General features: G+C 71.4%; 105 protein-coding genes, 4 tRNA genes and 1 pseudogene (1 of these 110 cut by a window edge). 68 read left to right on the top strand and 42 right to left on the bottom strand.

The window, feature by feature from the left end; translation table 11 throughout:
- Positions 1-220: 220 nt before the first annotated feature.
- The 7 genes and pseudogenes from IR212_RS11545 to IR212_RS11515 all read left to right on the top strand — a co-directional run bounded on the left by IR212_RS11545 (position 221) and on the right by IR212_RS11515 (position 8,376).
- Positions 221-1,291 (top strand): aspartate-semialdehyde dehydrogenase, encoded by a 1,071-nt coding sequence (locus tag IR212_RS11545; RefSeq protein ID WP_194396052.1) that lies wholly within the window; start codon positions 221-223, stop codon positions 1,289-1,291.
- A gap of 145 nt (positions 1,292-1,436) precedes the next feature.
- Entirely contained in the window at positions 1,437-2,960 is a 1,524-nt protein-coding gene (locus IR212_RS11540; RefSeq protein WP_194396051.1) for a malate:quinone oxidoreductase, read from the top strand.
- Positions 2,961-2,967: 7 nt separating this feature from the next.
- Positions 2,968-3,405, top strand: coding sequence for a pyrimidine dimer DNA glycosylase/endonuclease V (locus IR212_RS11535; RefSeq protein WP_194396050.1), 438 nt, complete (start codon positions 2,968-2,970; stop codon positions 3,403-3,405).
- A 9-nt stretch (positions 3,406-3,414) separates the two neighbouring features.
- Complete coding sequence (locus IR212_RS11530; RefSeq protein WP_228479289.1) at positions 3,415-5,436, top strand: DUF2207 domain-containing protein; 2,022 nt, start codon at positions 3,415-3,417, stop codon at positions 5,434-5,436.
- Positions 5,437-5,476: 40 nt separating this feature from the next.
- Positions 5,477-6,124 (top strand): thymidine kinase, encoded by a 648-nt coding sequence (locus IR212_RS11525; protein WP_194396049.1) that lies wholly within the window; start codon positions 5,477-5,479, stop codon positions 6,122-6,124.
- A gap of 69 nt (positions 6,125-6,193) precedes the next feature.
- Positions 6,194-6,844, top strand: a pseudogene (locus tag IR212_RS11520) (FadR/GntR family transcriptional regulator); the annotation flags it as partial.
- A 149-nt stretch (positions 6,845-6,993) separates the two neighbouring features.
- The gene (locus IR212_RS11515) at positions 6,994-8,376 is read left to right on the top strand and encodes an alpha-hydroxy acid oxidase (RefSeq protein WP_194396048.1); all 1,383 of its coding nucleotides are present in this window, start codon (positions 6,994-6,996) and stop codon (positions 8,374-8,376) included.
- 87 nt (positions 8,377-8,463) lie between these two features.
- On the opposite strand, the gene IR212_RS11510 is transcribed toward IR212_RS11515, so the two are convergent.
- The 5 genes from IR212_RS11510 to IR212_RS11490 all read right to left on the bottom strand — a co-directional run bounded on the left by IR212_RS11510 (position 8,464) and on the right by IR212_RS11490 (position 15,149).
- A complete protein-coding gene (locus tag IR212_RS11510) occupies positions 8,464-9,240 on the bottom strand; it encodes an HAD-IIB family hydrolase (protein WP_194396047.1) in 777 nt (258 codons plus the stop codon).
- Between the two features lie 53 nt (positions 9,241-9,293).
- Positions 9,294-9,367, bottom strand: a tRNA-Pro gene (locus tag IR212_RS11505).
- An 18-nt stretch (positions 9,368-9,385) separates the two neighbouring features.
- Positions 9,386-11,266, bottom strand: coding sequence for a hypothetical protein (locus IR212_RS11500; RefSeq protein ID WP_194396046.1), 1,881 nt, complete (start codon positions 11,264-11,266; stop codon positions 9,386-9,388).
- A gap of 140 nt (positions 11,267-11,406) precedes the next feature.
- Complete coding sequence (locus IR212_RS11495) at positions 11,407-12,339, bottom strand: metallophosphoesterase (protein ID WP_194396045.1); 933 nt, start codon at positions 12,337-12,339, stop codon at positions 11,407-11,409.
- Complete coding sequence (locus IR212_RS11490; protein ID WP_194396044.1) at positions 12,339-15,149, bottom strand: transglycosylase domain-containing protein; 2,811 nt, start codon at positions 15,147-15,149, stop codon at positions 12,339-12,341. The genes IR212_RS11495 and IR212_RS11490 overlap by 1 nt, the downstream gene beginning before the upstream one ends.
- Positions 15,150-15,257: 108 nt before the next feature.
- Between IR212_RS11490 and IR212_RS11485 the strand changes: the two genes are divergently transcribed.
- Positions 15,258-15,473, top strand: coding sequence for a Sp36 family protein (locus IR212_RS11485; protein WP_194396043.1), 216 nt, complete (start codon positions 15,258-15,260; stop codon positions 15,471-15,473).
- 2 nt (positions 15,474-15,475) lie between these two features.
- Positions 15,476-15,943 carry a RidA family protein gene (locus tag IR212_RS11480; RefSeq protein WP_194396042.1) on the top strand — a complete coding sequence of 156 codons (468 nt, stop codon included), beginning with the start codon at positions 15,476-15,478 and terminating at the stop codon, positions 15,941-15,943.
- Positions 15,944-16,011: 68 nt separating this feature from the next.
- On the opposite strand, the gene acs is transcribed toward IR212_RS11480, so the two are convergent.
- Positions 16,012-18,006 carry an acetate--CoA ligase gene (gene acs / locus IR212_RS11475; protein ID WP_194396041.1) on the bottom strand — a complete coding sequence of 665 codons (1,995 nt, stop codon included), beginning with the start codon at positions 18,004-18,006 and terminating at the stop codon, positions 16,012-16,014.
- Between the two features lie 429 nt (positions 18,007-18,435).
- On the opposite strand from acs, the gene IR212_RS11470 reads away from it, so the two are divergent.
- From IR212_RS11470 to IR212_RS11420, 11 genes are all read left to right on the top strand, one after another.
- Complete coding sequence (locus tag IR212_RS11470) at positions 18,436-19,659, top strand: TadA family conjugal transfer-associated ATPase (RefSeq protein ID WP_337907598.1); 1,224 nt, start codon at positions 18,436-18,438, stop codon at positions 19,657-19,659.
- On the top strand, positions 19,641-20,663 hold the full coding sequence (locus tag IR212_RS11465) for a type II secretion system F family protein (RefSeq protein ID WP_228479288.1): 1,023 nt from the start codon (positions 19,641-19,643) through the stop codon (positions 20,661-20,663). Before IR212_RS11470 ends, IR212_RS11465 begins: the two co-directional genes overlap by 19 nt.
- Positions 20,664-20,735: 72 nt before the next feature.
- Positions 20,736-20,963: a DUF4244 domain-containing protein gene (locus IR212_RS11460; RefSeq protein ID WP_194396040.1), complete on the top strand. Its 228-nt coding sequence runs from the start codon at positions 20,736-20,738 to the stop codon at positions 20,961-20,963.
- Entirely contained in the window at positions 20,963-21,295 is a 333-nt protein-coding gene (locus IR212_RS11455; RefSeq protein WP_194396039.1) for a TadE family type IV pilus minor pilin, read from the top strand. Before IR212_RS11460 ends, IR212_RS11455 begins: the two co-directional genes overlap by 1 nt.
- A 52-nt stretch (positions 21,296-21,347) precedes the next feature.
- Positions 21,348-21,665: an Rv3654c family TadE-like protein gene (locus tag IR212_RS11450; protein WP_194396038.1), complete on the top strand. Its 318-nt coding sequence runs from the start codon at positions 21,348-21,350 to the stop codon at positions 21,663-21,665.
- Between the two features lie 64 nt (positions 21,666-21,729).
- Positions 21,730-24,432: a type I DNA topoisomerase gene (topA, locus tag IR212_RS11445; RefSeq protein WP_194396037.1), complete on the top strand. Its 2,703-nt coding sequence runs from the start codon at positions 21,730-21,732 to the stop codon at positions 24,430-24,432.
- On the top strand, positions 24,429-25,103 hold the full coding sequence (gene tmk / locus IR212_RS11440) for a dTMP kinase (RefSeq protein ID WP_194396036.1): 675 nt from the start codon (positions 24,429-24,431) through the stop codon (positions 25,101-25,103). Before topA ends, tmk begins: the two co-directional genes overlap by 4 nt.
- A gap of 54 nt (positions 25,104-25,157) precedes the next feature.
- On the top strand, positions 25,158-26,354 hold the full coding sequence (locus tag IR212_RS11435) for a DNA polymerase III subunit delta' (protein WP_194396035.1): 1,197 nt from the start codon (positions 25,158-25,160) through the stop codon (positions 26,352-26,354).
- A 29-nt stretch (positions 26,355-26,383) separates the two neighbouring features.
- Positions 26,384-27,925, top strand: a complete 1,542-nt coding sequence (locus tag IR212_RS11430; protein WP_194396034.1) for an alpha/beta hydrolase — start codon at positions 26,384-26,386, stop codon at positions 27,923-27,925.
- A gap of 161 nt (positions 27,926-28,086) precedes the next feature.
- A tRNA-Thr gene (locus tag IR212_RS11425) sits at positions 28,087-28,159 on the top strand.
- Positions 28,160-28,217: 58 nt separating this feature from the next.
- Positions 28,218-28,613 carry a hypothetical protein gene (locus IR212_RS11420; RefSeq protein WP_194396033.1) on the top strand — a complete coding sequence of 132 codons (396 nt, stop codon included), beginning with the start codon at positions 28,218-28,220 and terminating at the stop codon, positions 28,611-28,613.
- Between the two features lie 37 nt (positions 28,614-28,650).
- On the opposite strand, the gene IR212_RS11415 is transcribed toward IR212_RS11420, so the two are convergent.
- A complete protein-coding gene (locus tag IR212_RS11415; protein WP_194396032.1) occupies positions 28,651-29,544 on the bottom strand; it encodes an EamA family transporter in 894 nt (297 codons plus the stop codon).
- Between the two features lie 70 nt (positions 29,545-29,614).
- Here IR212_RS11415 and IR212_RS11410 point away from each other — a divergent pair, with 70 nt between their 5' ends.
- From IR212_RS11410 to IR212_RS11400, 3 genes are all read left to right on the top strand, one after another.
- Positions 29,615-31,978 carry an MMPL family transporter gene (locus IR212_RS11410; protein WP_194396031.1) on the top strand — a complete coding sequence of 788 codons (2,364 nt, stop codon included), beginning with the start codon at positions 29,615-29,617 and terminating at the stop codon, positions 31,976-31,978.
- On the top strand, positions 31,975-32,562 hold the full coding sequence (locus IR212_RS11405) for an isochorismatase family protein (RefSeq protein ID WP_194396030.1): 588 nt from the start codon (positions 31,975-31,977) through the stop codon (positions 32,560-32,562). Before IR212_RS11410 ends, IR212_RS11405 begins: the two co-directional genes overlap by 4 nt.
- Positions 32,563-32,631: 69 nt before the next feature.
- Positions 32,632-33,081, top strand: a complete 450-nt coding sequence (locus IR212_RS11400) for a GNAT family N-acetyltransferase (RefSeq protein WP_194396029.1) — start codon at positions 32,632-32,634, stop codon at positions 33,079-33,081.
- Positions 33,082-33,092: 11 nt separating this feature from the next.
- On the opposite strand, the gene IR212_RS11395 is transcribed toward IR212_RS11400, so the two are convergent.
- The 8 genes from IR212_RS11395 to IR212_RS11360 form a co-directional block, all read right to left on the bottom strand.
- Complete coding sequence (locus tag IR212_RS11395; RefSeq protein WP_273542094.1) at positions 33,093-34,319, bottom strand: nitrate/nitrite transporter; 1,227 nt, start codon at positions 34,317-34,319, stop codon at positions 33,093-33,095.
- On the bottom strand, positions 34,316-35,116 hold the full coding sequence (gene narI / locus IR212_RS11390; RefSeq protein WP_194396028.1) for a respiratory nitrate reductase subunit gamma: 801 nt from the start codon (positions 35,114-35,116) through the stop codon (positions 34,316-34,318). Before narI ends, IR212_RS11395 begins: the two co-directional genes overlap by 4 nt.
- Positions 35,116-35,739: a nitrate reductase molybdenum cofactor assembly chaperone gene (narJ, locus tag IR212_RS11385; RefSeq protein ID WP_337907597.1), complete on the bottom strand. Its 624-nt coding sequence runs from the start codon at positions 35,737-35,739 to the stop codon at positions 35,116-35,118. The genes narI and narJ overlap by 1 nt, the downstream gene beginning before the upstream one ends.
- Positions 35,736-37,433, bottom strand: a complete 1,698-nt coding sequence (narH, locus tag IR212_RS11380; RefSeq protein WP_194396027.1) for a nitrate reductase subunit beta — start codon at positions 37,431-37,433, stop codon at positions 35,736-35,738. Before narH ends, narJ begins: the two co-directional genes overlap by 4 nt.
- Entirely contained in the window at positions 37,433-41,131 is a 3,699-nt protein-coding gene (locus IR212_RS11375; RefSeq protein ID WP_194396026.1) for a nitrate reductase subunit alpha, read from the bottom strand. Before IR212_RS11375 ends, narH begins: the two co-directional genes overlap by 1 nt.
- 76 nt (positions 41,132-41,207) lie before the next feature.
- A tRNA-Lys gene (locus IR212_RS11370) sits at positions 41,208-41,280 on the bottom strand.
- Between the two features lie 41 nt (positions 41,281-41,321).
- Positions 41,322-42,890, bottom strand: a complete 1,569-nt coding sequence (locus IR212_RS11365; protein ID WP_194396025.1) for a serine/threonine-protein kinase — start codon at positions 42,888-42,890, stop codon at positions 41,322-41,324.
- Positions 42,891-43,160: 270 nt separating this feature from the next.
- Positions 43,161-43,826 (bottom strand): fasciclin domain-containing protein, encoded by a 666-nt coding sequence (locus tag IR212_RS11360; protein WP_194396024.1) that lies wholly within the window; start codon positions 43,824-43,826, stop codon positions 43,161-43,163.
- Between the two features lie 200 nt (positions 43,827-44,026).
- Between IR212_RS11360 and IR212_RS11355 the strand changes: the two genes are divergently transcribed.
- From IR212_RS11355 to IR212_RS11325, 7 genes are all read left to right on the top strand, one after another.
- Positions 44,027-45,751: a cytochrome c biogenesis protein DipZ gene (locus tag IR212_RS11355; RefSeq protein ID WP_194396023.1), complete on the top strand. Its 1,725-nt coding sequence runs from the start codon at positions 44,027-44,029 to the stop codon at positions 45,749-45,751.
- A 33-nt stretch (positions 45,752-45,784) separates the two neighbouring features.
- Positions 45,785-46,387, top strand: coding sequence for an ECF RNA polymerase sigma factor SigK (gene sigK / locus IR212_RS11350; protein ID WP_194396022.1), 603 nt, complete (start codon positions 45,785-45,787; stop codon positions 46,385-46,387).
- Complete coding sequence (locus tag IR212_RS11345; RefSeq protein ID WP_194398652.1) at positions 46,387-47,292, top strand: anti-sigma factor; 906 nt, start codon at positions 46,387-46,389, stop codon at positions 47,290-47,292. The genes sigK and IR212_RS11345 overlap by 1 nt, the downstream gene beginning before the upstream one ends.
- A gap of 102 nt (positions 47,293-47,394) precedes the next feature.
- Complete coding sequence (locus IR212_RS11340) at positions 47,395-47,742, top strand: helix-turn-helix transcriptional regulator (protein WP_194398651.1); 348 nt, start codon at positions 47,395-47,397, stop codon at positions 47,740-47,742.
- Positions 47,743-47,819: 77 nt separating this feature from the next.
- Positions 47,820-48,227, top strand: coding sequence for a VOC family protein (locus IR212_RS11335; RefSeq protein WP_194396021.1), 408 nt, complete (start codon positions 47,820-47,822; stop codon positions 48,225-48,227).
- Positions 48,228-48,322: 95 nt separating this feature from the next.
- Positions 48,323-48,961: a response regulator transcription factor gene (locus IR212_RS11330; RefSeq protein ID WP_194396020.1), complete on the top strand. Its 639-nt coding sequence runs from the start codon at positions 48,323-48,325 to the stop codon at positions 48,959-48,961.
- 266 nt (positions 48,962-49,227) lie between these two features.
- On the top strand, positions 49,228-50,115 hold the full coding sequence (locus IR212_RS11325; RefSeq protein ID WP_194396019.1) for an aminodeoxychorismate lyase: 888 nt from the start codon (positions 49,228-49,230) through the stop codon (positions 50,113-50,115).
- A 44-nt stretch (positions 50,116-50,159) separates the two neighbouring features.
- Here the strand turns inward: IR212_RS11325 and pstB are convergent, their stop codons facing one another.
- The 7 genes from pstB to IR212_RS11290 form a co-directional block, all read right to left on the bottom strand.
- On the bottom strand, positions 50,160-50,939 hold the full coding sequence (gene pstB, locus IR212_RS11320) for a phosphate ABC transporter ATP-binding protein PstB (protein ID WP_194396018.1): 780 nt from the start codon (positions 50,937-50,939) through the stop codon (positions 50,160-50,162).
- Between the two features lie 34 nt (positions 50,940-50,973).
- Positions 50,974-52,080 carry a phosphate ABC transporter permease PstA gene (pstA, locus tag IR212_RS11315; protein ID WP_194396017.1) on the bottom strand — a complete coding sequence of 369 codons (1,107 nt, stop codon included), beginning with the start codon at positions 52,078-52,080 and terminating at the stop codon, positions 50,974-50,976.
- A 2-nt stretch (positions 52,081-52,082) separates the two neighbouring features.
- The gene (gene pstC / locus IR212_RS11310; protein ID WP_194396016.1) at positions 52,083-53,024 is read right to left on the bottom strand and encodes a phosphate ABC transporter permease subunit PstC; all 942 of its coding nucleotides are present in this window, start codon (positions 53,022-53,024) and stop codon (positions 52,083-52,085) included.
- 74 nt (positions 53,025-53,098) lie between these two features.
- Complete coding sequence (pstS, locus tag IR212_RS11305; RefSeq protein ID WP_194396015.1) at positions 53,099-54,208, bottom strand: phosphate ABC transporter substrate-binding protein PstS; 1,110 nt, start codon at positions 54,206-54,208, stop codon at positions 53,099-53,101.
- A 149-nt stretch (positions 54,209-54,357) separates the two neighbouring features.
- Complete coding sequence (locus tag IR212_RS11300) at positions 54,358-55,296, bottom strand: NUDIX hydrolase (RefSeq protein ID WP_194396014.1); 939 nt, start codon at positions 55,294-55,296, stop codon at positions 54,358-54,360.
- The gene (locus IR212_RS11295; protein ID WP_194396013.1) at positions 55,293-57,458 is read right to left on the bottom strand and encodes an RNA degradosome polyphosphate kinase; all 2,166 of its coding nucleotides are present in this window, start codon (positions 57,456-57,458) and stop codon (positions 55,293-55,295) included. Before IR212_RS11295 ends, IR212_RS11300 begins: the two co-directional genes overlap by 4 nt.
- 112 nt (positions 57,459-57,570) lie before the next feature.
- Entirely contained in the window at positions 57,571-58,275 is a 705-nt protein-coding gene (locus tag IR212_RS11290; RefSeq protein WP_194396012.1) for a response regulator transcription factor, read from the bottom strand.
- Between the two features lie 134 nt (positions 58,276-58,409).
- Between IR212_RS11290 and IR212_RS11285 the strand changes: the two genes are divergently transcribed.
- The 4 genes from IR212_RS11285 to IR212_RS11270 all read left to right on the top strand — a co-directional run bounded on the left by IR212_RS11285 (position 58,410) and on the right by IR212_RS11270 (position 61,676).
- Positions 58,410-58,700 carry a hypothetical protein gene (locus IR212_RS11285; protein WP_194396011.1) on the top strand — a complete coding sequence of 97 codons (291 nt, stop codon included), beginning with the start codon at positions 58,410-58,412 and terminating at the stop codon, positions 58,698-58,700.
- Between the two features lie 135 nt (positions 58,701-58,835).
- Complete coding sequence (locus IR212_RS11280; RefSeq protein WP_194396010.1) at positions 58,836-59,438, top strand: nitrobindin family protein; 603 nt, start codon at positions 58,836-58,838, stop codon at positions 59,436-59,438.
- A 9-nt stretch (positions 59,439-59,447) separates the two neighbouring features.
- On the top strand, positions 59,448-60,554 hold the full coding sequence (gene ygfZ / locus IR212_RS11275; protein WP_194396009.1) for a CAF17-like 4Fe-4S cluster assembly/insertion protein YgfZ: 1,107 nt from the start codon (positions 59,448-59,450) through the stop codon (positions 60,552-60,554).
- A 9-nt stretch (positions 60,555-60,563) separates the two neighbouring features.
- Positions 60,564-61,676, top strand: a complete 1,113-nt coding sequence (locus tag IR212_RS11270) for an FUSC family protein (protein WP_194396008.1) — start codon at positions 60,564-60,566, stop codon at positions 61,674-61,676.
- A 6-nt stretch (positions 61,677-61,682) separates the two neighbouring features.
- Here IR212_RS11270 and IR212_RS11265 read toward each other — a convergent pair whose 3' ends face one another.
- A complete protein-coding gene (locus IR212_RS11265; RefSeq protein ID WP_194396007.1) occupies positions 61,683-62,501 on the bottom strand; it encodes a class I SAM-dependent methyltransferase in 819 nt (272 codons plus the stop codon).
- A gap of 78 nt (positions 62,502-62,579) precedes the next feature.
- On the opposite strand from IR212_RS11265, the gene IR212_RS11260 reads away from it, so the two are divergent.
- Complete coding sequence (locus tag IR212_RS11260; protein ID WP_194396006.1) at positions 62,580-63,329, top strand: phosphoglyceromutase; 750 nt, start codon at positions 62,580-62,582, stop codon at positions 63,327-63,329.
- A gap of 66 nt (positions 63,330-63,395) precedes the next feature.
- On the opposite strand, the gene phoU is transcribed toward IR212_RS11260, so the two are convergent.
- The gene (gene phoU / locus IR212_RS11255) at positions 63,396-64,073 is read right to left on the bottom strand and encodes a phosphate signaling complex protein PhoU (protein WP_194396005.1); all 678 of its coding nucleotides are present in this window, start codon (positions 64,071-64,073) and stop codon (positions 63,396-63,398) included.
- Between the two features lie 167 nt (positions 64,074-64,240).
- Here phoU and IR212_RS11250 point away from each other — a divergent pair, with 167 nt between their 5' ends.
- Positions 64,241-65,545, top strand: a complete 1,305-nt coding sequence (locus IR212_RS11250) for a sensor histidine kinase (RefSeq protein WP_194396004.1) — start codon at positions 64,241-64,243, stop codon at positions 65,543-65,545.
- Positions 65,542-66,225, top strand: coding sequence for a response regulator transcription factor (locus IR212_RS11245; RefSeq protein WP_194396003.1), 684 nt, complete (start codon positions 65,542-65,544; stop codon positions 66,223-66,225). Before IR212_RS11250 ends, IR212_RS11245 begins: the two co-directional genes overlap by 4 nt.
- 59 nt (positions 66,226-66,284) lie before the next feature.
- Here the strand turns inward: IR212_RS11245 and IR212_RS11240 are convergent, their stop codons facing one another.
- A complete protein-coding gene (locus IR212_RS11240; protein ID WP_228479287.1) occupies positions 66,285-66,824 on the bottom strand; it encodes a DNA modification methylase in 540 nt (179 codons plus the stop codon).
- 155 nt (positions 66,825-66,979) lie between these two features.
- Here IR212_RS11240 and IR212_RS11235 point away from each other — a divergent pair, with 155 nt between their 5' ends.
- Both IR212_RS11235 and ispD read left to right on the top strand, forming a co-directional pair.
- On the top strand, positions 66,980-67,462 hold the full coding sequence (locus tag IR212_RS11235) for a CarD family transcriptional regulator (RefSeq protein WP_106816803.1): 483 nt from the start codon (positions 66,980-66,982) through the stop codon (positions 67,460-67,462).
- A gap of 87 nt (positions 67,463-67,549) precedes the next feature.
- Complete coding sequence (ispD, locus tag IR212_RS11230) at positions 67,550-68,752, top strand: 2-C-methyl-D-erythritol 4-phosphate cytidylyltransferase (protein ID WP_194396002.1); 1,203 nt, start codon at positions 67,550-67,552, stop codon at positions 68,750-68,752.
- A gap of 10 nt (positions 68,753-68,762) precedes the next feature.
- On the opposite strand, the gene IR212_RS11225 is transcribed toward ispD, so the two are convergent.
- Both IR212_RS11225 and IR212_RS11220 read right to left on the bottom strand, forming a co-directional pair.
- Positions 68,763-69,230 (bottom strand): GNAT family N-acetyltransferase, encoded by a 468-nt coding sequence (locus IR212_RS11225; protein WP_194396001.1) that lies wholly within the window; start codon positions 69,228-69,230, stop codon positions 68,763-68,765.
- A 58-nt stretch (positions 69,231-69,288) separates the two neighbouring features.
- Complete coding sequence (locus tag IR212_RS11220) at positions 69,289-70,221, bottom strand: DMT family transporter (RefSeq protein ID WP_194396000.1); 933 nt, start codon at positions 70,219-70,221, stop codon at positions 69,289-69,291.
- Between the two features lie 84 nt (positions 70,222-70,305).
- On the opposite strand from IR212_RS11220, the gene cysS reads away from it, so the two are divergent.
- The 3 genes from cysS to IR212_RS11205 all read left to right on the top strand — a co-directional run bounded on the left by cysS (position 70,306) and on the right by IR212_RS11205 (position 73,491).
- A complete protein-coding gene (gene cysS, locus IR212_RS11215) occupies positions 70,306-71,751 on the top strand; it encodes a cysteine--tRNA ligase (RefSeq protein WP_194395999.1) in 1,446 nt (481 codons plus the stop codon).
- A complete protein-coding gene (gene rlmB, locus IR212_RS11210) occupies positions 71,744-72,748 on the top strand; it encodes a 23S rRNA (guanosine(2251)-2'-O)-methyltransferase RlmB (RefSeq protein ID WP_194395998.1) in 1,005 nt (334 codons plus the stop codon). Before cysS ends, rlmB begins: the two co-directional genes overlap by 8 nt.
- A gap of 101 nt (positions 72,749-72,849) precedes the next feature.
- The gene (locus IR212_RS11205) at positions 72,850-73,491 is read left to right on the top strand and encodes an NAD(P)-dependent oxidoreductase (protein WP_194395997.1); all 642 of its coding nucleotides are present in this window, start codon (positions 72,850-72,852) and stop codon (positions 73,489-73,491) included.
- Positions 73,492-73,555: 64 nt separating this feature from the next.
- Here the strand turns inward: IR212_RS11205 and IR212_RS11200 are convergent, their stop codons facing one another.
- Together IR212_RS11200 and IR212_RS11195 are read right to left on the bottom strand one after the other, a co-directional pair.
- On the bottom strand, positions 73,556-74,863 hold the full coding sequence (locus IR212_RS11200) for a DUF4032 domain-containing protein (protein WP_194395996.1): 1,308 nt from the start codon (positions 74,861-74,863) through the stop codon (positions 73,556-73,558).
- 71 nt (positions 74,864-74,934) lie between these two features.
- Positions 74,935-76,038 (bottom strand): ABC transporter ATP-binding protein, encoded by a 1,104-nt coding sequence (locus tag IR212_RS11195; protein ID WP_194395995.1) that lies wholly within the window; start codon positions 76,036-76,038, stop codon positions 74,935-74,937.
- 225 nt (positions 76,039-76,263) lie between these two features.
- Between IR212_RS11195 and IR212_RS11190 the strand changes: the two genes are divergently transcribed.
- On the top strand, positions 76,264-77,211 hold the full coding sequence (locus IR212_RS11190) for a DsbA family protein (RefSeq protein WP_194395994.1): 948 nt from the start codon (positions 76,264-76,266) through the stop codon (positions 77,209-77,211).
- Positions 77,212-77,250: 39 nt separating this feature from the next.
- A tRNA-Thr gene (locus IR212_RS11185) sits at positions 77,251-77,323 on the top strand.
- A 124-nt stretch (positions 77,324-77,447) separates the two neighbouring features.
- Here the strand turns inward: IR212_RS11185 and IR212_RS11180 are convergent.
- The gene (locus tag IR212_RS11180) at positions 77,448-77,915 is read right to left on the bottom strand and encodes a hypothetical protein (protein WP_194395993.1); all 468 of its coding nucleotides are present in this window, start codon (positions 77,913-77,915) and stop codon (positions 77,448-77,450) included.
- Positions 77,916-77,959: 44 nt separating this feature from the next.
- Here IR212_RS11180 and IR212_RS11175 point away from each other — a divergent pair, with 44 nt between their 5' ends.
- From IR212_RS11175 to pucL, 9 genes are all read left to right on the top strand, one after another.
- Positions 77,960-78,919, top strand: coding sequence for a DMT family transporter (locus tag IR212_RS11175; protein ID WP_194395992.1), 960 nt, complete (start codon positions 77,960-77,962; stop codon positions 78,917-78,919).
- A 100-nt stretch (positions 78,920-79,019) separates the two neighbouring features.
- Entirely contained in the window at positions 79,020-80,291 is a 1,272-nt protein-coding gene (locus IR212_RS11170) for a DUF6986 family protein (protein ID WP_194395991.1), read from the top strand.
- Positions 80,288-81,100, top strand: coding sequence for a bifunctional allantoicase/(S)-ureidoglycine aminohydrolase (locus IR212_RS11165; RefSeq protein WP_194395990.1), 813 nt, complete (start codon positions 80,288-80,290; stop codon positions 81,098-81,100). The genes IR212_RS11170 and IR212_RS11165 overlap by 4 nt, the downstream gene beginning before the upstream one ends.
- The gene (allB, locus tag IR212_RS11160) at positions 81,025-82,455 is read left to right on the top strand and encodes an allantoinase AllB (RefSeq protein WP_420488598.1); all 1,431 of its coding nucleotides are present in this window, start codon (positions 81,025-81,027) and stop codon (positions 82,453-82,455) included. Before IR212_RS11165 ends, allB begins: the two co-directional genes overlap by 76 nt.
- Positions 82,456-82,510: 55 nt before the next feature.
- Positions 82,511-83,425 carry an HpcH/HpaI aldolase/citrate lyase family protein gene (locus IR212_RS11155; protein WP_194395989.1) on the top strand — a complete coding sequence of 305 codons (915 nt, stop codon included), beginning with the start codon at positions 82,511-82,513 and terminating at the stop codon, positions 83,423-83,425.
- A gap of 28 nt (positions 83,426-83,453) precedes the next feature.
- Positions 83,454-83,927, top strand: a complete 474-nt coding sequence (locus IR212_RS11150; RefSeq protein ID WP_194395988.1) for a peroxiredoxin — start codon at positions 83,454-83,456, stop codon at positions 83,925-83,927.
- Positions 83,928-84,037: 110 nt separating this feature from the next.
- Entirely contained in the window at positions 84,038-84,535 is a 498-nt protein-coding gene (gene uraD / locus IR212_RS11145; protein WP_194395987.1) for a 2-oxo-4-hydroxy-4-carboxy-5-ureidoimidazoline decarboxylase, read from the top strand.
- Positions 84,532-84,855, top strand: a complete 324-nt coding sequence (gene uraH / locus IR212_RS11140) for a hydroxyisourate hydrolase (RefSeq protein WP_194395986.1) — start codon at positions 84,532-84,534, stop codon at positions 84,853-84,855. Before uraD ends, uraH begins: the two co-directional genes overlap by 4 nt.
- A gap of 1 nt (position 84,856) precedes the next feature.
- Positions 84,857-85,756, top strand: coding sequence for a factor-independent urate hydroxylase (pucL, locus tag IR212_RS11135; RefSeq protein WP_194395985.1), 900 nt, complete (start codon positions 84,857-84,859; stop codon positions 85,754-85,756).
- Positions 85,757-85,793: 37 nt separating this feature from the next.
- On the opposite strand, the gene IR212_RS11130 is transcribed toward pucL, so the two are convergent.
- Both IR212_RS11130 and msrB read right to left on the bottom strand, forming a co-directional pair.
- The gene (locus tag IR212_RS11130) at positions 85,794-86,330 is read right to left on the bottom strand and encodes a nitroreductase family protein (RefSeq protein ID WP_194395984.1); all 537 of its coding nucleotides are present in this window, start codon (positions 86,328-86,330) and stop codon (positions 85,794-85,796) included.
- The gene (gene msrB, locus IR212_RS11125; RefSeq protein WP_194395983.1) at positions 86,330-86,746 is read right to left on the bottom strand and encodes a peptide-methionine (R)-S-oxide reductase MsrB; all 417 of its coding nucleotides are present in this window, start codon (positions 86,744-86,746) and stop codon (positions 86,330-86,332) included. Before msrB ends, IR212_RS11130 begins: the two co-directional genes overlap by 1 nt.
- Positions 86,747-86,864: 118 nt before the next feature.
- Here msrB and IR212_RS11120 point away from each other — a divergent pair, with 118 nt between their 5' ends.
- The 5 genes from IR212_RS11120 to groL all read left to right on the top strand — a co-directional run bounded on the left by IR212_RS11120 (position 86,865) and on the right by groL (position 90,970).
- Positions 86,865-87,896, top strand: a complete 1,032-nt coding sequence (locus tag IR212_RS11120; protein WP_228479285.1) for a DUF2332 domain-containing protein — start codon at positions 86,865-86,867, stop codon at positions 87,894-87,896.
- Between the two features lie 9 nt (positions 87,897-87,905).
- A complete protein-coding gene (locus IR212_RS11115) occupies positions 87,906-88,154 on the top strand; it encodes a DUF3263 domain-containing protein (RefSeq protein ID WP_194395981.1) in 249 nt (82 codons plus the stop codon).
- A gap of 91 nt (positions 88,155-88,245) precedes the next feature.
- Complete coding sequence (locus tag IR212_RS11110; protein WP_194395980.1) at positions 88,246-88,815, top strand: LytR C-terminal domain-containing protein; 570 nt, start codon at positions 88,246-88,248, stop codon at positions 88,813-88,815.
- A 147-nt stretch (positions 88,816-88,962) separates the two neighbouring features.
- Positions 88,963-89,163 (top strand): cold-shock protein, encoded by a 201-nt coding sequence (locus IR212_RS11105; RefSeq protein WP_194395979.1) that lies wholly within the window; start codon positions 88,963-88,965, stop codon positions 89,161-89,163.
- Between the two features lie 187 nt (positions 89,164-89,350).
- A complete protein-coding gene (gene groL, locus IR212_RS11100; RefSeq protein ID WP_194395978.1) occupies positions 89,351-90,970 on the top strand; it encodes a chaperonin GroEL in 1,620 nt (539 codons plus the stop codon).
- A 158-nt stretch (positions 90,971-91,128) separates the two neighbouring features.
- Here groL and IR212_RS11095 read toward each other — a convergent pair whose 3' ends face one another.
- From IR212_RS11095 to IR212_RS11080, 4 genes are all read right to left on the bottom strand, one after another.
- Entirely contained in the window at positions 91,129-91,416 is a 288-nt protein-coding gene (locus IR212_RS11095; RefSeq protein WP_194395977.1) for a WXG100 family type VII secretion target, read from the bottom strand.
- Between the two features lie 141 nt (positions 91,417-91,557).
- Positions 91,558-93,186 (bottom strand): sensor histidine kinase, encoded by a 1,629-nt coding sequence (locus IR212_RS11090; RefSeq protein WP_228479284.1) that lies wholly within the window; start codon positions 93,184-93,186, stop codon positions 91,558-91,560.
- A gap of 152 nt (positions 93,187-93,338) precedes the next feature.
- Positions 93,339-94,031 (bottom strand): response regulator transcription factor, encoded by a 693-nt coding sequence (locus tag IR212_RS11085; protein WP_194395976.1) that lies wholly within the window; start codon positions 94,029-94,031, stop codon positions 93,339-93,341.
- 63 nt (positions 94,032-94,094) lie between these two features.
- Positions 94,095-94,751 (bottom strand): helix-turn-helix transcriptional regulator, encoded by a 657-nt coding sequence (locus tag IR212_RS11080; RefSeq protein ID WP_228479283.1) that lies wholly within the window; start codon positions 94,749-94,751, stop codon positions 94,095-94,097.
- A gap of 103 nt (positions 94,752-94,854) precedes the next feature.
- Between IR212_RS11080 and IR212_RS11075 the strand changes: the two genes are divergently transcribed.
- Positions 94,855-96,075, top strand: a complete 1,221-nt coding sequence (locus tag IR212_RS11075) for an NAD(P)/FAD-dependent oxidoreductase (RefSeq protein WP_194395975.1) — start codon at positions 94,855-94,857, stop codon at positions 96,073-96,075.
- Positions 96,076-96,082: 7 nt separating this feature from the next.
- Here the strand turns inward: IR212_RS11075 and IR212_RS11070 are convergent, their stop codons facing one another.
- Positions 96,083-96,631 (bottom strand): TetR/AcrR family transcriptional regulator, encoded by a 549-nt coding sequence (locus IR212_RS11070; RefSeq protein WP_194395974.1) that lies wholly within the window; start codon positions 96,629-96,631, stop codon positions 96,083-96,085.
- 74 nt (positions 96,632-96,705) lie between these two features.
- Here IR212_RS11070 and IR212_RS11065 point away from each other — a divergent pair, with 74 nt between their 5' ends.
- Positions 96,706-97,596 carry an alpha/beta fold hydrolase gene (locus IR212_RS11065; RefSeq protein ID WP_228479282.1) on the top strand — a complete coding sequence of 297 codons (891 nt, stop codon included), beginning with the start codon at positions 96,706-96,708 and terminating at the stop codon, positions 97,594-97,596.
- Between the two features lie 181 nt (positions 97,597-97,777).
- Here IR212_RS11065 and IR212_RS11060 read toward each other — a convergent pair whose 3' ends face one another.
- The 3 genes from IR212_RS11060 to IR212_RS11050 form a co-directional block, all read right to left on the bottom strand.
- Positions 97,778-99,436, bottom strand: coding sequence for a DNA repair helicase XPB (locus IR212_RS11060; RefSeq protein ID WP_194395973.1), 1,659 nt, complete (start codon positions 99,434-99,436; stop codon positions 97,778-97,780).
- A gap of 71 nt (positions 99,437-99,507) precedes the next feature.
- Complete coding sequence (locus tag IR212_RS11055; RefSeq protein WP_194395972.1) at positions 99,508-101,223, bottom strand: helicase-associated domain-containing protein; 1,716 nt, start codon at positions 101,221-101,223, stop codon at positions 99,508-99,510.
- A 5-nt stretch (positions 101,224-101,228) separates the two neighbouring features.
- A complete protein-coding gene (locus IR212_RS11050; RefSeq protein WP_194395971.1) occupies positions 101,229-101,492 on the bottom strand; it encodes a multidrug ABC transporter ATPase in 264 nt (87 codons plus the stop codon).
- A 161-nt stretch (positions 101,493-101,653) separates the two neighbouring features.
- Between IR212_RS11050 and IR212_RS11045 the strand changes: the two genes are divergently transcribed.
- Both IR212_RS11045 and IR212_RS11040 read left to right on the top strand, forming a co-directional pair.
- Entirely contained in the window at positions 101,654-102,037 is a 384-nt protein-coding gene (locus IR212_RS11045; protein ID WP_194395970.1) for a cold-shock protein, read from the top strand.
- Positions 102,021-102,875, top strand: a complete 855-nt coding sequence (locus IR212_RS11040; protein WP_194395969.1) for a DUF3027 domain-containing protein — start codon at positions 102,021-102,023, stop codon at positions 102,873-102,875. Before IR212_RS11045 ends, IR212_RS11040 begins: the two co-directional genes overlap by 17 nt.
- A gap of 26 nt (positions 102,876-102,901) precedes the next feature.
- On the opposite strand, the gene serC is transcribed toward IR212_RS11040, so the two are convergent.
- Positions 102,902-104,017 carry a phosphoserine transaminase gene (gene serC / locus IR212_RS11035; RefSeq protein WP_194395968.1) on the bottom strand — a complete coding sequence of 372 codons (1,116 nt, stop codon included), beginning with the start codon at positions 104,015-104,017 and terminating at the stop codon, positions 102,902-102,904.
- A 237-nt stretch (positions 104,018-104,254) separates the two neighbouring features.
- On the opposite strand from serC, the gene IR212_RS11030 reads away from it, so the two are divergent.
- The 3 genes from IR212_RS11030 (at position 104,255) to IR212_RS11020 (ending at position 107,010) form a co-directional block, all read left to right on the top strand.
- Entirely contained in the window at positions 104,255-104,956 is a 702-nt protein-coding gene (locus IR212_RS11030; RefSeq protein WP_194395967.1) for an iron-dependent transcriptional repressor DtxR, read from the top strand.
- Between the two features lie 483 nt (positions 104,957-105,439).
- Positions 105,440-106,150 carry a M23 family metallopeptidase gene (locus IR212_RS11025; protein ID WP_228479281.1) on the top strand — a complete coding sequence of 237 codons (711 nt, stop codon included), beginning with the start codon at positions 105,440-105,442 and terminating at the stop codon, positions 106,148-106,150.
- Between the two features lie 362 nt (positions 106,151-106,512).
- On the top strand, positions 106,513-107,010 hold the full coding sequence (locus tag IR212_RS11020; RefSeq protein ID WP_194395965.1) for an HNH endonuclease: 498 nt from the start codon (positions 106,513-106,515) through the stop codon (positions 107,008-107,010).
- Positions 107,011-107,036: 26 nt separating this feature from the next.
- On the opposite strand, the gene ppk2 is transcribed toward IR212_RS11020, so the two are convergent.
- Positions 107,037-107,849, bottom strand: coding sequence for a polyphosphate kinase 2 (gene ppk2, locus IR212_RS11015; RefSeq protein WP_194395964.1), 813 nt, complete (start codon positions 107,847-107,849; stop codon positions 107,037-107,039).
- 119 nt (positions 107,850-107,968) lie between these two features.
- On the opposite strand from ppk2, the gene IR212_RS11010 reads away from it, so the two are divergent.
- The 3 genes in view from IR212_RS11010 to IR212_RS11000 are tightly spaced (at most 33 nt apart) and all read left to right on the top strand, a layout consistent with a single transcriptional unit that may run on beyond the window.
- Positions 107,969-108,772, top strand: a complete 804-nt coding sequence (locus tag IR212_RS11010) for a hypothetical protein (protein WP_228479280.1) — start codon at positions 107,969-107,971, stop codon at positions 108,770-108,772.
- A gap of 1 nt (position 108,773) precedes the next feature.
- Positions 108,774-110,534 carry a DNA polymerase Y family protein gene (locus IR212_RS11005; RefSeq protein WP_228479279.1) on the top strand — a complete coding sequence of 587 codons (1,761 nt, stop codon included), beginning with the start codon at positions 108,774-108,776 and terminating at the stop codon, positions 110,532-110,534.
- A 33-nt stretch (positions 110,535-110,567) separates the two neighbouring features.
- Positions 110,568-112,561: the 5' portion of an error-prone DNA polymerase gene (locus IR212_RS11000; protein WP_194395963.1), read on the top strand. It continues 1,432 nt past the right edge of the window; 1,994 of the gene's 3,426 nt are visible here — the first part of the coding sequence; it begins with the start codon at positions 110,568-110,570; its stop codon lies off the right edge, out of view.

Here is a 112,561-nt window from a genome sequence, read left to right as displayed (position 1 = left end):
CGCCGGCGCCGTCACGTCGTGCTCTCGCCGGAAACCCGTGCGCTCACGCGATGTCGCAGCCGAGGGCGCGGAACGGCAGGAATCGCGCGCACGCTGTCCGCCGGTGCCGGTAACACCGGCGGCGCCGTGCAGGGCGGGCCGGTAGAATCGCCCAAACCCCGCGCGTCCGACGGTGCCCGCGCGTCCGCTTCACGCTCGTGTCCCACGCTGAGGAAACCCCATGACCCGCATCTCCGATTCAGGACTCTCCGTCGCCGTCGTCGGCGCCACCGGCCAGGTCGGCACGGTCATGCGCGAGATCCTTGCCGAGCGCGACTTCCCGATCCGCGAGCTGCGTCTGTTCGCGACCGCCCGCTCGGCGGGCACCGCCATCGAGTTCGCCGGGCAGACGGTGGTCATCGAAGACGTCGCGACAGCCGACCCCGCGGGCATCGACGTCGCGCTGTTCTCAGCGGGCGCCACCGGCAGCCGCGCGCACGCGCCGCGCTTCGCCGAGGCCGGCGCCGTCGTCATCGACAACTCCAGCGCGTGGCGCATGGACCCCGAGGTGCCGCTCGTCGTCAGCGAGGTGAACCCGCACGCCATCGCGAACCCGCCGAAGGGGATCATCGCCAACCCCAACTGCACCACCATGGCTGCGATGCCGGTGCTGAAGGTGCTCGATGCCGAGGCGGGTCTGGAGCGCCTCATCGTCTCGACGTACCAGGCGGTGTCCGGCTCGGGACTCGCAGGTGCCCAGGAGCTGCTCGGCCAGGTCGAGGGGGTCCTGGCCCAGGGCCGCACGCTGGACCTCGTGCACGACGGTTCGGCCGTGGACTTCCCCGAGCCGCAGAAGTACGTCGCTCCGATCGCGTTCGACGTGATCCCGCTCGCCGGCAGCATCGTCGACGACGGTCTCAACGAGACCGACGAGGAGAAGAAGCTCCGCAACGAGAGCCGAAAGATCCTCGAGCTTCCGGACCTCCGTGTCGCGGGCACCTGCGTGCGGGTGCCGGTCTTCACCGGCCACTCGCTGTCGATCCACGCCGAGTTCGCGCGCGACATCACCCCCGAGCGCGCCCGCGAGCTCCTCGCCGACGCACCCGGTGTGGCGCTCGAGGAGGTTCCGACCCCGCTGCAGGCGGCCGGCAACGACCCCAGCTACGTCGGCCGCATCCGCGCCGACCAGTCCGCCCCCGAGGGCAAGGGCCTCGTGCTCTTCATCTCCAACGACAACCTCCGCAAGGGCGCGGCGCTCAACGCGGTGCAGATCGCCGAGGTCGTCGCGGCCAACCTGGGCGTGCACGCCTGACGCCTCGCGCGCACACGTGCAGAGCGAGCGGATGCCCCGCCCGCAGGCATCCGCTCGCTTGCCGTCCCGGCAAGAAGGGCCGGATTTTCCGGCCGGGTCGTCGCCCCCGGCGAGGGGCGCTTTCGCGGCGAACTAGAATCGTCTGGTGACCGAAACGCCCTCCGACGCCCTCCCCAGCCCCGACGCCAGCGACCTCCCCACCGGAACGGTCGACGTCCTGCTGATCGGCGGCGGCATCATGAGCGCGACGCTGGGCACCCTGCTGCAGGAGGTGCAGCCCGACCTCAAGATCGCCCTCTTCGAGCGCCTCAGTGATGTCGCGCTGGAGAGCTCGAACGCCTGGAACAACGCCGGCACCGGTCACGCCGCCCTCTGCGAGCTGAACTACATGCCCGAGGGCAAGGACGGCACCGTCGACCCGGCCAAGGCGATCTCGATCAACGAGCAGTTCCAGCAGAGCCGTCAGCTCTGGTCTTCGCTGGTCGACGCGGGCGTGCTCGACGCCCCGTCCACCTTCATCAACTCCACCCCGCACATGACCTTCGTGCGGGGCGAGAAGGATGTCGCCTACCTGAAGAAGCGCTACGAGGCGCTCAAGGACGAGCCGCTGTTCGCGGGCATCGAGTACAGCGAGGACTCGCGCGTCATCAACCAGTGGGCGCCGCTGCTGATGCAGAAGCGTCGCAAGGGCGAGCCGTTCGCGGCCACCCGCGTTCCCGCCGGCACCGACGTCGACTTCGGCGCCCTCACCCGCCAGCTCATCGACCGGCTCGCCGAGAACGGTGCCGACGTCCGCACCAACACCGAGGTGCGCGGCCTGAAGCGACTGGATGACGGCTCGTGGCGCGTGAAGTACCGGCGCACCGTGGGACGCACCCCGGGCGAGATCCGCGCCAAGTTCGTGTTCGTGGGCGCGGGCGGCTGGGCGCTGAAGCTGCTGCAGCGCTCCGGCATCCCCGAGATCTCCGGCTACGGCGTGTTCCCCATCGGCGGCCAGTGGCTGAAGACCACCAACCCCGCCATCGTGTCCCAGCACAAGGCCAAGGTGTACTCGCAGGCATCGGTCGGAGCGCCGCCCATGTCGGTGCCGCACCTCGACACGCGCGTGGTGGACGGCGAGGCGTCCCTGCTCTTCGGGCCGTTCGCGACGTTCAGCCCCAAGTTCCTCAAGAACGGATCGATGCTCGACATCGTGACTCAGGTGCGTCCCGGCAATCTCGGACCCATGCTCAAGGTCGCCTGGGACAACCCCAGCCTGATCCGGTACCTCGTCGGCGAGCTGCTGAAGAACCATGCGAAGAAGGTCGACAGCCTGCGGGTCTTCATGCCCACTGCCAAGGACGAGGACTGGGAGCTGCTGCAGGCCGGCCAGCGTGCGCAGGTGATGAAGAAGGACCCCGAGAAGGGGGGCGTTCTGCAGTTCGGCACGGAGGTCGTCACCGGCGCGGACGGGACCATCGCCGGCCTTCTCGGCGCGTCGCCCGGCGCCTCGACGGCGGTCTCGATCATGCTCGGGCTGCTCAAGACCTGCTTCCCCGACCGCATCGCGTCGTGGGAGCCGCGCCTGCGCGAGCTCATCCCGAGCTACGGCGAGACGCTCAACGCGCGACCCGAGGCCGCGCGCGAGCTCCTCGACGAGACCGCGGAGGCGCTGGCCCTCACGGCGTGATCCTCCGATGAGGCTGTGGTCGCTGCGTCCGTCGATCCTCGACCGGACCGGACTGGTCGCGTGCTGGCGCGAAGGTCTGCTCGCGCAGAGGGTCCTCACCGGCACGACGGTGGGGTACAAGCGGCATCCGCAGCTGGAGCGGTTCCAGGCCGTCGCCGACCCGCTGGACGCGATCGGCCACTACCTCCTCGCGCTGCACGCGGAAGCGCTCGTGCGCGGTTACTCGTTCGACGGGACGAAGGTGATGCGGCCGGATGCTGCGAACCCCGGCATCCCGGTCACCACCGGTCAGCTCGCGTTCGAGTTGACCCATCTTCGCGCCAAGGCGGCGGTGCGGGACGCCTCGTGGCTACCCCGCCTTCCCGCGGTCGCGCTCCCGGCGCCGAGCTTCGTCGAGATGCCTGGCGGCATCCAGTCCTGGGAGCGCGGGGCGGTCGACCCCTAGGGTGGGGTCATGCCGGTGTCCGGACGCGCGTGGCGTCGCTGGGGGGTCGCCGTGGCATCCGTCGTCGCGCTGCTCGCGGCGGGCGGTGTCGCGCTGGCGACCAGCGACCGCGCGCCCGCTGCATTCTCGGCGCGCGGAGCGGAGCGGCCGCCGGTGATCGGGGCGCTGGTCGCGGCATCCGTCGACGACTTCTCGTTCGACTCGTTCGCCGCCGACTACTGGCTCGTCCGCGGCGCGGGCGACCGCAGCCGGCTGCTGACGACCGAGACCATCGTCGCCCGGTTCCCCGAGTTCGATCAGAACAAGGGGATCGTGCGTGCGCTTCCGGTGGTCGACAGCGGCATCGACCTCGGCACCGTCGTGCTGGGCGTCACGGGAGCGGACGGCGCCGCGATCCCGTGGTGGACCGAGCGGGACGGCGACTGGATCCACATCCTCACCGGCGACGACAGCTACGTCCACGGTGCGCAGACGTACGTCCTCACCTACGAGATGAGCGACGTCGTGCTGCGCTACGACGACACCGCGGCCGACGAGTTCTTCTGGGACACGGTGGGCACGGACCACGCCCAGCCGTTCGACGTCGTCGACGTCGACGTGCGGGTGGCGACGGATGCCGCGGCCGCCGTCCTCGACGGGCGCGTGTTCTGCTACACCGGCCCGGCCGGGTCCACCGACCGATGCGACATCGAGCGGGCGGACGCACCCGTGCCGCTGCCGGACGACGTCTCGTGGTGGGCCATGGCGTCCGGCTCGTCGGCGACCACCGCGGTCTCGTTCCGTGCCCGCGACGAGGGGCTCGGCCCTCATGAGAACGTGTCGGTCGCGATCGGCTTCGAGCGCGGCACCTTCGCCGCGCCCACCGCGCCGCCGCCTCCGCCGTACCCGTGGTGGCTGTGGATCCTCCCGCTGCTCGCCCTCGCGTCGGGCATCGGCGGCCTGACGTTCCTGCTGGTGGTCAGGGCGGCGGCCCGCCGCAACCCCGACCCGTCGCCGGTGATCGTGCAGTACACGCCGCCCACGGATGAGTCCCTGACTCTGTCGGCGGGCGTGCTCGGCGTGCTCGAGCGTGCGCTGGCCGCCCACGTCGTCGACCTCGCCGTCAAGGATGCGGTGGAGCTGCGTGCCACCGGCGACCGCCAGGTCGCCGACGATTTCGCGGTGGTGCTGCGTGACAGGGTCGGCCTGGATGCGGACGAGCGGCGGGTCGTCGACACCCTGTTCGGTCGCGCGGCCGAGCCCGGCGCCGAGGTCGACCTCGGTGCGTTCGCCGCGAAGCCTCCGGCGCGCGCGGTGAGCTATGTGCGACGCATCGACGAGTTCACGGTGCAGCGCGGCTACCGCAGCAAGCTCCCCGCGTGGATCGGACGGGTGCGGGGGTATGTCCAGATGTCGGGCATGCCGCTCGCCCTGCTGCTGATCTTCTTCGCCGACGGCGCCTTCGCCGTGCTCGCTCCGCTCGGGACGCTGGGTGACGTGATCTACGTCACGGCAGTGGGGAGCGCGTTCTTCGCATTCCTCGGACTGCCGTTCGTGTCGCTTCCGTCGTCGACCCTCACGCTGGCCGGCGGCATGCATCGCACCTACCTCGACGGCATCCGCGACTACCTGGCCCTCGCCGAGGAGGAGCGGTTGCGGGCCGCGCAGGCTCCGCAGACGGCCGACCTCGTGTCGTCGGGGAGGCGGCCTTACGGCGAGGCGCCGGGTGCGCCCGGGGCGGATGTCGTCAACCTGTACGAGCGGCTGCTGCCCTACGCCGTGCTGCTGGGCATGGAGCGGGAGTGGGTGCGGGTGGTGCGGGCGGCGGCGGGTACCGAAGCGGCGGCGCGGGTCGCGCTGTTCGACGCGGTCACCTCCCGCTCGCTGTCCGACGCGTCGTCGTCGATCGGCCGGCTCGCGGCCACCCCGGTGTCGAGGCCGGGATCCTGCTCGAGATCCTCGTCCGGCTCCGGCTGGTCCTCCTCGGGCGGCTCGTCGGGTGGCGGATCCTCCGGCGGCGGAGGAGGCGGCGGCGGGTTCGGCGGACGGTGAGCGCCCGGAAGGGCGACCGCGCACCGACTACGCTCGATCCGTGGCCAAGCTGTACTTCCGCTACGGGGCGATGAACTCCGGCAAGTCGACATCCCTTCTGCAGGCCGCGTACAACTACGAGGAGCGCGGCCAGCACGTCCTGCTGGCCAAGCCGGCGATCGACACGAAGGGCGCCGACCAGATCGACAGCCGGCTCGGCGTCAAGCGCACGGTCGACTTCCTGATCGCGCCCGACGCCGACCTGAGGGCGCTGTTCGCCGAGCATCGTGAGCGCGTGAAGCGGGATGCCGCCTCCGCCCTCGTGCCGGAGTCCGATGAGCACGAGGTCGACGTCGCCTGCCTCTTGATCGACGAGGCGCAGTTCCTCACGCGGGTGCAGGTGGACGACCTGCTGCGCATCGTCGTGCTGGATGGCGTGCCGGTGCTGGCGTTCGGCATCCGCACGGACTTCCAGACGCAGGCCTTCCCCGGCTCCGCTCGCCTGCTGGAGCTCGCCCACAGCCTGGAAGAGCTGAAGACGATCTGCCGATGCGGGCGCAAGGCGCTGTTCAACGCCCGCCTCGTCGGGGGGCGCTTCGTCTTCGACGGGGACCAGGTCGCGATCGACGAGCTCTCGGCCGATCGGGTCACGTACGAGTCGCTGTGCGCGGAGGACTACCTGCGTGCGTCCGGGGGGCGGCTGGAGTAGCCGGAGGGCACCCGGCTTGTCTGTGGTCGGACCACAAGGTATCGTGGTCAGACCACACCGTGCCCTTCAATGGGGAGGGCGCCGGATCCGACACCGACGAGGAGATCCGTGGCAGGCACCCCGATGTCACCGACGGCGATCGCCCCTGCGCGCGCGTGGCGCGTGGTCCTCGAGAAGATCGAGGCGGATCTGCTGGACGGCACGCTCCGGCCCGGCGACCGCCTCGCGCCCGAGCGGGAGCTCGCCTCGACGCTCGGGGTGGGCCGCTCTAGTGTGCGAGAAGCGCTGCGCGTGCTCGAGGTCATGGGACTCATCCGCACCGGCACCGGCTCCGGCCCGACCTCCGGCGCGATCATCATCGCGACGCCGCAGGGCGGCATGTCGGCGCTCCTGCGGCTCCAGGTCGCGGCGCAGGGGTTTCCCCTGGACGACGTCGTCGCCACGCGGCTCGCCCTCGAGTCGGCCGTCGTCGAGGCGCTCGCGACAGACGCTGCCCGCTCGACGGCCCCGGCGCGCTCTATCGTGGCGGCGATGGAGGCGGACGATCTCACGCCTCCCGAGTTCCTCGCCCTCGATGCGCAGCTGCACCTTGCGCTGGCCGAGGCATCGGGCAACGTCGTCATCGTGGCGATGATGGCGGGGCTGCGCACGGCGATCGAGTCGTACGTGCAGGCCGGCGCTGCCCGTATCCCCGACTGGAAGGGCACTGTGGAGCGTCTGCGCAGCGAGCACCGCGCGATCCTCGAGGCCGTCGAGGCGGGGAGGCCGTCCGCGCGCGCACGCTCGTGCGCGACCACATCACCGGCTACTACGCACAGGCGGGCCTCGCCCGCACCACCGACTGAGAACCGAGAACCGAAAGGGACCCCATGGTCACCCGCCAGCTTCCGCGCCCCGCCGAGCTGCTCGAACTCATGCAGTTCAAGAAGCCCGAGCTCAACGGCAAGAAGCGCCGCCTGGAGGCCGCGCTCACGATCAGCGACCTCCGCACGATCGCCAAGCGACGCACTCCCAGGGCCGCGTTCGACTACACCGACGGAGCGGCCGAGGGCGAGCTGTCGCTGTCGCGCGCCCGCCAGGCGTTCGAGGATGTCGAGTTCCACCCCGACATCCTCCGCCCGGCGGAGAACGTGGACATGTCCACGCAGATCCTCGGCGGTCCGTCGGCGCTTCCGTTCGGCATCGCGCCGACCGGCTTCACGCGGCTGATGCAGACGGAGGGCGAGATCGCCGGCGCCGGCGCGGCCGGTGCCGCCGGCATCCCCTTCACGCTCTCTACGCTCGGCACGACGTCGATCGAGGACGTGAAGAAGGCCAACCCGCACGGACGCAACTGGTTCCAGCTGTACGTGATGCGCGATCGCGAGATCTCGTACGGGCTCGCGCGTCGGGCCGCGGCGGCGGGCTTCGACACCCTCCAGTTCACGGTCGACACACCCGTCGCCGGGGCGCGCCTGCGCGACAAGCGCAACGGATTCTCAATCCCGCCGCAGCTCACGCTCGGCACGATCATCAACGCCATCCCGCGGCCGTGGTGGTGGATCGACTTCCTCACCACCCCGAAGCTCGAGTTCGCGTCGCTCTCGACCACCGGCGGCACCGTCGGCGAGCTGCTCAACTCCGCCATGGACCCGACGATCAGCTACGACGACCTCGCGATCATCCGTGACATCTGGCCCGGCAAGATCGTGGTCAAGGGGGTGCAGAACATCGAGGACTCCAAGCGCCTGATCGACGCCGGGGTCGACGGCATCATCCTCTCCAACCACGGCGGACGTCAGCTGGATCGCGCACCGATACCGTTCCGGCTGCTTCCCGAGGTGGTGCGGGAGGTCGGCAAGGATGCGACGGTCATGATCGACACCGGGATCATGAACGGGGCCGACATCGTCGCCTCGGTCGCGCTCGGCGCCAAGTTCACCCTGATCGGCCGCGCCTACCTGTACGGGCTGATGGCCGGCGGGCGCGAGGGCGTCGACCGCACCATCACGATCCTGCGCAGCGAGATCGAGCGCACGATGAAGCTGCTGGGGGTGTCGACGCTCGCGGAGCTCGAGCCGCGGCACGTCACCCAGCTCACGCGCTTGATGCCGCTCGCCGGTGCCCCGGCGGAGGCTGCGGGCGGGGGAGCACCGCGCGTGCGCGTCGGCTCGGGTGGATCTGCCCGGGCGGCGAAGAGCACGGCGGGCGGGAAGGCGGATGCCGACGCGTCGCGGCCCGTGACGGCGCCGGCGTCGCGGCCGAAGGCGTGACACCCAGACGACCCGCGGGCACGTGGTCGCCCACGCGGAGGCGCCCTCGCCGCGCGGCGGCCGGCATCCCTGCGCGGAGGGGGCGCCTCAGACGCGGACGGGAAGCGTCGGGATGAGGGTCTCGAGGTAGTCGGCGGTGTCCTCCCACCCTTCCACCGCGTGGCAGCGGACGCCCATCGCGAGCACCGGGTAGTCGTTGCCGTCGGGGTCGAGGCGGTCACCGACGAACAGCATGTCGTCGAGGGCGATGCCGGTCTGCTCGGAGAGCTGCCGCATGCCGTACGCCTTGTCGATGCCGCGCTCGGTGATGTCGACCGAGGTCGATCCGCCGGAGCGCACCTCGAGGTCGGGGAGCAGCGCCGCGACGGCTGCTCGGAGGGCGTTCTTCTTCTCGCCGCTCGGGTCCCAGGACATCTTCTCGGTCACGGGTGCCTGCTGCCCGAGGGCGGAGAACGTGATCTGCGAGCCGCGGTCCTCCAGGATGTCGCCCCAGGTCTCACTTTCCCAGAGGCCGAGGCGCCGCGCCTCGCCCTCGACCGCCGCGAGCGCGCGGGACTTCTGGTCGTCGGTCAGCGAGCGCCGGTAGACCGTGACGATGCCGTCGTCCGAGAGACGGTAGTACTGGGTGCCGCAGGTGGGCAGCAGGTGCAGACGGGATCGCGCCTCGGGAGAGGCATCCGGCAGTCGGTCGACCACCTGCGTGGTGAACTGCGCGAGCTGGCCCCCGGAGATGATCGCCACGTCGACGCGTTCGGCGAGCGCCACGAGGAGGTCGCCGATGCGGGGGTCGATGCGGCTCTTGCTCGGAGCGAGCGTGTCGTCGAGGTCGAAGGCGACGAGGCGGGGCGGGGCGCTGTCGGTCACAAGTCCGTCCTTTCGCGCGAGAGGCTCCGCCTTCCGGCGGAGCCTCTCTGCTGTCGGGGTGACAGGATTTGAACCTGCGGCCTCTTCGTCCCGAACGAAGCGCGCTACCAAGCTGCGCCACACCCCGTTTTGCAACCCTCCGAGTCTAACCGATGTCGAGCGGTGCTCCGAACCGCGAGCGGCGGCACGCCAGGACGGCGCCGCCGGCAGCCAGCAGCGCCACCGCGATCGCCCCGGGCGCGCGCAGGGCGTCCAGGTCGGCACCGGTCGCCGGCAGCTGCGGGGTGCGCGCAGCCGCTGCCGGCGTCGGCTGGATCACCCGCGTCGTCTCGTTCTCCACTCCGCAGACGCCCACATGGACCACCTCGCCGGCGGCGTCGAGCGCCCGCTCCTGCCAGTAGTACGTGCCGGCGGCCTCGACCGGCGGAGAGGTCACGGTGTGATCGCCGGGGTGGGTGACGACGACCTCCTCGCTCTGCCAGACGAGGTTCTCCTCGACGCACGTCTGCTCGACGGGAGTGCCTTCGACGGCGCGGTAGACCGCCGACGTGACGCGCAGTCCGTCAGCCGGGAGGGGATGTCCGACGTGGACGGTGTCGCTGAGGCGCTCGCCGGGCACGGCGACGGGCAGCGCGGTGGTGGTGATCGCCGGGACCATCGTCACCTGGCTGCGTACGCCGAACGCCTCGCTCCAGCGGTAGTCCGCGCCGGTACGGCCGGCCACCTCGGCGGTCTGGTCGGCGCCGGCGATGCTCCACACGGCCGTGTAGAAGCCCGGCTCGGACATCTCTTCGGGCGAGGTGACGCGGTACGCCCCGCTGGGTCCGGTGGCGGTGTCGCTGGTCAACGTGAGCGTCGCGACCGGCGCGGCATCCGGAGGTGAGTCGCCCGGCGCCGGCTCGGCGTCCGTCAGGTAGATCGATGCTCGGGCGGTGACCGGAAGATGCGAGCCGTCCTCCGCCCGCGGCCAGGTCCCTTCGTCGGCGTGGAACGTCACGTCGTCGACGAAGCTCCCGCCCCGAACGTAGCGATCGGCGACCTGCGTGGTGATCGTCGGGGCGAACGAGAGTGCGCGAGGCGCAGCATCCGCCCCGTTCACCTCGAAGGCGACGTCGCCGCCCGGGCCCGCGGTGTCCTGACCGCCCGGCGTCGTGAAGTGGCGCACGGCTGCTCCGACCGGGGCCGAGAACCGGCCCGTGCCGCTCACGGTGAACGGCCGCCCCTCGGCGGGCGGGGTGGCGATGATCGCAAGGTCCACACCCGGAACGACGCCGTCGCGGGTCGATGTGCCGCTGTCGGCGAAGACGGCGTTCACGAGCGACAGCGACCCCGTCGCCGAGGGGACGGTGGCCTCGACCCGCACGCTCCCGCCGCGCGGGTCGACGAGATCGGTTGTGAAGACCAACGACCCGATCGCCGCCGGCGGCGCGGTCGCGGCACGCGCTTCGTCGACGTACGCCAGCGCGAGCCGCTGCACGGCGGCACTGTGCTCCGGCGCGAGCGCCGACATGGTCCAGTGAATCGCACCCGCCAGCGAGTCTCCGGGATAACCGAAGGCGCCGAGGGTCTCATCCCAGTCCGCGATCGCCTTCACCGCCCACCCGACGGCCGCGGCCGTTACCGGGTCGTCGGTCTGGCCGTACTCGGTGACCAGGAGATTGATGCCCGCGAGCTGCTGCGGCGAGAGTCCGGCGGCGGTCGCGCTGACGCCGAGGTCGGTGGTGGGGCCGGTCGGAGCGGGGGCTCCGGGGGTGATGCAGTACGTGTGCACCCCCTCGACCAGCATCGATCCGTGCCAGCCATACCGCGAGACCGGCGCCCAGCTGCCGAAGCCGCTCCCCTGCGATGCGGCGTGGGCGGGCGCCGGGGCGAGCAGCGCCACCAGCAGATGCGCGATGAGGGACACGGTCACCGCGATGGCTGACACCACGGGTGGAAGGCCCCGCCGGCGGGCATGCAGCAGGCGCACCACCCGGGGCGGACGTGGGTCGTACATCACGGGGCGGGGCGGGGAGGTGATCGGCACCCCTCGATCCTGACCGCGGTGCGCCGGCCCGTAATCGCGGGAGAGTGAATCCGTGGACGGGCGAGCGGACTGCGCACCTGGGGAGGAGGCGACGCGCCCGCGACCCGCAACGGCCGACGGCCGGATCGCGCCGGCAGCCGTCAGGCGCGGGGAAGGAGGGTGATGAGCGACGCCTCGGGACGACAGGCGAAACGCACGGGCGCGTAGATGGAATGCCCGATCCCGGCGCTGACGTTCAGCGGTGCGGACCGGCCGGCGTGGGTCCACTCGCTCAAGCCGCGCGCCTGTCGGAGGGGGATGTCGCAGTTGGCGACGAGGGCCCCGATCCCCGGCACGCGCACCTGTCCGCCGTGCGTGTGCCCCGCGAACACCGCGTCCGCTCCGAGGTCGACGAAGTCGTCGAGCACCTTCCGGTACGGCGCATGCGTCACGCCGATCGTGAGGTCGAACGAACCCTGAGCGCGCAGATCGGAGACCAGCTCGGGCAGGACTTCCAGGCTGTCCCAGCCGCGATGCGCGTCACTGACACCGAAGGCCGCGATGCGCACCCCTCCGGCTTCCAGCGCCCCTGCCGCGTTGTTGAGGTCGAGCCAGCCCAGCTCATCGGCGAGGTAGCCGTCCAGGGCGTCTGTGTCCAGCGGCTCGGCCGTGTGCTTCACGCGGGACGGACCGGTGAAATAGCGGAGCGGGTTGCGCGGTGACGGCGCCGCGTGATCGTTGGACCCGTGGACGAAGACGCCCGGCACGCCCCGCAGCGGGTCGAACGCCGTCCGCAGCCCCCGCAGGCCCCCGGTGTGACCCATGTTGTCGCCCGTGTTGACCACGAGATCCGGCTGCAGTTCCGCGAGGGCCGCCATCCACTGCTGTTTGCGACGCTGCCACGGAGCCATGTGCGCGTCCGACACGTGCAGCACCCGGATCGGTCGCGCCCCGCCGGGGAGCACCGCGAGCTCATGGAACCGGACGGTGAACAGGTAGCGCTCGATGCCCACGCCCCACACCGCCGCGCCCACGCCGACCGCCCCCACCGTGCCGAGCGCGGTGAGGGCGGTGCGAGCCGGAGAGGACGGCACTATCCGTCGCCGTTGCCGTTGTTGCCACGGCCGCCGCCGCCGCAGTTCGCCGCGCTGTAGTCGACGGCGATGCCCGCGTTGCGGTTGACGACGGTGCCGGCGGCCGGATTCGTGCCGGCCGTGCGCGACTGGTCGCCGAGGGAGGCGTCCTGCGTGCAGTTGCCGTCGCTCACGTTGCCGAACCCGGCGCTGCGGAGCGCGCGCTTGGCGTCCTCCAGCGTGCGACCCGACACATCCGGAACGGCGATGCCCTGACCGTTGCTGGGGCTCAGCGTCACCGTCGTCCCGGCAGCGACGCGGCCGGCGCCCGGGTTCTGCGCGGCGACCAGACCCTCGGGCTGATCGGAGTCGACGGGGTCTCCGACGGCCACGCCGAACCCTGCGCCCTGGAGGATGCCGGTCGCCTCATCGATCGACCTGCCCACGACGTTCGGGAGATCGCGGAGCACCTGCTTGGTGAGCTCGGCCGAAGGGTTCGCGAACCGGTCACCGCCGTAGGCCTCGTTCGCAGCGCCCTGCACCCAGCGTGTGATGGCGTAGCGGATGTCGGACAGACGCCGGTCGTTGAACCAGGTCTTGAAGATGTCACCGCCGCCTTCGATGTTGCCCGCCCAGGTCGCCGTGGCGACCTTCGTGCTGGAGGTGATGAGCCAGGACTGGATCGACTCGTGCGTGCCGGTCTTGCCGATGAGCGGTACGCCGTCGCGCGGGTTGCCCTGCGCGCCGGTGCCGCCGTTCATGACGCCCTGCAGCGCATACGCGGCCGTGGCGGCGACCGCGGGGTCCAGCACCTGGCTGCACGCGCGCTCGGGCTTGGGCAGTTCGTTGCCGTCCGAGTCCGTCACGCGGTCGATCACCTGCGGCTGGCAGTACACGCCGTTGTTGGCGACCGTCGCATAGGCCTCGGCCATGGCGAGCGGTGAGACGGCATCGACGCCGATGACGGAGGTCAGGGTGCTCATGGCGATCTCGCCGCCCCGGCCGTTCAAGACGCCCATCTTCGTCGCGACCTTGCCGATGTCGCAGAGGTCCAGCTTCTCGGCCATGGCGAAGTAGCCGGTGTTGAGCGAGTCGCGGGTGAACTGCATCGGCGTGCCGGTGTAGCCGCGCTGACGGTTGAAGTTGTTCACGAGGGTGTTGGACTGGTTGACCCAATCGCCCTGGCAGGAGTTGGTCATCCGCTTGAAGACGCGGGACGAGCCGTTGAGGCTCTCGTTCACGGAGTGGCCCTTCTCGAGCCAGTCGATGAGCGTGAACAGCTTGAACGTCGACCCGGCATTGAAGCCGGTCGAGTTGCCGAACTGCTTGTCTCCGGCGAAGACGAGCGACGAGAAGTTGGGGTCGCCGGCCACGGCCGCGTCCTCGCTGAACGTCGTGTTCTGCGCCATCGCGAGGATCCGTCCGGTGGTCGCCTCCACGCTCACCGTGGTCGAGCCGAAGCGGCCCGGGATCCCGATGTCGGGGGAGATGGGCATCTCGATCGAGGTCGGCGCGTAGGTGGCGACGGCCTCTTCGGCCGGAGTCTGGATGCGGGGGTCGAGCGTGGTGTACACGTTCAGTCCACCGCGCTGCAGCGTCTCCTGCCGGTCCTCGGCCGTCTCGCCGAAGGCCGGGTCCTTGAGGATGACGTACTTCACGTACTGGCAGAAGTACGCGGCACGGCCGGCAGCGGCGCATCCGGTCTTGGGCGGGTTGATGGCCGGCGTGATCGGCCACGCGGCTGCCTCGACGAACTGCGCGCGCGTGATCTTGCCGTCCTCGAGCATGCGGTTGAGCACGTAGAGCTGGCGCACCTTCGTCGAGGTATACCCGTCCGCGGCGGCGAGCTTCTGCTCCTCGGTGATCTCACCCGAGGCGACCAGGTCGTCCAGCACGGTGAGGTTCGCGCCTTCGTCGATCACGCCGTCGGCCGCCTTGTTGAAGGTCGTGCCGTCAGAGCCGAAGATCGAGCCGCCGGGGCGGTCGATGCGGTAGTTGTTCGGGTTCTGCACCATGCCGGCGAGGGTGGCCGCCTGCGCGACGGTCAGGCTGGCGGCGTTGGTGCTGAAGTAGTAGCGGGCGGCGGCCTCGATGCCGTACGTGATCCCGCCGAAGTTGGCGATGTTCAGGTAGCCGAGCAGGATGTCGTTCTTGGAGTACTTCTGCTCCAGCGCGATGGCGTAGCGCATCTCCTGCAGCTTGCGGGTGTAGCCCTCGGTGCCCTCGGCGGTCGTGGCCTCGACCCAGCAGTTGCGCAGGGCGTCGTCGCGGCTCGTCTTGACCTTCGGTGCGCCGGTCTCGTCGAGGACGACCTCGCCGGCCTCGTCGGTCTCGTACTCGGTCTCGGCGTTCTGCTCGCACTTCTGGATGAGCACGTTCTTGACGTACTGCTGGCTGATCGACGAGCCGCCCTGCGTCTCGGAGGCGCCCTGGGCGTTGGACAGCAGCGCGCGGGTGGTGCCGATGAGGTCGATGCCGCCGTGCTGGTAGTAGCGGGGGTCCTCGCTGGACAGCAGCGCGTCGTACATGACGGGGGAGATCTGGTCGAACCCGACGGGCGTGCGGTCCTGCTCGAGGAACTGCGTCATCAGCACCGGCTGGCCCGAATTGGGGTCGGTGTAGTAGAAGTTGCTCGGGAGCATGAGCTTGTCGATCTCGAGGACGCTCGGAAGATTGTCGAACATCGTGATCGCGCGCTCTGCCGCGGTGCTCGTGATAGCGACCGCGGGAGTGACCGTCGCGGCGATGAGGACACCGGCTGCGGCACTCAGACCGACGAGGCCGGCGAGTCCGCCGAGCACACCGGTGGCCGTGCGTTTGGTATCAGGCATAGGCTTGATCGTAGGGGACATACCTGGGCGATTCCCTGACGGACGTGCGCCCGCGGAGATGTTTCCCAGCCTTCATCAGCCGTCACTTTCCCCGACCGAGGAGTCGCGATGACGACGTGGGAATACCTCACCACGCCCCTTCTGATCCACAACACCGCCGCGATCCTCAACAACTGGGGCAAGCAGGGCTGGGAGCTCGTGCAGGTGGTGCCGGGACCGGAGGGGGGCCTCGTGGCCTACTTCAAGCGTCCCTCCGGCGGCGGGCAGCAGAACGCCGGGCTGGATGCCGCCGCCCAGGCCGCCAGGCAGTTCGAGGGGGCGTGAGCATGGCCGTCAGCGATCGTCTCGCCGAGCTCGGCATCGACCTGCCGGACGTCGTTCCCCCCGTGGCGGCTTATGTGCCCGCGAAGGCATACGGCGATCTCGTCTTCACCGCCGGGCAGCTGCCGATGATCTCCGGAGCGCTCCCGGCGAACGGGAAGGTGGGCGAGGGCCACGGGCTCGTGCCCGCCTCGGACGCCAAGGACTACGCGCGTCAGAGCGCCCTCAATGCGATCGCCGCCGCCGCGGCGGCCGTGGGCGGGGTCGACCGCCTCACCGGGGTCGTGAAGGTGACGGGGTTCGTGGCATCCGTTCCCGAGTTCACCGGCCAGCCCGGCGTCATCAACGGCGCGAGCGAGGTCCTCGGCGAGATCTTCGGCGAGGCCGGCAGGCACGCCCGCTCCGCGGTGGGCGTTCCGGTGCTGCCGCTGGATGCGCCGGTCGAGGTCGAGGTCGTCTTCTCGTACGCCTGACCTGCTCGCGAGCCGCGAGGACGGAGAGCGGATGCCGCAGCCCCGCGCGGCGGCATCCGCTCTCGTACCTACCGCACCTGCGCCGAGATCACCGACATGACGGCGGTGTCGGCGAGCGTCGTGGTGTCGCCGACCTCGCGCCCCTCCGCCACGTCGCGCAGGAGGCGCCGCATGATCTTGCCCGAGCGCGTCTTGGGAAGCTCGCCGACGATGTAGACGTCGCGCGGGCGGGCGATCGGACCGATCTGCTCGCCGACCCACCCCCGAAGGCTCTGCGCGAGACCGTCGGGCGAGTGCTCGGCGAGGTAGGACTGCTTGATGATCACGAACGCCACGACCGCCTGACCGGTCGTCTCGTCCGACGCGCCCACCACGGCCGCCTCGGCGACGGCCTCGTTGCCGACCAGCGCTGATTCGATCTCGGTCGTCGACAGGCGGTGGCCCGACACGTTCATGACGTCGTCGACGCGGCCGAGGAGCCACACGTCGCCATCGTCGTCCAGACGCGCACCGTCACCGGCGAAGTAGTAGCCCTGCGCCCGGAACTTCTCCCAGTAGGTCTCGACGAAGCGCTCCGGGTCGCCCCAGATGCCGCGCAGCATCGACGGCCACGGCTCGGTCACGACCAGCAGCCCGCCGTTCCCGTTGCCGACGTGCGAGCCGTCCTCGTCGACGACATCGATCGAGATCCCCGGCAGCGGTACCTGAGCCGAGCCCGGCTTGGTCTCGGTCACCCCGGGTAGCGCGGAGATCATGATGGAGCCGGTCTCGGTCTGCCACCACGTGTCGACGATGGGCGCGGTCTTGCCGCCGATGATCTTGCGGTACCACATCCACGCTTCGGGGTTGATGGGCTCGCCGACGGATCCGAGCAGACGCAGCGACGAGAGGTCGAACTGCTTGGGTATCGCGCGCCCCAGCTTCATGAAGGAGCGGATCGCGGTCGGCGCCGTGTACAGCACCGTGACGCCGTACTTCTGAACGATCTCCCACCAGCGCCCCGGGTGCGGGGTGTCGGGGGTGCCCTCGTACAGCACCTGCGTCGCGCCGTTCGCGAGGGGACCGTACGTGACGTAGCTGTGGCCGGTGACCCATCCGATGTCGGCGGTGCACCAGTACACGTCCGTCTCGGGGTGGATGTCGTGCACCACCTTGTGGGTGAAGGCCGACTGCGTGAGGTACCCGCCGGAGGTGTGGAGGATGCCCTTCGGCTTGCCGGTCGTGCCCGAGGTGTAGAGGATGAAGAGCGGGTTCTCGGCGGGGAACGCCTGCGCCTGGTGCTCGGCCGACGCGGCCGGCACGGCCTCGTGCCACCACAGGTCGCGGCCCTCGGTCCAGTCGACGTCGTTCTGGCCGCGCTTGACGACCAGCACATGCTCGACGGTCTCCTGCGCGCCTGCGCCACGGTCGCCGAGCGCCAGGTCGACGGCCGGCTTCAGGGGAGACACCTTGCCCTTGCGGTAGCCGCCGTCGGCCGTGATGACGAGCTTGGCGCCGGCGTCGTCGATGCGGGCGCGGAGGCTGTCGGCGGAGAACCCGCCGAAGACCACGGAGTGGATGGCGCCGATGCGGGCGACGGCCAGCATGGCGGCGATCGCCTCGGGGATCATCGGCATGTAGATGGCGACACGGTCGCCGGCGCCGATGCCGAGCCCCTCCAGCACGTTGGCGAGCCGCTTGACCTCGTCGGTGAGCTCGGCGTAGGTGACGCGGCGCTCATCGCCGGGCTCACCCTCCCACAGCAGCGCGACGCGCTCGCCGTTGCCGGCCTCGACGTGGCGGTCCAGGCAGTTGTAGGCCACGTTCAGCTCGCCGTCGTCGAACCACTTCGCGAACGGCGGGTTCGACCAGTCGAGCACCCGCGTGAACGGCGTGTGCCAGTGCAGGTCGCGGGCCTGCTCCGCCCAGAAGCCGAGCCGGTCGGCCTTCGCCCGCTCGTAGAGGGCAGCGGTCGCGATGGCGTTGTCGGCGAACTCCGGGCTCGGGCGGAAGCGCCGATCCTCGTTCAGCAGATGGTCGATCTGGCTGCTGGGGGCGTGGGTGACCGGGATCTGTTCGCTCATGGGAGCGCGCTCCTTTGCGGGCTTGAGGGAGGCCGACGGGGTGCCGGCGAGTCTGCCAGGAAATGTACCGACGCCGATCCCGGCCGACCACCCCCGATAGTAGGTGGCGGCCGCCGGAGGTCGCCGACCGATATATCGGTGAGAATCCTCTCCTTTTCGTTTGGTCGCCGCCCAGGCCTCGCCTATGCTGACCGGTGGCCGAACATTCGATTCTGGCATTGCGGCGCCCGACGTCACCCCCCGAAAGTGCGGGCCCGCGCACGGCGGCATCCCATTCCCCCCATGGGATGCCGCCCTCATTTTCGGGGCTGAACCGGGGCGTCCCGCGACGGTCCGACGGTTCCTCCCCACCGGGCCGCCGGGCACCGTCGTCCACCGATGTCGTGCCCTGGTCCCGCTCACGCCCGGCGTCTGCCTACGGTCGACGGCATGTCAGCTTCCTTCGTGGTCCGTCCCCGCCGCGCGGCAGCGGCGGTGCCGGGAAAATCCACGGATGCCGCGTCCAGGCCGGTCCCGCCCGCGTCATCGGCAGCTCCCCGCGTGCCGGTGCCGTTCTCGCACGAGCGGGCGCCGGAGGCTGCCGCCGCGGTCCCGGCCGCGAGCGCGTGGGTCCCGGAGCGGCGCCGGAGCGCTGAGCATGCCGGCCCGTCCCGAGCAGCAACGCCCTCGCCGGACGTCGCCCGCCCGGCAGCCGAAGAGCCGTGTGCGCAGTGGCACCCGGCGCTGACGCCCTTCGCGGCCTGCCTCGCAGATCCGCAGGTCACCGACATCTTCGTCAACGGAGCGGCGGGGATGTTCGTCGACCGAGGAGCGGGGGCCGTCGCCGCGCGCGGCTGGCATGCCACGGAAGAAGAGGTGCGCACCCTCGCGGTCGACCTCATCGGCGCCGGCGGACGCCACCTCGACGATGCGGCGCCGTGCGTCGATGTGCGCCTGGACGGCGGCGTCCGTGTGCACGCGGTGCTGCCTCCGGTCGCCCCGGAGGGCACGATGATCTCGATCCGCGTGCCGCGGATCGGACGCCCGACGCTCGACGCGCTGGAGGGTGCCGGCATGTTCGCACCGCCGGTCCGGCGGCGCCTGGAGCAGGCCATCGCCCACCGGGTGAACCTGCTGGTCACCGGAGCGGCGGGCGCAGGGAAGACGACGCTGCTCGCGGCGCTTCTGGCCGAGACCCCCGCGCACGAGCGGATCGTCACCATCGAGGACGTCGCCGAGCTGCGCATCGCTCACCCGCACCATGTCCGGCTCGAGGCCAGGCAGCCGAACATCGAGGGAAGCGGAGCCATCGGGCTGGCGCGGCTGGTGCGCGAAGCACTGCGCATGCGTCCGGACCGCCTCGTCGTGGGGGAGTGCCGGGGCGAGGAGGTGCGCGAGCTGCTGTCGGCGCTGAACACCGGCCACGACGGCGGCGCGGGCACCGTCCACGCCAACAGCCTCGGCGATGTGCCGGCGCGCCTCGAGGCGCTCGGCGCCCTGGCCGGGCTCGACGACCAGGCACTGGCGCGGCAGACCGCCAGTGCGATCGGTCTCATCGTCCACGTCGAGCGCGACGCCGACGGCAAGCGCCGCATCGCCGGGGCGGGCCGCCCGGTCGTCGACTCGGCGGGGCGGTTGGGCATCGAGGAGCAGGCATGGGACGCGGACGGATGACGAGCACGCGACCGTGGGGACGTCGTGCGCGTCCTGCGCGCGCGGGCCGGAGTGGCACGGACGGGGGTCGCGAGGCCGGCCCGGACGCGGCTGCGGCGGCGGAGACGGTGCTGCAGCTGGCCGTGCTGCTGCAGGCCGGCCTCGCGCCCGCCGGGGCGTGGGCGCACCTGGCCCGCACCGGCGATCGGGCGGCCGCCCACGTCGTTGCGGCGCATCGCGACGGTGCGCCCCTCCCCGACGCCATCGCGGGGATCGGTCCCTCGGTGTGGTCCGAGATCGCGGCGGCGTACAAGGTGGCCTCGGTCGTCGGGGCGCCGCTGGCCGAATCGCTCCGCGGGATCGCCGTCGCGCTGCGCGACGCCCACGAGGCGGCCGACGATGTCCGCGTCGCGCTCGCCGAGCCTGCCGGCACGGCGCGTCTCATGGCCTGGCTGCCGCTCGTGGCCGTCGGCCTCGGCGGCCTGCTGGGCTTCGACATGGTCGGCGCCCTGCTGACCGATCCGCTCGGCATCGCGAGCCTCGTCACGGGGGCGGTGCTGCTCGTGCTCGCCCGACGATGGACGGGACGGCTGGTCGCCCGTGCGCGCGCCGGCGGCGATCTTCCCGGGCTCGACGCCGAACTCGTCGCGATCGCCTTGAGCGGCGGCGTGTCGATCGACCGGGCACAGTCGGTCGTGCGGGACGCCCGGCGCACCGGCCGGGACGATGCCGACGCAGCGGCGGCCGCCGGTGCGGGTGCCGGCGGACGACCTCAAGCCGCGTCGGCGGAGGTGACGCGGATGCTGGCGCTGTCGCGTGCGGCGGGCGTGCCGGCTGTCGAGCTCCTGCGCGCATCCGCTGCCCACGCCCGCCACCGCGCGCGCATCGACGGCCGCCTCCGGGCGGCGCGCCTGTCGTCGCGGCTCCTGATCCCGCTCGGCGTCTGCATCCTTCCCGCGTTCCTGCTGCTGGGTGTCGCGCCCATGCTGCTCAGCGTCATGTCCACGATGTCGCTCACGCTGTGAGCCGATGCCCGGCCAGCCGGGCGGCCCTCCTTCCGACCATGCCCGCACCACCGACAACGAACGGAGAACCCTATGTTCACCTCCCGCACCACGCCCGCCCTGCCGCGCCTCACCACGCGCCGGGCCGAGCGGCTGTTCCTGCCTCGCGACGCGGATGACACCGGCGCCGCGACAGCGGAGTACGCCATCGCCACCATGGCGGCTGTCGCCTTCGCGGGGCTGCTGGTCGTCATCATGCGCTCGGACGAGGTCCGCGGCATCCTCACCGATCTCGTGCGGCGAGCGCTGACGGTCGCCTGATGCGACGGCGGCACGGCGACGACCGGGGATCGGTCGCAGCCGAGTTCGCGGTCGCCCTTCCTGCCGTGGTCATCGTGCTCCTCGTAGGCGTCGGGGCGCTCGCGGCGTCCTCGAGGCAGGTGCGGCTGCAGGATGCGGTGGCGGATGCCGCGCGCCTGAGCGCGCGCGGCGAGTCCGCGTCGCGGGCACACGAGGCGGTCGGGGCAGCGGTTGCCGGGGCCTCGGTCGAGGTGGCGTCGCGAGGGGACCTGGTCTGCGTGGCGGCCTCCGCTCCCGCGCTGCTGGGTCTTCGCGTCACGGCCGAAGGATGTGCGCTGGCGGGCGGGCTGTGACCGGCCCGCACGTCGCGCGTCCGGGTCGGCGGCGTCCTGCCGGCGGCGGCTGATGGCCGGGACCCTCGCGGCCGCGGCTCTCGTGGCCGGCGCCGCCCTGCTGACCGGTGGCCTTGCGACGGTCGGCGCGGCGTCGGTCGCGGGGCAGCGCCTCGCCGCCGCGGCCGACGGCGGAGCACTCGCCGCCGCCGACGCCGCCTCCGGGGCCGTGCCCGGCGCGCCGTGCGAGCGGGCGGCCGAGGTGGTCGGCAGTTTCGGGGCGGTGCTGGAGACCTGCGCCGTGGACGAGCTCGTCGCGACGGTCTCGGTCTCGCTCCGGGTGGGACCGCTCACGGCGCACGCGGCCGCGCGAGCGGGGCCGCCGCCCTGACGACTCACAGCGCCCGCACCGGGAAGCGGCGTGTATGGTTTGCGTCGAAGAAAGGACGCCCCCGTTGGCAGAAGGCAAGAAGCTCGTCATCGTCGAGTCACCGACGAAGATGAGGTCGATCCAGGGCTACCTCGGAGACGGTTACGAGGTGCTCAGCTCGGTCGGCCACATCCGCGATCTCGCGGACAAGAGGGACATCCCCGCAGAGAAGAAGCAGGCGTACGGGAAGTACTCGATCGACATCGACAACGGCTTCGACCCTTACTACGTCGAGAGCGAGCGCGGCAAGAAGACGGTCGCCGAGCTCAAGCGCGCGCTGAAGGGGGCGGACGAGCTCCTGCTCGCCACCGATGAGGACCGCGAGGGCGAGGCCATCGCGTGGCACCTGCTGCAGACCCTCAAGCCCAAGGTGCCGGTCAAGCGCATGGTGTTCCACGAGATCACCAAGGACGCGATCCAGGCCGCCGTCGGCAACACGCGCGAGCTGGACCTCGCGCTCGTCGACGCGCAGGAGACCCGTCGCATCCTCGATCGCCTGTACGGCTGGGACGTCAGCCCCGTGCTCTGGTACAAGGTGCAGCAGGGGACGTCCGCCGGGCGGGTCCAGTCGGCAGCGACCCGCCTCGTCGTCGACCGCGAGCGCGAGCGCATGGCCTTCGTGTCGGCGTCCTACTGGGACATCGAGGCGCTCGCCGCACCGAACCGCCCGCAGGGGATCGACGAGGCCTTCTCCGCCCGTCTTGCCCGCGTCGACGGCGCGGTGCTGGCCCGCGGCACCGACTTCGACGACCGCGGCGAGCTGAAGAAGGCCGTCCTCGTCCTCGACGAGGCGCAGGTGCGTGACCTCGCCGCGGCGATCGAGGCCGCGGGCGAGGCATCCGTCACCGCCCTGGAGTCCAAGCCGGGAACCCGCAGCCCCAAGCCCCCCTTCACGACCTCCACGCTCCAGCAGGAGGCCGGCCGCAAGCTCTCGATGAGCGCCAAGCACGCCATGGGCGTCGCGCAGCGTCTTTACGAGAAGGGGTACATCACCTATATGCGCACCGACTCGACGGCGCTGTCGACGCAGGCCGTGCAGGCCGCCCGCGAGCAGGCGGTCGCGCTGTACGGCGCGGCGGCCGTGCCGCTGAACCCGCGCACGTACCGCAACAACAGCAAGAACGCGCAGGAGGCGCACGAGGCCATCCGCCCCTCGGGGGACGTCTTCCGCACGCCGGCCGAGGTGTCCGCCCAGCTCGACCGCGACGAGCTGCGGCTGTACGACCTCATCTGGAAGCGCACGATGGCCAGCCAGATGTCGGACGCCAAGTACGAGACCACCACCGTGACCCTCGCGGTCGCGGCCGGTGCGCGTCGCGCCGAGTTCACGGCATCCGGCACCGTGTACACCTTCAAGGGGTTCCTCGAGGCGTACGAGGAGGGCAGGGACGAGAAGCGCAGCGACGCCGACAAGTCCGACGACCAGTCGCTGCCGGCCATGGCGGTGGGTGACGTGCTGCGGCTTCGGGACGTGGAGCCGAAGGGCCACGCGACCAGCCCCAAGCCCCGCTACACCGAGGCGAGCCTCGTCAAGGCGCTCGAGGAGAAGGGGATCGGCCGCCCCTCGACCTTCGCCAGCATCATCGACGTGATCCTCAATCGCGGCTACGTCACCAAGCGGGGGCAGGCCCTCATCCCGAGCTGGCTGGCGTTCAGCGTCGTCCGACTGCTCGAGCAGCACTTCGCGGACCTCGTCGACTACGACTTCACGGCCGCCCTCGAAGACGATCTCGATGCGATCGCGCGCGGCGAGCAGAAGCGCCAGGACTGGCTGAGGGAGTTCTACTTCGGCTCGGACGAGCACGTTGGCCTGCGCAACATCGTCGACAACCTCGGCGAGATCGACGCCCGCGCACTGAACTCCACGCCGATCGGCGAGGTCGCCACGCTGAGGTTCGGCAAGTACGGCCCGTACCTGGAGGTGCCCGACAAAGAGAATCCGGATGCCGAGCCCCGCCGGGTCAACATCCCCGAGGATCTCGCACCCGACGAGCTGACCCCCGCGAAGGCGCAGGAGCTCATCGACGCTCCCGTCGCCGGCGACCGCGTGCTGGGGGAGAACCCGGCCACCGGGAAGCTCGTCGTGGTCAAGGACGGACGCTTCGGTCCGTACGTGCAGGAGACCGACCCGCCCGCACTCGAAGAGGTCGACGAGCAGACGGGGGAGGTCGTGGCGGCAGAGCCGGAGCCGGCGCCGAAAAAGCGCGGTGCGAAGAAGGAGGCGGCTCCCAAGCCGCGCACGGCATCGCTGTTCAAGTCGATGTCGGTCGACACCATCGACCTCGACACGGCGCTCAAGCTCCTCGATCTGCCGCGCGTGGTCGGCGCCGACCCCGAGACCGGCGCCGAGATCACCGCCCAGAACGGGCGCTACGGTCCCTACCTGAAGAAGGGCACCGACTCGCGCACCCTGCAGAACGAGCAGCAGATCTTCGACATCACGCTGGAAGAGGCGCTCGCCGTCTACGCCCAGCCCAAGTACGGCGCCCGCGGCGCCAGCTCGGCGCTGAAGGAGTTCGAGAACGACCCGACCAGCGGCAAGCCCATCAAGCTGAAGGACGGCCGTTTCGGCCCCTACGTCACCGACGGCGAGACGAACGCGACGATCCCGCGCGGCGAGGACGCGATGGAGATCACGTTCGAACGCGCCGTGCAGCTTCTCGCCGACAAGCGTGCCAAGGGTCCGGCACGTCGGACTGCGACGCGCAAGACCGCGGCGAAGAAGTGAGGGCCGAGCACGCGGACGCACCGTCCGCGCCTCCGGTCGCGGGCGGGCCGGGGAGAGGTCTCTTCGTCACGTTCGAGGGGGGCGACGGCGTCGGCAAGACCACGCAGGCGGCGCTCCTGGAGGAGTGGCTCACCCAGCAGGGCCGCACCGTCGTCCGCACCCGCGAGCCGGGCGGCACCGAGGTGGGCGTGCTGATCCGCGACATCGTGCTCCACCACCGCGGCGAGGTGTCCCCGCGCGCCGAGGCCCTGCTGTACGCGGCGGACCGCGCCCATCACATCGACACCCTTGTGCGGCCCGCTCTCGCGCGCGGGGAGATCGTCATCCAGGACCGCTACCTCGACTCATCGGTCGCGTACCAGGGCGCCGGCCGGGTGCTCGGCAGCGACGAGGTGCGCCGGCTGTCGCTGTGGGCCACACAGGGACTCCTGCCCGACGTGACGGTGCTCCTCGACCTCGACCCCGCGGCCGCGCGGACGCGCCTGGACGCCGACGACAAGCCGTTCGACCGGCTGGAGGCCGAGAAGGAGCACTTCCACGCGCGGGTGCGCGACGAGTTCCTCAGCTTGGCCGCGGCCGAACCGGTGCGGTACCTCGTGCTCGACGCCGCGCGCCCGCCGGCCGAGCTCGCGGCCGCCGTGCGCGGTCGCGTCGAGCCGCTGCTGGCATGACGGCCCGGTCGGCCGTCGCGTCCCGCGTCGGAGGCGGCGGTTAGGCTGGGCGGGATGGAAGCCGCGACCACGCCCGCCGTCGCGGGTGCACCCGAGGCGCGCGACGCCGCCGCCCTCGGCCTGCCGTGGGCAGAGGTGTGGGGGCAGGACGCCGCGGTCGCGACGCTGCGGGAGGCGGCATCCGACCCCGCCGCGATGACCCACGCGTGGCTCATCACCGGCCCGCCGGGATCCGGCCGATCGATCCTCGCCCACGCCTTCGCGGCCGCGCTCATCGCACAGCCCGGCGACGAGCGCGCGATGGCGCAGGTGCTCGCCGGCACCCACCCCGATATCACGGCGCTGCGGACCGAGGGCGTCATCATCTCCATCAAGGACGCCCGTGCGCTCGTGGAGCGGTCGTACTTCGCTCCGTCGCTCGGCCGCTACCGCGTCATCGTCATGGAGGATGCCGACCGCATGACGGAGCGCACCTCCAACGTGCTGCTCAAGGCCCTCGAAGAGCCGCCCGAGCGGACCGTGTGGGTGCTGTGCGCCCCGAGCGATGCCGACCTGCTTCCCACGATCCGCTCCCGCGTGCGCACGCTGCGACTGCGCGAGCCCGACGCCGTCGACGTCGCCGAGCTCATCGTCCGCCGCAGCGGCGTCGACCAGGCCGTCGCCGAGCAGTCGGCGCGCCATGCCCAGCGTCACATCGGCATGGCGCAGCGGCTGGCGACGGATGCCGCGGCCCGCGCTCGCCGGGACGCCACGCTCCGCGGTGTGCTGGGAGTGCGCGGCGTGGGGGACGCCGTCGAGGTGGCGGGCGCGATCGTCGCGGCGGCCACCGACGACGCCAGGGCGCTGACGTCCGAACGCGACGAGGCCGAGCGGGCGACGCTGCTGCGCACACTCGGCATCGCCGACGGGGCCGCCGTCCCGTCGGCGGTCCGCTCGCAGCTCTCCGCGCTCGAGGACGAGCAGAAGCGCCGCGCGACCCGCAGTCTCCGCGACGGCATCGACCGCGTGCTCACCGATCTCGAATCGATGTTCCGCGACACGCTCATGCTGCAGTTCGGGCGGGAGGGCGACCTCATCAACCGCGAACTGGACGCCGAGCTCCGCGCGCTCGCATCGGCCTGGTCGCCGGAGCGCACGCTCGCCGTGGTCGACCGGATCGCCGCGACGCGGGAGAACCTCGAGCTCAACGCCGCCCCCGTCCTCGCGCTCGAGAGCATGCTCATCACCGTCGCCAGCGGAAGGACGCCGTGACCCGCCCTCACCCCCGCCGAAGCCGTCGAATGCCGAGCGTGTCGCGAGCCCTCGCCGCGCTCGCCGGCATGACAGCCCTCACCCTCACGCTGAGCGGCTGCCTGTATGCGGCGATCCCGGATGCGGCGCCGCGGCCGGCAGCGAGCGCGACGCCCGACGTCGCGGGGGTGTCGCCCGAGCTGCTGCCGTTCTACTCGCAGACCCTCGACTGGACCACGTGCGGGCAGTTCGACTGCGCCACGGTGACGGCGCCGCTGGACTGGACGCAGCCGGCCACGGGCGAGATCGAGCTGGCGATCATCCGCAGTCGCGCCGAAGGGGCCGGCGAACCGATCGGTTCGCTGCTGACCAATCCCGGCGGCCCGGGGGCGAGCGGCGTGAGCTTCGTGCGCGACTCGGTGACGTTCGCCGTCGGCGATCCGGTTCGTCAGCGGTTCCACACCATCGGCTTCGATCCGCGAGGGGTCGGCGAGTCGACGGCCGTGACCTGCTTCGAACCCGCCGACATGGACGCCTACCTGTTCGACATCCCCGAGGGGGAGCGCGGCAGCGCCGGCTGGACCGATGAACTGCTGGCCGCCCATGCGGACTTCGCCGACGCCTGCGAGGCGAACAGCGACGGCATCCTGCCGTACATCACGACCGAGAACTCCGCGCGCGACATGGATCTCCTGCGGGCGGTGCTCGGCGACACGCAGCTGAACTTCCTCGGCTACTCCTACGGCACCTTCCTCGGTGCCACCTACGCGAAGCTGTTCCCCGAGAAGGTGGGGCGCCTCGTGCTCGACGGCGCCATCGACCCGGCGATCCCCGGCATCGACGTCGGCATCACCCAGGCGCTGGGCTTCGAGTCCGCGCTGCGGGCGTACATGGCCGACTGCGTGCAGGACGACGGGTGCCCGTTCCGCGGCTCCGTCGACGAGGCGATGGCGGATCTCGGCACGCTGCTGGCCGGAGTCGACCGCGATCCGCTGCGCAACGCCGATGGTCGCCTGCTGGGCGCCGACTCGCTGATGACGGCGATCGTGGCGGCGCTGTACTCGGCTGACAGCTGGGGCTTCCTGACGGTGGCGCTGACCGACGCGCTCGCCGGCGATCCGGCCTCGGCATTCCAGCTCGTCGATTTCTACTACGACCGGCAGGAGGGCGTCTACCTCAACAACCAGACCGAGGCCTTCCGCGCATACAACTGCATGGACTACCCGCTCGACGCGACGCCCGAGGCCGAGGCCGAGGCAGAGGCGCTGCTCGCAGCGGAAGCGCCGACCATCGCGCCCTACTGGGAGGGTCCCGACCCGTGCGAGGTGTGGCCGTTCCCGGCCACCGGCGTCCGCGAGCCGATCCCCGCCGAGGGCGCCGCGCCGATCGTGGTGGTCGGCACCACCAACGATCCGGCGACGCCGTACGAGTGGTCGGTGTCGATGGCGGACCAGCTGTCTTCGGGCGTGCTGGTGACCCGCGTGGGCGAGGGGCACACCGGCTACAACAAGGGCAACCCGTGCGTGGACGCCGCGGTCGAGACGTACCTCCTGGACGGCACGCCGCCACAGGACGGGCTGCGCTGCGAGTGACCGGACGAGAGCGGATGCCGTGCGCCGCGGCATCCGTCCGCCGGCAGGTCTCTCACCCGCCGATCACCCCTGCAGGGTCCCGCGGCGCGGCAGGGGCATGGTTCGCGACCACTCGCGCGACCCTGTAAGATCGTTGCTTGTGCATCGCGCAAGCGAGGCGCGCCACCTTAGCTCAGTCGGCAGAGCGATTCACTCGTAATGAATAGGTCAAGGGTTCGATTCCCTTAGGTGGCTCAGAACCGGAAGCGGCCGCCACGGCGGCCGTTTTCCGTCTCCGAAGGACGGTGGTGCGGTGCCCCAGGCGATCGACGCGCTCGCCGAGATCTTCTCGTGGATCGGATTCGGCCTGGGCGCCCTTCTGGCCGGCGTGGCGCTGATCATGTATCTCCTCGATGGAACCTGGGTGCCTGCCCGGGCCGTCCTCGAGGACTCGCCGCACGGTCGTGTCGCGCGCTGGTTCGACGACGAGGGGGGAGTCGGCGTGGCGCACCTCACCCACGAGCAGGAGCACGCGATCGGCGACGCCGACACGGCGGACGTCTTCGTGCGGCGGGGCACCCTCGACCGGATGCGCCTGACCCAGGGCTCGCCCGCGGTCCGCGCGGTCGCTCGGCTGGCCATGGGCCTGCTCGCGCTGGGTGTGGTCGCGGTGGCCACCTCGCTCATCGCGCTCTTCCTCCGCGGCTGAGTCCCGCGGCGGGCCGGCGGGCGGCGATGGCGGGCGGTCAGGCGACGGCGAGCAGGCCCCCGGCCACCAGCGCCAGAGTCAATCCAGCCCACTGGATCGCCGCGACCCGCTCGCGCAGCACGACCGACGCCAGGAGGATGGTCCCCGCCGGATACAGGGCGGTCAGCGCGGAGACCACGGCGAGTTCGCCCGTCCTCAGCGCGAGCAGGATGAGCGCGTTGGCGGCTGCGTCGGCGACGCCGCAGGCCAGCGCGAGCAGCCACGCCCGGGGTCTGCTCGGGGCGCTCGCGCCCGCGGGTGCGATGAGAAGGCGCGTCGTCGCCCCTCGGTGTGCTGCCGCGACGGCCAGGAGGCCGATCGCCGCGCCGGCGATCACGGCGGTGGTCGCCCGGCCGGCGAGCAGCGGCACCAGACCGCTGCCGGTCGAGGTCTGATCGACCGCGATGAGGAACCCGCCGATTCCGAGCCCCGAGCCGATCGCCATCGCAAGTCCGCGGGTGCTCGGCCGCACGATCCGCTCGCCGGGGACGAAGCCCACCAGCACCACGGCGACGAGGGCGACCGCCAGTCCGGCGTAGCCGGCCGGTGCGAGCGCGTCGCCCTTGACGAGCAGTCCCCACAGCATGGGCGCCACAGCCGAGACGACGGCCGTCAGCGGCGAGAGGATGCTCATGGGGCCGATCGCGAGGCACGCGTACAGCAGTCCGATCCCGATGGCGCTCAGCACGCCGGCAGCGACACCCCACGCCACGTCGACGCTCGTGGCCTCCCCGCCGATCAAAGGATGGATGAGTGACAGCGCGACCAGGCCGGTGGAGGCGGCGACGGCGGTGACGACCACCGGCCTGATTCGTCGCGCGGCGAGCCCGCCGAGGAAGTCGGCCGCACCGTAGGTCAACGCGCCCACCAGGGCGACGGCGGCGGCGATCATCGCGAATCAGCTTAGGTGTCACATCCGTCCGAAGTCGCCGGATCGGCATTTCGCTAGATAAGCTAGCGACATGCACGCGAAGAAGGCGGCTCGCCGCGGTCCCTCCCGTTGGCTGCGTATCGGCATCCCGGTTGTCCTCACCCTCATCTGGCTGGCCGCCGGGTCGGTGGGCGGCCCGTACTTCGGCAAGGTCGATGAGGTGTCGTCGAACGACCGCTCGACCTTTCTGCCCGAGAGCGCGGACGCCACCAAGGTCAACGAGCGGCTCGCCGACTTCCTGGGCGAGGAGAGCATCCCCGCCGTGGTCGTCGTCACCGGTGACGGCGAGCTGAGCGAGGACGACGTCGCCGAGGTCCAGTCCGTCGTGGAAGAGGTCGCCCAGCTCGACGCGGTCGCCGGCGAGGTCTCGCCGCCGGTGCCGTCCGAGGACGGCGAGGCGGTGCAGGTCTTCGTGCCGATCGACTCGTCGGCCGAGGTGGGCGAGGTGGTCGCAGAGATCCGGACGCTCCTGGCCGAAGACCTGCCCGAGGGCCTGGAGGGATGGGTCACCGGCCCTGCGGGCTTCACCGCCGATCTCGTGGAGGGCTTCCTGGGCATCGACGGGCTGCTTCTGGCCGTCGCCCTCATCGCGGTCTTCCTCATCCTCGTCGTGGTGTACCGGTCTCCTCTGCTCCCGATCCTGGTGCTGTCGACCTCCGTCTTCGCACTGTGCGCGGCGCTGCTGACCGTCTGGTGGCTCGCGTACGCCGGCATCGTGGTCCTCAACGGCCAGGTGCAGGGCATCCTCTTCATCCTGGTGATCGGCGCCGCGACCGACTATGCGCTGCTCTACGTCGCCCGCTTCCGCGAGGCGATCGCGGACGGGATGCAGAAGTGGGATGCCGCGCTGGCGGCGTGGCGCGGATCGGTCGAGCCGATTCTCGCCTCCGGCGGCACCGTGATCGCCGGCCTGCTGTGCCTGCTGCTGTCGGATCTGGCCACCAATCGCGCTCTCGGCCCGATCGCCTCGATCGGCATCGCCTTCTCGGTGCTGTCGGCGCTGACCTTCCTTCCGGCGCTCCTTGCGCTGTGCGGACGTGCGGCGTTCTGGCCGTTCATTCCGAAGCAGCCGCTGGCGATGATCCCCGACGACCTCACGCAGCCGGTGCGGGGGCTCTGGCCGCGTCAGGCTCGTTTCGTCGCGCGCCACGCCCGCACGGTGTGGATCGCCTGCACGATCGCTCTGCTGGCCGGCGCGTTCGGAATCACGCAGCTTCAGGCCGACGGGGTCTCGACCAGCGAGCTTGTGCTGGGAGAGTCCCAGGCCCGCGATGGCCAGGAGGTGCTCGCCGAGCACTTCCCGGCCGGCTCCGGCTCGCCCGTCTACGTCATCGTCTCCGGCGCCGACCTGGCCGACACCGTGCAGGTGCTCGAGGAGTCGGACGGCATCGACTCCGTGGCGGTCGCCTCCGAGGATTCGCCGACCGGTCAGGCCGCGGTCGCGGTCGAGGACGGCGAGGCCGTGCTCACGGCGGTCGGGCCCCCGGGAACCGCCGCCCCGCAGGCGACCGTCGCGAACGGCGACGTGCTCGTGATCGGGACGCTGTCGGATGCTGCGGACTCCGTCGCCGCCGAGGACCGGGTGCGGGAGCTCCGCGCTGACCTCGACGACGCCCTCGGCGCGGGGACGGCGATCGTCGGCGGCGAGACGGCCACCGACATCGACACCAACGACACCTCCACGCGGGACCGCACCGTCATCATCCCCGTCGTGCTGGCGGTCATCCTGCTGATCCTGATGCTGCTGCTGCGCTCCATCCTGGCGCCGGTGCTGCTCATCGGCACCGTGATCCTGTCCTTCGCGACGGCGCTCGGCGTGAGCGCGCTCGTCTTCAACAGCGTCTTCGGGTTCCCCGGCGCAGACCCGGCCGTGCCGCTGTTCGGCTTCGTGTTCCTCGTGGCGCTGGGCGTGGACTACAACATCTTCCTGATGTCCCGCGTGAGAGAGGAGTCCCTCGTGCACGGCACGCGCCCCGGCATCCTGCGGGGGCTGGTGGCGACCGGCGGCGTCATCACGTCTGCCGGGCTGGTGCTCGCGGCGACGTTCGCGGCGCTCGGGGTCATCCCGATCCTCTTCCTCGCGCAGATCGCGTTCATCGTCGCATTCGGCGTGCTGCTGGACACCTTCGTGGTGCGCTCGCTGCTGGTCCCCGCGCTCTCGTACGACATCGGCCGGGCGATCTGGTGGCCGTCGAAGCTGTGGCGGAGGGGACCGGAGACCGCGGCGGAGGCATCCGTCACTCCCATGGACGGCAGCGGGATGCCCGCAGCCGAGCGGGGTCCTGGGGCGGCCGACGCCGACGAGGTGCTTCCCGCTCAGACCGACCCCGAGCTGATCACCGACGACGGACACGCTCTCACCCGAGGCGAATACCGGCGTACGCTCGACGCATGAGCAAGGCGCTGTTCATCGTGGATGTCCAGAACGACTTCACCGAGGGTGGGGCCCTCGGCGTTCAGGGCGGGGATGCCGTCGCCCGACGCATCTCGGAGTACCTCGTCACCCATGCCGAGGAGTACGCCGTGATCGTCGCGTCCCGCGACTGGCATCACGCCGAGGGTGACAACGGCGGCCACTTCCATCCCGAGCCGGACTTCGTCGACACGTGGCCCGTGCACTGCCTCAGCGGCACGGAAGGCGCGGAGTATCACCCGGAGCTGGACACCTCGGCCGTGACGCATCACGTGAAGAAGGGTCAGGGAGCGCCCGCGTACTCGCTGTTCGAGGGCACCACAGACGAGGGCGAGACGGTCGCCCGCCTGCTGGAGGAACACGGCGTCGTGGACGTCGACATCGCCGGCATCGCGACCGACTACTGCGTGCGAGCGTCGGCGCTGGACGCGATCGAGCACGGCCGGCACGTGCGCATCCTCACAGACCTCGTCGCCGGGGTGGCCGTGGAATCGAGCGAGGCCGCGCTCGCCGAAGTCGCCCACGCCGGCGCCGAGCTCATCGAGTCGGGACTCGCCGCACCCTGACGGCGGCCACCCGGAGCACCGGGCCGCCCGGGCGCGCTCCGGGTGCCGCAACGGGTACCCTCGGGACTCGTGACCCGGATACGACCGATCGCACCCGCCGACCACGACGCCTGGCTGCCCCTCTGGCGTGGGTACGTCGACTTCTACGAGTCCGAGCTCTCGGCCGAGCAGACCGCGCTGACGTGGCACCGGCTGCTGGATCCGCAGTTCGCTCTCCACGGCGCGGTCGCCGAGGACGACGCCGGGCTCCTCGTCGGCTTCGTCCACTGGCTGACGCACCCGGCCACCTGGTCGGCGGCGCCCTACGTGTATCTCGAGGACCTCTACGTCGCTCCCGCCACGCGCGGTGCCGGCGCCGGACGCGCGCTCATCGCGCACGTCGAGCAGTGGGCGCAGGAGCACGACGCGGCGAAGGTGTACTGGCTCACGCAGGAGACGAACACGACCGCGCGTGCGCTCTACGACCGGGTCGCGACGCACACCGGGTTCGTGCATTACGAGATCGCCGTCCGGTCCTGACGGCGCACAGCCTATGAGGCGGGGCGCTGTCCCCGCCGCGCGAGGAAGATCGTGAATCCGAGCGCCACGAGCGCCGTGAGACACAGCAGGCCGAGTCCGATCGTGTAGCTGTGGGTCTCGGCGTTGTAGGTGGCGCCCATGACGAGCGGTGGGAAGTAGCCGCCGAGCCCTCCGGCCGCACCGACGATCCCCGTCACCGTGCCGACCTTCTCCGCCGGTGCGCGCTGGGCGACCCAGGTGAAGACTGCACCGGTGCCGAGACCCAGCGCGAGCGCCATGAGAACGAACGCAGTGCCGGCCGCCAGCTCGGGTGGCGGTTTCAGCGCGATCACGACCGCCATCACCGCCGCGCCGCCGAGCGAGATGCTGAGCACGGTCGCCGGGCCGATGCGGTCCGACAGCCATCCGCCGATCGGCCGGGCGATCACCGCGGCGATCGCGAAGCCCGCGGTGCGGGCGCCGGCGTCGGCGAGGTCGTACCCGTAGACCTCCTTGAGGTAGGTGGGGAGGTAGGTCGAGAAGGCGACGAACCCGCCGAACGTCACAGCGTAGAGGAACGCCATCTGCCAGGTCACCGCGAGCTTCGAGGCTGCGGCCAGCTTCGGCGCGACCGGTGCGGTGTTGGGCTTCCATCGCGGCGAGTCCCTCATGAAGAGCCACACGATGAGCGCGACGACGAGCAGCGCCCCGGCCATGATGAGGTGCGTGGGCACGTAGCCGAACCACGCCACCATGCGCGGCGTGAAGAACGCCGACAGCGCGGTGCCGCCCATGCCGGCGCCGAACAGGCCGGTCGCGAAGCCCCGCTTCGCCGGCTCGTACCATGCGTTGACGAACGGGATGCCGATGGCGAAGGTCGTGCCCGCGATGCCGAGCAGGAAGCCGAACGCGAGCATCAGCGCATAGGACCCCCACACGCCGGCGAGGGCGACGAGGACGACGGGCACGGCGGAGGCCGCGGTGAGGATGGTGAACATCAGCCGCCCGCCGAAGCGGTCGGTGAAGGCCCCGGTGAGGATTCGGCCGAGCGATCCCACGAGCACCGGCGTCGCGATGAGCAGCGACGCCTGTGTCGGGTTGAGGCCCATCTCCGCCGTGTACTGCACGCCGAGCGGGGCGACGAGGTTCCACGCCCAGAACGTGATCGCGAAAGCGAGGAGCGCCAGCAGCAGGTTCTTGGTGCGCCCGGGCAGTTCCTCCGTCCGGGTCGCGGCCGGAGTAGTGGCATCCTGCGTCATCGTCTGGTGCCTCCTGTCTTGCGGGTGGTCGGTCCCGGCCCGGCAGCGCGGCGGTCCGGGGTGCGGTCGCTGGTGCCGACGGGCGCCCAGCCGCGGCGGATGCCACGGGCTGTCGTCGGCCGCCCGTCGCGCGAGCGGTAGACGATGTACGGACGGAACAGGTAGTGGACCGGCGCCGTGAACGCGTGCACCAGCCGTGTGAACGGCCAGATCATGAACAGCACCATGCCGATCACGGTGTGGATCTGGAAGTCGAGCGACGCCTCACTCATCGCGGCGATGTCGGGCTGGAACACGAACAGCGAGCGGAACCACGGCGCCACCGTCTCGCGGTAGGTCGTCTCGTGCGGCGGCCCGATGACGCTCAGGACGGTCGTGGCGAGGCCCGCGACGATCGCGGCGACCAGCACCACGTACATCGTCTTGTCGTTCTTCGTCGTGGCCATGAACACGGGTCCGGTGGTGCGGCGGCGGTAGATCAGGATGCCGACGCCGACGAGCGTCGCGAAGCCCGCGACCGTACCCAGGCCGAGCGCGGCGAGGTGGTACATGTCTTCCGAGACGCCCAGCGCGTCGGTCCAGGCCCGTGGGATGACGAGGCCGACGACGTGCCCGATCACCACGACGAGGATGCCGAAGTGGAACAGCGGCGAGCCGATCCGCAGCAGCCGTGACTCGTAGAGCTGCGAAGAGCGCGTGGTCCACCCGAACTGGTCGTAGCGGTAGCGCCAGATCGTGCCGCCGACGAGCACCGCCACCATGACGTACGGCAGGATCCCCCACAGGAACAGCTCCATCACCGTCTCCCGGCCGGCTGGAGCGGCAGGAGCCGCGGGTCGTGTGCGTCGAGCCCGACCGACTCGCGCGGCGGGCCGGCCGCGGCCATCGCCATGGCCTGCTGGCGGTCTGCGGGCGAGCGGCCGGGAAGCGTGTCGCACACGGCGGCGACCACGCCGGCGTACGGCGAGCCGCGCTCGCCGAGTGCGATGCGGATGAGCTCGAGGCTCGGGCGGTACTCCTGCAGCAGGGCCGTCCCCTCGCGGGGCGCATGCCGGGCGAACTCGAGCACGACCGGGAGGAAGTCGGGCAGCTCGCCGGTGCCGTCGATCGCGAGCCCGGCCTCGCGGTACCGGCGCTTGAGGTCGGCGAGCACCGCGCCCCTCCGGCGGGTGTCACCGTCGGTCCAGTAGCTCAGGTACAGGGCGTGCCGGCGCGACATGTCGAACGTGTCGACGTACACCGACTGCACCTGCGCGGCGGGCGTCTCCGCCCACCAGGCGAGAAGAGGGGCGAAGGATGCCGCGGCCCGCGGCGCCGCCTCCTCCAGCGCCCGCCCGATCATCGGCGCGGAGCCCAGCACCGCGTCGTCGGGGTAGCTCAGGCAGAGCGACGCCGCCTGATGGACCACCCGGGCGTTCACGAGGATCCTCCCGGCGCGGCATCCGCGCCGCCTCCGGTCTCCCGCGGCGGGAACAGCCCCGGCGGGGCGCCGTTGCCGTCCCAGTTCAGGAGGTTCACCCGGCCCCGCAGCGACTCCCCGCCGGCGGGAGCGTCGGAGGTCTGGCGCTCCTTGAGGGCGTGGAACGTCTCGACCGCCACCGGCACGGGACGACCGCTCGCCTCGCCGAACATGCCCGCCTCATTGCCGTACGGGCCGCCGTCGAAGTCGAGCGAGCAGCCCAGCTCCTCGAGCTCGTGCGCCCGCTCATAGTGCGCGGTCGGGATCACGTAGCGCTCTTCGTACTTGGCGATCGCGAGGAGCCGGTACATCGCGTAGAGCGACTCGCCCGTCATGCCCACCGCCCGGGGGATCGACTCGTCGCGCTCGCGGTCGAGGGTGATGTCGCGCAGATAGGACCGCATCGCCGCGAGCCGCCACAGCACCCCGGTGATGATGTCGGTGTCGCCCGCGGTGAAGAGCTCGGCGAGGTACTCGACCGGGATGCGCAGCGCCTCGATCGCACCGAACAGGGTGCCCGCGGCCTCCGCGTCGTGGCCCTGATCGCGCAGCAGGTCGACGATCGGGGACAGCGGCGGGATGTACCAGACCATCGGCATCGTGCGGTACTCGGGGTGCAGCGGCAGCGCCACCCGGTAGGTCTTCGCGAGGGCGTAGACGGGGGAGCGGCGCGCGGCATCCATCCAGTCGTCGGGGATGTCGCCCTGCGCCCTGACCGCCGCGATCACCTCGGGGTCGTCGGGGTCGAGCATCAGGTCGAGCTGCGCCTCGTAGAGGTCCTTCGGATCGGGCGTCGACGCCGCTTCGGTGACCCGGTCGGCGTCGTAGAGGAACAGCCCGAGGTAGCGCAGGCGCCCCACGCACGTCTCGGAGCACACCGTCGGGATGCCGACCTCGAGGCGCGGGTAGCACAGCGTGCACTTCTCCGCTTTGCCCGTCTTGTGGTTGAAGTAGATCTTCTTGTACGGGCAGCCGGTGATGCACTGGCGCCAGCCACGGCAGCGATCCTGGTCGACGAGCACGATGCCGTCCTCGGCGCGCTTGTAGATCGCGCCCGACGGGCAGGACGCCATGCACGACGGATTCAGGCAGTGCTCGCAGATGCGCGGCAGGTAGAACATGAACGTCTTCTCGAACTGCAGCTTGATCGCGTCTTCCGACTCGCGCCGCACGCGCTGCACGATCGGGTCGAGGTGCCCCATCTCCGAGGCGCCGCCCAGATCGTCGTCCCAGTTCGCCGACCACGTGATCTTCGTGTCTTCGCCGGTGATGAGCGACTTGGGCCGCGCCACCGGGAAGTCGTCTGCGAGCGGGGCGTCGATCAGCGTCTCGTAGTCGTAGGTCCACGGCTCGTAGTAGTCCTCGAGCTTCGGCTGCACCGGTGACGAGAAGATCGTGAGCAGGCGCTTCAGCCGGCTGCCGGTGCGGAGTGCCAACCGCCCCCGCTTGTTGAGCGTCCAGCCTCCTCGCCACTGCTCCTGGTCCTCGTAGCGGCGCGGATAGCCCTGACCCGGCCGGGTCTCGACGTTGTTGAACCACACGTACTCGGTGCCGGCCCGGTTCGTCCACGCCTGCTTGCACGTGACCGAGCAGGTGTGGCATCCGATGCACTTGTCGAGGTTCATCACCATGCCCATCTGGGCCATCACACGCATCAGTACGTCACCTCCTGCGACCGGCGGCGCACCGTCGCCACCATGTCGCGCTGGTTGCCTGTCGGGCCGAGATAGTTGAAGGCGTACGACAGCTGCGCGTAGCCGCCGATCAGGTGGGTGGGCTTGACCAGCAGTCTCGTGACGGAGTTGTGGATGCCGCCGCGCCGGCCCGTCGCCTCGGACTTCGGCACGTCGATCGTGCGCTCCTGCGCGTGGTGCACGTACACAACGCCCGTGGGCATGCGGTGCGACACGATCGCCCGCGCCACGAGCACGCCATTGGAGTTCACGCACTCCACCCAGTCGTTGTCGGCGGCGCCGATGGCGGCGGCGTCGGCGGGACTCATCCACACGGTGGGACCGCCTCGTGAGAGCGAGAGCATGAAGAGGTTGTCCTGGTATTCGGAGTGGATCGACCACTTCGAGTGGGGCGTGAGATACCGCACGACCACCTGCTGCGCGCCGTCGGGGCCGAGCCTGGGCTCGCCGAAGAGGCGATGCAGGTCCAGCGGCGGGCGGTAGATGGGGAGCGCCTCACCCAGGTCGCGCATCCATGCGTGGTCGAGGTAGAAGTGCATGCGTCCCGTGAGCGTGTGGAAGGGCTTCAGACGCTCGATGTTCACCGTGAAGGGCGCATACCGGCGCCCGCCGGTCTCGGACCCCGACCACTCGGGCGAGGTGATCACCGGCACGGGCGCCGCCTGCGTCATCGCGAACGTGATGCGCTTCTCCTCCGAGCCCTCGGCGAGGTCGGCCAGCGGCTTGCCCACCCGCTTCTCGAGCGTGCGGAAGCCCTGCGCGGCGAGCTCGCCGTTCGTCGTGCCCGACAACGCCAGGATCGCCTCGGCCATCTTGACGTCGGTATCCATGGCGGGGCGCCCGTCGGCCGCGCCGCCGAGCATCACCCCGTTCTTCTGCGCGAGCCGCTCGACCTCGTGCGACACGTCGTACGTCACGTTCTTGATTGTGAACCCGAGCGTGTCCGCCAGCGGCCCGACGGCGGCGAGCTTGTCGGCGATCGCGGTGTAGTCGCGCTCGACGACGGTGAACTGCGGCATCGTCCTGCCGGGGACGCCCGGGACGTCGCCGCGCGCCCAGTCCCGCACCACGCCCCCTGGCTGCGACGTCTCACCCGGCGTGTCGTGCTGCATCGGCACCGAGACCAGGTCGCGGCGTGTGCCGAGGTGCGTGCGTGCCTGTGCCGAGAACTCCACCGCGATCGCGTGGAACAGGTCGAAGTCGCTCCGGGCCTCCCACGGCGGATCGATCGCCGGAGTGAAGGCGTGCACGAACGGATGCATGTCGGTCGACGACAGGTCGTGTTTCTCGTACCAGGTCGCGGCCGGGAAGACGACGTCCGACAGCAGCGTCGTCGAGGTCATGCGGAAGTCGGCCGACACGAGCAGGTCGAGCTTGCCCTCGGGAATCTCGTCCCGCCACTTCACGTCGTTCGGGCGCACGCTCGCCTCGTCGGACGCCATCACATTGCTGTGCGTGCCGAGCAGGTGCTTGAGAAAGTACTCGTTTCCCTTCGCGCTCGACCCCATGAGGTTCGAGCGCCACAGCGTCAGCAGCCGCGGCCAGTTCTCGGGAGCGTCGACGTCGGCGATCGCGGGCTGCAGGTCGCCGGCCTGCAGACGGGCCGCGACGTAGGATGCCGCGTCGGCGGCCTCTCCGCTCGCCACCGCCGCGTCCGCCTGGTCGGCGAGATCGAGCGGGTTGACGTCGAACTGCGGGTAGAACGGCATCCAGCCGAGCCGCGCGGACTGCGCGATCGTGTCAGCCGTGTGCATGCCGGCGAGGTTGCCCTCGGCGAGCGGGGACGCGAGGGCATCGGCCGAGTACCCGTCGAAGCGCCACTGGTCGGTGTGCATGTACCAATACGCGGTACCGATCATCGTGCGGGGCGGGCGGGACCAGTCGAGCGCGTTCGCGAGCGAGAGCCACCCCGTGATCGGGCGGCACTTCTCCTGCCCTACGTAGTGCGCCCAGCCGCCGCCGTTGCGCCCCATCGACCCGGTGAGGATCAGGAGGGCGAGGATCGCCCGGTACGTGGCATCCCCGTGGAACCACTGGCAGATGCCGGCGCCCATGATGATCATCGAGCGGCCGTTCGACTCGACCGCGTTCGCGGCGAACTCGCGCGCGATGCGCGTGCACGCCTGCGCCGGGACGCCGGTGATCTCCTCCTGCCAGGCCGGCGTGTACGGGGCGGCGGCGTCGTCATACCCGGCCGGCCACTCGCCCGGCAGCCCGTTCCGCGCGACACCGTACTGGGCGAGCATCAGGTCGAGGACGGTGGTGACCAGGATGCCGCCCACGCGGGTGGCGGGGACGCCCCGGCGAAGCACGCCGCCCGAGCCATCGGCCGAGTCGAACCGGGGAAGGAGCACCTCGACGGACTGCTGTTCCGCCGCCAGGTCTGCGATCGAGAGGGCGGGCTCGACGCCCTCGAGGTCGAGGTTCCACCGGCCCTCGCCCGAGGCGGCGTACCGGAACCCCATCGAGCCGTTGGGCACCCGTGGAGCGCCGGTCGCGGCATCCAGCACCACCGTCTTCCATTCGTCCTCGGGCGCGCCTCCGCCGAGATCCTTCGCGGTGAGGAACGTCCCGGGCACGAACGCCCCGTCGCGCTCGGTGAGGCGCACGAGGTGGGGGAGGTCGGTGTACTGACGGGCGAACTCGGCGAAGAAGGGCACGCGGCGGTCGACGTAGCTCTCCTTGAGCACGACGTGCCCCATGGCCATCGCGAGCGCGGCGTCGGTCCCGGCCTGGCACGGCAGCCATTCGTCGGCAAACTTCGTGTTGTCGGCGTAGTCCGGGCTCACCGTGACGACCTTGGTGCCGCGGTAGCGCACCTCGGCCATCCAGTGGGCGTCGGGAGTGCGGGTGACCGGCACGTTCGACCCCCACATCATGAGGTAGGTGGCATCCCACCAGTCGCCCGACTCGGGAACGTCGGTCTGATCGCCGAACACCTGCGGGCTCGCGACCGGCAGATCGGCGTACCAGTCGTAGAACGACGTCATCACGCCGCCGACGAGCTGCGTGAACCGGGTGCCGATGCAGTGCGACACCATCGACATCGCGGGGATCGGCGAGAACCCCGCGACCCGGTCGGGGCCGTACTCCTTGATGGTGTGGACGTACCCGGCCGCGACGAGTTCGACCGCCTCGCGCCACGAGGCGCGCACGAGCCCGCCCTTGCCGCGCGCCTGCTGGTAGCGCCGACGGCTCTCGGGATTCTGCGAGATCTCGCCGAACGCCTCGACCGGGTCGTTACCGCGCGCCTTCGCAGCGCGGTACTCCTCGAGCAGCACGCCGCGCACGTACGGGTAGCGCACGCGGGTGGGGGAGTAGGTGTACCACGAGAACGCGGCGCCGCGGGGGCAGCCGCGGGGCTCGTACTCGGGGCGGTCGGGACCGACGCTCGGGTAGTCGGTCTCCTGGGCCTCCCACGTGATGATGCCGTCCTTGACGTAGACCTTCCACGAGCACGAGCCGGTGCAGTTGACGCCGTGGGTGGACCGCACGACCTTGTCGTGGCTCCACCGGTCGCGGTAGAACGCATCGCCCTCGCGGCCGCCTTCGAGGAACGCCGCCCGATGATCGGCGGTCTGGTCCCAGCGGGTGAAGAAGCGCCCCGCAGACAGCAGAGCATCGGAAGCCGGCCCGTCCACACCGATCTGGGGCGTCATGCCACGGACCATAGCGAATGGTCGCGGGGCTGCGCCAGAGAGGCGGGATGCCGCTTGCCGACGGTCTGAAACGCGGTGGGCCCCGTGGGGCTCGAACCCACGACCCGCGGATTAAAAGTCCGATGCTCTACCGACTGAGCTAGAGGCCCTCATCAACAAGCCTACTTGCCGGATGGGGGAGCTTCTTCCGTCAGCGGTTGCCCTTGCCGTTGCCGCTGTTGCTCCCCGGCCCGTTGCCGTTGCCGTTGCCGTTGCCGTTGCCGTTGCTGTTGCCCGGGCCGCTGTTGCTGCTGCCCCCGCCGCCCGTGTCGGCCGGCTGCACATCCTGCGCGGGCGCCTGCTCCACGGGAGCCTCGACCGGCTGTTCCTCCGCAGGCGTCGTCTCCTCGACGACCGGGTTCTCGGTCGGGGCCGGTGCGGGCTGCTCGTCGACCGGCGACGTCGGGGCGGGCTCGGGCTGCGCCGACCACGCCGTGGACAGGAACAGCGCCCCGATGAAGAGGACGAGGGCGATCAGCGCTGCGACGATCGCGCCGATCACCACGGCTCTCCGGGTCGGCCGGCGCTGCTCGTCCGGGACGGACGGGAGAGTGGATGCCGCGGCCTGCCCGCCCGCGAGAGTGGCCGCGGCGGCCGGCGCGCGCGCATCGCGGCGGAGGGCTCCCCGCTCGGCGGGGGCTGCCGTCTGCGGGAAGGCCTGCGTCGGGCCCGTCGTCGGCCCGGTGACGCCGGCGGGAGTCGCAGCGGGGGCAGCACCCGCACCGGCGGCAGCGCCCGCACCGGCCGCTGCCGTACCGCTTGCCGCGACGGCACCGGCGGCGACGGTCGGAGTGTCGGTATCGGACGCGGTGACGACGGGCGTGGCGATCGGGGCCGTGGAAGGGTCGGCGTTCTCGCGGGCGATGGTGTTCTCCATCGCGGCGAGACGGGACGCCGCCGCGACGACATCGAGCGCGGAGGGCCGGTCGTCCGGGCGGATGGCGGTCATGCCGCGGAGGAGGCCCTGCCACGACGGGTGGAGGGATTCGGGGATGCGCGGCGCCGCCGACAGCCGCGCGATGACGGTGCCGATGCCCTCCGCGTCGCCGAACGGGCGCTCACCGGTGAGGGCCTCGATCAGCAGGAGGCCGAAGGCGTAGATGTCGGCGGCGGGCGCGGGCGGCGCACCCTGCGCCTGCTCCGGCGCGACGTAGGCCATCGTGCCGACGATGACGCCGGGCGTCGTCACACGTGCCGAGTCCATGAGGTACGCGATGCCGAAGTCGGCGAGCTTCGCGCGCCACTCCCAGCCGGGTCGAGGGGATTCCCACAGCAGAACGTTGGACGGCTTGATGTCGCGGTGCACCACGCCGTGCTCGTGCGCGACGTGCAGGCCCTCCGCGATGTCGATCGCGACCGAGGCGACGATCCGCGGGTCGACGGGCCCCTCCGCGATGAGATCGCGCAGCGTGATGCCGTCGACGTGCTCCATCACGAGGTAGCTGGCCTCGTTCGAGCCGACGCGCGCGTCGAACACCGTGACGAGGGAGTGGTGGCTGAGCGAGGCGAGGAGGGTGGTCTCCGACAGCGCGCGCTGCACCGAGTCGATGCCGTCGGTGGGTTCGCGGAACACCTTGACCGCGACGGAGCGCTGGAGGTGCGTGTCTTCCGCGCGGTAGACGCGCGCCATTCCGCCCTCGCCGATGCGCTCCTGCAGGACGTAGCGGTTGTCCAGCAGTTCGCCTGTCGAGACTTCGCCCGACTCGCGCAGGTCAGTCACATGCCCCTCCCGCCCGACGCCCGCACCCCTCCGGCGCGACTTCGGGCTGCTCTCAGGCTAGGCGGGCTCGGAGAATGCCGATAAGGACTTGACGGATGCGTCACGCCGTGCGATAACGCACCACGAGGCCGCCGACGCATCGTCGGCGGCCTCGTGCCCCCCGGGGATCCTGGCCGAGGAGCCGTCGCCCCAGACGACGGCGCCGTTCGAGACCCCCGTGCGCCGGTCCGTGAACCGGCTGTCATGCGCCGGTCCGCGACCGGCGGTGGGTCACTGTGCCGGAGGCATCAGGACCGCGTCGATGAGGTAGACGGTGGCGTTGGCGGTCTGCACGCCGCCGCAGATCACGTTCGCGTCGTTCACCATCCACATGTCGCCCTCACCGGTCACCTCGAGGTCGGCGCCCTGCACCGTGGTGTGCGTGCCGGCGATGTCGGCCGGCTCGATCTGGCCCGGCACCACGTGGTAGGTCAGGATCGACGACAGCGTCGCCGTATCGGTCTTCAGCGACTCGATCGTGGCCGGGTCGATCGCCGCGAACGCCTCGTCGACGGGCGCGAAGACCGTGAACTCGTCGCCGTTGAGCGTGTCGACGAGGTCGACCTCGGGGTTGAGCTGCCCGCTGACCGCCGACACCAGCGTGGTCAGCAGCGGGTTGTTGGATGCGGCCACCGCGACGGGATCGGCCGACATGCCCTCGATCGACCCGTCGCCGTCCGGCACCGCCTCGGCGTAGTCGGCGCAGCCGGGTCCGACGAGGTTCGCGGCGGGGTCGGCCATCATCGGCTCCTCCGTCTCCTCCATGGCGGGCATGGACGGCTCGGCCGACGGCTCGGCCTCCGTCGCGGCGCCCATCGAGCACGCCGACAGCGTGAAGGTGGCGGCGACCGCGAGGGCGAGCCCGGCCGAGACGCGCTTCCTGGTGATGCGAGACATGTGTTCCTCCTCCGTGCGGCCGTCGTGACCGCGATGTGGTGGGGCCCCGGTGGGGCGTGCCGCAGGAGCGGCTTCACGGACTGTTCGGAGGGCGGCCGGGATCGGATTGGAGGAGATCGGATGCCTCGCCATCCGCCACCGCGTGACCAATCCGAACCGGCACCCGGCGCGAACAACCCGCGACACGCAAAGGGGGCGCCGTGGAGCTCGTCATCATCGGTCTGCTGGGCGGACTCATCACCGGCATCTCGCCGTGCATCCTGCCGGTGCTTCCGGTCATCTTCCTCACCGGCGGCGCGCAGTCGGCCCGGTTCGACGGCGGTTCCGATGCCGCGCCCGCGTCCCGACGGCGTCCCTACCTGGTGATCGCGGGACTGGTCACCAGCTTCACCCTCGTGACGCTGCTCGGCTCCCTCGCGCTCGGCGCGCTCGGGCTCCCGCAGGACGTGCTGCGCTGGGCGGGCATCGCGGTTCTCGTACTCATCGGCGTCGGGCTGCTCGTGCCGCGATTCGAGCAGCTGCTCGAGAAGCCGTTCCAGCGGCTCGCCCGCCGCTCGGAGGTGCGCAACGGCGGCAGCGGATACGGCGTCGGGCTCGCGCTGGGCACCGTGTTCGTGCCCTGCGCCGGTCCGGTGCTGGCCGCGATCATCGTGGCCGGCTCCACCGGGCGCATCGACGCGGGCACGGTGGTGCTGACGGTGTCGTTCGCCCTCGGCGTCGCGATCCCGCTGCTGTTCTTCGCGCTCGCCGGCCGAGGCCTGGTGGAGCGGATCCGTGCGTTCCGCCGGCGCGAGCGGGGTCTTCGCATCGCGGCCGGCGTCGCCATGCTCGCGCTCGCCGTCGGCCTGGTCTTCAACGCGCCCCAGGCGCTTCAGCGCCTGGTGCCCGACTACACCGCCGGCGTCCAGCGCGAGCTCACCGACAACCCCGAGGCACGTCGCGCTCTCGACCTCGGCGGACTCGTCACCGACGAGAACCGCGAGCTCGACCAGTGCACCAACGGCGCGCCGGAGCTCGAGTCGTGCGGCACCGCCCCGAGCATCCGCGGCATCGAGGCGTGGCTCAACACCCCGGGCGGCGGCGCGCTGGATCTCGCGGACCTGCGCGGCCAGGTCGTGCTCATCGACTTCTGGGCGTACTCCTGCATCAACTGCCAGCGCAGCATCCCCCATGTGGTGGCGTGGGACGACGCGTATCGCGACGCGGGCCTGCAGGTGATCGGCATCCATTCTCCGGAGTACGCGTTCGAGAAGGACGCCGCGAACGTCGCAGCCGGCGCGCGCGACTTCGGCATCACGTACCCCGTCGCACTCGACAACAGCCTCGCGACGTGGACCAACTACCGCAACCGCTACTGGCCCGCGCACTACCTCATCGACGCCGAGGGGACCGTCCGGCATATCGCCTTCGGCGAGGGGAACTACGCCGCGACCGAGAAGCTCATCCGGCAGCTGCTGGAAGACGCCGATCCCGCCGTCACGCTGCCGGGGGTCACAGACGTGGACGACGACACGCCCGAGACCGGCTCCCGCACCCGCGAGACCTTCCTCGGCTCTTCGAAGGACGTCAACTTCGGCGGCGAGCGGCCGTACCGCGCCGGCGTGGGGGAGTACGAGCTGCCGGAGCGCCAGCCCGCCGACAGCTTCGCCCTGGACGGCCGGTGGCGCATCGAGACGCAGTACGCGACGCCGGCGGGCGGCGCAGGTGGCGGCATCCGTCTGCTGTTCCGCGCACAGGAGGTGCGCATGGTGCTGGCCGGAGAGGGCGAGGTGCGGGTGCGCCTCGACGGCGGTGAGGAGCGGGCCGTCGAGGTGTCGGGAACCCCTCGCTCGTACGGCGTCGTCTCCGGCGCGGACGGCGGTGACCACGAGTTGGAGGTCGAGGTGTCACCGGGGGTGGAAGTGTACTCGTTCACCTTCGGGTGAGCGCGCGCACCGACAAAGCCGGGGGAGTGCGGCATGCTGGTGGACGTGGTGATCGACGGAATCGACGTGCCGGAGGACGGCACTCAGCCCGTCGATCGCGTGGGCGCACTCCTGCAGCTGGTCGCCGTCGGCGACCAGGCGGCCTTCGCCCGTGTGTACGACCTGATGTCTCCGCGCGTCTTCGGCCTGATCCTGCGGGTGCTCGTGGACCGGGCGCAGAGCGAGGAGGTGCTGCAGGACGTCTTCCTCGAGGTGTGGCAATCCGCTTCGCGTTTCGCTCCGAACAGAGGACAGGGAAGGGCGTGGGTGCTCACGATCGCGCACCGGCGGGCGGTCGACCGTGTGCGGTCGTCGCAGGCGAGCACGGATCGTGATGTGCGCGCGGGCTTCCGGGACCTCGACGTCGCCCACGACGGGGTCTCTGAACAGGCGGAGCTGCGGATCGAGGGTGAGCGGGTCGCACACGCGCTCTCGGCTCTCCCGGAAGCGCAGCAGGAGGCACTGATCCTGGCCTACTACGGGGGATACAGTCAGAGCGAGATCGCCGCACTGGTGGGGGCGCCGCTGGGGACGGTGAAGACGAGGATGCGGGACGGCCTGTCCCGCCTGAGGGTCGAGATGGGGGTGACCGCGTGATGGACGAGCAGGAGTTCGCCGAACTGGCTGCAGGCGCCGCGCTGAACGCGCTGTCGCCGGCCGATCGCGCGCTGTTCGAGGCGGCGCGCCGCGATCATCCCGAGTGGGACCACTGGGTGCGGGCGGACGTCGCCACCGCCGCCGCCCTCGGCGAGGACGTGCCCACCGCCCTTCCGCCGCTCACCTCGCGGTCCACGCTGCTCGCGCGGATCGCGACCACTCCGCAGCTGCCCGCCATGGACGCGTCGGTCGCCGCGGCCGCCGCACCACTGACCGCATGGACGCAGTCTCCCGCCGACGCATCCTCGCCGGAGCCACCGGTCACCGGCGCCTCCATGGACGCGCCCGCGGACGGGTCCGCGGCGGCGCAGTCAGCGGATGCCGCGGCATCCGCCCCGCCCGCGGAGCCGCCGCCCAACACCGCCACGATCCAGGCGGTGTCCCGCCGCAACTGGACGCGCGGCATCCTGGCGCTCGCCGCGTCGATGGTGCTGCTCGTGGCGCTGGGACTCGGAGCGGCGATGATCAACGACTACCTGAACCGCCCCCCGGCCGTCGTCGCGCTGCAGCAGATCGAGGACGCTCCCGACGCGCAGTCTGCGACCGTCGATGTGATCGACGGCGGCTCGGCGACCGCGCACTGGTCCGAGTCGGTCGGCAAGGCGGTGCTCGTGTCGCAGGGGCTGCCGCAGATCGCGGACGACGAGACCTACGAGATGTGGTTCGTGCGCGACGGCGCCGCCGAGTCGGCGGGGACCTTCGACCCCGCCGGGCTCACCACCACCGCGCTGCTGGATGGGGCCGTCGAGCCGGGCGACGTGATCGCGATCACCGTCGAGCCGCAGGGTGGCTCGCCGACCGGGGAGCCGTCGACGGACCCGATCGTGTCGATCCCGACCGCGTGATCCGCCGGCGCGGGCGCGCACCTGAGCCGGTACCGTGATGCCGTGGCCTCCGCCCGGCAGACGATCCAGACGCTCGCGCACCTGCGCCGCGCGCGCGACCTGATGGACCGCGACTACGCCGAGCCGCTGGACGTGCCGACGATGGCCGCGAAGGCGCTGATGTCGCCTGCGCACTTCTCCCGCGAGTTCAAGGCCGCGTACGGAGAGACGCCGTACGCGTACCTGATGACCCGTCGCATCGAGCGCGCGATGGCTCTCCTGCGCGAGGGGATGTCGGTGACCGATGCCTGCACCGCTGTCGGGGCGACCTCCCTCGGTTCGTTCAGCTCGACGTTCACCCAGATCGTGGGTGAGACTCCGAGCGCGTACCGGTCCCGCCCGCACGACGCGGCGGAGGCCATGCCGCTGTGCGTCGCGAAGATCCTCACCCGCCCCACCCGCTACGCCTGAGCGCGTCGGGACGGACGTGCGCAGGGTCGAGCAGGATCGAAGAAGCGGCTGCCCGGGAAGGGTCCTACCGTGGTGGCATGACGAACATCTTGCTCGCGTACAGCCCCGTCACGGTCGACGACGTCGACGCCGCCATTCCCTTCTACCGGGACGGCCTCGGCCTCGAGATCGTAGCCGACGTGTCGTACGACGGTCATCGCTGGGTGAGCTTCGGCTTCCCCGGGCAGCCCGGCCTGGCGCTGGTCGTGTCCGACCCGACGGCCGGACGCTCGCCGGATGACGGCGAAGCGCTGGAGCGGCTGATCGTGAAGGGATCGGGGCCCGGGCCGTACGTGTTCACCTCGAGCGACCTCGACGCAACGTTCGAGAGGCTGCGCGCGTTCGGAGCCGAGGTCCTGCAGGAGCCGAAGGAGCAGGGCTGGGGACAGCGGGATGCCGCCTTCCGCGACCCCGCCGGCAACCACATCCGCATCAATCAGGGCTGAGGTCGGCACCCGTGTGCCTGCCGTGGACCGCCGCGGCGCTGCGTGAGCGCGCAGTGCCGGAGCCGATGCTCATCGCGGCGAGTAGCCTGGACCGGATGAGCGATGCGTCCCGGGAATTCCACAAGCCCGTCCGACGACCGGCCGAGCTCTTCGACCGGCTGTTCTCCGCCGAGGATCCGGCCGAGGTGTCCCGCGTCGCCCACACCACCGCGCATGCGCTGCTCGCGCGCGTTCGCGCCGACGCCGACGGCGCGATCATCGACCGTCTGGTGGCGTTCACCGACGAGCACGGCATCGACGACATCGCCGAGCTCTGGTCGCGGTCGCCCGCCAAGACCCTGCCGGGCGCGCTGTGGCGGCTGTACCTGGTTCAGCTGATGATCCACGACGATCCGCGCACCGCCGCACTGCTGTACGAGCGGGGACGGGCCGAGCTGGCGTCGGCCGACGACGTCGTGGCCGGCGCGCCGTCACCGGCCGGACCGGAGGAGCTCGTCGCGCTCGTCGACACGATCCTGCGGGGACTGTTCGAAGGCGACTTCGCCGTCGCGCTCGACCGGGCGGCCGCGTTCTGCCGCGTTCAGGCATCCGGTGCCACGCACCTCGCCGACGACTACGAGGCCACCGAGCCCCAGCGCGCCTCCGCATTCACCACGCGGGCGCTGCGGCTCTCGGACTTCGCCGCAGAGCTGGCCGCGTGTGCGGCGCTGTGGCGGCGCGACGCCCTGACCTGAGGCATCCGCCCTCTTCACCTGCCTGGCGACGCCGCAACGTCGGAGATCGAGGCCACGTCGGGTGCCGACCCTCGATTCGGTCCGACCGCGCGGAGATCTCCGACCTGGTGGCGGCGGCCAGCGGCTGAGAAGTGCCGGGCCGCAGAACGCCTCTCGGCGCAAGGCCGCTCGCAGCGGCAGAAGATGGAGCCCGGGGTTACTGCGGCCCGGCCGATACAGTCTAACCGCAACCGGGAAGACGGTATTCCCCGGCCTAAGCTCTTGACATGGCCTGGCGCTTCGCCCTCGTGATCGACCCCGCGGCATCCGACGATCCCCGCACCGACTTCTCCGGCACCCTCACGCCGATCGACGTGACCGCGCCCGCGCTGAGCGTCGGCGAGATGAGCACGCAGCGCGGCGACGGCATCTTCGAGTCCATCGGCGTGGTCGATCGCCACGCCCAGGAGGTCGGGCCTCACCTCGAGCGTCTGGCGCACTCGGCGAGGCTCTGCGACCTTCCCGCGCCGCACCTCGAGCAGTGGCGGCAGGCGATCGCGGTCGCCGAGGAGCACTGCCCGCCCAGGGGCGAGGGGGTCATCAAGCTCATCCTCAGCCGGGGCGTCGAGCACGGACCGACGCCGACCGCGTGGGTGACGGCGGCGGAAGCCCCCGACAACTCCGCGGCGCGCGAGCGCGGCATCAAGGTCGTCACCCTCGACCGGGGGTACGGCATCGACACCCCCGCACGAGCGCCCTGGCTGCTGCTCGGCGCGAAGACGCTGTCGTACGCGGTGAACATGGCGGCGATCCGCGAGGCGAAGCGCCGCGGCGCCGACGACGCGGTCTTCGTCACGTCGGACGGCTTCGTGCTCGAGGCGCCGACGGCGTCGCTGATCCTGCGCATCGCCGGGCGCTTCGTGACTCCTGCACCCAACGGCGGGATCCTGCACGGCACGACGCAGCTGAGCCTGTTCGCCCACCTCGAGGAGCAGGGGGCCCAGACGGCGTACGAGACCATCCCCCTGTCGGCGCTGGCGCAGGCGGATGCCGCATGGCTGGTGTCGAGCGTGCGACTGGCCGCGCCCATCCGCGCGATCGACGGCCGCGAGCTCGCGGTCGACGGCGAGCTGACGGCATCCTTCAACGGCTACCTGCTGACGCCTCGGGACTAGTGCGGCGCGTCGCGCCGGCGAGCGGCGCGACGGCTGACTCCGACTCAGCCGAACCGGCCGGAGACGTAGTCCTCGGTCGCCTGCACGGATGGCGTGGTGAAGATGGTCCTCGTCTCGTCGTACTCGATGAGCTTGCCCGGCTTCCCGGTGCCGGCGATGTTGAAGAACGCCGTCTTGTCGCTGACCCGCGAGGCCTGCTGCATGTTGTGCGTGACGATGACGACGGTGTAGTCGTTCTTGAGCTCGCCGATCAGCTCCTCGATCGCGTACGTCGAGATCGGGTCGAGAGCCGAGCAGGGCTCGTCCATCAGGATGACCTCCGGCGACACGGCGATCGCGCGCGCGATGCACAGCCGCTGCTGCTGACCGCCGGAGAGTCCGGAGCCGGGCTTGTCGAGGCGGTCCTTGACCTCGTTCCAGAGGTTCGCGCCGCGAAGCGACTTCTCGACCAGGGCGTCGGCGTCGGACTTCGACATCTTCTTGTTGTTGAGCTTGACCCCGGCCAGCACGTTCTCCTTGATCGACATCGTCGGGAACGGGTTGGGGCGCTGGAACACCATGCCGACCTGGCGGCGCACCAGGACCGGGTCCACGTTGGGCGCATAGAGGTTGTCGCCGTCCAGCAGCACCTCGCCCTCGACGCGGGCACCGGGGATGACCTCGTGCATGCGGTTGAGGGTGCGCAGGAACGTCGACTTGCCGCAGCCGGATGGGCCGATGAAGGCCGTGACGCTGCGCGGCTCGATGTCGAGGGAGACGCCCTCGACAGCGAGGAAGTCGCCGTAGTAGACGTTCAGGTCGTTGACTTCGATGCTCTTGGACATGATTCGTGGCAGTGCTTTCGGGTGGGAGGGGGGCTCAGCGGCCGAGCTTGGGCGAGAACACCTTCGCGACGATGCGCGCGATGAGGTTCAGCAGCATCACGATGACGATCAGCACGAGCGCGGCGGCCCATGCGCGGTTGTGGTACGCCTCGACCGGGATGCCGGCGTTCATGTACTGCGTGTACACGAACACCGGAAGCGTCATCATCCGGCCCTCGAAGAGGTTGTAGTTCATCGAGGTCGCGACACCCGCGGTGAGGAGAAGGGGTGCGGTCTCGCCGATCACGCGCGAGATCGAGAGCATGACGCCGGTGGTGATGCCGGCGACCGACGTCGGCAGCACGACCTTCACGATCGTGCGCCACTTGGGAACACCGAGCGCGTACGAGGCCTCGCGCAGCTCGTTGGGCACGAGCCGCAGCATCTCCTCGGTGGAGCGGACCACCACGGGGATCATCAGCACCGACAGCGCGATCGACCCCATGATGCCCATGCGGATGCCGGGTCCGAAGAACAGGGCGAACACGGCGTACGCGAACAGGCCCGCGACGATCGAGGGGATGCCGGTCATGACGTCGACGAGGAAGGTGATGCCGCGACCCAGCCGGCTGCCCGCGCCGTACTCGACGAGGTAGATCGCGGTGAAGATGCCGATCGGGATCGAGATCACCGCGGCGGCCAGGGTGATCAGCAGCGTGCCGACGATCGCGTGCAGGGCGCCGCCGCCCTCGCCCACGACGTTGCGCATGGAGTTGGTGAAGAACTCCGCCGACAGGCCCGCGACGCCGTTCACGACCACGGTGATCGCCAGCGACACCAGCGGCACCATGGCCACGAGGAAGGCGATGGTCACGATGCCGGTCACCAGGCGGTCCACGCCCTTGCGGCGCCCCTCCACGAGCGAGGAGGTCGCGGTGATCAGCACGAGATAGACGAGCCCGGCCACGACCGCCCAGCCAGCGAGGCTGAAGTCCTCGCCGGAGCCGATGGCGAGGATGCCGAAGAGGACGGCGCTGATGGCGAGGCTGCCGGCGAGGATCGCCCACGGCGCCCACGCCGGCAGATGGCCGCTGGTCAGGCGAGGGGTCTCGCGCACGGGCGCCTGCTGCGGCGGCCGGGGAGGAGCGATGGTGGCGGTCATTGTCAGTTCGCTCCCGAGAATTCCTTGCGGCGGCTGACGATCCATCGAGCGATGGCGTTGACCGCGAAGGTGACGATGAAGAGGATGAGGCCCGTCGCGATCAGCACGTTGATGTTCGTGCCGTACGCCTCGGGGAAGGTCAGCGCGATGTTCGCGGGGATCGTGCTGGGGTTCTCGGACGTGAACAGCCGGAAGGTCACCACGCCGGTCGCCGAGAGCACCATGGCCACGGCCATCGTCTCGCCGAGGGCGCGGCCGAGGCCCAGCATCGAGGCCGACACGATGCCGCTCCGGCCGAACGGGAAGACGGCCATGCGGATCATCTCCCAGCGGGTGGCGCCGAGGGCCAGCGCGGCCTCCTCGTGGAGCACGGGCGTCTGCAGGAAGATCTCGCGGCAGATGGCCGTGATGATCGGCACCACCATCACGGCGAGCACGATCGCGGCGGTGAAGATGGTGCGTCCGGTGCTGGAGACGGTCCCGCCGAAGGGCGGGAACCAGCCCATGTGGGCGTTGAGCCACGCGTAGACCGGCTGGACGGCGGGCGCGAGGACCAGGATGCCCCACAGGCCGAAGACGACGGAGGGCACCGCGGCCAGGAGGTCCACGATGTAGCCGAGGCCCTGCGCGAGGCGGCGCGGGGCGTAGTGCGAGATGAAGAGCGCGACGGCCACCGCGAGGGGCACCGCCATGAGAAGTGCGAGGAACGAGGCCCAGACGGTCCCGAAGGCGAGGGGCCACACGTACTCCCAGAAGCTGCCGCTGAGGAGGCTCGCCGTCTCGCCCGTGGCCGTGAGCCCGGGGATGGACTGGATGACGAGGAAGATCGCCACGGCGGCCAGCGTCACCAGGATCATCACGCCGGCAGCCAGCGCCGTGCCCGAGAACCAGCGGTCTCCCCGCCGCTGTCTGACCCTGCCCGCGGGGGCGGTCGTCGTGGTCATGGTGTCCTTCTGGGTTCGGGGGTTCAGGGCGGGTGCCCGACCCGGGCTTGCGACCGGGCCGGGCAGCGAGGGTCCTACTCGACGACGATCAGCTCGATCGCCGCGTTCACCTGCTCGCGGAGCGCGTCGGAGATCGGGGCGTTGCCCGCGGCGGCCGCGGCCGCCTGCTGGCCCTCGGCGCTGGCGACGTACTCGAGGAAGCTCTTGACGATCGGGGCGACGGCCGCGTCGGCGTACTCCTGGCACGCGATCATGTAGCTCACCAGGACGATGGGGTAGACGCCGGCCTCGTCCGAGGTGCGCTGCAGCTCGATCGCGAGGTCCCCGTCGCCACGGCCCTCCTCCAGCGGCGACGCGTCGACGATCGCCGCGGCGGCCTCGGGCGAGTACTCGACGAACTCGTCGCCGACCTTCACGGCAGCGGTCGAGAGGCCCTCTTCGGCGGCGCGCGACGCGTCGGCGTAGCCGACCGCGCCGTTGCCGGCGGCAACGGCCGACACGACGCCCGAGGTGCCCTGCGCGGCCTCGCCGCTGGAGAGCGGCCATTCGCCGTCCGGCTCGCTCGTCCACACGTCCCCGGCCGCCTGGTACAGGTAGTCGGTGAAGTTCTCGGTGGTGCCGGAGTCGTCGGCGCGGTGCACCGGCGTGACGGCGAGGTCGGGAAGCGCCACGCCCTCGTTGAGGGCGGCGATGGCCGGGTCGTTCCAGTTGGTGATGGTGCCGGCGAACAGGCCCGCGATGGTGGGCGCGTCGAGATTGAGCGCATCCACGCCCTCGATGTTGAAGATGACCGCGATCGGCGAGATGTAGGTCGGCAGCTCGATGACGCCCGAGCCGTCGACGCAGGCTTCGAACGGACCGGCCTCGATCTCCTCGACGGTGAACGCGCGGTCAGAGCCCGCGAACGGGAAGGCTCCCGCCTGGAACGACTCACGGCCCGCGCCGGAACCCGAGGGGTCGTAGGTGATGGTCACGTCGGGGTTGGCGGTCTGGAAGCCCGCGGTCCACGCCTGGACCGCGACCTCCTGCGACGACGCGCCGCCGCCCGCGACTTCGCCGGAGAGGTCGGAGGTGGCGGCGCCGGCCGTGTCGGCGCCGGGGGCCTCGTTGGCGGCGCAGCCGGCAAGTGCGAGAGCCGCGACCGCGGCGACAGCGCCCACGCGGGCGATGCGGGAGATCTTCACTGTGTGAATCCTTCACGTGTCAGGGAGTTCAGGCCGGGTGGCCTTCGGGTGCGAACCCGGTGCGGGGTTCGCTCTGAAACGTAGGCTCGGACTCTTAAGAGACTGCGCTGCGCAGGTGAACGGAAGGTGAACGGGGGCAGGGGCCGGCGTCAGACCTTGGGCTCGTGGGTCTCGATCGCGACGATTCCCGAGCCGGGGTTGTCGACGGAGAGATGCGCAACCGAGAACGCGCCGGTCTCCAGCGCGGACGCGCTGCCGAGGTATGAGCCGCGCAGTGTGCCGGTCGCGAGCGCCAGTTCGCTGAGGATGTCGGGAAGCACCGGGCCGTGCGTGCAGAGCACGGCCGCTTTGCGGGCGCGCACGCGCTCGCCGATGACCCGGCGGGCGTCGGACCTGCCCTCCTCCCACGCGTCCTGGCTGATGAGCTTCGTGCGCTCGATCTCCCGGCCGAGCGCCGCCGCCAGCGGCTGGACGGTGTCGACGCAGCGGGTGGCGGGGCTGGAGATGATGCGCTTGACGCCGAACGCCTGCAGCGGCCCGACGATGGCGCTCGCCTGCCGGCGACCGCGGGACGACAGCGGGCGGGCGGCATCCTTCCCCTTCCAGTCCTCCCGGGCGACCGCCTTGGCGTGGCGCAGGGCGATGATGGGGAAGGTGCGCAGCACGCCCTCGTCGATCAGCCGGAGGAAGTTCTCCACGATCTCGCTGTCGACCGGGTAACTGAGGCGCTTCAGCGCCTTCTTGGGCGTCACCCACTCGAGTGCGGCGATCTCCTTGTTGGGCACGAATGCGGAGGCGCGGATCGCGGCCTCGGATGCCTCGGCGGCCCAGTAGTGCACGATCTTGGTGCGCTTGCTGGGAAGCCGGTAGCGCGAGACCCCGATCGTCACGCCGAGCGAGACGCGGATGCCGGTCTCCTCGTGGATCTCGCGGACCGCCGTCTCGGCGAGCATCTCACCGGGGTCGACCTTGCCCTTGGGCAGCGTGACGTCGCGATATTTGGTGCGATGGATGAGGAGGATGAGCACCTTCTCGTCGACGATGCGCCAGACCACCCCGCCGGCCGCGTAGATCGCGGTCTCGGTCATCGCACCGCCCGTGCGCGCCGGCGGCGCTGCACATTCGTCATGCGGCGATCCTGGATGTCCAGCAGGGGCTTGCCGTCGGCGTCGGTGTGGTGTCTCACCCATTCGCCGTCGGGACCGAGGTGCCACGAGCTGGTCGTGTCGCTCATCGCGAGGGTGAAGAGGTCGTTCATCTCCTTGACGTGCGCGGGAGCGGACACCCGCACCAGGGCCTCCACCCGGCGATCGAGGTTGCGGTGCATCATGTCGGCGCTGCCGATGTAGACGATGGGGTCGCCACCGTTGTGGAACGCGAAGATCCGGGAGTGCTCGAGGTAGCGGCCGAGGATCGAGCGCACCGTGATGTTCTCGCTGACACCCTCGACGCCGGGCTTGAGCGCGCAGATGCCGCGCACCCACACCTCGACCTTCACACCCGCCTGGCTGGCGCGATACAGCGCGTCGATGATCTGCTCGTCGACGATCGAGTTGACCTTGATGCGGACGCTCGCCGGCTTTCCGGCCTGCGCGTTGCGCCGCTCCTTGTCGATGAGGCGCAGCAGGCCCTTGCGCAGGTGCAGCGGCGCGACCAGCAGGCGCTTGAACTTCTTCTCGATGGCGTAGCCGCTGAGCTCGTTGAACAGGCGCGTGAGGTCACGGCCCACCTGATCGTCGGCCGTGAACAGGCCGTAGTCCTCGTAGATGCGGCTGGTCTTCGGGTTGTAGTTGCCGGTGCCGACGTGGCTGTAGCTGCGCAGCACGCCGTTCTCCTCGCGGATCACCAGGGCGAGCTTGCAGTGCGTCTTCAGCCCCACCAGCCCGTAGACGACGTGGACGCCGGCCTTCTCGAGCTTGCGCGCCCACACGATGTTGTTGGCCTCGTCGAACCGGGCCTTGATCTCGACGAGGGCCAGCACCTGCTTCCCGGCCTCGGCGGCGTCGATCAGCGCCTCGACGATCGGGCTGTCGCCCGAGGTGCGGTAGAGCGTCTGCTTGATGGCGAGCACATGCGGATCCTTGGCCGCCTGCTCGAGGAACGCCTGCACGCTCGTCGCGAACGACTCGTACGGGTGATGCACCAGCACATCGCCCTTGCGGATCGACGCGAAGACGTCGGGGCGCTCATTGTTGTCGCCGGGCTGGAAGGCCAGGGCCGTGGTCGGCACGTGGGGCTTGTAGTGCAGGTCGGGCCGGTCGATGCGCGACAGGTCGAACAGGCCGCGCAGATCGAGCGGGCCGGGCAGGCGGTAGACCTCCTGCTCGGTGATGTCGAGCTCCTTGATGAGCAGGTCGAGCGTCACGTCGTCCATGTCGTCGGTGATCTCGAGCCGGATCGGCGGGCCGAAGCGGCGACGCAGCAGCTCGGCCTCGAGGGCCTGGATGAGGTTCTCGGTCTCGTCCTCCTCGATGACGACGTCCTCATTGCGGGTCAGGCGGAAGGCGTGGTGGTCGAGCACCTCCATCCCCGGGAACAGGTCGTCGAGGTGGCTGGAGATGAGGTCCTCGAGCGGGAGGTAGCGCACGGTGCCGTCGACGGGCGGGAGCTCGACGAACCGCGGCAGCATCGGCGGCACCTTGAGGCGGGCGAACTCCTGGCGTCCGGTGCGGGCGCTGCGGATGCGGATCGCGAGGTTCAGGGAGAGGCCCGAGATGTAGGGGAAGGGGTGGGCGGGGTCGACGGCGAGGGGCATGAGCACCGGGAAGACCTGCGCCTGGAAGTAGTCGTAGAGCCGCGAGCGCTCGTCGGCGTCGAGCGTGTCGTACGAGACCACCTCGATCCCGGCCTCCGCCATGGCGGGCTTGACGTGATCGGTCCACGTGTCCGCGTGGCGCAGCTGCAGGCGATGGGCCTCGGCGGAGATGTCGGCCAGCACCTCGGCGGGGGATCGGCCGATGTTCGTCGGAACGGCGAGGCCGGTCACGATGCGGCGCTTCAAGCCAGCCACGCGGACCATGAAGAACTCGTCGAGGTTGCTCGCGAAGATCGCGAGGAAGTTCGCCCGCTCGAGCACGGGCAGGCGGGAATCCTCCGCCAGCTCGAGGACCCGCTGATTGAAGGCGAGCCAGCTGATCTCGCGATCCAGATACCGGTGATCGGGCAGCTGGGAGTCGAAGACCTCGTCGAGGTCGAAGTCGTCGTCGTCCGCATCGCCCAGCCCGGCGTCGAGCACCTCGGGTTCGATCATCCCCTCATCATTGCAGGGTCACGTGTCGAGAGTGTGAACGAGTCGGCGCCCGTGGACGGCGCCCGCGAGGACGGGAGCACGGATGCCGCAGCACCGGGTCGCGGCATCCGCCTCAGGCGTCGCTGCGCTCGCGCGGCGCGGGGGCGGGCTCGGGCTCGTCCTCGTAGACGTTGAAGCGGTACCCCACGTTGCGCACGGTGCCGATGAGCTGCTCCATGTCGCCGAGCTTGGCGCGCAGGCGCCGCACATGCACGTCGACGGTGCGGGTGCCGCCGAAGTAGTCGTACCCCCACACCTCGCTGAGCAGCTGCTCGCGCGTGAACACCCGCGAGGGGTGCGTGGCGAAGAAGTGGAGGAGCTGGAACTCCTTGTAGGTCAGGTCGAGCGCCCGCCCGTGCACCTTGGCGGAGTACGAGGACTCGTCGATCGTGATGCCGGAGGTCTGGATGCGCGTGGAGACCTGCTCGGCGGACTGCCGGCCCACGGCCAGCCGGATCCGCGCGTCGACCTCGGCCGGTCCGGCGGTGAAGAGGATGACGTCGTCCACGCCCCAGTCCGGCGAGACGGCGGTGAGGCCGCCTTCGGTCACGATGAGCAGGAGCGGCGCGTCCAGGCCCGTGGTGTTGAGGATCTTGCACAGCGACTTCGCGCCGACGAGGTCCACTCGCGCGTCGACGAAGATGATGTCGGCGCTCGGCGCATTGACGAGCTGGGCCGGCTCGGCGGGGATCTGCCGCACGCGGTGGCTCAGCAGTTCGAGCGAGGGCAGGACGGGACCGCCTCCGTGCGTGGAACTGAGAACCAGGAGCTGTGCCAATGGATCGCCTTCCCGGCGCGTGGGGGCGCGCCGCGAACCCCAGTGTAGGGCGTGGCGAAGGTGCGCTCCGATCGCATGACTCGCCCGCGCTCGTGCCGCGTGCGTCGCAGCGCCGCATGCGGGATGATGGAGCCGTGGCCATCCCCGACCTCGCACCTCGCCGCACGCTCGGCGGGATCATCGCCGTGTGGGTGCTCGCGGCGGTGATCGCGATCGTCATCGGCATCTTCGCCACGCCGGACTGGCGCGGAGCGTGGCTCGCGGTCGGACTGGGCGGATGCCTCATCGCGGCGTTCGCGATCCAGCTCTGGCCGGGCCGATCGCAGGGCTTCACCGAGCGGGTCGCGGCGAGCATGCTGGGCGCGGCTGTGGTCATGGGTGTCATCAGCCTGGGCTTCGGACTCGCTGCGCTGGTTGCCGGTTAGACTCTCCACCATGGATCTCGTCGCGCTCGAACTCTTCTATGTCGGCCTGCTCGGTCTGGCGTCGCTCGCGATCGTCTTCGTCTCCGCGGTCGTCCTGAAGAACCTGTACCGCGGCCAGCGCTGACGGGTTCCGTCGTGATCGACATCCCGACCGGCCTCCCCGCCGAGCTCGTGCCGCTGTCGTGGCTGATCGGCGTGTGGGAGGGCACCGGCGTCATCGATTACGCCGAGCATTCGCTCACCGGCGAGTTCACCCACCGCGTCAGCTTCAGCCATGACGGCGGCGACTACCTGAACTACTCGGCGGAGGCCTGGCTGCACGCCGCGGATGACTCCGAGGCGCGCACGCGCCTGGTCGCCGAGCTCGGCTACTGGCGACTGTCGCGGCCCGCGACCGACGCCGACGCGGGTCCGGGGCTGCTGCCGCCGACCGCCGCCCCGGCCGCCCGCAGCGCCGACGACATCGAGCGTCTGCGCAACGCCGAGGGGGGCTTTGACATCGAGGCCGCCCTCGTGCACGCCGACGGGGTGAGCGAGCTCTACCTCGGCCAGATCAAGGGCCCCCGCATCGACATCGCCACCGACGCCGTCGTGCGGCCGGCGGGGGCGAAGAACTACGCCGCCGCCACCCGGATGTACGGACTGGTGGACGGCCACCTGCTGTGGGCGTGGGACATCGCCGCGCTCGGCTACGAGCTCGCCGCCCACGCATCCGCGCGCCTGGCCCGCGTCGACTGAGGAGCACCCATGAGCAACGCGTTCGCCGAGGTCCCCGGGGCCGTCGTGGACGACAGCGGCCTCCAGCACGTCGGCAGCCCGCTGATCGAGCAGCGCCGGCTCGCGACCGGCGCCGCGGTCGCGCCGCGAGCGGACCGGTCGGTCATCGCCGTCCCCGGTGAGGACCGGCTGAGCTGGCTGGACTCGCTCTCGTCGCAGGCGCTGAACGGACTGCCGCCCGGCGTCGGCACCGAGCTGCTGATCCTCGACCCGCAGGGTCATGTCGAGCACGCGGCAGCCGTCGTCGACGACGGTCACACGACCTGGCTCATCGCTGATCGCGCCGACGCCGCCGGGCTGCTCGAGTGGCTGCGCAGGATGCGCTTCCGGCTGCGCGTGGACCCCCGGATCGCCGACGACGAGTACGCCGTGGTCGGCGCAGCAGCGTCGGCGCTCGAGCGCATCGTCCCGGCCTCGCCGTCCGGTGTGCCGCTGGTGTGGCGCGACCCCTGGCCGGGCGTGGCCGCCGGCGGGCACGCCTACTCGCTCGTCGACCCGCACCCGGGCGCAGGCTATGACTGGGCGGAGGCGATCGTCACGCGCGACGAGGAGCAGCGGATCGCGGATGCCGCGGCCCGCGGCGAGCTCGAGCTGGCCGGCCTCGCGGCGGTCGACGCGCTGCGCGTCGCGGCGTGGCGCCCGAGGTGGTCGGCCGAGGTCGACGAGAAGGTGCTCCCGCACGAGCTGGATTGGCTGCGCACCGCGGTGCACCTCGAGAAGGGCTGCTACCGCGGCCAGGAGACGATCGCCAAGGTGCACAACCTCGGGCACCCGCCGCGCCGGCTGGTGGCGCTGCAGCTCGACGGCTCCGGCAGCGTGCTGCCCGCCCACGCCGCCGCCGTCCGGCTCGGCGACACCGACGTGGGTGCGGTGACCTCGGCCGTGCTCCACTACGAGGAGGGCCCGATCGCGCTCGCCCTGGTGCGACGCACGACGCCGGTCGACGCCGCGCTCACTGTCGACACCTCGGACGGCCCGGTCGCCGCCGCGCAGGAGGTCGTGGTCCCGCCCGACGCCGGCGCCACCGCCCACGTGCCCAGGATCACGCGGCTCTCCCGCCGCGCCGCGGCGCAGTAGGCAGCCGCCGTGAGCGGCGACGGCGACACCGCCGCGATCACGCAGGCGGTGCCCACCGGCTGGCGCGCGCGGCTGAACCTGCGCCCGCGGTTCTCGCGCGTGCGCGGCTCGGCGCTGGCCATCGCGCAGATCACCGCGGCGGCGACCGCGGCATGGGCCTTCGCCCACTACGTCATCGGCCACCCCGCCCCGCTCCTCGCGGCCACCGTGACCATCTCCAGCCTCGGGCTGGTGCGGGACGCCCGCCCGAAGCGCGTGCTCGAGACGGTGATCGGCATGATCGTCGGCATCGTCGTCGCGGAGGCGTTCGTGGTCGTGGTGGGTCCCGGGTGGTGGCAGCTCGCGCTGGCACTCGGGGTGACACTGCTGGTCGCCCGCTTCCTCTCGCCGTATCCGCCGTTCGCGATCATGGCCGGCATCCAGGCGTCGATCGTGATGTCGCTGCCGGCGAGCCAGCCGTTCGCACGCGTCATCGACGGCATCGTCGGGGGCGTCGCCGCGCTCATCGTGACCGCCCTCATCCCGCGCAACCCGCGGCGGGAGGAGGCGCGCGACGGCCACGCGGTGTTCGCGGCGGCCGACTCGGCGGCCCGCACGATCGTGCAGGCGCTGCGCCGCGGCGACCCGATCCGCGCCGCGCGCGGCCTCGAGAAGGCACGCGGCATCGCTCCGCGCATCGACGACTGGCGGGCGTCGCTGGACTCGGGGCTCGCGGTGGCGGGCTTCTCGCCGTGGCTGCGCCCGCAGCGCGCGGAGCTGCGCCGGCACCACGCCGTGCTGCAGGCCATGGACTATGCCACCCGAAACCTCCGCGTCGTCGCCCGGCGGGCCGCCTACCTCTGCGAGGACGGCGCGCGCCGGCCCGTGCCGGCCGACATCCTCGCCGAGCTGATGCGCGGGGCGGCCCTGGTCGGCGAGAGCCTCGACGACATCTCGCTGCAGCCGGCCGCACGGGAGGCGGTCGCCGCCGTCGCGTCGCGGCTGGACCCCGCCCGCGTCCTCCCCGGCGCCACGCTGGGCGAGCAGAACCTCCTCACGGCGCTGCGTCCCCTCGCGGTCGACCTCCTCACCGCCACCGGGATGACGTCGGCCGACGCGCGGGCCGTGCTGCCGCGCGTATAGACGGCCTCAGCGCGGGGCCACGGCATCCCACGGCACGGTCGCCTCGCCGAGTCGCCACCGCGAGCGCTCCCGCACCGGCCAGCCGCCCTCGACGAGCGCCCCCAGCGCGGTGCGCCAGCGGTGCTCCGGACCGAACGGCGAGACGGCGGCCGCGCGTTCCCATTCGGCGTCGAGGGCCGCGAGGAACGCGTGCACGCGCTCGCCGGGCACGTTGTGGTGGATGAGCGCCTTGGGAAGCCGCTCCGCGGCGACGGACGGATGCTGCAGCCCCGCCAGCCGCAGCGACACGGTGAGGGTGCGCGGCACGGCGTCCGCGCCGACGGCGACCCACGTCGCGATGCGGCCGATCTCGTCGCAGGTGCCCTCCACGAGCAGCCCGCCGGGGGCCAGGCGCGCCGACATCGCCGTCCACGCCGCCTGGACCTCGGACTCGTCGTACTGCCGGAGCACATTGAAGGCGCGGATCACCGCCGCCCGCCGTGCGCCGGGAACCGGAACCTCGAACCCGCCGCGCGCGAAGGACACCCGGGCGTCCGGCGCGAAGGGCGTCCCGCCCGCGCGCACAGCCGCGAGCTGACGGCGCGCGCGGGCGACGCGCTCGGGGTCGATCTCGAGACCGAGGACCTCGACGTCGGGCCGAGCGCGAGCGAGGCGGGCGTGGAGCTCGAGCGCGGTCACGCCGCTCGCGCCGTACCCGAGGTCGACCACCAGGGGGTCGGCGCAGCGGCGCAGGGCGGGATGCCGGGCGATCCATCGGTCGACGCGCCGGAGCCGGTTGGTGCCGGTGGTGCCGCGCGTGATCTGCCCCACCGGTCCCCGCGCCATGCCCCCATGATGCCAGCGAGGTCCGAGCCGGTGGTCACGCGGCGGGGCGGACGGGCGAGCGCCGATATCATGGGGCGCATGACCGCGCCCTACACGCTGATCCTCCTTCGACACGGCCAGAGCGAGTGGAACAAGACCAACCAGTTCACCGGCTGGGTCGACGTCCGCCTCACCGAGCAGGGCAAGGCCGAGGCGCAGCGCGGCGGCGAGCTGCTCGCCGAGTCGGGCATCCTCCCCGACGTCCTGCACACCTCGGTGCTGAGCCGCGCCATCCAGACGGCCGACATCGCGCTGGATGCGGCCGACCGCCTGTGGATCCCGGTGAAGCGCTCGTGGCGTCTCAACGAGCGCCACTACGGCGCGCTGCAGGGCAAGGACAAGGCGCAGACGCTCGAGGAGTTCGGCCAGGAGCAGTTCATGCTCTGGCGCCGATCGTTCGATGTGCCGCCGCCGCCGCTGCCGGCCGACGACCAGTACAGCCAGGTCGGCGACCCCCGCTACGAGGGCATCGACGGCGAGGTGCCCCACACCGAGTCCCTCAAGATCGTGATCGACCGCATGCTGCCCTATTGGCACAGCGACATCGTGCCCGACCTGAAGGCGGGCAAGACCGTCCTCGTCACGGCGCACGGCAACTCGCTGCGCGGCCTGGTGAAGCACCTCGACGGCATCAGCGACGCCGACATCGCCGAGCTCAACATCCCGACCGGCATCCCGCTCGTGTACCGCCTCGACGAGGACCTGCGCCCCCTCGAGCCGGGCGAGTACCTCGACCCGGAGGCCGCCGCCGCCGGCGCCGCCGCGGTCGCCAACCAGGGCAAGAAGTAGCACGACGAACGAGAGGGACCGGATGCCTGGGGCTCAGGCATCCGGTCCCTTCTTCGTTGCGCCGGGTCAGCCCTGCGTGATGATGTCGATGGCGTCGGTGCTGGTGGTCCAGTCGCCGGTCGACAGGTACGCCACCTTCTTCGCGACCGACACCGCGTGGTCGCCGAAGCGCTCGTGGTACCGGCTGGCCAGCGTGGCGTCGACCGTGGCGGACGGGTCGCCCTGCCAGCTGTCGCTGAGCACCTTCTCGAACACCGAGACGTGCAGCTCGTCGAGCTTGTCGTCGGCGTTGCGGATCTCGTCGATCAGGTCGCCGTCCTGCGTGCGCAGCAGCTCGGCGAGCTGGCGGGCGGCTTCGACGTCGAGCTCTCCCATGCGCAGGAACGTCGACTTCAGGCCCTTCGGGATCGCGCGCTCGGGGAAGCGCATGCGCGTGAGCTGCGCGATGTGCTCGGCGATGTCGCCCATGCGCTCCAGCGACGCGCTCATGCGCAGCGCGCTGACGACGATCCGCAGGTCGCGCGCGACGGGCTGCTGACGCGCCAGGATCTCGATGGCGAGCTCGTCGAGCGCGACCGCTTTCTCGTCGATGACGGCGTCGGCCTCGATGACCTCCTCCGCGAGCGAGACGTCGCTCGTGCCGAACGCGCGCGTCGCCTTGTCGATCGCGACGGTGACGAGTTCGGCGATCTCGACGAGACGTCCCTGGACGTCCTCGAGAGACTGGTGGAAGACTTCGCGCATTCCGATGCACCTTTCCTGGTTCCGGGGAAGGCCTGAGCCGGCGCCCCGGCGATTGTCGTCAGGGAAGGTTAACGGATGGTGCCGCACCGGTGAACAGTCCGGGGCGCCTTCGCTGGCGGCGCGGTCGCGGCCCGATCGGGCGAGGGGCGTGCCCCTACGCTGGTGGCATGGATACGACGCAGCTCGCGCTGCTCGCCCTCCTCGCGGGGATCATCGTCGGCGGCTCGGTCTCGGCCCTCGTCGTCGCCGCGATGCGGGTGCGCGACCGTGCGCTCGCCGAGAGCTCCGCCGAGGTCCCCGACGGCGTGCGGGGCGTGCTGCACGGCATGGACGACGCCGCCCTCGTAGTCGACGCCTCGTTCACCGTGCTGGCGGCCTCGTCGGCCGCCGCCGCGTTCGACCTGATGGAGGGCGGCGTCCTTCCCACCGACGAGCTGCGGGCGCTCGTGCGCCGCGTGCGCACCACCGACGCCGTCGCGACCGAGACCACGGCCACCGAGCCGATGCGCCTGCGACGGGGCGCGCCGCCCGCCGAGCCGCGGCTCGTCTCGGTCCGCGCCTCGCGCATCTCGCCGCGGCTCACCCTCCTCGTGCTGCGGGACATCACCGAGCACGAGCGCGTCGAAGAGATGCGCCGCGACTTCGTCGCCAACACCAGCCACGAGCTGAAGACGCCGGTGGGAGCGGTGAGCCTGCTCGCGGAGGCCATCGAGTCCGCCGCCGACGACCCGCCCCAGGTGCGCATCTTCGCGACGCGCCTGCAGGCGGAGGCCGCGCGGCTGGCCCTGCTCACCTCGCGCATCATGAACCTCTCGCGCCTGCAGGCATCCGACGAGCTGCCGGCCCAGATCGTGTCGATCGACGAGGTCGTCGCCGGCGCCCTCGACGCACACGCCATCCAGGCCGCTTCCGCCGGCGTGGAGGTCGTGCGGGGAGGGGCGCGCGGGCTGTATGTGCGCGGCGACGCGCAGGTGCTCACCGAGGCCGTCGGCAACCTCATCGCCAATGCGATCGCGTACTCGCCGCACGGCTCGAGCGTCGGCGTCGGGGTCAAGGCCGCCGACCGCATCGTCGAGATCGCGGTCACCGACCGGGGGATCGGCATCGCCGAGGGCGACCAGGACCGCGTGTTCGAGCGCTTCTACCGCGCCGACCCGGCGCGCGCCCGCCGTACCGGCGGCAGCGGTCTCGGGCTGTCGATCGTCAAGCACGCCGTGCAGCGCCACGGCGGCGAAGTGCGGCTGTGGTCCCGGCCGGGACGCGGGTCGACGTTCACCATGCGCCTGCCGCAGGTCGACGCGCCGGCCGAAGAGGCGGCTCCGAAGCGGGCGAGGAAGAAGAAGCGGGTCTCGTCCGCCGACGCGATCTCCCGGCCCGATGAGGCATCCGGCTCCGCCTCGCCACGTCCACGCCTCGCCCCGTCGCCGCTGCGCACAGAACGTGCATCCACCACCAAGGGAGACCCCGCATGACCCGCGTCCTGATCGTCGAGGACGAGCCCGACCTCGCCGACCCGCTGGCCTACCTCCTCCGCCGCGAGGGGTTCGACGTCGAGATCGCCGAGGACGGACCGGCGGCGCTGACCGCGTTCCGCGAGCGCGGCGCCGACATCGTGCTGCTGGACCTGATGCTGCCCGGGATGCCGGGAACCGAGGTCTGCCGCCAGATCCGCGCCACCTCATCGGTGCCGATCATCATGCTCACCGCCAAGGACTCGGAGGTCGACATCGTGGTCGGCCTCGAGCTCGGCGCCGACGACTACGTCACCAAGCCGTACTCGGCGCGCGAGCTGCTCGCCCGCATGCGGGCGGTGCTGCGGCGATTCGCGCAGATGGACGCGGATCTGGAGGATCGCGTCCTGGAATCCGGCCGCGTCGTGCTCGACATCGACCGCCACACCGTGGCTGTCGACGGCGACGAGATCAACATGCCGCTCAAGGAATTCGAGCTGCTCGAAGTGCTGATGCGCAACGCCGGCCGGGTGCTCACCCGGGGCCAGCTCATCGATCGCGTCTGGGGGAGCGACTACTTCGGCGACACCAAGACGCTGGACGTGCACATCAAGCGCATCCGGTCGCGCATCGAGAGGAACCCCGGCGCGCCGGAGATGCTGCTCACGGTCCGAGGTCTCGGCTACCGCTTCGAGGGCTGAGCGCCTCATGCACGTGAAGAGGGCGGCCCCACCGGGTCGCCCTCTTCTGCGAACGAAGCTCAGGGAGCGAGCGCCGAGAGGTAGTCGAGCGTCCCGTCGAGCACCGGGATCGAGGTGAGCTCGCCCTCCGCGTCGCCGGACTGGAAGTACCCGTCGATGTACGCGCCCGGCATGGTGTCGAGATTCTCGATGAGGATCGGCTCCTCTCCGTCCTCGGCGCCGAGGCTCAGCACGGTCTCCGCGGGAACGCGGACCGTGAGCGAGATGTCGGAATCCGCGCCGCCGAACTGGATGTTCAGGGTGTGGGACTCTTCGGTGTTGTTGACCAGGGCCGCCACGAAGTTGCCCTCGCTGCCGTCTTCGCTGGCCACGATCTGCGCGTTGCGGACCTGGACCGGTCCGCCGCCGTAGACGTTCGTGCCCTCGGCCGCGGAGTACTCGATCGTCGTCGCCTGCGGGGAGACCATGGCGCACCCGGTCGCGGTGAGCGCGAGGGCACCGCCCAAGGCGAGCGCCGAGACGAGGCGGCGCGCCGCCGAACCGGTTGCCGCCGCGGATCGGCCGTTCGCGATGCCGTTGCGGCGGTGTGTCGAGATCACGGATCCTCCCAAGACGGATGACGGTTCTCCAGCATTCTAGGGGTTCGCAGCCGCCCGGCCGGTGCACGCCGGGCCCACGTGCGAGAGGGTGGGGCGGCGAACCTTAGCGTATTTCTCCTGTGGTATCCTGGAGGTTGCCGAAAGGACATAACTCCATGCTTTTTGAGGTTGGCGAGACGGTCGTCTACCCCCACCACGGGGCGGCAACGATCATCGAGGTCAAAGACCGGATCATCAAGGGCGAGACGAAGAAGTATCTGAAGCTCAACGTCACGCAGGGTGATCTCATCATCGAAGTACCCGCAGAGAACGTCGACCTGGTCGGCGTCCGCGACGTCATCGGCAAGGAGGGCCTCGACAAGGTCTTCGAGGTGTTGCGCGCGCCGTTCACGGAGGAGCCCACGAACTGGTCCCGCCGCTACAAGGCGAACCTCGAGAAGCTCGCCTCCGGCGATGTGATCAAGGTCAGCGAGGTCGTCCGCGACCTGTGGCGCCGCGACCAGGACCGCGGCCTGTCCGCCGGCGAGAAGCGCATGCTCGCCAAGGCGAAGCAGATCCTCATCTCGGAGCTCGCCCTCGCCGAGAAGACCGACGAGGAGCAGGCCAGCGTCCTCCTCGACGAGGTCCTCGCAAGCTGAGACAGCCATCGGAACGGCGCCCCGCGGGGCGCCGTTCCGCTGTCTGCGCGCGACGGCGCGCGGTCATCGGCGCGATAGCGTGAAGCCGTGGGAATCACTCCGGCACCTCGCATCGGCATCATCGTCGTGGCCGCCGGCTCCGGAACGCGCCTCGGTGCGCCGGCGCCCAAGGCGTTCGTGGGGATCGACGGCCACAGCATCCTCCGCCATGCCCTGCGAGGGGTGTTCGCGGCGGAGCCGGCGCAGGTGGTCGTCGTGGCGCCGGAGGGTCGTGAGAGCGACGCGCTCAGCGAGGCGCTCGCCGCCGCGGGCGACCGGCGTGACCTCGCCTCGGTGGTCACCGGCGCGCGGACCCGCCAGGGATCCGTCGCCGCGGGCCTGAGGGCGCTGTGGGCGGATGTCGAGATCGTGCTCGTGCACGATGCGGCCCGTGCGCTGACCCCCGCGGATGTGTTCGCGCGCGTCATCGCCGCCGTCGACGGCAGCGCGGTCGCCGCCATCCCCGTGCTTCCCGTGATCGACACGATTAAGCGCGTCTCCGCCGGCGAAGTCGTGGCCGGAGTGGATCGCTCCGAGCTCGCGGCCGCGCAGACGCCGCAGGGGTTTCGCCGGGACGTGCTCGACGCGGCATATGCCGCGCCGGCGGGCGAGTTCACCGACGACGCGGCGCTGGTCGCGGAGGCCGGTCATCCGGTCGCGGCCGTGCCGGGGCATCCGCTCGCCTTCAAGATCACGACGCCCGCCGACCTGGAGCGAGCCCGGCACCTCGTGGCGGCGCCGGCACCGCACCCCGCTGCCCACCTGGACCCCGCGCCGGCCCTGCCGCGCGTGGGCGTCGGCACCGATGTGCACGCGTTCGGCGGTGCCGGCACACTCTGGCTCGCGGGCCTGGAATGGCCGGGGGAGACGCCGCTGTCGGGTCATTCCGACGGCGACGCCGTCGCGCACGCGATGGTCGACGCGCTGCTGGCCGCCGCCGGCCTGGGCGACATCGGCACCCACTTCGGCACGGATCACCCGGAGTACGCCGGCGCGCATGCGGATGCGTTCCTCACCCGGACGCTCGCGATCCTGGGGGAGGCGGGGTGGCGCGTGGGCAACGTGTCGGTCCAGGTGCAGGCCAACCGGCCCCGGTTCGCGGTGCGGCGCGCCGAGGCCGAGAGGGCGCTGTCGGCCGCGCTCGGCGGCGCCCCTGTGTCGATCTCGGCGACGACCACCGACGGCCTCGGCTTCACCGGCACCGGAGAGGGCGTGTCGGCGTTCGCGGTGGCGCTCGTCGTGCCGGCGTGACGGCCGGAGGTCAGAGCGCGCGCGTCATGAAGACCGAGTACGGGTCGGGCGCGTAGTCGCCGAACGGGCCGCAGAGCGCGAAGCCCTCGCTCTCGTAGAGCCGCTGCGCGGGCAGGAACTCCGGGGTGGAGCCGGTTTCCAGCCACAGCGACGTCATGCCGCGTGCGCGCGCCTCGCCCACGACATGCCGCAGCAGTGCACGACCCACGCCGAATCCCAGGAACCGGTCGGCCACGCGCATCGACTTGATCTCGCCGCGCCCGCCGCCGAGGTCCTTCAGCGCCCCCACACCCGCCAGGTCGCCGTCGATCCACGCCGACCAGACCGTGACAGACGGATGCCGCAGCGCGTCGACGTCGAGGGCGTGCACGCTCTCCGGGGGAGAGGTGTCGTGCATCCCGGCCAGGTGGAGCGCGATGAGGCGTCTGGTCGCCTGGCCGCTCAGGTCGTCGCTGCGGATGTCGATGGTGCGCTGCATGTCGCGGCCCAGTGTGCCACCTGCGCGTTGCGGCCGTGTTTCCGCCGGGGACGACGGGTCACGCCTCGACCGCGTACGGCGCCGGATCGCGGGGCGCGCGGGATCCCCATGCCAGCAGCGCCAGGCCGGCGGCGAGCACGACGAGCCCGACGACGGCGAGCGCCGAGAGTCGCTCACCCAGCAGGACGATGCCGAGGACGCTCGCCGTCAGCGGCTCGCCGAGGGTGAGAGTCGCCGCCGTCGCGGCGGAGAGGCCGCTCAGGCCCCAGGTGAACAGCACGTACGCGATGGAGATGGTTCCCAGGCCCAGCCACAGGGCCATCACGACCCCGGACGCGGTGCCGAGCCACGCGAGATCGACGAACGGCAGCGCGAAGACGCAGATGGCCGCCGAGCTCGCGCCCATGGCCCCCACGACCGTGAAGGGGTCCCAACCGTCGTCGAGGAGGCGCCGCTGAGCGTTGGCGATGACGGCGAACGAGGCGCCCGCGCCGACCGAGCCGAGCAGGCCGATCGGGTCGGTGCCGCCGCCGGCGCCCGCCTCGCCCCCCGAGCCCAGCAGCACCACGCCCAGCGTCGCGAGCGCGGTGGCCGCCATCCACGTCGCGGTGGGGGACCGGCGCGTGAGCGCCCACTCGAGGACGCCCGCGAGGATCGGTGCCGACCCGAGCGCGACCACCGTCCCGACCGCGACGCCGTTGCGCTCGGTGCCGAGGAAGAAGAGCGGCTGGTAGAGCGCGAGGCACGCGCCAGTGAGCACCATCAGCGACAGCGGCCGCAGGGTCAGCCGGGGCCGCGACGCGTCCGCGGTGCGCCGCCGGGCGTGGCGGGCGGCGAGCGAGAACGCGATGACCGCCAGACCCGTGCCGCCGATCACCATGCGCATGACGCCGATCGACAGCGGCGTCGTGCCGTCGGGGCCGAGCGCCTGCGAGGTGCCCGTGGTGCCGAAGAGCACGGCAGCGGCGAGGACGGCGAGCACATGCACCATCCGTTCATATACCAAGACAGCCTGCCCCTGCGCACCGAAGCGGCGTCCGAGGGAGTCGGCGGGCCCCGCCGGTAGGCTGGTGCGGTGACGGTTCAGCTGTACGACACCAGGGCGCAGGCGCTGCGCGACTTCGTACCCCTCGACCCCGGAAACGTCACCGTCTACGTCTGCGGCCCGACCGTGCAGTCCGGGCCCCACATCGGCCACCTGCGGGGAGCTCTGAGCTTCGACATCCTGCGCCGCTGGCTCACGCATCGGTACGGCCGCGTCACCTTCGTGCGCAACGTCACCGACATCGACGACAAGGTGCTGGTCAACGCCACCGACACGGAGCCGTGGTGGGCCCTGGCCTATCGCATGGAGATCGCGTTCACCCGCGCGTACGCCGCGATCGGCATCCTTCCCCCCACCTACGAGCCGCGCGCGACGGCCTCGATCCCGCAGATGCAGGAGCTGATCGCCCGGCTCATCGAGTCCGGGCACGCCTATGCCGCCCGCTCGACGGGGTCAGGGACAGAGGGGACGGATGCCTCGGGCGACGTGTACTTCGACGTGCGCTCGTGGCCCGGCTACGGCTCGCTGACGCGGCAGAGCATCGACGCCATGGAGCCTGCCGCCGACGCCGACCCTCGCGGCAAGCGAGACCCCCGCGACTTCGCGCTGTGGAAAGGCGCCAAGCCCGGCGAGCCGTCGTCGGCGATCTGGGACTCGCCCTGGGGGCCGGGCCGGCCCGGCTGGCACATCGAGTGCTCCGCCATGTCGCGCCGCTACCTCGGGAGGGAGTTCGACATCCACGGCGGCGGCCTGGATCTGCGCTTCCCGCACCACGAGAACGAGCTGGCGCAGTCCACCGCCGCCGGCGACGGCTTCGCGCGCTACTGGGTGCACAACGGGCTGGTCACCGTCGGCGCGCAGAAGATGTCGAAGTCGCTGTTCAACTTCCTCCTCGCCGAGGACGTCCTGCGCGAGCGCGACCCGCTCGTCGTCCGCTACGCGCTCGCCGCGGCCCACTACCGCTCCAGCCTCGACATCACGACGTCGACGTTCGACGACGCCGAGGCGGCCGTCGGCCGCATCCGGACGTTCCTCGAGCGGGCCCTGCGCACCCTGCGCGACGATGCGGACGACGTGCGACTGAACGCGGAGGTCCCGCTCGCCTTCGCCGCCGCGCTCGACGACGACCTCGGCGTCCCGCAGGCGCTCGCCGTGCTGCACGAGACGGTGCGGGACGGCAATTCGGCTCTCGACGCCGGCGACGGGGAGGGTGCGCTGCGCGCCTTCGCCGATGTGGCCGTGATGACCGGCGTCCTGGGGATCGACCCCCTGGACCCGCACTGGCGGACGGCGGATGCCTCGGCCGAGGCATCCGCCCTCGACACGCTGGTGCAGACGATGATCGCGCAGCGCGCCGATGCCCGCGTCGCGAAGGACTGGGCGGCGGCGGACCGGATCCGCGACGCGATCGCGGCGGCCGGCATCGCCCTGGAAGACACCGCAGACGGAACCCACTGGAGTTTGATCGATGGCTAAGCCGGCACGCCCCGGAGCGGGCAACAGCAAGAAGAAGGGTGCCACCAAGGGCACCGGGGGCAAGAACAAGCGCTCCCTCGAGGGGCGAGGGCCCACCCCGAAGGCCGAGGACCGGGCCTGGCACCCCGCCGGCAAGCGCAAGGCCGCCGCCGAGCGCTTCGCCGCTGCCGGGGGCAAGGGCAAGCCCGGCCAGCGTCCCACGCAGGGCGCTGCCGCCAGCCGTGGCAAGGCCAAGGCGGGCGATGACACCGAGACCGTCACCGGCCGCAACTCGGTGCTCGAGGCGCTGCGGGCCAAGATCCCCGCGACGGCCTTCTACATCGCGCAGCGCGTCGAGATGGACGACCGCGTCAAGGAGATGCTGGCGATCGCCACGCACCGCGACATCCCGGTGCTCGAGGTGACACGGCCGGAGCTGGACCGTATGGCCGGCTTCGACGGCGTGCACCAGGGCGTCGCGCTCAAGGTCCCGCCCTACGAGTACGCGCACCCGCAGGACCTGCTGGAGGAGATCATCGACCGCGACGAGGTCCCGCTGCTGGTGGCCCTCGACGGCGTCACCGACCCGCGCAACCTCGGAGCCATCATCCGCTCGACGGCGGCGTTCGGCGGTCAGGGCGTCATCGTGCCGCAGCGGCGGTCGGCGGGCGTGAACTCGGCGGCATGGAAGACGAGCGCGGGCGCGGCGGCGCGGATCCCGGTCGCGGTGGCGCCGAACCTGACCACCACGCTCAAGGAGTTCAAGAAGCAAGGGGTCTTCGTCCTCGGTCTCGACGGCGGCGGCGACGTCTCTCTTCCCGCGCTCGAGCTCGCCGACCGCCCGGTCGTGGTGGTCGTCGGCTCGGAGGGCAAGGGGCTCTCCCGCCTGGTCACCGAGACCTGCGACCAGATCGTGTCCATCCCCATCTCGGCGGCCACGGAATCGCTCAACGCCGGGATCGCGGCATCCGTCGCCCTCTATCAGGTCGCGACGCTGCGCAGCGCGCGGACCGACTGAGCTGCGACGACGCATCGCCCATCCGGGAATACGCCGGCGCTTCGCACGCTTCTCAACCACGGGCCGGACCGCCGGCACCGCGACTCATCGAAGGGGACACCATGGCACGCATCGCCGTCATCGGAGGCTCGGGCTACGCCGGCCGGCACATCGTCGCCGAGGCGGTGAACCGCGGCCACACCGTGCTGTCGATCGCGCGCCGCCTCCCCGCCGAGCGTCACGAGGGTGCGCTGTACACCGAGGGCTCGCTGACCGATGTCCCCGACCTTCTGGCACAGCTCGAAGGCGTCGACGTGGTCGTGTCGGCGGTGGCCGCGCGCGGTGAGATGCAGGGCCTGGTTCGCCCGAACCTCGCCGCCCTGGCGTCGCTGCTTCCCGAGGGCGTGCGCCTGGGCGTGGTCGGCGGCGCCGGAGGGAGCCTGGTGACCGAAGACGGGAAGCGCGTCGTGGACCTGCCGTCCTTCGCGGAGGAGTACAAGGCCGAGGCCCTCGAGGCGATCGGCGTGCTGGAGGACCTGCAGGCGGGGCCCGCGTCGCTGGACTGGTTCTACATCCACCCGGCCGGCGGCTTCGGCGCCTACAACCCGGGAGAGCGCACCGGCTCGTACCGCACCGGCGGCGACGTGATCGTGACGGACGCCGCGGGCGAGTCGTTCATCTCGGGTGAGGACTTCGCCGTCGCCGTCCTCGACGAGATCGAGCACCCGAAGCACCCCCGCAGGCGTTTCACCGTCGGGTACTGACGCGGCGCGGGGCGATACGAGCGCCAGCGCGCGTTGATGCGTCCGGCTTCCGCCGATCCTTCGATCAGACCAGGTCGCGCCAGTCGATCTCGGCCTCTTCGTCGTCGAGCACCGGGTTGGGCGTGGTGATCACGGGGAGCGACACGGTCTCGGTGGAGGGGGCCATGAGCGTCGCCTCGTCTCGGCGGTGCCGCAGCACGTTGTCGATGTAGCTCGTCAGCGTCTCGGCCAGCGGCACCGACTTGCCCTTCGCCTGCGACAGGTACCACCGGTGCTCCAGCAGCTGGTGGAACACCTCCGCCGGCTCGAGCTTGGAGCGGAGGTCCCACGGGATCGCCTTGACCACCGGCTCGAACACGCGTGTCAGCCACTCGTGCGCGACCATCTCCTCATCCGACCCGAGGCGCGAGATGCGGGCACGGAACTCGTCCAGGTCGTTCAGGAGTCGCCGCGCCTGATTCTCCTCGACATCCAGGCCCGTCAGCCGCAGCAGCCGGCGCTGGTGGTGACCGGAGTCGACGACCTTGGGCTGGATCGAGACCCTGGTGCCGTCGGCGGCGGTGTGGATCGACATCTCGCCGATGTCGAAGCCCAGGTCGTTGAGGCGCCGCACGCGCTCGGTGAGTCGCCACGCCTCGTCGGAGCGGAACGTCTCCTCGTCGGTGAGCGCCGCCCACAGTGCGTGGTACGACGACACGATGCCGTCGGCGATGGCGATCGCGTCGACGCCGCCCTCGAGGCGGCCGCCGGCCTCGAGGTCCATGATCTCGCCCGCGATGTTGGTGCGCGCCACGTCGAGGTCGTGCGTGCGCTGGCCGCGCGTCAGCCCGCTCTCGTGCAGCTCTCCGGTCTCTGCGTCGACCAGGTACGCCGCGAAGGCGCCCGCGTCGCGACGGAACAGCGTGTTCGACAGCGAGACGTCGCCCCAGAAGAAGCCGACGTTGTGGAGGCGCACCAGAAGCAGTGCGAGCGCGTCCACCAGCCGGGTCGCGGTGTCGGGCCGGAGCACCTGCGTGAACAGCGCGCGGTACGGCAGCGAGAACTTCAGATGCGCGGTCACCAGGGCAGCCGGCAGCGGCTCGCCCGCGGCATCCGCCCGACCGGCGATCACGGCGACACGCTGCACGCACGGCACGTCCAGGCGGGCGAGGTTGCCCAGCATGTCGTACTCGCGCTGGGCCATCGCCTCGGTGGTCTCCTTGATGGCCACGACGCGTCCGGAGAGGTTCGCGAACCGCACCAGGTGGCGCGAGATGCCTTTGGGCAGGAACACGATGTGGTTCGACGGCCAGTCGCCCAGCGGGGTGGACCAGGGGAGGGTCAGCAGCCCCGGATCGACGCTGCTGGCGGTGATGCTCAGGGCCTCGGCCACATCAACTCCTGGAGACAGCGCGACGGCGCGGGGGGATGCCTCCCACCCGCGCCGTCGCGAACGAACTGCGTTTACGCCGAGGCGATCGCCTTGTCGGTGAGGCGCTCGCCCGACTCCATGTCGAACACGTGCACGTGTCCGGGCACGGGGGCGAGGACCACCTTGTCGCCGGCCATGGGGTGGCGACGGCCGTCGACGCGCGCGACGATGTCGGTGCGCTTGCCGGCGACGTCGGCGTGGCCGTAGAGGTAGCCGTCAGCGCCGAGCTCCTCGACGAGGTCCACGACCACCTCGAGGCCCCTGCCGTCGGCCGGGGCGACCTGGATGTCCTCGGGACGGACGCCGATGGTGACCTCCGAGCCGTGCGCCTTGTGGAGGGTGTCGGCGTCGACGCCCACGACGGTGTCGCCGAACTGGACGCCGCCCTCGGCGATGTGCGCCGGGAACAGGTTCATCGCGGGCGAGCCGATGAAGCCGGCGACGAACACGTTGTTCGGCTTCTCGTAGAGGTCGCGCGGGGTTCCGACCTGCTGCAGGAGGCCGTCCTTGAGGACCGCGATGCGGTCGCCCATGGTGAGGGCCTCGGTCTGGTCGTGCGTGACGTAGACGGTGGTGACGCCCAGGCGGCGCTGCAGCGACGCGATCTGGGTGCGGGTCTGCACGCGGAGCTTGGCGTCGAGGTTCGACAGCGGCTCGTCCATGAGGAACACCTGCGGCTGGCGGACGATCGCGCGACCCATGGCGACACGCTGACGCTGACCACCCGAGAGGGCCTTCGGCTTGCGGGTGAGGTACTGCTCGAGGTCGAGCAGCTTGGCGGCCTCGAGGACGCGCGCGGCGCGCTCCTCCTTGCCGACGCCGGCGATCTTGAGCGCGAAGCCCATGTTCTCGGCGACCGTCATGTGCGGGTACAGCGCGTAGTTCTGGAAGACCATCGCGATGTCGCGGTCCTTCGGCGGGACGTCGGTGACGTCGCGGTCGCCGATCAGGATGCGGCCGGAGTTGACCTCTTCGAGGCCGGCCAGCATGCGCAGCGAGGTCGACTTTCCACAGCCGGAGGGGCCGACGAGGACGAGGAACTCGCCGTCACCGACCTCGAGGTTGAGCTTGTCGACGGCGGGGCGAGTGCCCCCGGGGTACAGACGAGTCGCGTTGTCAAAGGTGACGGACGCCATGTTCTCTTCTCCTTCACCGGCAGGTACGTGCCGGACGATCCGTAGTGAGGAATGAGCGGGGGCTATCCCGCACGCCCGCCTTCGGGCGCAAGGAACAGTATGACACGGCGCGTGCGGAGGTGGTGTCTGGGCATTTCCCAGGGTGTCTGGCTACCATCGTGGACGGCCGCTTTCCCGTCTGGCCCCCGCCGGAACTCCGGCCTTCTTCACGTCCCGAGAGGTTCCATGTCCAGCGACGAGTCACCGAACGCCGCGCCCAGCGAGCGCCGAGACGCCGTGCGCGAGAAGGCGCAGCAGGTGAAGGCGCGCCAGTCGCGCGCCCGGCTCATCCGCCGGGCATCGCTGGCCGTCGTCGCCGTGGCCTTCGTGGCGGTCATCGCTGTCGTGGTCACGTGGACCGTCTCCTCGAGCGCGGCCAAGCCGTCGATGAGCCCCGCGAACGATGTGGACGGCGGGTTCGCGGTGACCGGCGTCACCGGGCTCGGCATCGCGTCGGACACGGCCGGCCCGAGCGGCCAGGCGGAGGGCGAGGCCACGCCGACGCCGACGCCGACCGAGACTCCGGCACCGACCGCCTCGCCGACCGAGGCCGCCGCCGTCGACATCCACGTGTACGTCGACTACCTGTCGACGGGCTCGCGCGACTTCCAGCTGGCCAACATGACGCAGCTGTCCGAATGGGTGAAGGAGGGCGCTGCGACCCTGACGTACCACCCGGTCGCGATGCTCACCGCCAAGTCGAACGGCACCAAGTACTCGCTGCGTGCCGCCGGTGCCGCCGCGTGCGTCGCCCAGAACTCGCCGGACTACTTCTTCGCCTTCAACGACGCGCTGCTGCGCGAGCAGCCCGACGTCGACTCCGACGGCTACAGCGACAGCGAGCTCGCCGCGCTGGCCATCGCGACGGGGGTCGACGGCCCCAAGGTGGTGCGCAGCTGCATCGAGGACCAGGCGTTCACGTCGTGGGCCAAGACCGAGACCGAGCGGGCGCTGAAGGAGCTGCCGGGCACCGACGGCATCGCCCTCACCACGACGCCGATGGTGATGGTCAACGGCACGCAGTACGTGGGCAAGCTCGACGACCCGAAGGAGTTCGCGCAGTTCGTGCTCACCGTGGCCAGCGACGCGTACTTCAAGGCGACCCCGACCCCGACGCCCACGCCGACCCCCTGAGTCAGCCGCGCCGGCCGCCCCCGGTAGACTGGGCGCCCTGCCGACTTGGCGCAATTGGTAGCGCACCGTACTTGTAATACGGGGGTTACGGGTTCGAGTCCCGTAGTCGGCTCACTGTCTCTGCTCATCGGGGCAAGGTGGCGTCGACGCGCACGTTGTCATACGGGGGTTACGGGTTCGAGTCCCGTAGTCGGCTCCGTGTCAGCCGTCGTCGGCTCTGCATGTCCGCAGTCGGCTCAGTCCGGCTCCTCGTCGTTCTCCTCGCGGGTGCGGGCGGCCGAGAACGCCAGCCCCGCCACAGCAGCGATCACCGCGGCCGTGCCGGCGGCCGCGGCGATCCAGAACGCCACCTGAGGCTGGTCGCCGTCGCGCAGCCCGAGGAGCGTGTCGGACGAGGTCGGCGAGGGGGTCGGCTGAACGCCGCTCGACGGGGTCGGGGCGGGCGCCGGCACGGGTTCCGGGGCGGGTGCGGGCGGGGGCGGCTCGACCGGCTGGGGCCGGGGCGGCGTCTGGCGGTCCGGTGGTGCCGGCGTCAGGTCGGGCGGCATGGCGCCGCCGCACGTGAAGGCGCCACCGGTGAAGACGCACCCCGGAGTCGGCGCAGGCTCGGGCGATGAGACCGCGGCCGCCGGAGACGCGCTGAGCAAGACGGCGAGGAGCACGGCGCCCCACGCGGCAGAGACGCGCCCCAGCCAGCGGGCCATGCCTCAGGGTAACGGTTCGCAGGCGCGTGCCGCTATGGCCCAAGATGGACGGCGTGACCCGTCGCTCTCCCGCGGCCGCCGCCGCGGCGATCGGCGGGACCGTCCTCATCGGGGTCCTGACGGCCGTGCAGGCCCGCATCAACGGTGAGCTCGGCATCCGCATCGGAGACGGGTTCGCGGCGGCAGTCGTCTCGTTCGGGTCGGGTCTCATCGTGCTCGTGGTGCTGTCCGCTGCGATCCCGCAGGGCCGTCGAGGCTTCGCGGCGCTCATCGCCGGACTGCGCGCGCACCGCATCCCGCTGTGGATGCTCTGCGGCGGCGTCGCCGGCGCGCTGTCGGTCGCCACGCAGTCGCTCGCCGTCGGGATCATCGGCGTCGCTCTGTTCACCGTCGGGGTGGTGGCCGGTCAGACCGTGAGCGGCCTCCTCCTCGACCGCTCCGGAATGGGGCCCGCCGGCACCGTCGCGGTGACCCCGGCTCGTGTCGTCGGCGGCGCCCTGGCCCTCCTCGCCGCGGCCGTCTCGCTGGCAGGGGGAGTGGCTGCACCGCCGGTTCTCGTCGTGCTGCCCTTCCTCGTCGGCGCGGGCATCGCATGGCAGTCCGCGGTGAACGGGCGGCTGCGTCAGCGCGTCGGCACGCCGCTGACGGCGACCCTGGTCAACTTCGTCGGCGGCACCGCGGTGCTTTCGGTGGCGGAGCTGATCCACACCGCGCTCGCCGGACCGCCCACCTCGTTCCCCGCCGACCCGTGGCTCTACCTCGGCGGCGTGATCGGCGTGTCGTACATCTTCCTCGCCGCCGCGCTGGTGTCGTACACCGGCGTCCTGCTGCTCGGTCTCGGAACGGTCGTGGGGCAGGTCGTGACGTCCGTCGCGATCGACGCGCTCTGGCCGACGAGCGCCGCGCCGTCGCTGTCGTCATCGTTGCTCATGTCGGTACTCGCGATCCTCTCGGTCGTCGTGGCGGCGGTGCCATGGCGACGGATGCCGCGGCCCGGCCGCTGATCCGACCTCGGGCACGCCCCGCTCGGTCCCCTCGTGGTGGCAAGCTGGACACCGTGCCGACGGTGTCACCCCTCGTCCGCGACCACGCGGTGGTCGCGCCATGACGCACGCGCTGCTGCGGGACGACGACCTGGCCGGCCTCGACCGGATGCTGGCGTCCGCCGATGAGCTGCTCACCGCGCGCTACCCGGGTGACGACGGCGCCCGCCAGCCGCTGCACACCGTCTACGTCCCCGCCGATCGCTACACGCCCGCGCTTCCGCGCGAGTGGGGCGACGCGGCACTCGACGCGGTCGGCGCACACGGCGGCATCGCGGCGGTTCTGCACGAGCTCGGCATTCCCGCGGCGCACGCGAGGGCCGTAAGCGCGTTCGTCGACTCCAAGCTCCGCGCGGAGCCCATCGAGGACCTCCGGCTCGACGTCGAAGACGGCTACGGCGATCGCGGGGACGAGGCGGAGGACGCCGATGTCCGCCGCGCCGCCGCGCACGTGGTCGCGGCGGTGGCGGAGAAGACGGCGCCGGGATCCCTCGGCCTGCGCATCAAGGGGCTCGAGGCACAGACGCGGCGTCGCGGCATCCGATCCCTCGACCTCTTCGTCAGCGGGCTCCTCGAGGGCGGCGAGCTGCCCGCGGGGCTCGTCATCACGCTGCCGAAGGTGACCGCGCCCGCACAGGTCGAGGCGATGGCGGCGATCTGCAGCCGCCTCGAGGAGCGCGGCGGCCTCGCGCCGGGAGCCCTGCGCTTCGAGGTGCAGGTCGAGACACCGCAGCTGGTGCTCGGCGCCGACGGCACGTCGCCGCTGCCGCGCGCGATCGCCGCGGCGGGCGGTCGGCTGACCGGGCTGCACTACGGCACCTACGACTACAGCGCGGCCCTGGGGATCGCGCCCGAGCACCAGTCGATGGAGCATCCCGCCGCCGACCACGCGAAGAGCGTCATGCAGGTCGCCGTCGCCGAGACCGGCGTGCGGCTGTCGGACGGCTCGACGAACGTGCTTCCCGTCGGCGATGACGAGGCCGTGCGGTCGGCGTGGCGACTGAGCGCGCGACTGGTGCGTCGGTCCCTCGAGCGCGGCTTCTTCCAGGGGTGGGATCTGCACCCGGCACAGCTCGTGCCCCGGTTCGCGGCGAACGGGCTGTTCTACCGCGAGGGCATGCCGCCGGCCGCGGCGCGGCTGCGGGACTGGGCGCTGCGCCGGAACGGCGGCGTGCAGGACGAGCCGGCCACCGCTCGTGCCCTCGCCGCGTTCCTCACCCGCGGCGTCGCGTGCGGTGCGCTGACGGCGGCCGAGGTGACGGATGCCGCCGGCGTGGACCTCGGAACGCTCGCCGCGCTCGCCCATCCTACGAAGGGGAGGCCGTCCGCATGACCTACTTCACGCCGCAGGGCGGTCTGCCGCCGCAGACGGACCTGCTGACCGACCGGGCCGTCGTCACGCAGGCGTACACGTTCATCCCGAAGGGAGTGCTGCGCGACATCGTGACGAGCAGCCTGCCGGGATTCCGGAGCACGCGCGCGTGGATCCTGGCCCGGCCGGTGGCGGGATCCGCGACGACCTTCGCGCAGCTCATCGTCGAGATCGCGCCCGGCGGCGGGGCCGACGCGCCCGAGACCGAGAGCGGCGTCGAGGGGGTGCTCTTCGTCACGGCGGGAGTGCTCTCCGTCACGCTGGCAGGAGTCCGTCACGTGCTGGAGCCCGGCGGCTACGCGTATGTGGCCGCCGGCGCGGACTGGTCGCTGGCCAACGACGGCGACGTGCCGGTGAGCCTCCACTGGATCCGCAAGGCGTACCAGCCGCTGCCGGGCACGCCCGCGCCCCCGTCGTTCGTCACACGTGATCAGGATGTGGAGCCGCAGCCGATGCCGGGCACCCGCGGCGCGTGGGCGACCACGCGCTTCGTGGATCCCGACGACCTCGCCCACGACATGCACGTCAACATCGTGACCTTCCAGCCCGGCGGGTCCATCCCGTTCGCCGAGACGCACGTCATGGAGCACGGTCTGTACGTGCTGCAGGGAAAGGCCGTCTACCGGCTCAACGACGACTGGGTGGAATGCGAGGCCGGGGACTACATGCTGCTGCGCGCGTTCTGTCCGCAGGCGTGCTACGCCGGCGGTCCCGAGCCGTTCCGGTATCTGCTGTACAAGGATGTCAACCGGCAGATCCGGCTGACGTGACCGTGGGCGACGTCGACGATCGCGTGTACGACCTCGTCGTCCGCGGCGAGCGCATCGTGGCGGGCGGGCGCGTCTTCGCGGGCGAGGTGGGTGTCGCGGAGGGCGCGATCGCGGCGATCGAGCCCTTGGGCCGTACGCTGCCCGGTCGCCGCGTCGTCGCGCTCCGGGAGGACGAGGCGCTGCTGCCGGGGCTCGTCGACACCCACGTCCACGTGAACGAGCCGGGGCGCACCGCATGGGAGGGCTTCGAGACGGCGACGAAGTCGGCGGCCGCCGGCGGTGTCACCACGATCATCGACATGCCGCTGAACAGCGTGCCGGCGACCGTGTCGGTGGCCGCACTGGAGCTCAAGCGGGCAGCGGCCGCCGGGCAGGTGTTCGTCGACGTGGGCTTCTGGGGCGGGGCGGTGCCCGGCAACACCGGCGACCTCGCCCCGCTGCACGGCGCCGGCGCGTTCGGCTTCAAGTGCTTCCTGGCGCCGTCGGGCGTGGACGAGTTCCCCGCGCTCGGCGCGGACGACCTGGAGCCGGTGTTGGCAGAGCTCGCGCGACTCGGCGGCCTGCTCCTGGTCCACGCCGAGGACCCCGGAGCGCTCTCGCTCGCGCCCGATGCCGAAGGAGCGAGCTACGGCGCGTTCCTGGCGTCGCGGCCGCGCGTCGCCGAGGAGGACGCCATCGCCACGGTCATCCGGCTCGCGCGCCGCACCGGCGCACGGGTGCACATCGTCCACCTGTCGTCGGCGGGCGCCCTGCCGATGATCGCGGCAGCGAAGGGCGAGGGCGTCCGCCTCAGCGCCGAGACGTGCCCCCACTATCTGTCGCTGACCGCAGAGGACATCGCCGACGGCGCGACGGCCTTCAAGTGCTGCCCGCCGATCCGCGAGGCCGCCAACCGCGAGCTGCTGTGGCGGGGCCTCGCCGACGGCACGATCGACGCCGTCGTCAGCGATCACTCGCCCGCCACGCCGGACCTGAAGCACCTGGACGACGGCGACTTCGGGGCGGCGTGGGGAGGCATCGCCTCGCTGCAGCTGGGGCTGCCGCTGGTGTGGTCCGAAGCGCGGCGACGCGGCATCCGTCTCGAGAAGGTGGTGGAATGGATGTCGGCGCGACCGGCGGCCCTGTCGGGCCTCACCCGCAAGGGCGACATCGCGCTCGGCTTCGACGCCGATCTCGTCGTGTTCGCACCGGACAGCGAGTTCGTCGTCGACGTCCACCGTCTGCACCACAGGAACCCCCTCACCCCGTACGACGGCCGCAACCTGTCGGGCGTGGTGCGCGAGACGTTCCTGCGTGGGCGGCGGGTGGACTTCGCCGAGCCCCGCGGCCGCCTGCTGCGCCGCGGCGCCGCGTGAGCGCCGAGCCTGCGATCGACTGATCGCAGCCCGACAAGCCCGGAAGAGAAGTGACATGTCCGCAGATCCCTACGGCAGTGGCCCCGGCCTCCTCGACGCCGAGGCCGACCTCGCTCGGCCCCTCGCGACGCGTCCGGCGCGCCACCGTGCCGTCGAACCCGCCATCGCCCGGTCGTGGCTGCTGGTCCCCGGAACCCGCCCCGAGACGTTCGGCGACATGGCCGCGTCGCGGGCCGACGCAGTGGTGCTCGACATCGAGGATGCCGTCGACCCGAGCAAGAAGCCGCAGGCACGTGCCGATGTGGTCCAGTGGCTGCGCGCCGGCGGACGCGCCTGGGTGCGCATCAACGACGCCTCCACGCCCTTCTGGGCCGACGACCTCGCCGCGCTCGCGAGGATCCCGTCGCTTGCCGGCGTCATGCTGGCCAAGACCGAGTCGCCCGACCAGGTCACGGCCACCTTCGACCGGCTCGGCGGGAACGCACCCGTCGTCGCCCTCATCGAATCGGCGATCGGCATCGAGGACGCCGCGCACATCGCGCGGGCGCGCGGCGCGTTCCGGCTCGCGTTCGGCAGCGGCGACTTCCGCCGCGACACCGGAATGAGCGCGGATGCCGACGCGATGGCGTACCCGCGGGCACGCCTGGTGGTCGCCAGCCGCGTCGGCGACCTCCCCGGCCCCATCGACGGGCCGACGGTGGGCACCAGCATGCCCACGCTGCGCGAGCACTCGGCGATCACGGTGTCGATGGGCATGACCGGCAAGCTGTGCCTGGCCGCCGAGCAGGCGCCCGTCATCAACGAGGTGATCTGCCCGACCCCCAGCGAGGTCGAGTGGGCGATGGACTTCCTCGCCGACTTCGAGGGCCGTGGGCGTGTCATCCGCGACGGCAGCGACTTGCCGCGCCTCGGCCGTGCGCAGAAGATCGAGAAGCTGGCTCTGGCGTTCGGCGTGCATCCGACGTCGTGAGCCGGCCGACAGTGAAGGGACGAGAGACATGACCGATGAGAACCGCCTGCGCGAGGGCGCACGCAATCCCGGCTTCGCGCTGCCGGACGCCACGGGTGCCATGGTCCGGCCGGAGGACTTCGCCGGGCGCCGGCTCATCGTCTACTTCTACCCGGCCGCCTTCACCCCCGGATGCACGACCGAGGCCTGCGACTTCCGCGACAACCTCGCCTCACTGCAGGCGGCCGGCGTGGCCGTCGTGGGGATCTCGCCCGACCCGGTCGAGCGGCTCGCGGAGTGGGCCCGGGCCGAGCAGCTCGACTTCCCCCTGCTTTCGGACACGGATCACGCCGTGGCCGAGGCCTGGGGCGCGTGGGGGCCGAAGGTCGTGGGCGGCGAGCAGCGCATCGGGCTGATCCGCTCCACCTTCGTGCTCACCCCCGACGGGACGATCGAATCCGCCGAGTACCGCGTCGACCCCCACGGGCACGTCGCCCGGCTGCGCGCTCAGCTCGCCGCCTGACGCTCGGCGCCGGTGCCCGCACCCCGGCCCGCGAGCGCGGCTCGCCGGAGGGCGCTGGACGCGCGCACGTCTCCGCGACACGATGGCTGTGAGACGGCGAAGGGCGGGCGATGGAGCTCGAGGAGTTCAACCGGCTCGACGCGCGGTCGGCCGGCGACGTCGTCCGGCCGTGCCTCGACGTCGACCGGTGGGTCGACGCGGTCGTGGCGGGCCGCCCCTACCCTGACCGGGCGGCGGCGCTGGAGTCCGCGCGGACGGCGGCATGGCCGTGGACGGACGCGGAGATCGACGCCGCGCTCTCCCGCCATCCGCGAATCGGGGACCGCCCGGGCGGCATGAGCGCCGAAGCGTCGCTCTCGCGGGCCGAGCAGGCCGGCGTCGCAGCGGCGTCCGCGGATCTCGCCGCCGCGCTCGCCGAGGCGAACCGGCAGTACGAGGCCAAGTTCTCCCGCGTGTTCCTCATCCGCGCGTCCGGGCGCACCGCCGAGGAGGTCCTCGAGGCGCTGCGCGAGCGACTGGCGCACTCCGAGGCCGAGGAGCTCCCCGTGATCGCCGAGCAGCTGCGGCAGATCGCCGTTCTCCGTCTGGAAGGGATCCTCTCCGCATGAGCCAGATCACCACGCATGTCCTGGATACCTCGACGGGGCGCCCGGCCCGCGGGGTCGGCGTCATCCTCGCCACCGCGGACGGTGCCGAGCTGGCCGCGGACGAGACGGACGAGCGCGGACGCATCGCCGAGCTCGGTCCGCACCGGCTGGACCCCGGTTCGTACCGGCTGTCGTTCGCCACAGGGGACTACTTCGCCGGCACCGGCCGCGAGACGTTCTACCCGACGGTGTCGATCGACTTCTCGGTCGTCGACGACGAGCACTACCACGTGCCGCTGCTCATCAGCCCGTACTCGTACTCGACCTACCGCGGCAACTGACATGCCGGACCGCGCGTTCGTCCTCGGCGCCAACCAGTACGGCAAGGCCGAGGTGCGCCTCGTGCGCATCGACCGCGAGACCCCTCGCCACGAGATCACCGACCTGAACGTGACGTCGCAGCTGCGGGGGGACTTCGAGGCCGCCCACGTGCACGGGGACAACGCGCGAACCGTCGCGACCGACACGCAGAAGAACACCGTGTACGCGTTCGCCCGCGACGGCGTGGGCTCACCGGAGGCGTTCTTGCTGCGGCTGGGTCGCCACTTCACGGGTCGCTTCCCGTGGGTGACCGGCGGACGGTGGGAGGCGGAGCAGTTCACGTGGACCCGCATCCCGGTCGGCGGCGAGGGGCATCCGCACTCGTTCGTCCGCGGCGGCACCGAAACACGTGCGGCCGTCCTGACGATCGATCAGGGGGACGAGACCGTCATCTCGGGGCTGCACGACCTCGCCCTTCTGAAGTCGACCGGGTCGGAGTTCCACGGCTTCCCGCGGGACCGGTTCACGACGCTGGCCGACACGACCGAGCGCGTGCTGGCCACCCGGGTGCGGGCGCGCTGGCGCTACAACCGGGTCGACGTCGACTTCGACCGGGCGTACGCCGACGTCAGGCGCCTGCTCCTCGAGGCCTTCGCGCAGACGCACTCGCTCGGTCTGCAGCAGACCCTCTTCGAGATGGGCCGGCACGCGCTCGCCGGCCACCCCGAGATCGACGAGGTGCGGCTGTCGATGCCGAACCTGCATCACTTCGCCGTCGACCTCACTCCGTTCGGGCTCGACAACCCCGGCGAGGTGTTCTTCCCCGCCGACCGCCCGTACGGGCTCATCGAGGCGGCGGTGCTCCGGGACGGCGCGGACGCAGACCACCCCGCCTGGCGCGGCATGGCGGGATTCTGCTGAAGACCCTTCGCGCGGCCGCCGTGGCGCGACATCCGTCTCAGGGCATGCGGGTGACGAACCTGCGCGCGTCGACGGCCTTGCGCCGCTCGGGCCGCGAGGTGGGGGGCTTGCCGCCGACATAGAGCCAGCCGAGCAGTTCCTCGTTCTTCTTCAGGCCATGCGCCTTGGCCACCGCTTTGGCGCGGGTGTAGTGACCGGTGCGCCAGATCACGCCCCAGCCCGCCTCGTCCAGCAGCAGGCTGAGCACGTGGGCGACGCCCGAGGCGACCGCCTGCTGCTCCCAGCGGGGCACCTTGTGGCTCTTGCGGTAGCTGGCGACGACGGCAACGAGCAGGGGGGCGCGCAGTGGCTTGGACGAGACGCCCTTGTCGCCCTGCGCCTTGTTGATCGCGCGCCCGAGGCGCTCCCGGTCGTCGCCGCGCAGCTCGATGATGCGCCACGGCTGCAGCGACGAGTGGTCGGCGACGCGACCCGCTGCTGCCACGAGCTCCAGCAGCTGCTCGTGGGTCGGAGCCTCGTCGGTGACCTTCGACCACGACCGCCGCGCCAGGGCGGCGTCGAGGGCGCCGGCCATCAGGGCTGGGCCGGGTCGTCGCCCGGAGTGAACTGCAGCGAGATCGAGTTCATGCAGTAGCGGTCGCCGGTGGGCGTGCCGAAGCCGTCGGGGAAGACGTGCCCCAGGTGGGAGCCGCAGCGGGCGCAGCGCACCTCGGTGCGCACCATGCCGTGGCTGCGGTCCTCGATGAGCTCGACCGCTTCCGGGCGGATCGACTCGTAGAAGCTGGGCCAGCCGCAGTGCGAGTCGAACTTCGTCCCGCTCTGGAAGAGCTCGGCACCGCAGGCGGCGCACGTGTAGAGGCCCGCCCGGCTCTCATCGAGCAGCTCACCGGTCCACGGACGCTCGGTGCCGGCTTGCCGCAGCACGGCATACTGCTCGGGGGTCAGTTCGGCGCGCCACTCGGCGTCGCTCTTGTCGACGGCGTAGGTCATGGTTCCTCCTCGCCCGGATGCGGGCACGCTCTCCATTCTCCCGCAGCGCGGGGCGGCGCGGCCCCTGCCGACGATGAGGACCCGCAGAACGCGAGGATCGATGCGCGAAGATGACGGGGTGACAGTGCCCCGGGAGCACGAGGCGGCGGCCGTGGTGGAGCGATACGCGCGGTTCGCCCGCGACGAGGCGCCCGGTCGCTCGGCGCTGTACGCCGGCTGGGCGGCGGGGGTCGCCGCCGACCCTGCGACGGCGGCCATCCTCGCCCGCATTCCGGCGACGCGGCGGCAGCCGCCCCTGGTCTTCGCCGTCACCCGCATGCTGGGTGCGCCGGAGACGCCCTTCCCGCAGTGGGCGGCGTGGCTCCAGCGCCATGCCGACACCGTCGTGGCGGAGGCATCCCGTCGCCGTCTGCAGACGAACGAGCCGCAGCGGTGCGCGGCACTGCTGCCTGCGCTCGCGACGATCGATGGGCCGATCGCGCTGCTCGAGGTGGGCGCGAGCGCGGGGCTCTGCCTGTACCCCGACCGGTTCTCCTACCGGTACCGCGCCGGCGACGCCGTCGTGGCGCTCGACCCCGTCGACGGGCCGTCCTCGGTCGTGCTCGACGCGCAGGTCAGCGGCGACCCGCCGCTGCACATCCCGGACGTCGTGTGGCGTGCCGGGATCGACCTCGCGCCGCTCGACGCCGCCGACACGGCGGACCGACGCTTCCTCACCAGCCTGGTGTGGCCGGGTGAGCGCGGCCGCGCGGACAGGATCGCCGCGGCGCTGGACATCGTCGCCGCCGACCCGCCAATGCTGCGCGCCGGCGACGCCGCGGATCCCGGCACGGTGCGCGCGGCGGCAGCGCTCGCGCCGCGGGATGCAAGGCTCGTGGTGACCACGCCGGGGGTGCTGCCGCACATCGAGCGCGCCGGGCGCGAGCGTCTCATCGACACCGTCCGCGCGCTCGACGCCGTGTGGGTGACGATCGACCCGCCGGGGCTGTACGCCGGGTCGCGCCAGGACTGGCGGCCGCCCGTCGACCCGTCGACATGGGGCGGGTTCGTCCTCGGCATCGACGGCCGCGCGGTCGCCGCGGTCGATCCTCTCGGCGCGTTCGTGGACTGGCGCGCGTGGCGCCCGAATGAGACGGATGCTGGGGGCTAGCGTGGCCCCGTGCCCCTCAGCGACCGCGACCGCGCCATTCTCGACTTCGAGGGGGAGTGGCGCCGGCACGCGGGGGCGAAGGAGGAGGCGATCAGGGCGGATCTGGGGATGTCGCCCGCCCGCTACTACCAGCTGCTCGGCCGCCTGATCGACACCGCCGACGCGCAGCAGCACGATCCCATGCTGGTGAAGCGGCTGCGACGCCTGCGGGACGCGCGCCTCCGGGAGCGCGCGGCGCGCGCCGCCGACGGCAGCTGAGCCGTCGCCCGCGGGGCCGTGCGCGGCGATCGCGCGGGTGCCGCCGTCCGCGTCGCCGGGATGCCGGAGATCGGCCCGGTAACATCGACGGGTGCCGACCACGACCTTTCCCCGCGATCGTTTCGACGACGTCCCGGAGACCGATCGCGTCGGCGCTCACCGAGCCGAGAACCCTCGCATGCGCGGCTGGGTCGTGCTGCTCTGGGCGGCGCTCGCGACGGTCGTGCTGATCGCGGTCGGCATCTTCGGCACCCTCATCGCCTCGGGCCGCATCGAGCTGGCACCCACCCCGGCGCCGACCGTCGAGCCGGTCCCCGACGTCACGCCGGTCGTCGACACCACCTACGCCGTGGTGATCCTCAATGCCACTCCGGAGGAGGGGCTGGCGACCCAGACGAAGGACGTCGTGGTCGCAGCCGGCTGGGCGGACGAAGCCGTGACGGCCGGGGAAGCGGGCTCGCAGGACTTCCCGACCACCACGGTGTTCTACAGCACGCCGGCGGACGAGGCCGCGGCCGCCGGGCTCGCCGACGTCATCGGGGGCGCCGCCATCGAGCAGAGCGACGCGTACCCGTCCACCTCACCCGACACCCCTCAGCTGACCGTCGTCATCGGGCTCGACCGCACCGCTGCCGGGCAGACTCCCGCACCGACGCCCTGAGCGCCTGAGTGCGCGCGTCGGGGCGGGTCGTGTTTCGCGCCGGTAAACAGTTGTGGGCCCGCGTGTCAACAAGTGACGAATCGCCCGAGTGCCCCTGTCGCGCCTGCATACGATGAAGCCCAGCAACGCCGGCATCAGGAGAAACGCATGACCCAGGGCACCGTCAAATGGTTCAACGCCGAGAAGGGATTCGGCTTCATCACCGTCGCGGACGGCCAGGACGTCTTCGTCCACTATTCCAACATCGACATGACGGGATTCCGCGTGCTCGAGGAGGGTCAGACCGTCGAGTTCACCGTCGGTGCGGGGCAGAAGGGTCCCCAGGCGGAATCCGTGCGCGTGGTCTGAGCGTCGCTCCGCGGCTCCAGCCGCAGACCACGAGACGCCGGTGCCCGAGGGCACCGGCGTCTCGTCGCGTTCCGGGCATCCCTCCTCGCGGCTTGCACTCGGTAGGGTCGAGTGCCAGAATGATTTAGCACTCACGTTTGCTGAGTGCTAATACCCCAAGCCAACGTTCCGGAGGGACGACACACACATGGCAAAGATCATCGCTTTCGACGAGGAGGCCCGCCGCGGCCTCGAGCGCGGCCTGAACACGCTGGCCGACGCCGTCAAGGTGACGCTCGGCCCCCGCGGTCGCAACGTCGTGCTCGAGAAGAAGTGGGGCGCTCCCACCATCACGAACGACGGTGTCTCGATCGCCAAGGAGATCGAGCTGGACGACCCGTACGAGAAGATCGGCGCGGAGCTCGTCAAGGAGGTCGCCAAGAAGACCGACGACGTCGCCGGTGACGGCACCACCACCGCGACCGTGCTCGCCCAGGCGCTCGTGCGCGAGGGCCTGCGCAACGTCGCGGCCGGCGCTGACCCCATCTCGCTCAAGCGCGGCATCGAGAAGGCCGTCGCGGCCATCACCGCCGAGCTGCTCGAGGGCGCCAAGGAGGTCGAGTCCAAGGACCAGATCGCCGCGACCGCGTCGATCTCGGCCGCTGACCCGGAGATCGGCGAGCTCATCGCCGAGGCCATCGACAAGGTCGGCAAGGAGGGCGTCGTCACGGTCGAGGAGTCGCAGACCTTCGGCACCGAGCTCGAGCTCACCGAGGGCATGCGCTTCGACAAGGGCTACATCAACCCCTACTTCGTCACGGACCCGGAGCGCCAGGAGGCCGTCTTCGAGGACCCGTACATCCTCATCGCGAATCAGAAGATCTCGAACATCAAGGACCTTCTGCCCGTCGTCGACAAGGTGATCCAGGACGGCAAGGAGCTCGTCATCATCGCCGAGGACGTCGAGGGTGAGGCGCTGGCCACGCTGGTGCTCAACAAGATCCGCGGCATCTTCAAGTCGGTCGCCGTCAAGGCCCCCGGCTTCGGTGACCGTCGCAAGGCGCAGCTGCAGGACATCGCGATCCTCACCGGCGGCCAGGTCATCACCGAGGAGGTCGGTCTCAAGCTCGAGAACGCCACCCTCGACCTGCTCGGCCGTGCGCGCAAGGTCATCGTCACCAAGGACGAGACCACGATCGTCGAGGGCGCCGGCGAGGCGTCGCAGATCGAGGGCCGCGTGACCCAGATCCGTCGCGAGATCGACAACACCGACAGCGACTACGACCGCGAGAAGCTCCAGGAGCGCCTCGCCAAGCTCGCCGGCGGCGTCGCCGTCATCAAGGCGGGTGCGGCCACCGAGGTCGAGCTCAAGGAGCGCAAGCACCGCATCGAGGACGCCGTCCGCAACGCGAAGGCGGCCGTCGAGGAGGGCATCGTCCCCGGTGGTGGCGTCGCGCTCATCCAGTCGGGCCGCACGGCGCTCGAGGCGCTCCAGCTCTCGGGTGACGAGGCGACCGGTGCCAACATCGTGCGCGTCGCGATCGAGGCTCCGCTGAAGCAGATCGCCCTCAACGCCGGTCTCGAGCCGGGCGTCGTGGCGAACAAGGTGTCGGAGCTCCCCGCCGGCCACGGCCTCAACGCCGCCACCGGTGAGTACGGCGACCTGTTCGCGCAGGGCATCATCGACCCCGCCAAGGTGACCCGCTCGGCGCTGCAGAACGCCGCGTCGATCGCCGGCCTCTTCCTCACGACCGAGGCCGTCGTCGCCGACAAGCCCGAGAAGGTCGCGGCCCCGGCCGGCGACCCGACGGGTGGCATGGACTTTTGACGCGTGACGGCTCAATGCGAGCGCCAGCGAGCGTTGAGCCGGCTCGGGTCAAGGTCGAGTAGCGAGGTACGAGCGTATCGAGACCCGATCCAGCATCGCTGACAGAACCGCAGAGCGGCCTCTCCTTCGGGAGGGGCCGTTCTGCGTCTGTCGTCTGTTCAGCGGAACATGCTCGTCGCCGCCAGCTCGGTGTCGGCGTACTGGCGCGCGGCGGCGCCGAGGGCGGCGTTGATCTGCGCGAGCGACTCCTCCACCTGCCGCTGGGTTCCCCGCCACTGCTCGACGACGCCGGCGAAGGCCGCCGATGCCGAGCCCGTCCACGACGACTGCAGCTGCGTGAGCTGCGCGAGCATCGCATCGGACTCGGCCTGCAGCCGGTCGATCGTTGCTCGCACGGATGCGGTGGACGCGAGGATGGTGTCGCTGTCGACGGTGAAGACGGCCATGGGTGCTCCTGATCGATGTGCGGTGGCCGGATGCCGAAACCGCCGTGGCCGCAACGCTATGAGCGCGACGACGACGGAGTGAGGCATCCGCCCTCATCTGTGCATCGGGCGTTACAGGTGCAGGGTGGGGAGGAGCCCTCGTCACTCGGACGCGTCGGCCAGGCGGGTGAGCGGCTGCGTGGGCGTGTCGAGGTGCTCTGCGGCGGCGCGGATGTCGGCGAGGGGGAACGACACGCGGAACGTCGCGCCCCCGCCCGGCGTGTCGAACACGAACACCGATCCGTGCAGCGCCTCGACGATCGACGCGACGATCGACAGGCCGAGCCCTGACCCGCCGGTCTCGCGCGTGCGCGAGGTGTCGGCCCGCCAGAAGCGCTGGAAGATCTTCTCCTTGATCTGGTCGGGCACGCCCTCGCCGTGGTCGGCGACCTCGATCCACCCCATGTGCGCCCGCGCGTCGATTCCGACGCGCAGCTCGATGGGGGAGTCCTCGGGAGTGAATCGCCGGGCGTTGCCCAGCAGGTTGGTCACCACCTGGCGGATGCGATTCTCATCTCCCAGCACGATCGGCGCGAGGGCGCCCGCGGGTCCCGGCGGCTCGGCCTCGGGAAGCACGGACGGCATCTCGCCGGAGCCGTTCGCCGTGGACGCGGGAACCGGCTTGGCCCGCCGGCGCAGCAGCGAGAGGGTGGCGCCGGCTCGCGAGATGGCGGACGGGCCGCCCGTGCGCCGCTTCGCCTCGAGGGCGACGTCCTCGTCTTCCTCCTCGGGCGGGGTCGCGGGCGCCTCGCTCGTGGTGTCGATCGCGGTGACCGGGCGCATGGGTGCGGCGGCCCGCACGTCCAGGGCGGCGTCGCGGGCGATGGGTCGCAGGTCGACGGGGGCGATGACGACGTCGCGCCGCTCGTCCAGCCGCGCGAGCGCGAGCAGATCCTCGACGAGGAGGCCCATGCGCACCGCCTCCTTCTCGATGCGGTCCATCGACTGGGCGACGTCCTCCTCGCCGCGCACCGCCCCCATGCGGTACAGCTCGGCGTAGCCGCGCACCGTCACCAGCGGCGTGCGCAGCTCGTGGCTCGCGTCGCCGATGAAGCGCCGCATCTGGCGGACGGTGGCATCGCGCTGCGAGATCGCCGAGTCGACCCGGTCGAGCATGGCGTTGATCGCGGTCTTGAGCCGGCCCACCTCGGTCGTCGTGGGTTCGATGTCGGTCATGCGCTGGCTCAGGTCGCCGGCGGCGATCGCGTCGGCGGTGGACTCGACCTGGCCGAGACTTCGGAAGGTGAGGGTCACGAGGTAGCGGGTCGCGACGGCGCCCACCACGAGGATGACGAGCGCGAGGATGCCGTAGATGCCGATGTACTGCGCGACGATCTGGTTGCTGGGCGCGAGCGGGAGGGCGACGAGCTGCGTGTAATAGTCGGCGACGCTCTCGATGAGGTAGAGGTCGGTGCTCGCGAGGTAGGTGTTCGAGGTTTCGGCGTTGGTCAGCGGGAACGTCGACACCCCCCGGATGGTGACTTCCTCGATGGTCATGACCTCGGGGAAGTCGGGCGGCGGGCCGCCGTTGCCGCCCGCGCTCGTCTCGAAGGCGCCGTCGGGGCCGTAGATCGCCACGAAGTACGACGGCGACGGCACGTCGGTCTTCTTGGTGAACCGGGGTCCGGTGGCGGTGATCTCGATGTCGAAGAGCGTGCTGGCCACGTCGGTGGCCGCGAGCTGCTGGGTCTGCTCGTCGACGCTGGCGACCAGCGCGTTGCGCAGGAACACCGCCGTGCCGAGCCCCGCCGCGAACAGCCCGACCGCCAGGAGCGCGACAGTGACCCCGGTGACCTTCGCGCGCAGACTCGTGCCGCGCCACCACCGGGTGACCGCATCAGGCTTGTGCGCCAGGTCGCGCCTCCGTTCCGTGCCGCCGTCGGTCAGGCGGTCTTGCCGGCCTTCAGCATGTAGCCGAAGCCGCGCTTGGTCTGGATGAGCGGCTCGGACGAGTGCGGGTCGATCTTGCGACGGAGGTACGAGATGTAGCTCTCCACGATGCCGGCATCGCCGTTGAAGTCGTACTCCCAGACGTGATCGAGGATCTGCGCCTTCGACAGCACCCGGTTGGGGTTGAGCATGAGGTAGCGCAGCAGCTTGAACTCGGTGGGGCTGAGATCGATGGATGCCTCGCCCACCTGCACGTCGTGGGTGTCCTGGTCCATGGTGAGCTCGCCGGCGCGGATCACCGACTCCTCGTCGGCCTGCATCGTGCGACGGAGGATCGCCTGGATGCGCGCCACGATCTCGTCGAGGCTGAAGGGTTTGGTGACGTAGTCGTCGCCGCCGGCGTTGAGGCCGGTGATCTTGTCCTCGGTCTCGTCCTTGGCTGTCAGGAACAGGATGGGGGCGGTGTAGCCGGCGCCCCGGAGGCGCTTGGTCACGCTGAACCCGTTCATGTCGGGCAGCATCACGTCGAGGATGATGAGGTCCGGCTCCTCTTCGAGGACGGCCGAGATCGTCTGCGCGCCGTTCGACACGGCGCGGACCTGGAACCCGGCGAAGCGCAGGCTTGTGATCAGCAGGTCGCGGATGTTCGGTTCGTCGTCCACGACGAGGATGCGCGGTGCGGTCATGCCCTCATTATGTCGGCGGAACCGATGGCGCGCCTGGATATCGGTGACCCGACCGGGAATTGCTCAGCGGCCGCCGACGCGGATCTCGACGCAGCAGCGGCCCTCGGCCGGGGCGAGCACGGGGATGCGCTCATCGCCGGTCGCGGCGACGAGCCCGCGGGCGAGTTCCAGGTTGGCGCCGCAGATCAGCGCCGTGTGGCGGCTGGCGAGTGCGTGGAACGGGCAGTTCTCGAGGATCAGATCGCCGGATGCCTCCTCCCGCGGCGCGTACCCGCAGGCGGTGAGCGCACCGGTGAGGCTGCGGCGGGCGGCGCCGATGGCGGCCCCCGCGCCGAACGCCTCCTCGGCGAGCGCGTCGCGGATCGGAAGCTCCCGCACCTCCGACCGCTCGACAGCCGCGGCCAGCAGGCCGCCTGCCAGTTCGTAGTGCCGCTCGGGGATGGACACCGACAGCTCGGTCGCGGCGGCGCGGTACAGCTTCGCCGGACGCCCCGCGCCCGGCCCGCTGCGCCCGCTTCGGCGAACGAACTCCACCGTCACGAGGCCTGCCCCCGCGAGCCGGTCGAGGTGGAAGGCCGCGGTGCTGCGCGGGATGCCGAGGGCCTGGGCGGCGTCGTCCCGGCCGATGGCGCGCTGGGTCGCCAGGCGGTACAGCCTCAGGCGCTGCGGGTCGGCGAGGGCGGCCACGGCGTCGGCGCGGTCGGGCACGAGGTGTTCCACAGGGGAAGTGTACGTCTAAAAGTAGAGATCTTGACAAAAGAATCCGACCGGCTTACGGTCATCCCAGGCAGGGTCCGCGAGTGAAGTCGCGAGAGGAGTCGCCATGCGTCGCATGCTGATCATCGGAGGGGGCCTGGCGGCCGGTGCGGCGGCCGAGACGCTCCGCAAGGAGGGCTTCGACGGCGAGGTGGTCATCGTCTCGGCCGAGCCCCACGCGCCCTACCAGCGACCCCCGCTGTCCAAGGGTTACCTCGGGGGCGCCGAGGGAGAGGACGCCGTCCTCCTGCATCCCGCCGCGTGGTACGCCGAGCAGGGCATCGAGCTGCGGACGGGGGTGGCGGCGACGACGCTGGACCCTGCGGAGCACGCCGTGGAGCTCGCGGACGGCACGACGGTCGGCTACGACGCCGTGCTGCTCGCGACCGGCGCGCGGCCGCGGACGCTTCCCCTGCCCGGCCACGAGCTGCCCGGAGTGGTGACGCTGCGCACTCTGGACGATTCCGATGCGCTCGCGGCGAGGCTGCGCGAGGGCGGGCGGCGCCTGGTGGTGATCGGCGCCGGGTGGATCGGCATGGAGGTCGCCGCGACCGCGCGTGGTCTCGGCAACGAGGTCGCGATCCTCGAGCGCGACGACGTGCCGCTCTCGGCGGCGCTGGGCACGCGGATGGGGGAGGTCTTCCGGGCGCTGCACCTCGACCACGGCGTGGATCTGCGCACCTCGGTCGGAGTGGACCGGATCGTCGGGTCGGATCGAGCGGAGGGAGTGGTCGTCGACGGCGAGATGCTGCCTGCGGACCTCGTGCTCATCGGGGTCGGAGCTGTCCCCGACACGCGCCTGGCGGAGACGGCGGGGCTGGACATCGACAACGGGATCCTCACCGACGCGTCGCTGCGATCCAGTGCGCCGGACGTGTACGCGGCCGGCGATGTGGCCAACCCGTTCCACCCCGTCCTTTCGCGCCGTCTGCGCAGCGAGCATTGGGCGAACGCCCGCAGCGCGGGGCGGGTGGCGGCACGGTCGATGCTCGGGATCCCGGCATCGCTGGACGGCATCCCGTACTTCTACACCGACCAGTACGACCTCGGTATGGAGCTGTCGGGCTACGCCCCGCTCATGGCCGAGGCGGAGGTCGTGGTCCGCGGAGACGTCGATGCACGCGAGTTCATCGCGTTCTGGATGAACGCCGGGCGCGTGGTCGCCGGGATGAACGTCAATGTGTGGAACGTCAACAAGGGCGTCCAGGCGCTCATCCGCTCCGGCCGCTCCATCGATCCCGCGAAGCTCCGCGACGAGGATGTGCCGCTGGACGCTCTCGCGGCCTGATGCGTCGTCAGTCGATGCACGCGCGCACCGCGCGCTCCACGACTGGGCGGACGGCGGCCTCCGGGTCGACCGTCACCCGGTGCAGGTTCAGCCCTTCGCATGCGGCCATCAGCGTCCGGGCGGCGTCGACCGGCGCCTTCGCGCCGACGCGCGCGAGGATCGCCGTCGTCCACTCGACGTAAGCGGCGCGCTGATCCAGCAGCGGTGCCAGCAGTCCGGCGTCCCCCGCACCGTCGAGGAACAGCGCGTACCGCGCTCTCGTGCGTGCGGCGAGCGGGCCGGTCTGCAGCTCGATGAGGTCGCAGAGTGCGTCGATGAGCTGCGTGGGCGTCTCGACCGGCGGCGACCCGCCGGCCGCGAACTCCGCCCGCTCCGTCTCTGCGAGCCACGCGACCACCCCCGCCACCAGCGCTTCGCGGGTGCGGAACCAGTTCGAGGTCGAGCCCTTCGGCAGACCGGCGCGCTCGTCGACGCGCGCGTGGGTGAGCGCGCGGATGCCCCCCTCGCCCACGAGTTCCAAGGCCGCCTCGAGGGCGCGCGTGCGGGTGCGGGCCATGTGCTCACTCTAGGTTCGGCCGGTCTACTATCAATGTAGTGACACGGTACTACGAAAGTAGTATCGTGTGCGCCATGGACGACGAGAGAGCGGTGCGCACCCCCGCTGTCGGCATGCCCGAGATGCCCAGCGTGCCGGGGTTCACGCACGAATACATCGAGACGCCGGGGCTGCGGGCGCACGTGGCGATGGCGGGCGAGGGTGAACCGATCGTGATGCTCCACGGTCTGCCGCAGCACTGGTGGCAGTGGCGCGAGATCGGTGCCGGTCTCGCTGCGGATCACTGGGTGCTCTGCCCCGACCTGCGCGGATTCGGGTGGACGCGGGCGGACGCGCCGGGCATGGGCCGGATGACGCAGACCGATGATCTGCGGGCGGTCCTGAACGCGCTGGGTGTCGATCGCGCCCGCGTGGTCGCGCACGACATGGGCGCGCTCACGGCGGCCCACCTGGCGTACACCGCCCCGGAGCGCGTGAGCGCGATGGTGATCCTCGCGGTGCCGCCGCCCTTCATGCCGATCAGCCTCGCGATGCTCCCGGCGATGCGGCATATCCCACCACTGCTGTTCCATCGGCGCGGTCGGTCGCTCGCGCACGTCTTCGACCCGCCGTACGTCGTGCGTCCTCTCCCGGAGGACACGGTGGCGACCTATCTGGCGCCGCAGGTGCGCCCCGACATCGACGCCGCGATCAACGAGGTCTACCGGTGGCTCGTCTTGTCCGAGATGCCGCGCATGGCGGGCGGCTCGTACCGCCGGGCGCGCCTGACGGTGCCGACGCTGTACGCCCTCGGCGACGCCGACAAGCCGCTGAACGCGACCTTCGTCCGTGAGCAGTGCGGAGACACCACCCGGTACGCGGACCACGTCGAGATCGTCGGCATCCCTGACGCGGCCCACTTCATGACCGACGACAACCCTGCGGGCGTCGAAGCGGCGATCCGGGACTTCTTCGCGAGGTTCTGACGTTGCTCACGCGTCCGCGGATGCGGCATCCATTGCGCCGCTCGTCGCGCGAGTGCACGACCTCGTGCCGAATGCACGGGTATTCCGCGTTGCGAAGTCATGCACCGGGAGCGAAGCCGTGCGTTCGGCGGAAGACGGCGAGGGACGAGCGGATGCCGCCGGGAACTCCCGAGTCGGGAGGCTATGCCGCCAGTGAGTGGGCGTCCAGAATCGTGTAGGCGTACCCCTGCTCCGCGAGGAACCGCTGCCGGTTCTGGGCGAAGTCCTGGTCCACCGTGTCGCGCGCGATGAGCGTGTAGAAGCTCGCCGTGTGGTTGGACTGCTTCGGCCGCAGCAGGCGTCCGAGGCGCTGGGCCTCCTCCTGGCGCGAGCCGAACGATCCCGAGACCTGGATGGCGACGGATGCCTCGGGCAGATCGATCGAGAAATTCGCGACCTTCGACACCACCAGCACCGAGATCTCGCCGACGCGGAACGCCTGGTAGAGCTCCTCGCGCTCGTCGACCGGTGTCTGCCCGGTGATCTTCGGCGCGTTCAAGGCCTCGGCCAGCACGTCGATCTGATCCAGGTACTGCCCGATGATGAGGATGCGCTCGCCCTCGTGACGTTCCACCAGCTGACGGACGACGCCGATCTTCGCCGGTGCGGTGGCGGCCAGTCGGTAGCGCTCGTCATCGGCCGCAGCCGCGTATTCGAGCCGGTCGCCGGCGGGCAGGTCGACACGGACCTCGTAGCAGACGGCGGGCGAGATGAACCCCTGCGCCTCGATCTCCTTCCACGGCGCGTCGAACCGCTTGGGGCCGATGAGGCTGAACACGTCGCCCTCGCGACCGTCCTCCCGCACGAGGGTGGCCGTCAGCCCCAGGCGCCGACGCGCCTGCAGGTCGGCGGTGAGCTTGAAGACCGGTGCCGGAAGGAGGTGCACCTCGTCGTAGACGATGAGTCCCCAGTCCAGGGCATCCAGGAGTGCCAGGTGCGCGTACTGTCCCTTCCGCTTCGCCGTGAGGATCTGGTAGGTGGCGATCGTGACCGGCTTGATCTCCTTGATCTGGCCCGAGTACTCGCCGATCTCCTCCGGCGTGAGCGACGTGCGCTTGAGCAGCTCGTCGCGCCACTGCCGCGCGCTGACGGTGTTGGTGACGAGGATGAGCGTCGTCGTCTTCGTCTCCGCCATCGCCCCGGCACCCACGAGGGTCTTGCCGGCTCCGCAGGGAAGCACCACGACACCGGACCCCCCGTCGGTGAAGATGTCGACGGCCTGCCGCTGGTACGGCCGCAGCTTCCAGCCGTCCTCGGCCAGGTCGATCGGGTGCGGTGTGCCCGGGGTGTAGCCGGCGAGGTCCTCGGCCGGCCAGCCGATCTTGAGCAGCTCCTGCTTGATCTGCCCCCGCGCCCAGGCATCCACGACGTAGACGTCGGGGGAGGGGTGGCCGGTCAGCAGCGGCTGGATGCGCTTGTTCTTGGAGACCTCGGCCAGGACCGCGGCATCCGTCGATCGCAGGATCAGCTCGCCGCCGGTGCCGTCCTCGCCGACCGGCGTGCGCTCGATGACGAGACGCCCGTAGCGGCCCACCGTCTCGGTGATGTCGATGGACACCGAGGGAGGCACGGGGAAGCGCGACCAGCGGTCGAGGGTCGCCAGCATGTCTTCGGCGTCGTGGCCGGCGGCCCGCGCGTTCCAGAGTCCGAGTCGTGTGATGCGGTACGTGTGGATGTGCTCGGGGGCGCGCTCGAGCTCGGCGAAGATCGCCAGCTCGTGGCGCGCGCTCTCCGCATCGGGGTGCGCGACTTCCAGGAGCACCGTGCGGTCGCTCTGGACGATGAGGGGGCCGTCAGCCATAACGAGCTAGTTTACCGGCGCCCGGCTGGGGCGGGCGGGGCAGGTCGGAAGGCGAAGCGGATGCCGCGCCGTCAGGCCGCGGCGACGCTGACGATGCTCGACACCGGCAGGGTGCGTTCGATGTCGGCCGCGCGGTCGCGGCCCCGCAGACGGCCGCCGCCGAGCCCGGCGGCCTCCAGCGTGAACGACCGCTCGGAGCCGTCCGGCATCCGCACCACCACGATGATCTCGGCCCGCGTGCGTACGGCCTGCTCGAGCTCGCGCTCCAGCCAGCCGGCCTCGCCGTCGGTGCCGTGCCCGCCGCGGAGAGCGGCGATCAGGCGCGCGTACGCGTCGGAAGTCCCGGCGGAGGGCTCGGACGGCGTCGCCGACGCGCGGCGGTGGATCGACTCCGGGCGCCCGGACGCATCCACGGCGATCACCGGGTACCGCGCATCGGCCAGCGTCCAGTACACGGCGTCGCGAGTCACCCGCGTGGTGAGTGCGTCGCCGTCCGGCACGAGTCCGAGCGGGCGCAGCGCCTGGTCGATGGCGATCGCGTCGAGCAGGCTCGCGTCGGGGCTCTCGACGCGGGTGCGGCCGGCGCGGCCGTCGGTGCGCACGCGCACCATGCCGTGTCGCGCGGCGGTGCTCTCGATGAGGTACTCCAGCGGCTGTGGGATACCGGTGAGCGAGAGCGACGCCAGGAACGCGCGCATCGAGTCGGCGGTCTCGCCTTCGGTCATGCCCGTCGTGAGGGACGCGGCGGTGAACCGGTAGGTCGACGCCTGAGCGCGCGACTCACGCACGGCGATGGAGCGCAGCCGCAGGTCGAGCGCGGGGGCGAGGGGACCGGGCGCGATCGCGGTCAGGTCCGCCTGGAGATAGACCCGATCGATCTCGGCGGGTAGATGCGAGGCCATCGCCGCGGCGTCGGCCGGGTCGCCGACGCGTAGCGCCGTCGACCACGCGAACTCGGAGCCGTCGGCGTCGAACAGCCCCCAGCGTGTGCTGATGCGACGCAGATCTTCGGCGCGCGCGGGCCACTCCGGATCGAGGGGATACGCGGACGGCCAGGCGGCGGGCGGTGCGAAGCCGCCGGACGGCGTGCGCAACCCCGACGGGAGGCTCGACCGCAGTCCTTCGGCGATCGCGGCCCAGCGCTGCGGGGTGGGTGCCTCGAGCCACCGTTCGCCGGATTCGGTCACGATCCACTCGCGCTCGCGCGGGGTCGCGAGGCCCGCCGCGGCGGCGGAGGCCAGAAGGTCCTCGAGGTCGTCCGAGGACGCGATGGCTCCCGCTTCCATGAGCCGTCGGCGGTCCGCCGCGCTCACCGGGCCGGCTCCCGTGCGGGCCAGCGGCGCATGCAGGCACGCCAGCAGCACGTCGGCGAGGGAACCGGCGGTGGTGAAAGCGCGCTCGGCAGCGGCGGCGGACGAGCGGGCGTCGGCCGCCGAGGGCTCGGCCCCGGCGGGCTCCGCGCGGAAGGCCCCAGGTGAGGCCGCGGCGGCGACGGCCAGGCGGTCGGCGACGACCGCGTACGGCGCGCCGCCCGCCTCGACGAGCGCCAGGCGATCGGCGTCGCCGGCCGACTCGTCACCGCCCGCCCGGAGCGCGACGAGCGTCCGTCGGTCGAGCCGGCTCAGCGCCCTGTCGACCGAGGCCGGCTCGAGGAGGGCGTCGGCGGCATCGAAGAAGTCGTGCCAGCCGACGTGGGGGGCGATGCCGCGCGCCGCGAGGGTCTCGGCGAGCGCGGCGTCGCTCAGCTCAGCGAGCCGTGTCGCGAGTGCGCGGGCGTCGGAGACCAAGACGGTCAGCCCCCTCGGTTGGCCCGAGACCTCCGCACGAAACTCATGATCAGCACGGCCAGCAGCAGCCCGAACGCGGCGATGGGCGCGATGTACACCAGCACGCCCACTATCGGCCAGATGCCGGTGCCGAAGTCGGCGCCCGCGGCGGACGCGATCATGATCGCGAAGAAGCAGACGATCGAGAGCACGAGCAGGCCCAGCGACATGAAGGCCAGGATGCGGTCGATGCGGCGCACGGGAACGTCGCCGGAGGGATTCGTGCTCATCCGCTCCAGCCTACTCGCTGAGCTCGCGCACGGCGGGCACCGCGCACCGGGGTGCGGGGACGGCCGAGGAAGGTGCCGTTAGGCTGGGAGGCGGGGTTCTGCACGGCCCCGGTTTCGTCATGCCGCCGCTCGATCGCGGCGCCCGATCCAGCGAGGTTTCCATGCCCACCGGCAAGGTCAGGTTCTACGACGAGGAGAAGGGCTTCGGCTTCATCTCCTCCGACGACGGTCAGGACGTCTTCCTGCACGCCACCGCCCTGCCCGCCGGCGCCCCCGCTCCGAAGACCGGCGCGCGTCTGGAGTTCGGCATCGCCGACGGCAAGCGCGGCCCGCAGGCCCTCTCGGTCCGGGTGCTCGAGGCGCCCGTCAGCCTCGCCAAGCGCGCCCGCAAGCCCGCCGACGACATGGCGATCATCGTCGAAGATCTCGTGAAGCTGCTCGACGGCATCGGCGGAGACCTGCGCCGTGGCCGCTACCCGAGCGGCTCGCACGCCAAGAAGGTGGCCGCCGTGCTGCGCAAGGTGGCCGATGAGCTCGACGCCTGATCCCATCGACCCCGACGCCGACTTCCTCCTGGACCCGGTCGCCGAGACGTCGACCGACTCCGCCGAGGGGTCGGAGACGGACGCCGCGTCCGCACCGGAGGCGCTGGATGCCGGCGCCCTGGAGACCGAGGCCGGCGACGACGTCGAGACCGAGGCCGTCGGCGCCGTGGAGACCGACGCCGTCGAGCAGCAGGAGGGGCCGGCCGCTCAGGCCGACCCGGACCCGCGCCTGCTGGAGGCGAAGGACCTCGCGCTCGCGGCGCTGCGCGAGGTCACGCCGGCGTCCACGATCGGCGAGCCCGCTGAGTATCGTGTCGAGGCGGACGGCGTCGTGTCGCTGCGGTTCACGAATCGGCTCGCCGGCTACCCCGGCTGGTTCTGGACCGTGAGCCTTGCGCGCGTCGAGGACGCCGAGCCGACGGTGCTCGAGGTCGAGCTGCTGCCCGGCGAGGGGGCGCTCCTCGCGCCGGAGTGGGTGCCGTGGGCTGTGCGTCTGGCCGACTACCACGCCGCACAGGCCGCCGCACAGGCAGAGGCGGCCGCCGATGGCGAGACCGCCGACGAGGACGAGCTCGAGGATGTCGACGATCTCGATGCGGCCGACTTCGACGACGACGGCTCGCCGATCCTCCACGCCGGCGACGTCGACGGCGTCGACATCGACGAGCTCGCCGATGTGCCGGACGACGACGACTCCGACGCGGACGACTCCTATGGGGAGGACTCCGACGACGATCCCGAGTACGACGACTCCGAGTACGACGACGACGCCGACGATGACCCGGAGTTCGACGATGACGAGTTCGACGACGACGGGGACCGCGGCGTCGAGCGCTGAGCCGTCTCGGAAGCCGCGGGCAGCGGTCAGCTGAGCCCGTCGACCGTGTACTGGATGCAGCGCGCCAGCTGCCGCACGTCCTCCGGCTCGATCGACACGAAGGTCGCCACGCGCAGCTGGTTGCGTCCGAGCTTGCGGTAGGGCTCGGTGTCGACGATGCCGTTGGCGCGCAGGCTCTTCGCGACGGCCGCGGCATCCACCGACTCGTCGAAGTCGATGGTCACCACGACGGGCGACCGGTCGGCAGGGTCGGCGACGAACGGCGTCGCGTAGGCGGATGCCTCAGCCCAGTCGTACAGCGTCTGCGACGACTCGCGGGTTCGGGCATCGGCCCACTGCAGACCGCCGTTGCCGTTGATCCACGTCACCTGCTCGTTGAGGAGGAACAGCGTCGTCAGCGCCGGGGTGTTCAGCGTCTGGTTCAGGCGGGAGTTGTCCAGCGCCTGCTTGAGGCTGAGGAACTCGGGGATGTAGCGCCCCGACGCGGCGATCCGTTCGATGCGCTCGATCGCGGCCGGCGAGACGAGGGCGAACCAGAGGCCGCCGTCGGAGCCGAGGTTCTTCTGCGGCGCGAAGTAGTAGACGTCGGCCTCGTGCACCGAGAAGTCGATGCCGCCGGCGGCGCTGGTGGCGTCGATCACCGTGAGCGCGCCTGCGTCGGCCTGGACCCGCGTGACCGGCGCGGACACGCCGGTCGAGGTCTCGTTGTGGGGCCAGGCGTACACGTCCACGCCTTCGACGGGCTCGGCGGCCGTGCTCGTACCGGCGGCGACCTCGCGCACGTCCGGCGCCTCGAGCCACGGCGCGTTCGCCGCTTTGGCGAACTTCCCCCCGAACTCGCCGAACACGAGGTTCTGGCTGCGCTTGTCGATGAGACCGAAGGCGGCGGCATCCCAGAATGCGGTCGATCCGCCGTTGCCGAGGATGACCTCGTAACCCGTGGGAAGGCGGAACAGCTCGCGCAGGCCCGCGCGGACGTGCCCCACCAGATCCTTCACGGGCGCCTGCCGGTGCGACGTGCCGATCAGGGCGGCCCCACGGCCGGTCAGGGCCTCGAGGTGTGCGGGGATCACCTTGGACGGGCCGCACCCGAAGCGTCCGTCGGCGGGCAGGATCTCGCGGGGAAGCAGCACGTGGGACATGCGTCGATTCTAGAGACGGGCGTGGAGCGCATCCGCCGCGTGACGGGGCATGACGCGCCCGGTGGGCAGGTCATCGAGAGGTGGCCGGAGGTGCAGGACCTGATCACGCGAGCCGTCGCTCACCGCCTGCATGCCGGAGGCTGTCCAGCGATAGTGGGGCGGATGCCTCCCCCGCCGCGCCGTCGGAGGGGGAGGATAGGCTGTCCTCAGCCCCTTGAGAACCCTGAGGACACCGCGATGACCGACCTGATCGACACCACCGAGATGTACCTGCGCACCATCCTCGAGCTCGAGGAGGAGAACATCGTGCCGCTGCGCGCGCGCATCTCGGAGCGTCTCGGTCACTCGGGTCCCACGGTGTCGCAGACGATCGGCCGCATGGAGCGCGACGGCCTGGTCGTCGTCTCGAACGACCGCACCCTCGAGCTCACCGACGCCGGCCGGCAGAAGGCCGTCGACGTCATGCGCAAGCACCGGCTCGCCGAGCGCCTGCTCTCAGACGTGATCGGACTCGACTGGGCCTACGTGCACGAAGAGGCATGCCGCTGGGAGCATGTGATGAGCGAGCAGGTCGAGCGCCGCCTCGTCGAACTGCTCGGGCACCCCACCGAGTCGCCGTACGGAAACCCGATCCCCGGACTCGACCAGCTCGGCGATGTGCCGACGGGCGGCTTCGAACAGGGCGTCGTCGGCCTCGTGCGCCGGCTGAACGACGCGGGAGAGCCCATCACGGGCACGGTCCGCCGTCTCGCCGAGCCCGCCCAGGTCGACCCCGAGCTGCTGCAGCAGCTGAAGGGAGCCGGTGTCGTGCCTGGCGCCGTCGGCGACTACCGCTACAACGAGGGCTACGTGCTCGTGCAGATGCAGGGCAGCGATGAAGGGCTCGAGCTTCCCGTCGAGGTCGCGTCCCACATCTTCCTCGTCGACGAGTCGCGCTGAGGCCCTGGCCGGGCTCGACGGTGCCCGGATCAGGTGGCCGGGGCATCCGTCGACGGACCGCCCAGTGAATTGCCAGTCCCACAGCGTGACAGAATCGTGACCTTCGGGTAGCCTCGAACAGTCCACCAGGCGAGAAGCCCGCCGACCGGACCCCGCGTGGATTGCCTCTCCGGCTCGTCGTCCACACGTGGTGAAGCCCGCACATCGTGCCCCGACATCGAGTGCTGACGAGCCAGGCGCCCCTCGGCGCGGAGGCGCCGGAGGACAAGTTTGGCTGCACATACCGAGTCGCCCGCGAACGGACCCGAGAACGAGGCGGCGCGCCTGAATCGGCGCGCGCGAGATCGCCGGACCCCCGCTGCGCGACCCCGATCGGTCGCGCCCGCGACAACGACCGCCACGGGCGCCGTCGCTCGCACTGCGCCGCCGCAGAAGCGCGCGAGCCGCGTCGCGAAGCCGCTGCGCAGCCTCGCGATCCTCAGCATGGTCGGCGGCCTCGTCGCCACGGTCGCCCTTCCCGCCTTCGCGGCCGGCGCCGCGAAGACGGACGAGGGGTCGGTGACGGTCCAGCAGATGGCCGTCGACGACGCCCAGACGTTCGTCGCCGCCTCGGACGCGAACGCCTCCGAGCTCACGCGCGAGAGCTACGCCGCCACGACCGCGGAAGAGATCGAGAAGAAGAAGGCGGAAGAGGCCGCCGCCGAGCGCGCGCGGGCCGCCGCTGCCGCTGCGGCCGCTGCGGCCGCCGCCGCTTCCCGCAGCTCCGCCCCGATCGACATCGCGATGACGTCGCCGGGGAGCGGCGAGGTGCGCTGGCCGATCCTCAACTTCACCAAGGGCCGCGGCCTGTGGGACTCCGGCTACCACCAGGGCGTCGACCTCCTCGCCTCGTGCGGGACGCCGCTCTATGCCGCAGCTGCCGGCGTGGTCAAGGTCTCGCAGGAGAGCTACGGCGGCTACGGCGTGGGCGTCTCGATCGACCACGTCATCGGCGGCCAGCGCGTCAACACGCTCTACGGCCACATGACCTACGGCAGCCGGCAGGTCTCGGTCGGGCAGACGGTTTCGGCCGGCCAGCTCATCGGCTTCGTCGGCAGCACCGGAAGCTCTACCGCGTGCCACCTCCACTTCGAGGTGCACATCAACGGCGGCGTCGTCGACCCGTGGGCGTGGCTCCAGTCCAACGCCGGCTGACCTCGACACGACTCCTGCATCACAGCGACACGGATGCCTCCACCCCGCCGGGTGGAGGCATCCGTCGTCCGACACGCCATCGGATCGGCCGCCGTGGCTGCGGCCCCGGTATCCGCCCCGTGCGTTACCCTGAGACCCGACGCTGAGAGAGCGGAGGGAGCCGATGGGCTGCACACCACGCATCCGCACCATGGATGCGCTTGGACGCCTCGTCCTTCGGCATTGCACGAGCGGATGCCGCGGCCTTGCCGTGCGTCCAGGGCGCTGTCTGTAAGACAGCGCCTTTTTTCATGCCCCTGCGCCCTTGATCGTCGCGCAGTCGAATACCGAGAAGCCGTCCCGGCCATTCGAGAGGATGATCAATGCGCACTCTGGTGCTGAACGCGGGCTACGAGCCGCTCGCGGTCGTGTCGTTCAAGCGGGCGCTCGTGCTCGTGATGAACGAGAAGGCCACCGTGGTGGAACACACCGAGGCGGATCCGGTGTGGGGAACCAGACGCTCGTACGAACGCCCCGCCGTGATCATCCTGACCCGCTACGTCCGCGTGCCGGGCGGCCGACACGTGCCGGTCACGCGCCGCGGCGTGCTGCGCCGTGACAACCACCGCTGCGGGTACTGCGGCAAGGCCGCGTCGACGATCGACCACGTGCTGCCCCGGTCGCGGGGCGGCGCCGACTCGTGGGAGAACCTCGTGGCGTGCTGCCTCCGGTGCAACAACGTCAAGGGCGACCGCACCCCGCAGGAGATGCACTGGGAGCTGCGCTTCACGCCGCGGCCGCCTCGCGGCGCGCAGTGGACGGTGCGGGGCACCGAGCGCACCGACCCTCGCTGGGAGCCGTATCTGGCCCTCGCGGCCTGAGCGCCCCGGTCGCATCCCGCGCGGCGTCAGCTGCGTGGTCCGCCGAGGAGTCTCGAGGCGACGTCGGGCACGTAGTTCTCCAGGTTCCGCGGGGGTCGTTCGTAGCCGCGCGACGGCGGACGCGGGGGGATGACGATCTCCTCACGGTCGACGACGTCGTAGGGGATCTGCGAGAGCAGGTGGGCGATCATGTTGATGCGGCTGCGGCGCTTGTCGACCGAGGGCACCTCGTACCAGGGCGACTCGGGGATGTCCGTATGCACGAACATGCTGTCCTTGGCGCGGGAGTAGTCCTCCCACTTCGTGATCGACAGCACGTCGTTGGGGCTGAGCTTCCAGCGTCGCATCGGGTCGTCCGCGCGTGACCGGAAGCGCGCCTCCTGCTCGTCGGGCGAGACGCTGAACCAGTACTTCAGCAGCAGGATGCCGTCCTCGACGAGCATCCGCTCGAAGATCGGCGCCTGGTGGAGGAAGCGGTGGTACTCGGCATTGGTGCAGTAGCCCATCACATGCTCGACGCCTGCCCGGTTGTACCAGGACCGGTCCATGAGCACGATCTCGCCGGCGGCGGGCAGGTGCGGGACATAGCGCTGGAAGTACCACTGGGTGCGCTCCCGCTCGGTGGGCATGGGGAGCGCCACGATGCGGGTGACGCGCGGATTGAGGTACTCCGACACACGCTTGATGGTCGATCCCTTTCCGGCGGCGTCGCGCCCTTCGAAGATCACCACGATCCGGGCCCCGCTCGCCTGGACCCAGGCCTGCATGTCGACGAGCTGGGCCTGCAGCCGGCGCAGCTCCTGTTCATAGGCCTGTTTGGGGATCCGCGGCTCGCTCATGGCGCAGAGGCTACACGGAGACCGGGGTGGGCGGAACATCGAACAAAAGTGTCGGAACTGCGCGGTACGCTCAAGCCCTGACAATTGAGAATATAGAACATGTGTTCTAGCCTGGAGGAATGGGGGCGATCGTGCAGCTCACCGCACAGTACGTGCACGAGCCCGTCGAGCAGGAGCAGACCGTGGCCGAGCCCGCCGGTCTCGCATCGACTGGTGGATCGACGGGCACCGTCGCACGTCTGCGCGCCCAGCTCGAGCGGGTGCAGGGGCGGCGCCTCGACGCGCCGGTGCTGCCGGTTCACCCGGCTCTCGCTCCGCTGCTTCCCGGTGGGGGTCTGCGCCCCGGGTCGGCCTATTGCCTGCCGCGCTCCACGTCGGTGCTGCTGGCACTGCTCGCGCAGCCGTCGCAGGCGGGATCATGGTGCGGGGTGATCGGCATGCCCCGCCTGGGCGCCGAGGCGGCCGAGGGGCTGGGGGTCGATCTGTCGCGACTCGTCCTCATCCCCGACCCGGGTGCGCGATGGCTCGCCGTCACCGCGACCGTCGCCGAGGTGCTGCCGGTGGTCGCAGTGCGCCCGTCCGGTCGGGCGGCCGACGGCGAGGTGTCGCGCCTGGCCGCGAGACTGCGTGATCGCGGTGCGGTGCTGCTCGTGCAGGGGCCGTGGCCGCAGGCCGAAGCGGTGATCGAGGTGGGGACGCCGACGTGGGAGGGCGTGGGCCGTGGACACGGATACCTCTCCGGCCGAGCGGTGACGTTGACCTCGTCCAGCCGGCGCTGGCCCCGGTCGCGCCGCGCGAGGGTGATGCTTCCGGATGCCTCGGGGCAGGTGTCCGCCGCACCCGAGCGCATGCGGCCGGTCGAGAGGCTGCACGCGGCGGCGGCGACGGAGTCGTACGCGTTCGAGACGAGGGCGGTGGGGTGAGATGACACCGGGAACGCCCGTCCGGAGCCTGGTGCTGTGGTTCCCCGACTGGCCCGTCACTGCGCTCGAGCGGGAGGCGAGCGCCGGCGCCGTGGGTGCGGGCGCCGAGGGCGCGGGGCGGGTGGGTTCCTCCGATCCCGCCTCCGACGCGGTGATGACGGCGGCGGGGGAGCGTCCGGGCTCGGCGAATGCCGGGTCGACGGGGCGACGGGGTGCGCGGCACCCGGTCGCCGTGGTGGAGCGCAATCTCATCGTCGCGTGCTCCGCTGCCGCGCGCGCGGAGGGAGTGCGCCGGGGGATGCGGCGGCGTGACGCGCAGGCACGGTGCCCGGGGCTGACGCTGGTGAACGCGGATGCCGCGCGCGACCACCGGGCGTTCGCCCCGATCGTGTCGCTGATCGAGGAGCGCGCGCCGGGGGTGCAGCTGGTGAGACCGGGCCTGTGCGCGCTGCGCGTCCGTGGTCCGGCGCGGTACTACGGCGGCGAGGTGGAGGCTGCGCGTGTGCTGATCGGCGTGCTGCGCGAGGCGGGGCTCGACGATGTGCGAGCCGGGGTCGCCGACGGACCGTTCACCGCCGAGCAGGCCGCCCGGGGCGGCACGCGCGCCGCGGATCCGGTCTTCGTCGTGCCCGCCGGCGGCGCGGCGGGTTTTCTGGCGCCGCTGCCGGTCGCCGTGCTCGACGCGTCGGCGATGCTCGGCGCGTCGGCGGAGGAGGCGAAGGACGCGACCGACCTGGTGGGGCTGCTCGCGCGGCTCGGCGTGCAGAGCCTCGGCGGGTTCGCCGCGATGGAGGTCGACCGGGTGCGCGAGCGATTCGGGGAACGGGGCGTGCGGCTGCACGCCCTCGCCGCCGGGCGTGACTCGCGGCCCGTGCAGCCGCGCACGCCGCCTCCCGAGCTCCAGCGCGAGATCGCGTTCGAGCCGCCGCTCGAGATCGCCGACCAGGTCGCGTTCGCGATGCGCGTCACCGCCGACGACTTCGTGACGGGGCTCGGCGCGGTCGACCTGGTGTGCACCGAGCTGCGCGTCGAGCTCGTCGGCGATCGCGGAGAGCGCAGCGAGCGGGTATGGCTGCATCCCGGCTCGTTCGACGCGGCGGCGGTGGTCGACCGCGTGCGCTGGCAGCTCGCGGAGGACGTCGGTGCCGGCGATGCGGCCGGGGGCGGGCTGCGCAGCGGGGTGACGCGGGTGCGGATCTCGCCGGAGGCGGTGGATGCGGCATCCCACCACGCCCCGGCGCTGTTCGGCGGCGGTCCGGAAGAGAGGGTGCACCATGCGCTCTCGCGGGTGCAGGCGATGCTCGGGCACCGTGGCGTGGTGACCCCCGCGATCGGCGGCGGGAGGTGGCTCGCGGAGCGGCAGGTGCTCGTCCCGTGGGGCGACCGCGACGAGCGCGACCGGAAGGCGAGAGGAGGAGGGCTCGCGGCGCAGCGTGCGCGCCCGTGGCCCGGCAGCCTTCCCGAGCCGCTGCCGTCCACGGTGTTCGCCGATCCGGTGCCGGTCGACGTGCGCGCGCTGGGTGGCGAGCTCGTCGACGTCGACGAGCGAGGAAACGTCGCGGCTGTGCCCGCGTTCTTCATCGAGAGCGGGCGGCGGCGCCCGATCGAGGCGTGGGCGGGTCCGTGGCCGGTGGTGGAGCGGGGATGGGATGCCGCCCGCTCGCGCCGCGCGTACCGGTTCCAGGTCGTCGACGCCGACGGAGGCGCCTGGCTGCTGGTGTGCGACGGTGACGCCTGGACCGCGGAGGCGACCTATGACTGACCTCCGGTCCCTGAGCCTGTCGGGGGGCGGCTGATGGGCTTCAACAACCCCGGCGTGTCCTGGTCGGAGATCGAGCGTGTGCTGAGCGGCCGGCGCCGACCGGACGCGCGGCCCGCGGGCGCTGACGGCGGCGACAGCCCTGCCTGGTCGCACAAGCGCGGTCCCTATGTGCCGCCCAGGATCGAGCGACCGGCCGAGGTCATCCCGTACGCCGAGCTGCACGCCCACTCCTCGTTCTCGTTCCTCGACGGGGCCTCATCGCCCGAAGAGCTCGCCGAGGAGGCCGAACGGCTGGGGCTTCACGCCCTCGCGATCACCGATCACGACGGCTTCTACGGCATCGTCCACTTCGCCGAGGCCGCCGAGGCGCTCGATCTGAAGACCGTCTTCGGGGCGGAGCTGTCGCTCGAGCTCCCGAAGCCCCAGAACGGCGAAGCAGACCCGGCGGGCGGCCACCTGCTGGTGCTCGCCCGCGGCGAAGAGGGCTATCACCGGCTCGCGGGGGCGATCACGCACGCGCAGCTGCGGGGCGGTGAGAAGGGGCGACCGGTGTACGACCTCGACGAGCTGGCGGCACAGGCGGCGGGGGAGTGGGCCGTGCTCACCGGGTGCCGCAAGGGCGCGGTCCGCCAGGCGCTCACGTCGGCTCCCGGCACGGCCGGGGCCGACGCGGCGGCGCGGGAGCTCGACCGGCTGGTGGCGCTGTTCGGGCGCGACGCCGTGCACGTCGAGCTCATCGACCACGGCAATCCGCTCGACACCCGCCACAACGACGTGCTGGCCGGGCTCGCCCGCGAGCGGGGACTCCCGCTGCTCGCCACGAACAACGTGCACTATGCGGTGCCGCAGCGGCAGCTGCTGGCCGCCGCCGTCGCGGCGGTGCGCGCGAACCGCGGTCTGGACGAGCTGGACGGCTGGCTGCCGGCGCACGCCGGCGCCCACCTGCGGTCGGGTGCCGAGATGGCGGAGCGCTTCGTCCGGTTCCCGGACGCCGTCGCCCGCACCGTCACGCTCGCCGACGAGCTCGCCTTCCCGCTGCGGCGGGCGAAGCCCGCGCTGCCGAAGCAGGAGGTGCCCGAGGGGCACACGCCGATGTCGTGGCTGCGCTCGCTCGTGTGGCAGGCGGTGCCGCGGAAGTACCCCGACCTCCGTCCGGAGGACCGGGACCGCATCGAGCGCGAGCTCGGCGTGATCGAGATGAAGGACTTCCCCGGCTACTTCCTCATCGTCCACGGCATCGTCCAGGAGGCGCGGCGTCGAGGCATCCTGTGTCAGGGACGAGGGTCCGCCGCCAACAGTGCCGTCTGCTATCTGCTGGACATCACAGCGATCGACGCCATCTACTACCGGCTGCCGTTCGAGCGCTTCCTGTCGTCGCTGCGCGACGAGGAGCCCGACATCGACGTCGACTTCGACTCGGACCGTCGCGAGGAGATCATCCAGTGGGTCTACCAGGAGTACGGCCGCGATCGCGCGGCCCAGGTCGCGAACGTCATCCAGTACCGGCCGAAGAACGCCGTCCGTGACATGGCGAAGGCGCTGGGTCATTCGCCGGGTCAGCAGGATGCGTGGTCGAAGCAGGTCGAGGGGTGGGGGGCGCACCTCGAGACCGGCCCCGGGCACGACATCCCCGATCGGGTGATCGAGTTCGCCGGCGAGCTGCTGAAGGCGCCGCGGCACCTGGGGATCCACTCCGGCGGCATGGTGCTCACCGACCGCCCTGTCGGCGAGGTCGTGCCGATCGAGCATGCGCGCATGGAGAACCGCACCGTGATCCAGTGGGACAAGGATGACGCGGCCTGGATGGGGCTGGTGAAGTTCGACCTGCTGGGGCTCGGCATGCTCGCTGCCATCCAGTACTGCTTCGACATGATCCGCGCCTCCACGGGGGAGGTGTGGGAGCTGTCGACGATCCCCAGGGAGGAGAAGGCCGTCTACGACATGCTGTGCCGCGCGGATGCGGTCGGCGTGTTCCAGGTCGAGTCACGAGCCCAGATGGGACTGCTGCCACGACTGCAGCCTCGGGA

Source organism: Microbacterium atlanticum (assembly GCF_015277815.1).
Taxonomy (GTDB): domain Bacteria; phylum Actinomycetota; class Actinomycetes; order Actinomycetales; family Microbacteriaceae; genus Microbacterium; species Microbacterium atlanticum.
This window is presented reverse-complemented; position numbering and strand designations above follow the sequence as displayed.

Bases quoted from the DNA above. Each gene is read 5' to 3' on its own strand.
- IR212_RS11245 (WP_194396003.1), top strand. From the start codon at position 65,542: ATGACCCGCGTCCTGATCGTCGAGGACGAGCCCGACCTCGCCGACCCG.
- msrB (WP_194395983.1), bottom strand. From the start codon at position 86,746: ATGACCTACGCCGTCGACAAGAGCGACGCCGAGTGGCGCGCCGAACTG.
- narH (WP_194396027.1), bottom strand. From the start codon at position 37,433: ATGCGTGTGATGGCCCAGATGGGCATGGTGATGAACCTCGACAAGTGC.
- IR212_RS11455 (WP_194396039.1), top strand. From the start codon at position 20,963: ATGCGACGGCGGCACGGCGACGACCGGGGATCGGTCGCAGCCGAGTTC.
- IR212_RS11220 (WP_194396000.1), bottom strand. From the start codon at position 70,221: ATGGTGCATGTGCTCGCCGTCCTCGCCGCTGCCGTGCTCTTCGGCACC.
- pucL (WP_194395985.1), top strand. From the start codon at position 84,857: ATGCCGGACCGCGCGTTCGTCCTCGGCGCCAACCAGTACGGCAAGGCC.
- IR212_RS11360 (WP_194396024.1), bottom strand. From the start codon at position 43,826: ATGTCTCGCATCACCAGGAAGCGCGTCTCGGCCGGGCTCGCCCTCGCG.
- IR212_RS11065 (WP_228479282.1), top strand. From the start codon at position 96,706: ATGGACGACGAGAGAGCGGTGCGCACCCCCGCTGTCGGCATGCCCGAG.
- IR212_RS11205 (WP_194395997.1), top strand. From the start codon at position 72,850: ATGGCACGCATCGCCGTCATCGGAGGCTCGGGCTACGCCGGCCGGCAC.
- IR212_RS11470 (WP_337907598.1), top strand. From the start codon at position 18,436: ATGTCAGCTTCCTTCGTGGTCCGTCCCCGCCGCGCGGCAGCGGCGGTG.
- rlmB (WP_194395998.1), top strand. From the start codon at position 71,744: ATGGCTAAGCCGGCACGCCCCGGAGCGGGCAACAGCAAGAAGAAGGGT.
- IR212_RS11075 (WP_194395975.1), top strand. From the start codon at position 94,855: ATGCGTCGCATGCTGATCATCGGAGGGGGCCTGGCGGCCGGTGCGGCG.
- IR212_RS11060 (WP_194395973.1), bottom strand. From the start codon at position 99,436: ATGGCTGACGGCCCCCTCATCGTCCAGAGCGACCGCACGGTGCTCCTG.
- IR212_RS11195 (WP_194395995.1), bottom strand. From the start codon at position 76,038: ATGGCGTCCGTCACCTTTGACAACGCGACTCGTCTGTACCCCGGGGGC.
- pstB (WP_194396018.1), bottom strand. From the start codon at position 50,939: ATGTCCAAGAGCATCGAAGTCAACGACCTGAACGTCTACTACGGCGAC.
- IR212_RS11295 (WP_194396013.1), bottom strand. From the start codon at position 57,458: ATGATCGAACCCGAGGTGCTCGACGCCGGGCTGGGCGATGCGGACGAC.
- IR212_RS11325 (WP_194396019.1), top strand. From the start codon at position 49,228: ATGGCCTGGCGCTTCGCCCTCGTGATCGACCCCGCGGCATCCGACGAT.
- IR212_RS11465 (WP_228479288.1), top strand. From the start codon at position 19,641: ATGGGACGCGGACGGATGACGAGCACGCGACCGTGGGGACGTCGTGCG.
- IR212_RS11335 (WP_194396021.1), top strand. From the start codon at position 47,820: ATGACGAACATCTTGCTCGCGTACAGCCCCGTCACGGTCGACGACGTC.
- IR212_RS11490 (WP_194396044.1), bottom strand. From the start codon at position 15,149: ATGCCTGATACCAAACGCACGGCCACCGGTGTGCTCGGCGGACTCGCC.
- ppk2 (WP_194395964.1), bottom strand. From the start codon at position 107,849: ATGAGCGAGCCGCGGATCCCCAAACAGGCCTATGAACAGGAGCTGCGC.
- IR212_RS11025 (WP_228479281.1), top strand. From the start codon at position 105,440: ATGGTCGGCGGCCTCGTCGCCACGGTCGCCCTTCCCGCCTTCGCGGCC.
- IR212_RS11330 (WP_194396020.1), top strand. From the start codon at position 48,323: ATGAGCGATGCGTCCCGGGAATTCCACAAGCCCGTCCGACGACCGGCC.
- IR212_RS11260 (WP_194396006.1), top strand. From the start codon at position 62,580: ATGACCGCGCCCTACACGCTGATCCTCCTTCGACACGGCCAGAGCGAG.
- serC (WP_194395968.1), bottom strand. From the start codon at position 104,017: ATGTCCCACGTGCTGCTTCCCCGCGAGATCCTGCCCGCCGACGGACGC.
- IR212_RS11480 (WP_194396042.1), top strand. From the start codon at position 15,476: ATGGCCGTCAGCGATCGTCTCGCCGAGCTCGGCATCGACCTGCCGGAC.
- IR212_RS11030 (WP_194395967.1), top strand. From the start codon at position 104,255: ATGACCGACCTGATCGACACCACCGAGATGTACCTGCGCACCATCCTC.
- IR212_RS11040 (WP_194395969.1), top strand. From the start codon at position 102,021: ATGAGCTCGACGCCTGATCCCATCGACCCCGACGCCGACTTCCTCCTG.
- IR212_RS11105 (WP_194395979.1), top strand. From the start codon at position 88,963: ATGACCCAGGGCACCGTCAAATGGTTCAACGCCGAGAAGGGATTCGGC.
- IR212_RS11020 (WP_194395965.1), top strand. From the start codon at position 106,513: ATGCGCACTCTGGTGCTGAACGCGGGCTACGAGCCGCTCGCGGTCGTG.
- IR212_RS11130 (WP_194395984.1), bottom strand. From the start codon at position 86,330: ATGGCCGGCGCCCTCGACGCCGCCCTGGCGCGGCGGTCGTGGTCGAAG.
- IR212_RS11235 (WP_106816803.1), top strand. From the start codon at position 66,980: ATGCTTTTTGAGGTTGGCGAGACGGTCGTCTACCCCCACCACGGGGCG.
- IR212_RS11345 (WP_194398652.1), top strand. From the start codon at position 46,387: ATGGACGAGCAGGAGTTCGCCGAACTGGCTGCAGGCGCCGCGCTGAAC.
- IR212_RS11175 (WP_194395992.1), top strand. From the start codon at position 77,960: ATGGACGGCGTGACCCGTCGCTCTCCCGCGGCCGCCGCCGCGGCGATC.
- IR212_RS11410 (WP_194396031.1), top strand. From the start codon at position 29,615: ATGCACGCGAAGAAGGCGGCTCGCCGCGGTCCCTCCCGTTGGCTGCGT.
- ygfZ (WP_194396009.1), top strand. From the start codon at position 59,448: ATGAGCAACGCGTTCGCCGAGGTCCCCGGGGCCGTCGTGGACGACAGC.
- IR212_RS11225 (WP_194396001.1), bottom strand. From the start codon at position 69,230: ATGCAGCGCACCATCGACATCCGCAGCGACGACCTGAGCGGCCAGGCG.
- sigK (WP_194396022.1), top strand. From the start codon at position 45,785: ATGCTGGTGGACGTGGTGATCGACGGAATCGACGTGCCGGAGGACGGC.
- IR212_RS11250 (WP_194396004.1), top strand. From the start codon at position 64,241: ATGGATACGACGCAGCTCGCGCTGCTCGCCCTCCTCGCGGGGATCATC.
- IR212_RS11165 (WP_194395990.1), top strand. From the start codon at position 80,288: ATGACCTACTTCACGCCGCAGGGCGGTCTGCCGCCGCAGACGGACCTG.
- IR212_RS11045 (WP_194395970.1), top strand. From the start codon at position 101,654: ATGCCCACCGGCAAGGTCAGGTTCTACGACGAGGAGAAGGGCTTCGGC.
- IR212_RS11515 (WP_194396048.1), top strand. From the start codon at position 6,994: ATGGTCACCCGCCAGCTTCCGCGCCCCGCCGAGCTGCTCGAACTCATG.
- phoU (WP_194396005.1), bottom strand. From the start codon at position 64,073: ATGCGCGAAGTCTTCCACCAGTCTCTCGAGGACGTCCAGGGACGTCTC.
- narI (WP_194396028.1), bottom strand. From the start codon at position 35,116: ATGGAGCTGTTCCTGTGGGGGATCCTGCCGTACGTCATGGTGGCGGTG.
- IR212_RS11190 (WP_194395994.1), top strand. From the start codon at position 76,264: ATGTCCAGCGACGAGTCACCGAACGCCGCGCCCAGCGAGCGCCGAGAC.
- IR212_RS11265 (WP_194396007.1), bottom strand. From the start codon at position 62,501: ATGGCGCGGGGACCGGTGGGGCAGATCACGCGCGGCACCACCGGCACC.
- IR212_RS11375 (WP_194396026.1), bottom strand. From the start codon at position 41,131: ATGACGCCCCAGATCGGTGTGGACGGGCCGGCTTCCGATGCTCTGCTG.
- IR212_RS11010 (WP_228479280.1), top strand. From the start codon at position 107,969: ATGGGGGCGATCGTGCAGCTCACCGCACAGTACGTGCACGAGCCCGTC.
- IR212_RS11180 (WP_194395993.1), bottom strand. From the start codon at position 77,915: ATGGCCCGCTGGCTGGGGCGCGTCTCTGCCGCGTGGGGCGCCGTGCTC.
- IR212_RS11300 (WP_194396014.1), bottom strand. From the start codon at position 55,296: ATGACCGAGACCGCGATCTACGCGGCCGGCGGGGTGGTCTGGCGCATC.
- groL (WP_194395978.1), top strand. From the start codon at position 89,351: ATGGCAAAGATCATCGCTTTCGACGAGGAGGCCCGCCGCGGCCTCGAG.
- IR212_RS11050 (WP_194395971.1), bottom strand. From the start codon at position 101,492: ATGAGCACGAATCCCTCCGGCGACGTTCCCGTGCGCCGCATCGACCGC.
- IR212_RS11150 (WP_194395988.1), top strand. From the start codon at position 83,454: ATGACCGATGAGAACCGCCTGCGCGAGGGCGCACGCAATCCCGGCTTC.
- uraH (WP_194395986.1), top strand. From the start codon at position 84,532: ATGAGCCAGATCACCACGCATGTCCTGGATACCTCGACGGGGCGCCCG.
- pstC (WP_194396016.1), bottom strand. From the start codon at position 53,024: ATGACCACGACGACCGCCCCCGCGGGCAGGGTCAGACAGCGGCGGGGA.
- IR212_RS11450 (WP_194396038.1), top strand. From the start codon at position 21,348: ATGGCCGGGACCCTCGCGGCCGCGGCTCTCGTGGCCGGCGCCGCCCTG.
- IR212_RS11070 (WP_194395974.1), bottom strand. From the start codon at position 96,631: ATGGCCCGCACCCGCACGCGCGCCCTCGAGGCGGCCTTGGAACTCGTG.
- IR212_RS11405 (WP_194396030.1), top strand. From the start codon at position 31,975: ATGAGCAAGGCGCTGTTCATCGTGGATGTCCAGAACGACTTCACCGAG.
- acs (WP_194396041.1), bottom strand. From the start codon at position 18,006: ATGAGCGAACAGATCCCGGTCACCCACGCCCCCAGCAGCCAGATCGAC.
- IR212_RS11460 (WP_194396040.1), top strand. From the start codon at position 20,736: ATGTTCACCTCCCGCACCACGCCCGCCCTGCCGCGCCTCACCACGCGC.
- IR212_RS11485 (WP_194396043.1), top strand. From the start codon at position 15,258: ATGACGACGTGGGAATACCTCACCACGCCCCTTCTGATCCACAACACC.
- IR212_RS11415 (WP_194396032.1), bottom strand. From the start codon at position 29,544: ATGATCGCCGCCGCCGTCGCCCTGGTGGGCGCGTTGACCTACGGTGCG.
- pstA (WP_194396017.1), bottom strand. From the start codon at position 52,080: ATGACCGCCACCATCGCTCCTCCCCGGCCGCCGCAGCAGGCGCCCGTG.
- IR212_RS11545 (WP_194396052.1), top strand. From the start codon at position 221: ATGACCCGCATCTCCGATTCAGGACTCTCCGTCGCCGTCGTCGGCGCC.
- IR212_RS11535 (WP_194396050.1), top strand. From the start codon at position 2,968: ATGAGGCTGTGGTCGCTGCGTCCGTCGATCCTCGACCGGACCGGACTG.
- IR212_RS11430 (WP_194396034.1), top strand. From the start codon at position 26,384: ATGCCGAGCGTGTCGCGAGCCCTCGCCGCGCTCGCCGGCATGACAGCC.
- IR212_RS11005 (WP_228479279.1), top strand. From the start codon at position 108,774: ATGACACCGGGAACGCCCGTCCGGAGCCTGGTGCTGTGGTTCCCCGAC.
- uraD (WP_194395987.1), top strand. From the start codon at position 84,038: ATGGAGCTCGAGGAGTTCAACCGGCTCGACGCGCGGTCGGCCGGCGAC.
- IR212_RS11155 (WP_194395989.1), top strand. From the start codon at position 82,511: ATGTCCGCAGATCCCTACGGCAGTGGCCCCGGCCTCCTCGACGCCGAG.
- IR212_RS11435 (WP_194396035.1), top strand. From the start codon at position 25,158: ATGGAAGCCGCGACCACGCCCGCCGTCGCGGGTGCACCCGAGGCGCGC.
- IR212_RS11530 (WP_228479289.1), top strand. From the start codon at position 3,415: ATGCCGGTGTCCGGACGCGCGTGGCGTCGCTGGGGGGTCGCCGTGGCA.
- IR212_RS11340 (WP_194398651.1), top strand. From the start codon at position 47,395: ATGGACCGCGACTACGCCGAGCCGCTGGACGTGCCGACGATGGCCGCG.
- IR212_RS11170 (WP_194395991.1), top strand. From the start codon at position 79,020: ATGACGCACGCGCTGCTGCGGGACGACGACCTGGCCGGCCTCGACCGG.
- IR212_RS11095 (WP_194395977.1), bottom strand. From the start codon at position 91,416: ATGGCCGTCTTCACCGTCGACAGCGACACCATCCTCGCGTCCACCGCA.
- IR212_RS11395 (WP_273542094.1), bottom strand. From the start codon at position 34,319: ATGACGCAGGATGCCACTACTCCGGCCGCGACCCGGACGGAGGAACTG.
- IR212_RS11085 (WP_194395976.1), bottom strand. From the start codon at position 94,031: ATGACCGCACCGCGCATCCTCGTCGTGGACGACGAACCGAACATCCGC.